98 protein-coding genes, 1 tRNA gene and 2 pseudogenes are annotated in these 115343 nt (G+C 65.1%); 29 read left to right on the forward strand and 72 right to left on the reverse strand.

The genetic code is table 11. The annotated features are described in order from the left end of the window. Positions 1-71: 71 nt before the first annotated feature. From ACOGXC_RS04815 to ACOGXC_RS04825, 3 genes are all read right to left on the reverse strand, one after another. Positions 72-851 carry a TauD/TfdA dioxygenase family protein gene (locus ACOGXC_RS04815; protein ID WP_419919572.1) on the reverse strand — a complete coding sequence of 260 codons (780 nt, stop codon included), beginning with the start codon at positions 849-851 and terminating at the stop codon, positions 72-74. Between the two features lie 12 nt (positions 852-863). Then, positions 864-2381 carry a class I adenylate-forming enzyme family protein gene (locus ACOGXC_RS04820; protein ID WP_419919573.1) on the reverse strand — a complete coding sequence of 506 codons (1518 nt, stop codon included), beginning with the start codon at positions 2379-2381 and terminating at the stop codon, positions 864-866. A gap of 115 nt (positions 2382-2496) precedes the next feature. Continuing rightward, positions 2497-3279, reverse strand: a complete 783-nt coding sequence (locus ACOGXC_RS04825; RefSeq protein ID WP_419919574.1) for an SDR family NAD(P)-dependent oxidoreductase — start codon at positions 3277-3279, stop codon at positions 2497-2499. A 222-nt stretch (positions 3280-3501) separates the two neighbouring features. Between ACOGXC_RS04825 and aroC the strand changes: the two genes are divergently transcribed. The 3 genes from aroC to ACOGXC_RS04840 all read left to right on the forward strand — a co-directional run bounded on the left by aroC (position 3502) and on the right by ACOGXC_RS04840 (position 6219). Further along, positions 3502-4605: a chorismate synthase gene (aroC, locus tag ACOGXC_RS04830; protein ID WP_419919575.1), complete on the forward strand. Its 1104-nt coding sequence runs from the start codon at positions 3502-3504 to the stop codon at positions 4603-4605. A gap of 10 nt (positions 4606-4615) precedes the next feature. Continuing rightward, positions 4616-5446 (forward strand): enoyl-CoA hydratase, encoded by an 831-nt coding sequence (locus tag ACOGXC_RS04835; protein WP_419919576.1) that lies wholly within the window; start codon positions 4616-4618, stop codon positions 5444-5446. Between the two features lie 77 nt (positions 5447-5523). After that, positions 5524-6219 (forward strand): indole-3-glycerol phosphate synthase TrpC, encoded by a 696-nt coding sequence (locus tag ACOGXC_RS04840; RefSeq protein ID WP_419919577.1) that lies wholly within the window; start codon positions 5524-5526, stop codon positions 6217-6219. 53 nt (positions 6220-6272) lie between these two features. Here the strand turns inward: ACOGXC_RS04840 and ACOGXC_RS04845 are convergent, their stop codons facing one another. The 3 genes from ACOGXC_RS04845 to ACOGXC_RS04855 form a co-directional block, all read right to left on the reverse strand. Beyond that, complete coding sequence (locus ACOGXC_RS04845) at positions 6273-7232, reverse strand: quinone oxidoreductase family protein (protein ID WP_419919578.1); 960 nt, start codon at positions 7230-7232, stop codon at positions 6273-6275. Between the two features lie 63 nt (positions 7233-7295). Beyond that, complete coding sequence (locus ACOGXC_RS04850) at positions 7296-7925, reverse strand: nuclear transport factor 2 family protein (RefSeq protein ID WP_419919579.1); 630 nt, start codon at positions 7923-7925, stop codon at positions 7296-7298. A gap of 534 nt (positions 7926-8459) precedes the next feature. Next, entirely contained in the window at positions 8460-13625 is a 5166-nt protein-coding gene (locus ACOGXC_RS04855) for a fibronectin type III domain-containing protein (protein WP_419919580.1), read from the reverse strand. A gap of 293 nt (positions 13626-13918) precedes the next feature. Between ACOGXC_RS04855 and ACOGXC_RS04860 the strand changes: the two genes are divergently transcribed. Then, entirely contained in the window at positions 13919-14953 is a 1035-nt protein-coding gene (locus tag ACOGXC_RS04860) for an aldo/keto reductase (protein ID WP_419919581.1), read from the forward strand. Positions 14954-14990: 37 nt separating this feature from the next. Here the strand turns inward: ACOGXC_RS04860 and ACOGXC_RS04865 are convergent, their stop codons facing one another. Further along, the gene (locus ACOGXC_RS04865) at positions 14991-17849 is read right to left on the reverse strand and encodes an ABC transporter permease subunit (RefSeq protein ID WP_419919582.1); all 2859 of its coding nucleotides are present in this window, start codon (positions 17847-17849) and stop codon (positions 14991-14993) included. Positions 17850-17920: 71 nt separating this feature from the next. Beyond that, positions 17921-20209 (reverse strand): ATP-binding protein, encoded by a 2289-nt coding sequence (locus ACOGXC_RS04870; protein ID WP_419919583.1) that lies wholly within the window; start codon positions 20207-20209, stop codon positions 17921-17923. 186 nt (positions 20210-20395) lie between these two features. Here ACOGXC_RS04870 and ACOGXC_RS04875 point away from each other — a divergent pair, with 186 nt between their 5' ends. From ACOGXC_RS04875 to ACOGXC_RS04885, 3 genes and pseudogenes are all read left to right on the forward strand, one after another. Next, on the forward strand, positions 20396-22102 hold the full coding sequence (locus ACOGXC_RS04875; RefSeq protein WP_419919584.1) for a hypothetical protein: 1707 nt from the start codon (positions 20396-20398) through the stop codon (positions 22100-22102). Positions 22103-22212: 110 nt separating this feature from the next. Then, positions 22213-22467 carry a hypothetical protein gene (locus ACOGXC_RS04880; protein ID WP_419919585.1) on the forward strand — a complete coding sequence of 85 codons (255 nt, stop codon included), beginning with the start codon at positions 22213-22215 and terminating at the stop codon, positions 22465-22467. A 12-nt stretch (positions 22468-22479) separates the two neighbouring features. Then, a pseudogene (locus ACOGXC_RS04885) lies at positions 22480-22758 on the forward strand (TlpA family protein disulfide reductase); the annotation flags it as partial. A 37-nt stretch (positions 22759-22795) separates the two neighbouring features. Here ACOGXC_RS04885 and ACOGXC_RS04890 read toward each other — a convergent pair. The 11 genes from ACOGXC_RS04890 to ACOGXC_RS04940 all read right to left on the reverse strand — a co-directional run bounded on the left by ACOGXC_RS04890 (position 22796) and on the right by ACOGXC_RS04940 (position 29380). Then, positions 22796-23221: a type II toxin-antitoxin system VapC family toxin gene (locus ACOGXC_RS04890; RefSeq protein WP_419919586.1), complete on the reverse strand. Its 426-nt coding sequence runs from the start codon at positions 23219-23221 to the stop codon at positions 22796-22798. Further along, positions 23218-23472: an antitoxin gene (locus ACOGXC_RS04895; RefSeq protein ID WP_419919587.1), complete on the reverse strand. Its 255-nt coding sequence runs from the start codon at positions 23470-23472 to the stop codon at positions 23218-23220. The genes ACOGXC_RS04890 and ACOGXC_RS04895 overlap by 4 nt, the downstream gene beginning before the upstream one ends. A gap of 57 nt (positions 23473-23529) precedes the next feature. Then, complete coding sequence (gene gcvT / locus ACOGXC_RS04900; protein ID WP_419919588.1) at positions 23530-24654, reverse strand: glycine cleavage system aminomethyltransferase GcvT; 1125 nt, start codon at positions 24652-24654, stop codon at positions 23530-23532. A 22-nt stretch (positions 24655-24676) separates the two neighbouring features. After that, positions 24677-25048: a hypothetical protein gene (locus ACOGXC_RS04905; RefSeq protein WP_419919589.1), complete on the reverse strand. Its 372-nt coding sequence runs from the start codon at positions 25046-25048 to the stop codon at positions 24677-24679. Positions 25049-25063: 15 nt separating this feature from the next. Further along, complete coding sequence (locus tag ACOGXC_RS04910; protein WP_419919590.1) at positions 25064-25585, reverse strand: MerR family transcriptional regulator; 522 nt, start codon at positions 25583-25585, stop codon at positions 25064-25066. 150 nt (positions 25586-25735) lie between these two features. After that, complete coding sequence (locus ACOGXC_RS04915) at positions 25736-26236, reverse strand: bifunctional nuclease family protein (RefSeq protein WP_419919591.1); 501 nt, start codon at positions 26234-26236, stop codon at positions 25736-25738. A gap of 27 nt (positions 26237-26263) precedes the next feature. Next, a complete protein-coding gene (locus ACOGXC_RS04920) occupies positions 26264-26821 on the reverse strand; it encodes a phosphoribosyltransferase (protein ID WP_419919592.1) in 558 nt (185 codons plus the stop codon). A 73-nt stretch (positions 26822-26894) separates the two neighbouring features. Next, a complete protein-coding gene (locus ACOGXC_RS04925; protein ID WP_419919593.1) occupies positions 26895-27620 on the reverse strand; it encodes a MerR family transcriptional regulator in 726 nt (241 codons plus the stop codon). Next, entirely contained in the window at positions 27617-28108 is a 492-nt protein-coding gene (locus ACOGXC_RS04930) for an FHA domain-containing protein (protein ID WP_419919594.1), read from the reverse strand. Before ACOGXC_RS04930 ends, ACOGXC_RS04925 begins: the two co-directional genes overlap by 4 nt. Continuing rightward, on the reverse strand, positions 28105-28491 hold the full coding sequence (gene gcvH / locus ACOGXC_RS04935; protein ID WP_419919595.1) for a glycine cleavage system protein GcvH: 387 nt from the start codon (positions 28489-28491) through the stop codon (positions 28105-28107). Before gcvH ends, ACOGXC_RS04930 begins: the two co-directional genes overlap by 4 nt. A 304-nt stretch (positions 28492-28795) precedes the next feature. Then, positions 28796-29380, reverse strand: a complete 585-nt coding sequence (locus tag ACOGXC_RS04940) for a CDP-alcohol phosphatidyltransferase family protein (protein ID WP_419919596.1) — start codon at positions 29378-29380, stop codon at positions 28796-28798. 145 nt (positions 29381-29525) lie between these two features. Here ACOGXC_RS04940 and ACOGXC_RS04945 point away from each other — a divergent pair, with 145 nt between their 5' ends. Beyond that, entirely contained in the window at positions 29526-29927 is a 402-nt protein-coding gene (locus ACOGXC_RS04945) for an HIT family protein (protein WP_419919597.1), read from the forward strand. Between the two features lie 90 nt (positions 29928-30017). Here ACOGXC_RS04945 and ACOGXC_RS04950 read toward each other — a convergent pair whose 3' ends face one another. Continuing rightward, positions 30018-31541, reverse strand: a complete 1524-nt coding sequence (locus tag ACOGXC_RS04950; protein WP_419919598.1) for a DUF2079 domain-containing protein — start codon at positions 31539-31541, stop codon at positions 30018-30020. A gap of 112 nt (positions 31542-31653) precedes the next feature. Beyond that, positions 31654-33375 carry an N-acyl-D-amino-acid deacylase family protein gene (locus ACOGXC_RS04955; protein ID WP_419919599.1) on the reverse strand — a complete coding sequence of 574 codons (1722 nt, stop codon included), beginning with the start codon at positions 33373-33375 and terminating at the stop codon, positions 31654-31656. Positions 33376-33510: 135 nt separating this feature from the next. On the opposite strand from ACOGXC_RS04955, the gene ACOGXC_RS04960 reads away from it, so the two are divergent. Further along, positions 33511-33588 (forward strand) — tRNA-Pro (locus ACOGXC_RS04960). An 84-nt stretch (positions 33589-33672) separates the two neighbouring features. Here the strand turns inward: ACOGXC_RS04960 and ACOGXC_RS04965 are convergent. Next, positions 33673-33876, reverse strand: coding sequence for a hypothetical protein (locus ACOGXC_RS04965; protein ID WP_419919600.1), 204 nt, complete (start codon positions 33874-33876; stop codon positions 33673-33675). Between the two features lie 166 nt (positions 33877-34042). On the opposite strand from ACOGXC_RS04965, the gene ACOGXC_RS04970 reads away from it, so the two are divergent. Then, the gene (locus ACOGXC_RS04970; protein WP_419919601.1) at positions 34043-35293 is read left to right on the forward strand and encodes an AAA family ATPase; all 1251 of its coding nucleotides are present in this window, start codon (positions 34043-34045) and stop codon (positions 35291-35293) included. Between the two features lie 30 nt (positions 35294-35323). Then, positions 35324-35935 carry a DUF4276 family protein gene (locus ACOGXC_RS04975; protein ID WP_419919602.1) on the forward strand — a complete coding sequence of 204 codons (612 nt, stop codon included), beginning with the start codon at positions 35324-35326 and terminating at the stop codon, positions 35933-35935. A gap of 47 nt (positions 35936-35982) precedes the next feature. Here ACOGXC_RS04975 and ACOGXC_RS04980 read toward each other — a convergent pair whose 3' ends face one another. The 3 genes from ACOGXC_RS04980 to ACOGXC_RS04990 all read right to left on the reverse strand — a co-directional run bounded on the left by ACOGXC_RS04980 (position 35983) and on the right by ACOGXC_RS04990 (position 39945). Beyond that, positions 35983-37092 carry a PP2C family protein-serine/threonine phosphatase gene (locus ACOGXC_RS04980; protein WP_419919603.1) on the reverse strand — a complete coding sequence of 370 codons (1110 nt, stop codon included), beginning with the start codon at positions 37090-37092 and terminating at the stop codon, positions 35983-35985. A 66-nt stretch (positions 37093-37158) separates the two neighbouring features. Next, positions 37159-38481 (reverse strand): ribosome biogenesis GTPase Der, encoded by a 1323-nt coding sequence (der, locus tag ACOGXC_RS04985; protein WP_419919604.1) that lies wholly within the window; start codon positions 38479-38481, stop codon positions 37159-37161. A gap of 63 nt (positions 38482-38544) precedes the next feature. Further along, positions 38545-39945: a DUF512 domain-containing protein gene (locus tag ACOGXC_RS04990; protein ID WP_419919605.1), complete on the reverse strand. Its 1401-nt coding sequence runs from the start codon at positions 39943-39945 to the stop codon at positions 38545-38547. A 112-nt stretch (positions 39946-40057) separates the two neighbouring features. On the opposite strand from ACOGXC_RS04990, the gene ispH reads away from it, so the two are divergent. Further along, positions 40058-41095, forward strand: a complete 1038-nt coding sequence (gene ispH / locus ACOGXC_RS04995; protein WP_419919606.1) for a 4-hydroxy-3-methylbut-2-enyl diphosphate reductase — start codon at positions 40058-40060, stop codon at positions 41093-41095. Between the two features lie 43 nt (positions 41096-41138). On the opposite strand, the gene ACOGXC_RS05000 is transcribed toward ispH, so the two are convergent. The 9 genes from ACOGXC_RS05000 to ACOGXC_RS05040 all read right to left on the reverse strand — a co-directional run bounded on the left by ACOGXC_RS05000 (position 41139) and on the right by ACOGXC_RS05040 (position 48339). After that, on the reverse strand, positions 41139-41879 hold the full coding sequence (locus ACOGXC_RS05000) for a lysophospholipid acyltransferase family protein (RefSeq protein WP_419919607.1): 741 nt from the start codon (positions 41877-41879) through the stop codon (positions 41139-41141). Positions 41880-41886: 7 nt separating this feature from the next. Further along, positions 41887-42531 carry a (d)CMP kinase gene (gene cmk / locus ACOGXC_RS05005; protein WP_419920017.1) on the reverse strand — a complete coding sequence of 215 codons (645 nt, stop codon included), beginning with the start codon at positions 42529-42531 and terminating at the stop codon, positions 41887-41889. A 160-nt stretch (positions 42532-42691) separates the two neighbouring features. Next, the gene (gene aroA / locus ACOGXC_RS05010; protein ID WP_419919608.1) at positions 42692-43984 is read right to left on the reverse strand and encodes a 3-phosphoshikimate 1-carboxyvinyltransferase; all 1293 of its coding nucleotides are present in this window, start codon (positions 43982-43984) and stop codon (positions 42692-42694) included. 65 nt (positions 43985-44049) lie between these two features. Then, a complete protein-coding gene (locus ACOGXC_RS05015; RefSeq protein ID WP_419919609.1) occupies positions 44050-45120 on the reverse strand; it encodes a prephenate dehydrogenase/arogenate dehydrogenase family protein in 1071 nt (356 codons plus the stop codon). Continuing rightward, positions 45120-45488 carry a chorismate mutase gene (gene aroH, locus ACOGXC_RS05020; RefSeq protein WP_419919610.1) on the reverse strand — a complete coding sequence of 123 codons (369 nt, stop codon included), beginning with the start codon at positions 45486-45488 and terminating at the stop codon, positions 45120-45122. Before aroH ends, ACOGXC_RS05015 begins: the two co-directional genes overlap by 1 nt. A gap of 113 nt (positions 45489-45601) precedes the next feature. Continuing rightward, complete coding sequence (locus ACOGXC_RS05025) at positions 45602-45928, reverse strand: hypothetical protein (RefSeq protein WP_419919611.1); 327 nt, start codon at positions 45926-45928, stop codon at positions 45602-45604. 157 nt (positions 45929-46085) lie between these two features. After that, complete coding sequence (locus tag ACOGXC_RS05030; RefSeq protein ID WP_419919612.1) at positions 46086-46802, reverse strand: pseudouridine synthase; 717 nt, start codon at positions 46800-46802, stop codon at positions 46086-46088. A gap of 96 nt (positions 46803-46898) precedes the next feature. After that, positions 46899-47513 carry an SMC-Scp complex subunit ScpB gene (gene scpB / locus ACOGXC_RS05035; protein WP_419919613.1) on the reverse strand — a complete coding sequence of 205 codons (615 nt, stop codon included), beginning with the start codon at positions 47511-47513 and terminating at the stop codon, positions 46899-46901. A 31-nt stretch (positions 47514-47544) separates the two neighbouring features. Then, positions 47545-48339: a segregation and condensation protein A gene (locus ACOGXC_RS05040; protein ID WP_419919614.1), complete on the reverse strand. Its 795-nt coding sequence runs from the start codon at positions 48337-48339 to the stop codon at positions 47545-47547. A gap of 213 nt (positions 48340-48552) precedes the next feature. On the opposite strand from ACOGXC_RS05040, the gene ACOGXC_RS05045 reads away from it, so the two are divergent. The 12 genes from ACOGXC_RS05045 to ACOGXC_RS05100 all read left to right on the forward strand — a co-directional run bounded on the left by ACOGXC_RS05045 (position 48553) and on the right by ACOGXC_RS05100 (position 65802). After that, positions 48553-53799, forward strand: a complete 5247-nt coding sequence (locus ACOGXC_RS05045) for a fibronectin type III domain-containing protein (RefSeq protein ID WP_419919615.1) — start codon at positions 48553-48555, stop codon at positions 53797-53799. 97 nt (positions 53800-53896) lie between these two features. Beyond that, positions 53897-54922, forward strand: coding sequence for a tryptophan--tRNA ligase (gene trpS / locus ACOGXC_RS05050; protein WP_419919616.1), 1026 nt, complete (start codon positions 53897-53899; stop codon positions 54920-54922). A 22-nt stretch (positions 54923-54944) separates the two neighbouring features. Beyond that, positions 54945-56075 carry an epoxide hydrolase family protein gene (locus tag ACOGXC_RS05055; protein ID WP_419919617.1) on the forward strand — a complete coding sequence of 377 codons (1131 nt, stop codon included), beginning with the start codon at positions 54945-54947 and terminating at the stop codon, positions 56073-56075. Between the two features lie 37 nt (positions 56076-56112). Then, entirely contained in the window at positions 56113-57498 is a 1386-nt protein-coding gene (locus ACOGXC_RS05060; protein WP_419919618.1) for a MurT ligase domain-containing protein, read from the forward strand. Between the two features lie 43 nt (positions 57499-57541). Continuing rightward, positions 57542-58285, forward strand: coding sequence for a type 1 glutamine amidotransferase (locus ACOGXC_RS05065; protein WP_419919619.1), 744 nt, complete (start codon positions 57542-57544; stop codon positions 58283-58285). A gap of 34 nt (positions 58286-58319) precedes the next feature. Then, positions 58320-59288: a nucleoside hydrolase gene (locus tag ACOGXC_RS05070; protein ID WP_419919620.1), complete on the forward strand. Its 969-nt coding sequence runs from the start codon at positions 58320-58322 to the stop codon at positions 59286-59288. A gap of 133 nt (positions 59289-59421) precedes the next feature. Next, a complete protein-coding gene (locus ACOGXC_RS05075) occupies positions 59422-60069 on the forward strand; it encodes a hypothetical protein (RefSeq protein ID WP_419919621.1) in 648 nt (215 codons plus the stop codon). Then, entirely contained in the window at positions 60066-60524 is a 459-nt protein-coding gene (locus tag ACOGXC_RS05080; RefSeq protein WP_419919622.1) for a hypothetical protein, read from the forward strand. The genes ACOGXC_RS05075 and ACOGXC_RS05080 overlap by 4 nt, the downstream gene beginning before the upstream one ends. 86 nt (positions 60525-60610) lie before the next feature. Next, positions 60611-61444: a type IV toxin-antitoxin system AbiEi family antitoxin gene (locus tag ACOGXC_RS05085; protein WP_419919623.1), complete on the forward strand. Its 834-nt coding sequence runs from the start codon at positions 60611-60613 to the stop codon at positions 61442-61444. Continuing rightward, complete coding sequence (locus ACOGXC_RS05090) at positions 61441-62505, forward strand: nucleotidyl transferase AbiEii/AbiGii toxin family protein (RefSeq protein ID WP_419919624.1); 1065 nt, start codon at positions 61441-61443, stop codon at positions 62503-62505. The genes ACOGXC_RS05085 and ACOGXC_RS05090 overlap by 4 nt, the downstream gene beginning before the upstream one ends. Before the next feature lie 80 nt (positions 62506-62585). Then, a complete protein-coding gene (locus ACOGXC_RS05095) occupies positions 62586-63842 on the forward strand; it encodes an amidohydrolase family protein (RefSeq protein ID WP_419919625.1) in 1257 nt (418 codons plus the stop codon). Positions 63843-63963: 121 nt separating this feature from the next. After that, positions 63964-65802: a class I adenylate-forming enzyme family protein gene (locus tag ACOGXC_RS05100; protein WP_419919626.1), complete on the forward strand. Its 1839-nt coding sequence runs from the start codon at positions 63964-63966 to the stop codon at positions 65800-65802. A gap of 36 nt (positions 65803-65838) precedes the next feature. On the opposite strand, the gene ACOGXC_RS05105 is transcribed toward ACOGXC_RS05100, so the two are convergent. Then, positions 65839-66321 carry a hypothetical protein gene (locus ACOGXC_RS05105; protein ID WP_419919627.1) on the reverse strand — a complete coding sequence of 161 codons (483 nt, stop codon included), beginning with the start codon at positions 66319-66321 and terminating at the stop codon, positions 65839-65841. Between the two features lie 11 nt (positions 66322-66332). Next, positions 66333-67346, reverse strand: coding sequence for a cupin domain-containing protein (locus ACOGXC_RS05110; RefSeq protein ID WP_419919628.1), 1014 nt, complete (start codon positions 67344-67346; stop codon positions 66333-66335). Between the two features lie 155 nt (positions 67347-67501). On the opposite strand from ACOGXC_RS05110, the gene ACOGXC_RS05115 reads away from it, so the two are divergent. Further along, positions 67502-69379, forward strand: coding sequence for an FAD-binding protein (locus ACOGXC_RS05115; protein WP_419919629.1), 1878 nt, complete (start codon positions 67502-67504; stop codon positions 69377-69379). Between the two features lie 98 nt (positions 69380-69477). Here ACOGXC_RS05115 and ACOGXC_RS05120 read toward each other — a convergent pair whose 3' ends face one another. The 21 genes and pseudogenes from ACOGXC_RS05120 to queA all read right to left on the reverse strand — a co-directional run bounded on the left by ACOGXC_RS05120 (position 69478) and on the right by queA (position 96809). After that, positions 69478-70659 carry a M24 family metallopeptidase gene (locus tag ACOGXC_RS05120; RefSeq protein ID WP_419919630.1) on the reverse strand — a complete coding sequence of 394 codons (1182 nt, stop codon included), beginning with the start codon at positions 70657-70659 and terminating at the stop codon, positions 69478-69480. Beyond that, a complete protein-coding gene (gene aroQ / locus ACOGXC_RS05125; RefSeq protein WP_419919631.1) occupies positions 70656-71093 on the reverse strand; it encodes a type II 3-dehydroquinate dehydratase in 438 nt (145 codons plus the stop codon). Before aroQ ends, ACOGXC_RS05120 begins: the two co-directional genes overlap by 4 nt. 58 nt (positions 71094-71151) lie before the next feature. After that, positions 71152-72186 (reverse strand): 3-dehydroquinate synthase family protein, encoded by a 1035-nt coding sequence (locus tag ACOGXC_RS05130; protein WP_419919632.1) that lies wholly within the window; start codon positions 72184-72186, stop codon positions 71152-71154. A 29-nt stretch (positions 72187-72215) separates the two neighbouring features. After that, positions 72216-72746 carry a shikimate kinase gene (locus tag ACOGXC_RS05135; RefSeq protein WP_419919633.1) on the reverse strand — a complete coding sequence of 177 codons (531 nt, stop codon included), beginning with the start codon at positions 72744-72746 and terminating at the stop codon, positions 72216-72218. A gap of 99 nt (positions 72747-72845) precedes the next feature. After that, entirely contained in the window at positions 72846-73544 is a 699-nt protein-coding gene (locus tag ACOGXC_RS05140) for a prepilin peptidase (RefSeq protein WP_419919634.1), read from the reverse strand. Between the two features lie 10 nt (positions 73545-73554). Further along, entirely contained in the window at positions 73555-74457 is a 903-nt protein-coding gene (gene aroE / locus ACOGXC_RS05145) for a shikimate dehydrogenase (RefSeq protein WP_419919635.1), read from the reverse strand. After that, positions 74451-75584 carry an endolytic transglycosylase MltG gene (gene mltG, locus ACOGXC_RS05150; protein ID WP_419919636.1) on the reverse strand — a complete coding sequence of 378 codons (1134 nt, stop codon included), beginning with the start codon at positions 75582-75584 and terminating at the stop codon, positions 74451-74453. The genes aroE and mltG overlap by 7 nt, the downstream gene beginning before the upstream one ends. 182 nt (positions 75585-75766) lie before the next feature. Beyond that, positions 75767-80950 (reverse strand): fibronectin type III domain-containing protein, encoded by a 5184-nt coding sequence (locus ACOGXC_RS05155; RefSeq protein WP_419919637.1) that lies wholly within the window; start codon positions 80948-80950, stop codon positions 75767-75769. A gap of 168 nt (positions 80951-81118) precedes the next feature. Further along, on the reverse strand, positions 81119-81541 hold the full coding sequence (gene ruvX, locus ACOGXC_RS05160) for a Holliday junction resolvase RuvX (RefSeq protein WP_419919638.1): 423 nt from the start codon (positions 81539-81541) through the stop codon (positions 81119-81121). Between the two features lie 75 nt (positions 81542-81616). Next, positions 81617-84196 carry an alanine--tRNA ligase gene (alaS, locus tag ACOGXC_RS05165; RefSeq protein ID WP_419919639.1) on the reverse strand — a complete coding sequence of 860 codons (2580 nt, stop codon included), beginning with the start codon at positions 84194-84196 and terminating at the stop codon, positions 81617-81619. Beyond that, on the reverse strand, positions 84193-84447 hold the full coding sequence (locus ACOGXC_RS05170; RefSeq protein ID WP_419919640.1) for a hypothetical protein: 255 nt from the start codon (positions 84445-84447) through the stop codon (positions 84193-84195). The genes alaS and ACOGXC_RS05170 overlap by 4 nt, the downstream gene beginning before the upstream one ends. After that, positions 84447-85479 (reverse strand): annotated as a pseudogene (locus tag ACOGXC_RS05175) (AAA family ATPase). The gene ACOGXC_RS05170 and the pseudogene ACOGXC_RS05175 overlap by 1 nt, the downstream one beginning before the upstream one ends. 35 nt (positions 85480-85514) lie before the next feature. Next, positions 85515-87263, reverse strand: coding sequence for an aspartate--tRNA ligase (gene aspS, locus ACOGXC_RS05180; RefSeq protein ID WP_419919641.1), 1749 nt, complete (start codon positions 87261-87263; stop codon positions 85515-85517). 37 nt (positions 87264-87300) lie between these two features. Then, positions 87301-88599, reverse strand: coding sequence for a histidine--tRNA ligase (gene hisS, locus ACOGXC_RS05185; protein ID WP_419919642.1), 1299 nt, complete (start codon positions 88597-88599; stop codon positions 87301-87303). Between the two features lie 27 nt (positions 88600-88626). Further along, entirely contained in the window at positions 88627-90837 is a 2211-nt protein-coding gene (locus ACOGXC_RS05190; RefSeq protein ID WP_419919643.1) for a RelA/SpoT family protein, read from the reverse strand. A 43-nt stretch (positions 90838-90880) separates the two neighbouring features. Continuing rightward, positions 90881-91378, reverse strand: coding sequence for an adenine phosphoribosyltransferase (locus tag ACOGXC_RS05195; RefSeq protein WP_419920018.1), 498 nt, complete (start codon positions 91376-91378; stop codon positions 90881-90883). Positions 91379-91518: 140 nt separating this feature from the next. After that, positions 91519-92604 carry a protein translocase subunit SecF gene (secF, locus tag ACOGXC_RS05200; RefSeq protein ID WP_419919644.1) on the reverse strand — a complete coding sequence of 362 codons (1086 nt, stop codon included), beginning with the start codon at positions 92602-92604 and terminating at the stop codon, positions 91519-91521. After that, positions 92601-94328, reverse strand: a complete 1728-nt coding sequence (gene secD / locus ACOGXC_RS05205; protein ID WP_419919645.1) for a protein translocase subunit SecD — start codon at positions 94326-94328, stop codon at positions 92601-92603. Before secD ends, secF begins: the two co-directional genes overlap by 4 nt. A gap of 18 nt (positions 94329-94346) precedes the next feature. Next, positions 94347-94619 (reverse strand): preprotein translocase subunit YajC, encoded by a 273-nt coding sequence (gene yajC / locus ACOGXC_RS05210; RefSeq protein ID WP_419919646.1) that lies wholly within the window; start codon positions 94617-94619, stop codon positions 94347-94349. An 11-nt stretch (positions 94620-94630) separates the two neighbouring features. Beyond that, on the reverse strand, positions 94631-95776 hold the full coding sequence (gene tgt / locus ACOGXC_RS05215; protein WP_419919647.1) for a tRNA guanosine(34) transglycosylase Tgt: 1146 nt from the start codon (positions 95774-95776) through the stop codon (positions 94631-94633). 13 nt (positions 95777-95789) lie between these two features. Next, complete coding sequence (gene queA, locus ACOGXC_RS05220; protein WP_419919648.1) at positions 95790-96809, reverse strand: tRNA preQ1(34) S-adenosylmethionine ribosyltransferase-isomerase QueA; 1020 nt, start codon at positions 96807-96809, stop codon at positions 95790-95792. Between the two features lie 67 nt (positions 96810-96876). Here queA and ruvC point away from each other — a divergent pair, with 67 nt between their 5' ends. From ruvC to ruvB, 3 genes are read left to right on the forward strand one after another with little or no spacing between them, the layout of a single operon-like run. Next, complete coding sequence (gene ruvC / locus ACOGXC_RS05225; protein WP_419919649.1) at positions 96877-97374, forward strand: crossover junction endodeoxyribonuclease RuvC; 498 nt, start codon at positions 96877-96879, stop codon at positions 97372-97374. Continuing rightward, positions 97371-97982 (forward strand): Holliday junction branch migration protein RuvA, encoded by a 612-nt coding sequence (gene ruvA, locus ACOGXC_RS05230; protein WP_419919650.1) that lies wholly within the window; start codon positions 97371-97373, stop codon positions 97980-97982. Before ruvC ends, ruvA begins: the two co-directional genes overlap by 4 nt. Further along, on the forward strand, positions 97979-99013 hold the full coding sequence (gene ruvB / locus ACOGXC_RS05235) for a Holliday junction branch migration DNA helicase RuvB (protein WP_419919651.1): 1035 nt from the start codon (positions 97979-97981) through the stop codon (positions 99011-99013). Before ruvA ends, ruvB begins: the two co-directional genes overlap by 4 nt. A gap of 60 nt (positions 99014-99073) precedes the next feature. Here ruvB and ACOGXC_RS05240 read toward each other — a convergent pair whose 3' ends face one another. The 13 genes from ACOGXC_RS05240 to npdG form a co-directional block, all read right to left on the reverse strand. Continuing rightward, the gene (locus ACOGXC_RS05240) at positions 99074-99823 is read right to left on the reverse strand and encodes a YebC/PmpR family DNA-binding transcriptional regulator (RefSeq protein WP_419919652.1); all 750 of its coding nucleotides are present in this window, start codon (positions 99821-99823) and stop codon (positions 99074-99076) included. 116 nt (positions 99824-99939) lie between these two features. After that, positions 99940-100515: a pyridoxal 5'-phosphate synthase glutaminase subunit PdxT gene (pdxT, locus tag ACOGXC_RS05245; RefSeq protein ID WP_419919653.1), complete on the reverse strand. Its 576-nt coding sequence runs from the start codon at positions 100513-100515 to the stop codon at positions 99940-99942. A 51-nt stretch (positions 100516-100566) separates the two neighbouring features. Then, positions 100567-101466: a pyridoxal 5'-phosphate synthase lyase subunit PdxS gene (pdxS, locus tag ACOGXC_RS05250; protein ID WP_419919654.1), complete on the reverse strand. Its 900-nt coding sequence runs from the start codon at positions 101464-101466 to the stop codon at positions 100567-100569. A gap of 102 nt (positions 101467-101568) precedes the next feature. Continuing rightward, the gene (locus tag ACOGXC_RS05255; RefSeq protein WP_419919655.1) at positions 101569-102861 is read right to left on the reverse strand and encodes a DUF3048 domain-containing protein; all 1293 of its coding nucleotides are present in this window, start codon (positions 102859-102861) and stop codon (positions 101569-101571) included. Positions 102862-102887: 26 nt separating this feature from the next. After that, complete coding sequence (locus tag ACOGXC_RS05260) at positions 102888-103577, reverse strand: M48 family metalloprotease (RefSeq protein ID WP_419919656.1); 690 nt, start codon at positions 103575-103577, stop codon at positions 102888-102890. Between the two features lie 120 nt (positions 103578-103697). Continuing rightward, the gene (locus ACOGXC_RS05265; RefSeq protein ID WP_419919657.1) at positions 103698-104801 is read right to left on the reverse strand and encodes a glycosyltransferase family 4 protein; all 1104 of its coding nucleotides are present in this window, start codon (positions 104799-104801) and stop codon (positions 103698-103700) included. A 101-nt stretch (positions 104802-104902) separates the two neighbouring features. Next, entirely contained in the window at positions 104903-105913 is a 1011-nt protein-coding gene (locus ACOGXC_RS05270; RefSeq protein ID WP_419919658.1) for a phosphatidylinositol mannoside acyltransferase, read from the reverse strand. A gap of 52 nt (positions 105914-105965) precedes the next feature. Continuing rightward, positions 105966-106604 carry a CDP-alcohol phosphatidyltransferase family protein gene (locus ACOGXC_RS05275; protein ID WP_419919659.1) on the reverse strand — a complete coding sequence of 213 codons (639 nt, stop codon included), beginning with the start codon at positions 106602-106604 and terminating at the stop codon, positions 105966-105968. A gap of 75 nt (positions 106605-106679) precedes the next feature. Further along, positions 106680-107273: a hypothetical protein gene (locus tag ACOGXC_RS05280; protein ID WP_419919660.1), complete on the reverse strand. Its 594-nt coding sequence runs from the start codon at positions 107271-107273 to the stop codon at positions 106680-106682. A 9-nt stretch (positions 107274-107282) separates the two neighbouring features. Continuing rightward, the gene (locus ACOGXC_RS05285) at positions 107283-107789 is read right to left on the reverse strand and encodes an HIT family protein (RefSeq protein ID WP_419919661.1); all 507 of its coding nucleotides are present in this window, start codon (positions 107787-107789) and stop codon (positions 107283-107285) included. After that, a complete protein-coding gene (thrS, locus tag ACOGXC_RS05290; RefSeq protein ID WP_419919662.1) occupies positions 107789-109777 on the reverse strand; it encodes a threonine--tRNA ligase in 1989 nt (662 codons plus the stop codon). Before thrS ends, ACOGXC_RS05285 begins: the two co-directional genes overlap by 1 nt. Before the next feature lie 140 nt (positions 109778-109917). Beyond that, a complete protein-coding gene (gene cysS / locus ACOGXC_RS05295) occupies positions 109918-111105 on the reverse strand; it encodes a cysteine--tRNA ligase (protein ID WP_419919663.1) in 1188 nt (395 codons plus the stop codon). Positions 111106-111117: 12 nt separating this feature from the next. Beyond that, positions 111118-111783 carry an NADPH-dependent F420 reductase gene (gene npdG / locus ACOGXC_RS05300; RefSeq protein WP_419919664.1) on the reverse strand — a complete coding sequence of 222 codons (666 nt, stop codon included), beginning with the start codon at positions 111781-111783 and terminating at the stop codon, positions 111118-111120. Between the two features lie 137 nt (positions 111784-111920). On the opposite strand from npdG, the gene fabI reads away from it, so the two are divergent. Continuing rightward, positions 111921-112691: an enoyl-ACP reductase FabI gene (gene fabI, locus ACOGXC_RS05305; protein ID WP_419920019.1), complete on the forward strand. Its 771-nt coding sequence runs from the start codon at positions 111921-111923 to the stop codon at positions 112689-112691. 126 nt (positions 112692-112817) lie between these two features. Here fabI and ACOGXC_RS05310 read toward each other — a convergent pair whose 3' ends face one another. Both ACOGXC_RS05310 and ACOGXC_RS05315 read right to left on the reverse strand, forming a co-directional pair. Next, positions 112818-113891 carry a hemolysin family protein gene (locus ACOGXC_RS05310; protein WP_419919665.1) on the reverse strand — a complete coding sequence of 358 codons (1074 nt, stop codon included), beginning with the start codon at positions 113889-113891 and terminating at the stop codon, positions 112818-112820. 34 nt (positions 113892-113925) lie between these two features. Beyond that, entirely contained in the window at positions 113926-115254 is a 1329-nt protein-coding gene (locus ACOGXC_RS05315) for a hemolysin family protein (RefSeq protein WP_419919666.1), read from the reverse strand. Between the last annotated feature and the right edge of the window lie 89 nt (positions 115255-115343).

Genomic DNA, 115343 nt, shown 5'->3' on the forward strand with positions numbered 1-115343 from the left:
AGCCACAACCCCTTCACCGGAAGAGCCCCCCGCCCCCCCGAACAAGTCAAGCCAAGCGCGAGTTCACATCCTCACTTGGGCGGGGCGTAGATGGTGACGCGGTGGATGCGGCGGTGGTCGTTGCCGTAGTCGTTCAGGGCGTAGTGCATGGTGCAGCGGTTGTCCCATAACGCAGCATCGCCGGTGCTCCATCGCCACCGGACGGTGTATTCGGGCTGTTCCATGTGGTCGCACAGCAGCTTCAGCAGGTGGCTGCTCTCCAGGTTGCTCAGCCCGTTCAGGCGGGATGTCCAACCCCGGTTCACGAACAACACCCGCTTTCCGGTGTCGGGGTGGATCGTTACCACCGGGTGATCGGTGAAATCGGTCAGTCCTGCCCTTCCGTGGCAGGCGGTTAGGTTTTCTACGGTTGCTTTTATGGGAGACGACAGGCCCTCGTAGGCGGCCTGGGTGTTGGCCCACATGGTGTCTCCTCCACTGGGTGGCGACACTTTCATCGACAGCAATGACCCCAGCGGCGGGTTGCGGGCGAATGTCACGTCGGTGTGCCAGAAGTTGGCCCGGGAATGCTGGTCGGAGCTGTCCAGCACCAGTATCTTGCCCTCGTCGTCCACGGTCTCGTGCCGGCGATGGTCGGTGTCGTCGTTGCTGACCGCAGACAGATCACCGAATATCGAACCAAGGGCCACGTGCTGCTCGTCGCTCAGGTGGATCCCGGGGAAGAACAGCACCTTGTGGGCCCAGAACGCCTCTCGCAGCTCGGCCACCGTGTTCTCATCGAGCCGGTTCGCGTCCAGCCCCTCCACCGTGGCCCCCAGAGCCGCCGGCAGCGCTTTCACTCGGATGCTCATGGTCCTATCGTTTCAGGTGAAGCGCCGGCGGAGGCGGAACTTTTCGACTTTGCCGTTGCCGGTGCGGGGGAGTTCGTGGATGGTCTCGATAGTGGTGGGTACCTTGTAGGGGGCCAGGATGCCTTGGGTGTGGGTTCGCAGGTTGTCCTCGGTCGGAAGCTCGCAGCCGTCGGCCAGCACTATGAACGCGGCCACCGTCTCGCCCAGAACCGGGTCGGGGCGGGCCACAACCGCCACATCGGCCACCGCCGGGTGGGTGCGCAGCGCGGTCTCCACCTCGATGGTGGACAGGTTCTCCCCGCCCCGGCGCACGATGTCCTTCTGGCGGTCCACGAAATACAGGTAGCCGTCACTGTCCATGTAGCCCAGGTCGCCGGTACGGAACCAGTCACCCGCCACCGCGGCGCCGGTGGCTTCGGCATCCTCGAGGTAGCCGTTGAACCCGATGCTGGAGCGCAAGAAGCAGATCTCCCCCGGCTCTCCCACCGGTGCCTCACGGCCGTCGGGCAGGAAGATCCTCAGCACCGATCCCTCGAAGGGTTTGCCCACCGAACCGGGGCGACGGGCCTCGTCCAGGCGGGTGTAGGTGCCCGATCCGGCCTCGGTCATGCCGTACCAGTCCATGCACGGCACGCCGTAGCGCTCCTCTATCTGGTCGATGATCGGGGCGCATCCCAGAGGGATCATCACCCGAAGCGAGTGCGACTTCTCGTACGGGCCGGGGGGCAGGGTCATCAAGATGTTCACGATGGGCACCAGCGTGAGGAAGTAGGTGGGGCGGTACAGGTCCACCAGCGACCAGAACCGCGATGCCGAGAACTTCCTTTGCATCACCACGCTGGCCCCCCGACTCAAAGCCGACATGGCCCCACCCATGGCGTTGCCGTGGAACAGTGGGGTCACCACCAACGACCGATCGGTGTGGCTGAGGCCGAACATCTCCTCGTAGGGCACCGCCCCGCCGGAGAACAACTCCGGGCTCATGGGCACGGCCTTGGGTCGTCCGGTGGTGGTGCCCGACGTGTAGAGCACGTTGCCCTCCACGAACCCATCCACCGGGGGTAGATCCAGACCCGCACCCTCGGGGGCATCGTGGATTAGGTCGGCCAGCCACAAGGCTCCGTCCACCGGCTCGTCCACGCTGACCACCGCATCCACCCAGTCCATGCACGCGGTCACCGCCAGAGCCCGCTCGGCCCGCTCGGCCTCGGTGAACACCAGGCTGCACCGGGAGTGGCCGAGCACGAACTCCAGCTCGGGGTCGGACCACTCCGGGTTGATCGGCACGCCGGCCACACCGACGGCCTGCATCCCAAGCTGACACTCGATGTACTCCGGGCGGTTCCGCATCCATAGGCAGGCACGATCCCCCAGCCCCAAACCGAAACGGTTCTGCAACTGGTGGGCGATGGCTCCCCCGCGAGCGGCCAGCTCCCGGTAGGTGCGGTGGCCGTCCTGCTCGGTGAGCAGGGCCAGCTTTTCGGGCCAGGTGTTGCTGAAATCCCGAACCACGTCATAAAGGGTTGGCATCGCCGGCCAGCTTAATCCTTTGAGCTGCACCCTTCGTTTAGTTCCTTGTTGGGTGTTTGATCATTGCCGTTGTGGTGCTGGCCACGTCGGCTGCGCTCTTCGTCTCGATGCGGGGTCAAGTCACCACGTCGGCAGCGCCGCCGTCGATGCGCAGGTGGGCTCCGTTGATCTGGCGAGCCCGGTCGCTGCACACGAAGGTCACCAGCTCCCCCACATCGGAAACGGTGGCTATGTGGCCGGTGAGCGTGGGCATCTGCACGCTGGTCACGTGGCGTTCGATGTCGCCCCAATCGGTGGAGCGACCCTCCCGCTCGGCCTGGCTGCTCCACATCTCCACCAGCTCGGGGGTGGCGATGACTCCGGGACTGACGCAGTTCACCGTCACCCCGGTGCCGGCCAGTTCCCGGGCCAGGCTCACGGTCATGGCCGGCAGAGCACCCTTGGCCGCGTAGTAACCCGGGATGCGGTCACCGGGTCGGGTGGCTCCAATGGTGGATACCAGCACGATCCGCCCCCAACCCCGATCCCGCATGGCCGGAACCAGGAGGCGGGTCATCCGCACCGCAGTCAAAACATTGCGGTTGTAGGCATCCATCCAAACCTCGGCACCGTCATCTCCCCAGTTACCGCCCACCGCAACTCCGTAGTTGTTCACCAAGATGTCAACCGGGCCGCACTGTTTGGCCACCCGTTCCGCTCCCTCATCGGTGCAGATGTCGCCCCACACCGCACGGGCGGGAGCCCCCAACTCCTCGATCAGCCCGCCGGCTTGGCCTGGCTCGAAACCGTGAACCACAACCTCTGCACCTTCGGCGGCCAGAACCCGGGCTATCCCGCTGCCCGTCCCCCGGTAGCTGCCCGTCACCAGCGCAACCCGTCCCACCAGATTCAGATCCATCCGCTCATGCTGGCACAGTGCAGGCGCTTGTGGCGGGATGCAGTTATGCCACAAGCGGCCAGGCGGGCCCATCTTCGGAGGTTCTTTGGATGGGTTGCGGTGTCGATACCACAAACGGCCAGGTGGGCCCATCTTCAGAGGTTCTTTGGATGGGTTGCGGTGTCGATGCCACAAGCGGCCAGGCACCAGGTGGGCCCAACCCTCGTACTACCCTGGTTGGCGATGAGCAGTTCGACGGGAAGGTTGTTTCGGGTCACAACCTTTGGTGAATCGCACGGCGGGGGCATAGGCGTTGTGGTGGACGGATGCCCACCCCGTCTGGAGCTGGACGCGGCAATGATCCAGCACGACCTGGACCGCCGCCGCCCCGGTCAGAGCCGCCTCACCACGCAACGAGATGAAGCCGACCGGGTGGAGATCCTCTCCGGGGTATTCGAGGGCCGGACACTGGGCTCACCCATAGCCCTTCTGGTAAGAAACTCCGATGCCAACCCCGGTGCCTACGAGCATCTCAAGGACGTTTACCGACCCTCGCACGCCGACTACACCACCGAAGCCAAGTACGGCATCCGCAACTGGCAAGGGGGAGGCCGGGCCAGCGCCCGGGAGACCATAGGCCGGGTTGCCGCCGGAGCCATTGCCCGCCAACTCCTGCGCGCCGCAGCCGGCATCGAGGTTCTGGGGTGGGTTCACCAGATCGGTCGGGTCACCGCCCCCGTGGACTCCACCAGCGTTACTTACGACCAGGTGGAAGCCCACCCCACTCGCTGCCCCTCCCCCGACCATGCCCAGGTCATGGCCGATGCGATAGAGGCGGCAAGGCGTGACGGCGACTCATTGGGAGGAGTGGTGCGCACCATCGCCCGGGGAGTGCCACCCGGCCTCGGGGCACCGGTGTTCGACAAGTTGGAAGCCGACCTGGCCAAAGCCGCCCTCTCGCTGCCGGCGGCCAAGGGGTTCGAGATCGGTTCGGGGTTTGCCGCTGCGGCCATGACCGGCCGGGAGCACAACGACCCCTTCACTCCCGGCCCCGATTCCCGGCCCCGAACCGCCTCCAATCATTCCGGCGGGGTGCAGGGCGGTATCAGCAACGGCGACGACATAGTGATCCAGGTTGCGTTCAAGCCCACCGCCACCATCGCCTCGGCCCAACGAACCGTGGACCGCCGAAACAACCCTGTCACCCTGTCGGCAAGAGGCCGCCACGACCCCTGCGTTCTTCCCCGCGCCGTGCCCATGGTGGAGGCGCAGATGTTGCTGGTGCTGGCCGACCACTGGCTGCGCCAGCAAGCCGTTGACGTGCTCGGATGTGAAGCCCAGAGCTGATGTTTCTCCAATGACCGGCCAGTCGGATAGCACAAAGGCGTGCACTCCCGAGGATCAGCGCCTGCTGCTCGAGGTGGACAACCGTGTCGCGGTGGTAAGGCTGAACCGGCCCGAGGCCCGCAACGCCATGACCAGGCGAATGCGCAACGACTTGTGTGCGATGCTGAGAGCCGCCGATACCGATGACAAGGTGAGCGTCGTCATCCTGACCGGCACCGACCCGGCCTTTACCGGTGGGGTGGATCTGCGCGAAGTCGCGGCCCAGGAGCAGGCGGTAATTGGCACCTCCAAGCGCCAAGCCCAGGATCCGGCGGTAATTGGTGACGGCAAGCGCCAAGCTGAGGATCCGGCCCAGGCGTGCCGGGATACCTCCAAGCCGTTGATTTGCGCGGTGAACGGCACTTGCGTCACGGGGGGCCTGGAGATCGCCCTTAGTTGTGACTTCATCGTGGCCTCCGATCGGGCCCGGTTCGCCGACACCCACGCCAAGATCGGGGTTATTGCCGCCTGGGGCATGACGGCCCTGCTGCCACGGGCGGTGGGCAAGCGCATGGCCAAGGAGATGACCGCCACCGCCCGCTTTGTGGAAGCGGACGAGGCCCTGCGCATCGGCCTGGTCAACCACGTGGTGCCCCACTACCAACTGCTGGCCCACGCCCGAGCGCTGGCCGGTCGGGTCGCCGAGGTGGCAACCCCGGCGACGGCGACCACCATGAGCCTCTACGACGATGGTGACGGCAAGAGCTTCGCCGAGTCCAGGGCCATGGAGGAGGTGGCCATGCGCAACTGGAAAGTGGACACCGAGGACATGCAGCGCCGCGGCCTCGGCAGGGGTAACTGAAATGGCCTCCACCCAGCCCCAGGTTCGAGCCGGCCATACAGGTCATATGATGCCTGCCCATGGGCTTGGAAGGCGGCATGGATAGCCCACGAAGGTTCAAGGAAGCACTCGTGGCCACCGCCGAGGTGGCGATCATTGCCGAGATCAAGCGCCGATCCCCGTCCCGGGGCGATTTGAACATCCACCTCGATCCGGCGGAGTTGGCCGCGGCCTACCGGGCCGGCGGGGCATCCTGCCTGTCGGTGCTCACCAACCGGGCCATGTTCGGCGGCACCGGCGACGACCTGGCCGCCGCGTCCGGGGCCTCGGGCCTTCCCGTGCTCCGCAAGGATTTCATCACCAGCGTCGAGGATGTGTACGAGTCCCACCGGATGGGGGCCGATGCGCTGCTGCTGATAGTTGCCGACCTGCCCAAAGCCAAGCTGGCCGAGCTTCACGACCTGGCCCTGTCGCTGGGCATGGATGTGTTGACCGAGATCAAGTCGGAGGCCGAGCTGGAGATCGCCCTCGAAGCCGGTGCCGACCTCATCGGGGTCAACCAGCGGGAAAAGCCCAAGAGCGCGGCGTTCACCATGGACTACCAGCGAGCCGAGCGCATGGCCGGTCTGCTCCCCGACCATGTGGTGAAGGTGGCGGAGTCCGGCATCGCCGTTGCCGGCGGGACGACCCTTGAATCCGTAAGGAATGCCGGCTACGACGCTGCCCTGGTGGGTGAGGCTCTGGTCACCGCCAACGATCCCGCCGAACGCCTCCGGGATCTGCTGGCCCGATAAATCCTGATCCCCGCGATCAGGGCAGTTGGCCGAACCGGATCAATTTTCTCCGATCAGGGCACCAGCACGATCTTTCCGAAGAACGCCGAACTTTCCATCAGCCGGTGGGCTTGGGCGATCTCCTCCAGGGGGAAAGTGGCGGCGATCACCGGGGTAACCCGGCCCTGGTGGATCATGGCCAGCAGCTCTCGCATGGTGGCTGCGATCCGCTGATTGTCGGGACGTCCCACCCCCATCAGGCTTATGCCCTTCACGAACAGTTGGCCCAGGTGCAACTCTGCCATGGGCCCGGCGGTGACCCCGCAGGTCACGAACCGACCCTCGGGGGCCAGCGAACGCATGGCCGCGGCGAACACCGGGGTTCCCACGTGGTCGAGCACCACATCCACCCCCCGGCCATCGGTGGCATCCCGCACTGTGGAAACGATGTCGCCGTCGTAGTGATCGACCGCCAGCTCCGCGCCCAGTTCCATCGCCCGGGCCCGCTTGCTCGCAGTACCCGCGGTGGCGATGACCCGGCATCCCGTTGCCCGGGCGATCTGCACCCCGAAGCTGCCCACGCCCGACCCGGCCGCCATCACCAGCACCGTCTCCCCCGGCTGGATCCGGGCTTTCTGGATGAGGGCCTGGTGGGCGGAGCGACCGGCGGTGGGAGTGGCTCCCCCAGCCTCGAAGGTGATTCCTCCGGGCAGCGGGAACACCAGCTCCGCGGGGGCTAGGGCCAGGGTGGCGTGGGCCCGCTCGCCCGAGGCCACCACCCGATTTCCGGGGGCCACCGTTGTCACCCCGGGGCCGACCGATTGCACTACTCCGGCGATGTCCCTCCCGCCCACATGCCGAGGCCATCGCAGCCTCATCCCGTGGGATCCCTCCCGCCAATACACATCCACCCGGTCCATCGAGGTGGCCCTCACCCCGATGAGCACCTCACCTGGGCCAGGCTCGGGGTCGGCCAGCTCCCCCACCCGCAGCACTTCCAGCCCCCCCTGAGCCTCGTGATAGGCGGCCCGCATGATCAGCGGACCCGCACATGGGGTGGTTCGGGCAATGGGGGTCTCCGGGCGAACGTGTCCAGATCAGCGGACCCGCACATGGGGTAGCCCCTCGGTGCTGTGCCGGAGGAACGCCAGGAACTCCCCCACCGGCACGGGTTCGGACACATCGGTGGGCTCGTCGGGGTGAGACTCCCAGAACTCCCGGTAGGTGGGCCAGAACTCGTGCCAGGCCCCCTCGTAGGGCTCCTCACCGGGCCAGCGCATCTTGTTCTCCCCCAGCGGCGGCGCGTTCAGATCGGTGGCGTACCAGTACAGGGGCAGCCTCCGCCGGAAGTACCACCGGCCGTCGATGCGCTCGTAATCGTCCCAGTACATCATGGTCATTATCACCCACTCATCGCCGGTCTCGTGCTCGTTGCGGGAGTAGACCACCCCGTGAGCCCGGTCGGGGCCGTCGAACTCGATGATGTGGTTGCCGGTCACGTGGGCGGTACCGCTGAACTTGCCGCCCATCGTCTCGCGGAACCATTCGGCCAGCGCGGCCCGTCCCGAACGCCCCCGACCCACCCGCACATCGGCCGGGAACAGGCCGACCCAGGCCTCGGTGGCCCGCATGTCCAGTGCCAGGCAGTAACGGGCGGCCAGACCTCGGATCTCCTCGATCGACTCCAACCGCTCCAGCCGTTCCTCCATCGATTCCCCGGTTCCCATGGCCGGCAACCTACCCGGTCGGTTCCACCCGTATGCGGCCCGTACTTCACTGTCAGCTATTTCCATCCTGGTGTTGCAGTTGCTCACACCCGCACGCGGCCCGTACCGCTAGCCGGTTCCCCACTAGGTGTAACTCTTATGGAGGTTGTTGACAGTTCGGTTGGGTGAGCCTGCGATGCCGTTGTGGTGGTTGTAATCATGTCCATCTGGGTGGCGGGGGAGGCTCTGTGTCACATGCTAATGCGTTTTTGATGCCTGGGGGGCGGTTGTTGATGGTTCAGCGGGTTGGGGATGGTTCGGGCTCACAAACCCACCGCCGAAACCAACTCCAACACCGCACCCACCACCACACCGCCATCGGCAACACACCCACATCAACAACCTCCACGAATGTTACAACTAGTTAGGGAATACCACCTGGGTGGTGCGGGGTCGGCCACCAAGAATCGGTTGAAAGCAAAGGTGGGTCCCCGTCGGGGTTGACCCAGGGTGGTGGGGGGGCACCCCGGCGGGGAGAAATTAGGCGGAGGTGGGTTAGTTGTTGCAGATGTCGTTGTTCAGATCGGCAACGCGGTCGCCGTAGTTGCCACGGCCCAGGCGGCGGCACTCCTCAGCGAGGGCGGCTCTGTACTCGTCGCGGTAGGTGGCGGCCAGGGTGTCGCCGGCTTTTTGGCGGGCTATGGCCTCACGCCGGGTGTAGGGCAGCGAGCACACATCGGCCACGCCGTCACCGTCGCTGTCGAGGGGGTAGGTGGTGGGCCCACCCAGGGAGCGGTTGGCGCACCAGGAAGGCCCGGTGATGGTGCCCGAGTAGTAGGGGCCCCCGTCGTTGGGAGGCGGGAACCCCGGTGCGGCCAACTCATCACCCCCGCAAGCCTCGTTGCCGGGCTGGTTGGCGCACTCGGCGTTGACGAGATCCCGGTACAGGTCTGGGTACCGGTTGGCCAGGGTGATCACCGCGTTTTGTCGGGCTATGGCCTCACGGCGGGTGTAGGGCAGCGAGCAAATATCGGCCACCCCATCCCCATCGCTGTCGAGGGCGAACAAGCGGACCCCACCCAAAGAGAACTCCGCACAAAAACTCGGACCGGTGACCGGACCGGAGTAATAAACCTGATCACTGGGGGTGTCACCACCAGGAGCATCGTCGCCGGAGGTGATGGTGGACGATGTGCCTGCGGAGCCGGCACCCACTGCGTTGATGGCTCGCACCTCGAACACATAGGCCACCGGACCGGTACCAGTATTAGTACCGGTTATGACCGTGCTCATCGTGGCCGCCCCAACATCGGCCCACTCACCAAAACCAGCGCTCTCGATGCGGGTACGCCACTGCCAACCCGTCACCGCAGAACCCCCATCGGCACCCGCCATCCAAGTAACGGTGATGGTCCCATCGGTAGCCGTCGCTGTGACGCTGGGAGCAGCAGGTACCGCAGCAGGTGTCGCCGACACCGAAGCCACAGCACCAGCACCCATAGCGTTCCGGGCCCTTAGGTGGAACGCGTAGCTAGTGCCATTGACCAGATCCGACACCGGCACCGAGGTGGCATCATCCATCCCGGCCAAATCCACCCACTGGCCTTCATCGACCCGCAAATGCCAACCCGTCACCACAGACCCACCATCGGTGCCCGGTGTCCACGACAAAGTCACCGTTTCGTCACCGGGCGTGGCGGTAACCATGGGAGCATCAGGCACCGTGGCCGGCATCGCAGTGTCAACCCCAACGGCACCGGCACCCATCACGTTTCGGGCTCGAACCTGGAAGGTGTAGGTGGTGCCGTTGGCGAGATTCTGAACCGGCACCGAGGTGGTACCCGCAGGATAACTAGCCCACTGGTCGGTACCGGTGCGCAACTGCCAACCCGTCACCGCAGAACCACCATCACCACCCGGGGTCCAGCTCACCGTCACCGCCTTGTCACCAGCCATGGTGGTCACCGCCGGCGCATCAGGCACCGTCGCCGGCATCACCGTCGCAGTACCAGCGGGGCCGGCACCAATCCTGTTCAGCGCTCTGACCTCAAAGGTGTAGGCAACACCATTGGTGAGACCATCGATGTCGCGGGTGGTGGTAGCGGCAGGCACATCAACCCAAGCCCCGTAACCAGCGGTGCCGGTTTTCATCCGGTACTGCCACCCGGTAACCGCAGCAGCCCAGTTGGACTCCCCCGCCACCCCGCCAGCACCAGCGGCCCAGTTCAAAGTGACCTTCATATCCGCAGCGGTGGCGGTCACCGACGGGGCGGGGGGCACCGCCGATGGGGTGACAGGATCGGACTCGAACGCCGCCCCAATCACCTGAACATTGGTGGTCACCGCCCGCACCTGGAACGTGTAAGCCCGCCCGTTAGCGAGATCATCCACCACCAGGCTACGCGCCGCCGCCCCACCGGTTACCGCGGTCCACGAACCGTAACCCCCACCATCGGTTTTCATACGATACTGCCAACCCGTAACCGTGCTACCCCCCGTGTTCGGTGCATCCCACGACAACGTGACCCGACCATCACCAGCAGTCGCAGTTAATGAACCGCCAGCGGGTGCGCCGATCGGTGTTATCGGACCAACCACCCCCGCGGCGGGGCCGGCACCGAACTGGTTCACCGCTCGCACCTCGAACTCATAGGCCACCCCGTTGGTCAGGCCCCGCACCGGCACCCCTGCTGATTCGGCCAAATGGCGGGCCGGTGGGGTGATACGAGCTCCCAACGATTGCCACGCATCAAAACTGCTGCTACCGCTGCGACGCACCCGAACCTCATAACCCAAAACCGCAGAACCACCCTGAGGGGCCAACAAAGTGACCCTCACCCCACCATCGGCCGGTGTCACTGCCACCTGGCGAGGCGCAGTGGGCGTATTGCCAGGGGTAACCGGCAACGACTGCGCCGGCGCGCCCTTGTTGACAGTGGTAGTCACAGTATCCAAAACACCCTCGCTGTCGAGGGCCATCAAAGCGTTCACCGCCCGCAGGCGGAACCGGTACGTCGAGCCGTTGGTCAAACCTTTTATCACCGCTTGAGTCGTCGACGGCCCACTACCCGGAACCGGAGTCCACTCATCGTCCCAACCACTCCATGAGGTATTCGCGCCCGCAGCTTTTGAATCCTTGATGTATTCCCAGCGGATGATCGGCGGACCCCCCGAACCCACCGACATCCACGACAGGGTTACCTGACCATCACCACCGGCAGCAGCCAACCCTGCCGGGGCGGGGGGTGCCACACCCGGTATCACCACCTTGTCGGGGTAAACATCGGCAGCTTTGTTGTGCAAACCGGCACCGTTGGAATACAACGCAGGACCCGCCAACCAACCGGTGCCGTGCCGGTTCCGCGCCCTGACCCGGAACTCGTAGGCCACCCCATTGCGCAAACCCGACACCACGATCCCGTCGCCAGCCACATCGGCGCTGTTCGCAGCCCGCCCCGCGAACCTTTGACCAACGTTGGACACCGCCCACGGCGACCACTCACCACCGGCGGGACGATACGAATACTCCCAAACCGTCTCACCAGAATAAGTGCCATTGGTGTTGGTGAAAGCATTCTCATAACCAATTACAAAACGACCACCGCGGCTTACAAACCTTGCTTTGGGTCGAACGATGTTCAACTTCACCTGACCATTACCCGGCACCGCCAACACCTCCGGACGAGCGGAGGATGAACCCGGCCAACCATCAGCACCGGGCAAAGGCGGAGCCCCGAACACAAACGGCACCGACTCGACCGCATAACCCGCCCCCACATCAGACACCGTCCGGGTCCTGAACGTGTAAGTCTCCCCAACCCGGAAAGTGACCTCATCGAAACGTTCGGTTGCTCTACCCAAGCTACCCTGTTGAGTAACCCATCCACCCCACGGCCCATCACCGACCTTCCACGACCACTCAAACCGCAAACGCTTACCACCATGAAGATAACTCAAAGGAGAGGTTACCCCCATGTGAGGGCGACCACCGGTGCGGGGATCACCAGTATAACCCCTCAAAACCGCCGTCAACGCCATCGAGGGAACACCCTTAGCAATGTTCACCCTCACAACTCCAGACTCCAAACCCAAACCCCTGGCATTCTCCGCCCGCAACACGAAAAAATGATCCCCCACCTTCAAACTCCCCACACACAACCTAGCAAAACACGAAGTTGCATTCTCGTGATCCAAGGTCCGATTCCTGGGCAGCTTCACCGTCGACAACCCCGCACACATCGGATCCAACCCCGCTGTGTTATCACACAAATCCCGCCACAACGCGCTGGTCAACCCGTCCACCGTTGTCGCATGTTTCAACTGCCACTTCGTCACCGGAGAACCACCATCGGAACCCGTCCACGACAAAACCACCTGATGCAACCCTATCGCGTAATCCGACACCATCTCCGCGGACACCGCCGGTGCCGCCGGAACCGTCCCCGGATAAACAACACCCGTCTCAGCCACCGCACCCGCACCAACACTACTCACCGCCCGCACCCGGAACCAATACCCCACACCCGCCGTCAAACCCGTAACCGTAAACTCTCTGGTCGTGTAGTCACCCGGTATCGCCACCCAACCACCCCACTCACCATCACTAGCCCGCACCGAATACTCATAACGCCTAAACCCATCACTATTTATTAAATTAGTCGGCTGGCGCCACCTCAACGTTACCGACGACTCCGTCACCTTCGTCGTCTCCAACTCACGAGGCACCTCCAACACCGTACCCAAATACACGAACCCGGAACGCGCCCCCACACCCCCGCCCAACGCGCTGACAGCCCGCACCTCAAACAAATAACTCTCGGTATTATCCAAACCAGTCACAAAATAAGACCTGGCCCCGGCCCCACCAGGAACCCGGTTCCAACCAGCTTCCGCCAAAGTGCTGTAATTACCGTCCGACCACCGAACTTCCCAACCCGTCACCGGCGAGCCAACCACCCCCGGCGGCTGCCACGACAACAACACCGACTTATCCCCCGGTGTCACCACAAAGTTACGAGGAGCACCCGGCGCACCCCCCACTACCACCGGCCCCACCTCACCTGTGGCACCGTTGCCATGCTTGTTAACCGCCCGCACCCGGAACGAATACCCAACATCATTAACCAAACCCAAAACCACGAACGAATCACGATCCCCAGCCGAACTACCATCATCGGCCATCACCGACCACCCCGACCACTTTCCATCACCTTGTTTGGTCGCGTACTCGTACCGCAAAATAGGAGCAAACCCCGACCCCGCCACCTCACCGGAAGCCTTGGTCCACTTCAACTCCACCTGAGAATCCCCAGCAACCGCCCGCAAACCCCCCGGCACCGGCGCAACACTGGACACCAAATGCCCATCCACCGGACTCATACTCAAAATCTGGCCCACTCCCGCAGCGTTCACCGCCCTTAAGAAGAACCGGTACCTACTACCAACCGTCAAACCCGACACCACCACCGACCGAGCAGCCCCACCACCGGGCACCGGCCGCCACACAACCCCACTACGATCCCCCGAAGTAGGCGCTAAACTCGTAGAAGTATCCACCACCCTGTCCTCCGGCGGATCCCACGTGGTCCCATCATCGGTCGATTGCGAAAACACATACTCATAACCCACAACCCCCACAGTGGCCGGCGGCGGCCCCCACGACAACCGCACCGCACCACCACCCAACACCACCACCTGCGGCGACGACAGAGTATTCGGCACACTTTGCGCACCCGCACCCCCCACCCAAACCAACACCGACCCCAACAACCCCACCAAAACCAGGAGCCCAAAACAGGGCAGCCCTAAACGACTACCCCCCCCCCCCCCCCGGCTAGAACCCAAACCAACCCGCAAAAAACTCAACATAACCCCCACTATAACCACACCCTCCCCCCGCGCAAGTACCCCCTACAAAACCGTCACGACCACCAGCAGAGCTAGCCCACTGTCAACAACCTCCGTAGGCGCTACAACTAGGGTGCAGCTTTGAACACAGGAAAGGAGGAGGTCTCATGGAGTATCGCACTTTGGGGGCGAGTGGGGTCCGGGTGAGCGCGTTGTGCCTGGGAGCCATGATGTTCGGCCCGGCGGGGAACGACGACGAGGCCGAGTGTGCGGCCATGATCCACCGAGCCCTCGATTCGGGGATCAACTTCATCGATACCGCCGACCGCTACAGCCTGGGTATATCGGAGGAGATCGTCGGGCGAGCCATCCGGAACCGCCGGGATGAGGTGGTGCTTGCCACCAAGTTCTACGGGCCGATGGGTGAGGACATCAACAGCCAGGGAGGGTCCCGCCGCTGGGTTACCCGAGCGGTGGAGGACAGCCTGCGCCGCCTCGGTACCGACTACATCGACCTGTACCAGATGCATCGGCCCGATCCCCACACCGATTTCGGCGACACCCTGGCTGCGCTCACCGACCTGGTGCGGGCGGGCAAGATCCGCATGATCGGCACCTCCACCTTTCCGGCCGAACTGATCGTGGAGGGCCAGTGGGCAGCCGAGCGCCGGAGTCTGGAGCGGGTCCGCTGCGAGCAACCCCCCTACTCCATTTTCACCCGGGAGATCGAGCGGGCGGTGCTCCCCGCCTGCCAGTCGTACTCCATGGGGGTGATCGTGTGGAGCCCACTCAATGGCGGGTGGCTCACCGGCAAGTACCGCAAGGATGCCGAGTGGCCGGACAACTCCAGGGCTACCCGCAATCTGGTAAGTGCCAAGCGCTGGGACCGGGCCAACCCGGTGGTGCAGCACAAGCTGGATCTGGTGGAAGAGTTGGATGGGCTGTCCGCCGAGTTGGGCTGCTCGATGGCCGGTCTGGCCTATGCCTTCACCCTGGCCCACCCGGCGGTTACCTCCACCATCATCGGCCCCCGCACCCCCCAGCAGCTCGATGCCGCCCTCGATTACGCCGACTTGCGCCTCTCCCACGATGTCCTGGACCGGATCGACGACCTGGTTCCCCCCGGCACCGACCTCAACCCCGACGACGCTTTCTACGTTCCCCCCGCCCTCGCCGATGCCACCCTCAGAAGGAGGATGTGACCTTTCCCCGGATGGGTTGCTCCTAAACGGATAGTTCCTAGACGGATCGTTCCCCGGAGCGTTCTATGGCTCGGGCATCGGTGCCCAGGTAGGAGGCTATGACCAGGGGGTCGTTGCGGACGGCCTCCGGTGATCCCTCGGATATGACCGATCCCGCTTCCAGGCAGTACACCCGGTCGCTGATGCTCATTACCAGCGGCATGTCGTGCTCGATCACCACCACCGCCGCGTCCAGCTCGGTCTGAATGCGCCGGATGAGGGGTCCAAAGGCCTCGCTCTCCCTCTGGGCGACCCCACCGGTGGGCTCGTCCAGCAACAGCACCTTGGCATCCACCGCCAGCAGGCTGGCCAGCTCCACGATGCGCCGGGTGCCGGTGGACAGGTTGGATATGAAATGGTCGGCGTAGCGACCCAGGCCCACGAAGTCCATGAGGTTGTCCACCTCGAGGCGCTTGCGCCGCTCCTGGCCGGGCGATGGCGGTATGCCCAGGAGCGACGGGACCAGCAGGGAGCGATCCCGGGCTTCCATCGCCACCATCAGTGCTTCCCGAACCGTCAGGTCGGGATACAGCTTGGCGTGCTGGAATCCCCGGCCCAGGCCACCACGGTGGCGCCGGTGGGGCGGTAGCCGGGAGACATCCTGACCCAGAACCTCAACCTGGCCGCCGAACGGTACGAAACCGCTGATGGCGTTCATCAGGGTTGACTTGCCCGCTCCGTTGGAGCCGATAAGCCCGACCAGCTCTCCCTGATGGACTTGGATGGAAACATTGTCCACCGCCACCTTGCCGCCGAAGTGCACGTGGCATCCCCGGACCGCCAGCCACGGATGCCCCGGCTCCGCCTTCACGGTGCGCGCGCTGGTTACCGGCACCGGCTTGGCTGCCGCCGGAACCGGATCGGGCACATCCCGAGCCGCCAGCCGATGGTCGGCCAGCCCCAGCAGGAAGTCCCGCAGCTTGTATAGGAGCTGCATGATCCCGCCGGGGAAGTACATGAGCAGGAGCAGCAGGCCCACCCCGGACGTAAGCAGCCGGACCTCATCCGAAGCCCCGAATATGGCGGGGATGCCCTTGACCCACAGCACCCCCAACAGCGGCCCGGCAATCGACCCCAGCCCTCCGATGATGGCTATGGCGATGACATTGATGGATTCATTGGCGTTGAACAGCACCTGGGGATTGATGGTGGGCTCGCCGGTTATGATCAGCCCCCCGCCCAGAGCGGCCAAACCCCCGGCCAGCGTGAACGAGATGAGCTTGATTCGGCTGCCCGACACGGTGGATGCCGCCGCCATGTCCTCGTTGTCGCGCACCGCGATCATCATCCTCCCGATCCCGGTACGGCGCAGGTGGGCGACCATTCCCACGGCCAGGGCCAGCAGCACCAGCACCAGGAAGAAGTACGACTTGCGGGAAGCGGTGAAGTCGAACGGCCCCCACACCGGCGGGATCACCTTGGGGGTGTTGGTGCTCCCCTGGGTGAAGACATCCTGCACGAAGATCCACGACATGGCGGCGATGGCGAAGGCCAGCGTGGTCACCGCCAGCATCAGGCCCTTCACCCGCAACACGGGTACCCCGATGATGAACGCGGTGATCATGCCCGCGGCCACCGCGATCACCATGGCCACCCCCCAGGGCAGGTCGAGCGACCAGTCCCCCCAGTCGAACGGGATCGGTATGTCCCCGTTCTCGGTCAGGGCCACCACGGTCAGGCCCCCCACACCGGCAAAGGCGAACTGGCCCAGGGAGAGCTGCCCGGCCCAGCCGGTGAGCATCGACACCGACAGGGCGACCAGCGCGAAGCCCAGGATGCGGGTCCAGGTGTACAAGTTGGAGTTCTTGGTGAGGAACACTCCGACCAGCACCAGCGCCCCGAACAGGACTGCGAACCCGAATCGGGACAGGTTGCGGATGTACCACAAGCTTTGCAGCCGTTCGGGAACAGCCTTCACCTTGGGCGACAGCGACCAGTCCCCCTCGTCCTGCCGGCCCCGGCGGGCGAAGAGCACCGTAATGACCAGGATGGCGATGAAGAAGATGATGTCAACCGCCTCCCGGAGCTCCCGGTCCACGTTGCCCTGGAACAAGCGCTGGAAGATGCCCAGGCCGATGCCGGCGATCAGCGTGACCCAAAGTGACCGCATGCGGGCGATCAGCGCCACCAGCAGCACCCGTAGCAACAGCCCGGGGCCGAGGCTGGCGGTTCCCGCGTCGGCCGCGCTGACCCGGAAGGGGGCCAGCAGGATCAGGGTCACCCCGGCCAGCGCTCCCCCGATGGTCCACACCATGGTGGACACCCGCCGCACGCTTATGCCGAACAGCCTTCCGGTATCGGCGTTGTCGGCCGAAGCCCGGATGGCCAGCCCGAACCGGGTCCGGCTCAGGAACAGGGCCAGGAGCGCGATCACCAGTGGCACCACGATCACCACCAGCAGCTCCCTACCCCCGATGCGGAGATGGTCGGTCACCTCCCACCGGAACTCCTGGGCGGTGAGCTTCGGCGGCAGGGGGAACGGTCCCGGTCGGGACACGTCGGGCAGCTCGATGGCGGCGAAGATGGCTAGCTGGGCCACCCCCAGGGTGGCTATGAACAGCACCAGGCGGGGTGAGTTGAACAGCCGCCGCACCACCACCAACTCGGTGATCATGGCGAAACCGGCGGCGGCGGCAACCGACAGGAAGAAGGCCAGCCAGTAGGGCACGTCGTAGCGGAACGTCAGCATGGCCATGAGGGCGACACCGAAGCTGCCGATCTCTGCGTGGGCGAAGTTCAACACCCCGGTGGACCGGTAGATGAGAACGAAGCCGGCAGCCAGCGCGGCCACAATGAGCCCCTGGACACCGCCCGAGAGCAGATCCTGCTGGGAGATCTCCCAGCCGATGTCAATCACAGCCCGCCCCCATCATCTCGGCCTCTGGTTCACGCTCAGCCACCCCCATCGTCTCGGCCTCTGGTTCATGCTCAGCCACCCTCGGCTCCGAGGAACACGGCTCTGACCAGGTCGTCCCGCTCGGCCAGTTCCCGGGCCGGACCCTCGAAGCGAACCCGGCCCTTCTCCATGAACACCGCCCGCTCGGCCACACTGAGGGCGACGTTCAGCGACTGCTCCACGATGATCATGGTCAACCCGGCCGCCTTCAGGTCCTCCACCACCTCCAGCAGCTCCTGCACGACCACCGGAGCGAGCCCCAGCGACAGCTCGTCGATGAGCAGCACCTCGGGTTCGTGCATCAGCCCCATGCCGAATGCCAGCATCTGCTGCTGGCCCCCGGACAGGTCCCCGGCCGGCTGGTTGCGCTTTTCCCGCAAAGCACCGAACACGCCGTACACCCGCTCGATCCGCCGCCGGGTTTCGGCCCTGTCCGTTTTGGTTGACAGCATGACGGCAAGCAGGTTTTCCTCCACCGTGAGGCCGGGGAACACTCCGGATCCACCCCGCACCTGCACTATTCCCTGCTTGAAGCGCAGCTCGGCGTCGGCGTAGGTGATGGTGCGTCCGTTGAGCCGGATGGCTCCCCGATCGGGCGCACCCAGCCCGCTGATTGCTCGCAGCAGGGTGGACTTGCCCGCGCCGTTGGTGCCCAGCAGGGCCAGCGTCTCGCCCCGACGCACTTCCAGGCCGCAGTCGAACAACACCTGCACGGGGCCGTAGCTGTAATCCAGCTCCCGTACTTGAAGCACCGGGATGTCGTCGGGGTGCTCCGACATGCGCTGCATCTCCTGCTGCTCCTCCATCAGCTCGTTCACGGCCAGGGAGATGTCGCGCTTGATGTAGCGGGCCCCGTAGGCCACCAGCAGGCCGCCGATGATCGACGCGGGCGGGGCCACCACGCTCAGCGCGAGGCGCTCCCCGTGGGCATCGCTTATGGCTCCGGCGATGATGCTGCCCATGAATCCGCCCATAAGGAAGATGAACACCGGTAGCAGGGCGAAGGCTTGGGCTCGCATCCGGTAGGGAGCTACCGCGCCGATGGTGGGGGCGGCGGCCACGAACGAGGCCGATGTGCATCCGTTGGCCAGGCTGATGCCGAAGATCATGATGGCGGGCTGATGGAATCGCAGGGCAATGAGAATCAAAAGGCCCGAGGAGATGATGAGCGCCCCCGCGCTGCGCACCATCTTGGCCGGATCCTTGCGGAACATGCCGTCGAACATGTAGCCCGAGACGGGGATGGCCACCAGGCTGGCCAGCCACACCAGCGATGTCACCCAACCCCGCTGGAAGGCCTCGTAGCCGTACTCATCCTTCAGCAGCAGGTTCAACTGGCTGGGCACGGTGACCAGCGCGAAGCCGAGCGTGCCCACCCCCACGGCCAGGAAGTAGAAGGTCTTGACCTTCTTGAGCCGGGCGAAGGCGGTGGACATCGACACCGGCAGGTCCGATCCGATGGGGGGCATCTCGTACTTCTCGCCCAGGATGGCCTGCTGCTCGTTGGCGGCCCGGGGGGGTTCCTTCAGGATCAGCGCCACCAGGGCCAGAACCGCCGGGGGGATGGCGAATATGAAGAACGCCCACCGCCATCCGTCGTCACCGCCGGCGATGGAGGCGATGGTCCCGGCCAGAATCGGCCCTATGAGCAGGCCGATGGGTCGGCCCATCCCCTCGAAGGCAAAGATCCGGGCCCGGGCGGGGATGGGGTAGGTGTCGGTGAGCAGCGATGAATGCACCGGTAACCGGTTGGCCTGGCCCGCCCCGGTGAGAACCCGGGTCCAGAAATACTGGAAGGGGTTCCTCACCAACCCGGTGAGGAACACGCTCACCGCCCAGCCCGCAGTGGCGATGGGAACGATGATGGTTCGCTTCACCCGGTCGGCCAGCCAGGCCAGCGGCACCGCCCCCAGCACCAGAGCCACTCCGCCGAACGATGAGATGCCCAAGATCACCGTGTCCGACACGCCGAATGCGTCCTGGAGGTCGGGCAGCAGCACCGCAATCGCCACCCGGTCGAACTCGTCGATCACGTTGAGCAGGAACAGCACCGTAACCATGCTCACCCCGCCGACCCTTATGCCCTGCCTCAGGGTCATGGGTTCCTCGCCCACGCCGGGTAGCAGGTCGTCGGGCAGCACCACCACCTCCGACTTGGCCTCCTGCTCGGCCAGCCGCTTGGCCTCCTCCTCAAATACCGCCGAGGCCAGATCGGCCGGGTTCCCCGTTTCTTGGTTCTTGTCGGCAGGTGCCGGGTTCCCCGTTTCTTGGTTCTTGTCGGCAGGTGCCGGGTCCCCCAGTTGTTGTTTAGCTGCCCCCATTGGGGCAAGACACTAGAACATGGCAGCCTCAAGATGCCGGTAACCCCAAGCCGGCAGAAATACCCAATCGGTGGTGTTGCCCAATCGATGGCGTTACACAATCGGTGGTGTTGCCCAATTGATGGCGTTACACAATTCCGGTCCGGTTGGGCTAGTGTTCACCGCCAAGCCAACCAGGGGGGAACCATGTCGAAGACATTGTTGAAGATCTGCGGAGCGTTGCTGGTGTTTGCGCTCATCGCCGCGGCGTGCGGGAGCGGCAACGACGATGACGGTGGTGCCGGCCAACCGGCGGAGTCCGAACCCACATCAGCGCCCGAGCCGACCTCCGAGGGCACCTCTCCTGAGCCGCAGGACGGGGGCTCAGAACAGCAAGAGCCCGATCCGGATCCGGAACCCTCCGGCAACGAACCCTCCGGTGAAGCCGGCGAGCCTTCCCAGCCCGGCACCGGCGATGAGCCAGTGGCAGAAGCAGTGGACATCGGCTACGAGGAGATTCGGGGCGAGTTGTTCACCGAGTTCCAGAAGACCATAGACCGGTCACACCCCTTCCAGCCGTTGGATACGTATTGCCGGGCAACACCCGACCCGGATTCCCCACCAGAGGCCACGGATACGGGCATAGAAGAAGACTCCATCACCGTGGTGCACATCCGTACCAAGCTGGAAGAACTGGAGGGCATCGGATTTGCCGTACCGGTCGGTGATCCAGCCGACATGTTCGAAGCCTTTACCAAGGTGATCAACGAGCAGTGCAACGGCATCTGGGGACGCCGGATCGACCTTCAGCTCGTGGAGGTATCGGCGTTGGGCGGGGGTGGTGAGGACATCGACACCTTGCGCAACCAGGCCTGCATCGAGGCCACCGAGGACAGGAACGCCGTGATCGTTGTCAACTCCACCGGCTTCCAGGGCTCCGCCACCCTGTGCCTGGCCGACGACCACGACACCTTGTTCCTCACGACCCAGGGCAATCCTCGACATTTCCACGAGCAGGCCAAGGGGCGTATCTACTCGATGAGTCCCGTGGCCGAGGACTCGGTGGTGAACATGACGCAAACCCTCATAGAAGCAGGGGTATTGGACGGCAAGACCATCGCCGTGGTCTGGCCCGACACCCCGGGCCAGCCCGAGACCGTACAGGCTGGGATCATCGATGTGCTGAAGGAAGCCGGTTACGAGGTAGCGGTTGCCGAACAGATCGGCTGTGAAGGCTCAACCACCTGCCGGGCCGGGGTTGACATCGCGGTGGAGTTGATGATCGAAGAGGGTGTGGACGTGGTCCTGCCGGCGCTGAACGTTCTGAGCCTTCCCCTGTTCGTGAGCGAGATGGTCAGCCAGGGGATCGCTCCCGGTGACGTGCAGTTCTACAACTCCGACTTCAACAGCCAGGCGGGCGACCTGGTGTCGGGCAAGGTGCCCCAGTTCGGCGGGGAGGCTGCGGGACAGCTCTACAACGGTACGATCATCATCGACGATGCCCCTACCGGGTATTTCCGCGTCACCGAAGACCCGGTGCTGAGCTTTTTGGCTCCCTACAACGTGATGTGCAACGAAACCTACGCCGCAAACAGCCCCAAGGGTTTGAGCCATGAGTTGGTGGATGGCGACGATAGCGCTTACGGCATGGTGTCAACCGTGTGTTCACAGATGCGGATGATTGCAAGGGCCATTTACGATGCCGGTCCCAACCCAACCAGGGACGATATTTATACGGCCTTCGCCAACCTGGGATCGGTGGATGTCCAGCACCAGCTCCCGGCTTCGTTCGGACCGGAGAAGTACGGGGCCCCCGACGTGGTGACCGAACTGGTGTTCCAGTTCCCGTGCCCCCGCAATCCCGACATTCTTTCCTGCGTCGAGCAGACCAAACCGTTCCGACCCATCGGATAGTGAGCAAAGCTCTAACGCTAATACTGGCCCTGGCTCTCGTAGGGGCGGCCTGCGGGGCCTGCGGAGGCACTGGTGGCGGTGCGAGTACAACCGGTGCAAATACTGACCCGGTGCCTACCCTGGCTATTGCCGAACCTCGAACTCCCCAGCCCGAGGGTTCTCCTCCACCCGAACCCACCTCAGCTACCCCCCAGTCCGAAGATGCTCCTCCACCCGAACCCACCCTGACCCCTTCTTCGGAGGCTCCAGCTTCAGATCTCCCGGCGGTGGAACTGGTGGACGTGGCTACCGGGGCTACGGTGAACCTGGCCGGTTACGCCCCGTCGGATCGCCCCATTGTTCTTTGGTTCTGGGCCCCGCATTGACCCACCTGCCGCCGGGAAGCCCCCGGTGTCGAGCAGTTCGCTCGAGACAACGCCGATAAGCTGAGGGTGATAGGCGTAGGAACCCAGGACTCCCTCGATCTCGCCGAGGATTTCGTGCGGGCCACCGGAACCACCTTCACCATGCTCTGGGATCCGACATTTGAATCCTGGCGGCGACTGGGGATAATCGGCCAACCCGCCGGAATGCTGCTCGACCACCACGGCCGGATCGTGACTTCCTGGCGGGGCGGCATCCCCGTCACCCAGATCATGGAAGCCATCGCTACGTAAACCAGGCACCAGAACCCGGTACTTCGGTTGACACCAGTTAGGTGGGTATCTCCAACTCAACACCAGCAAAACGGGCAAAATCGCGGTCAAAAGAGACAATTTGACAGCGAAATTCGAGGGCAAGGGCAGCCAGGTGGGCATCGTTGACCAGGTTGCCACCGGTTCCCAGCGGCTTGAGCAGTTCGCGGACCAGGTCCAGATGCCGGGCTGTGGGCTCTACGACTACAGCCGACGGTTGGGCCAGCCAGTCCTGCACCCGTTCTATGGCCCCAGTCGGCGACAGGGGGTTGGCAAACAGGTTCCGCTTGGTGGACAGCCGTACAAAGGCCAAAAGAGCGATCCAAGCGAAAGCCACTGCTGCCCCTCCCGAGAGCGCTCCGTCGAGCCATTTCCGGGATTCGATATGGCGAGGCGAATCTTCGTTCACTGCATAGAGCAGCACGTTGGCATCGACCAACTTCATGATCCGATTTCCATTCTACGGATCAGTTCATCATCTTCGAGTTCGCCAGCGAACATCAACGCTTTGTCAAGATTGATCGTGGGAATCCCCATAGGTGCAGTCCGGGTTCGGAACTCCTGGGAAAGTCCGGTGCCAGCATGCCCTTCACGTACGAGGTCGTTCAGCGCCTGTTTGAATGAGACCCGATTTTGCGCCATCCGGTGACGGATGATCTGTTCGGTGTCGTCTTCGAGGGTTACCGTTGTTCGCACAACGATACTATAGCATCAAATAATCTGATGTGCTGCTGTCATAATTTACCTGAACGGCTACACGAAAGGCAGTTTTACCACTCGGGCTGGTGCGGGGGTGCCTCGCATGTCCACGGACAGCTCGTCGCCGATTTCCACATCCGGCGGTACGAAGGCCAGAGCGATGCCGGCTCCCAGTTGGGGCGAGAAGTTGCCCGATGTGACTTCTCCCACCGGCTTCCCGTCCCGTAGCACGGCTTGGCCGGCCCGGGGGGGACGCCGACCCTGTAGTTGCAGCCCTCGCAGGCGGCGGTGAACCCCCCGTTCCCGTTCAGCGGCCAGCGCGTCTCGGCCCGGGAACGAGGGCTTGTCCCAGCGCACCACCCAGCCCAACCCGGCTTGCAAGGGGGTGATGCCCGGGCCCAGCTCGTGGCCGTGCAAGGGCAGCCCGGCCTCCAGGCGCAGCGTGTCCCGGGCCCCCAGCCCGGCGGGAACGATCCCCGCTGCGGTCGCCTCATCCCAAAGCCGCCCGGCAGCATCGGAGGGGACCGCGATCTCAACGCCGTCCTCGCCGGTGTAGCCGGTTCCGGCCACCGTCAAAACCGTGTCTCCCCACTCCACCGGGGCAACGCAGTTGCGAGCCACCTGTGGTGCCCCCGTTGACACCGCCGCCAGCCGGTTGCGGGCTTCGGGCCCCTGCACCGCCAGCACCGCCCGGCTGCCGGTCACATCAACGGCTTGGAAACCGGCGGCATTGGTCAAGGCTTCGTCGTTGTTCGGTTCGCCCCCATTGGTCAAGGCTTCGTCGTTGTTCGGTTCGCCCCCACTGGTCAAAGCGTCTCGCACCCGGTCGGTGTTGGAGGCGTTGGGCATTACCTCGAAGCTGTGCCTGCCCGTCCACCACACGATGATGTCGTCCAGCACCGAGCCGTCGCCGTCCAGAAGGTGGGTGTACTGGGTGCGGCCGGGGCCTATGCGGGCCAGATCGTTGGTGAACGCCTGCTGAAGCCGGTCGTAAGCGCCCGGCCCGGTCACCCTGAGGGTGCCCAGGTGGCTCACATCGAACACCACCGCACCGGTACGGCACTCCCGATGTTCGGCCAGCGTGCCCAACGGGTACGACAACGGCATCTCCCACCCGCCGAAGTCAACCAACTTCGCCCCCAACGCTCGATGCCGATCCGCCAATGGAGAGCTGTGCATCTCGCCGATCTCCCGGTTTCGACTAGGCGGAGCTTGCGGGTATGCCGACCCCTGCCCGGGTCAGGTCGCCGCCAACCCCGGAGGCATCGTCGAAACCATACTTGTTCAACAGGTTGCGGTAGTCCCGCCGGCAGAGCACCACCACATCTATTCCGGGATAGAGCTCCCGCAACCGGCGGGCTTTGCCGTTCTTGCGGGAGATGTACTTCTGGTGCGTTGTGGTGATCTCCACGTAGCGGTCGAACTTTGGAAGGTAGAAGTCGGGGGTGAACGCTTCGGTCACCTCACCGTTATGGTTGCGGGACAACACGAAGGTCTCGGGCTCGTAGAGCCACTCAACCCCGTAGAAGTCGAGCAGATCAGCGAATTGCCGCTCGGAATCGTGGGCGAACACGCTCTCGCGGAACTTCTAGGAACCAGTCTGGTAGGAATCGGCTCGGATCGATTCCGGGCCCGCTTGAAGGTCCGGGCCCGATTGAGGGCGGGAAGTGTCCACCGGCTGATTCGGCAGTTCGCTCACCGCGGCATCCACTTCCTCGATCAAGCCCTCCATCCTGAGGTAGAGCGCCCCCTGACCCTGGCGCAGAGCATCCAAAAGCTGCTCGTCGCTGCGAACCAGCAATGATTTGTTGCCGTTGATCACCAGATCGGCGCTGGCCACGTTCTCGCCCAGCTCGTCGCGCAGGTAATCGAACACCTGACGCACCCTCTGAAGGGCGATTCCCTCGTCCAGCAGGCGTTTGATCAGCTTCAACTCCAGCAGATCGTTGTAGGAGTAACGGCGGCGGCTGCCGCTACCCTCGGCCTTTTGAGCGGTGGAGCGCACCAACCCGGTTCGGGTCCAGTGATCCAACTGGCGGTAGGTGATACCGGTGATGGCGACGGTCTGGGGAGAACTGAAATCTACGGTTACCTGGTTGTGATAGCTCATGTGACCCTTCGGTTCAGGCGATGCTCCCGATCCGGCTTATTACACGGCGGAAACTACTTCAATAGACTTTGAAAGCGTAAACCCCACCCGGTTAGGTGTCAAGGCACTGGGTGGTATTGGTACTGGGAGGTGTCAAGGCACCGGGTGGTATCAGCCGTTGAAATCCTCGGGGTTCACCTGGTCCAGGAACTCCCTGAACTGGTCCAGTACCTCCTCGGGTGGGGGTCCCTCGCCCTCCTCGCCCTCGGGCGCCACCGTGTGCCCGGCGACTTCCAGCACCGACTCGGACGCGAAGATGGGCGCTCCGGTTCGCACGGCCAGAGCCACCGCATCGGAGGGGCGGCAGGAGACGCGGCATGTCCCGTTGTCACCGGCCAGTTCAAGTTGGGCATAGAAAGTCCTGTCCTGCAACTCGGTCACGACGATGCGCTCAAGGCGCACCCCCAGATCGTCGAGCACGTTCTTGAACAGGTCGTGGGTCATGGGTCGGGGTGTTTCAACCTCCTCCATGGCCAACGCTATGGCCTGGGCCTCTGCCCCCCCGATGAAGATGGGCAGCAGCCGGCCGACTCCCCCGGTTTCCCGCAGCAACACGATCGGGGCGTTGGACGGCATCTCTATCCGCACCCCGATCAGCTCCATCTCGTTCATCGCCATAACGTTAGTAGGGAAACCGGGCTAGTAGAGCAAAGAAACGTAGGCATCGGGGTCATCGGCCAGAAGGCTGGGATCGCCGATGACCAGCTTGTCCAGGTTGCGGTAGCGACCGGCCCAGTCCAGGCCGTAACCCACGAAGAACTCATCGGGGGCCTCGAACCCCACGTAATCGGGCTCGACCGGCAGGATGCGGCGAGCACTGCGGTTGAGCAGCGTGGCCACCGCCACCGAGGCGGCGGATCGGCGCTTCAGCTCCCCCTTCAGGTAACCGAGGCTGAGCCCGGTGTCCACGATGCCCTCCACCAGCACCACCTCTCGCCCCGCCACATCGCAGTCCAGATCCTTGACCAGCCGGACCCGTCCCGAGTCGGGGGCAAACCGGGACAGGGCAAGGAAGTCCACCTCCACAGCTATGCTCACCGCCCGCACCAGGTCGGCGAAGAACGGCAGGCTCCCCTTCAGCACCGATACCAGTACTGCCCCGTTCGAGCATCGTTGGGATATCTCCGCGGCTACCCGCCCAACGGCCTGCCCTATGTCCACCCGGCTCGCGAAGAGCTCGGGTTGGGCGCGGCCCACGCCGGACATTTAGCGCCGCCGACGACCTGAGAGCTGGCTCGCGAAGAGCTCGGGTTGGGCGCGGCCCACGCCGCTACCGGTTCCGGGTGTGGCTGGCCAGGGCTCCCCTGAGCAGCGAGAGCCGCAAGTCCGAGCCGAGATCGATCAACTCCGCCAGCACATCCAGCGACTGCTTGCGGGCCTGGTCGGTGCGTTGCATGACCAGGGGCATGACCCTTTGCTCCAGCAACCCCGCTTCCCGCTCGGCGGCCGATTTGTAGGCCCGCAGGTGGCGGGGTTCCACTCCATGGGCCAGGAACCGGGCCGCCACCTTGGCCACGTTGACCGCCTCGGCCCCGTAATGAGCCTGCGTGCCGTCGTTCAATGGTTCGATGAGACCGAACTTGCGTAACTCCATGACCTGCGACGAGCTCAACCGGCTGACCTTCGCCAGCTCGTCGGCGGTCAGCGACACCGGTACCCCCTGCGGATCCAGCGGGTTGGGTCGCCTTCGGGCTCGGTTACGGGCCGCGACCCCGTTGTCACGCGACTCCTGGTCGTCGCCGGCATCGCCGAAGTCCTGCTCGGTGATGCGTTCCTTGATGATCTTGAGGGGTAGGAAGTGGTCCCTCTGCTGTTCCAGGATCCATCGCAGGCGGTTGATGTCGGTCTCGGTGAACTTCCGGTAGCCGGATTGGTTCCGCTCGGGATCGATCAGGCCCTGGCTCTCCAGAAAGCGGATCTTGGAGATGCTGATATCGGCGAACTCGTCCTTCAGCAGATCCAGAACCTGACCAATGGTCCGGTGCCGGGTTTTCACCAGCCGATCCGATCGTGGAACACCAGCTTGAAGCGCCCGATCTGGAGCAGGTCGTCGTCTTTGAGCCCGGCCTCCTCCACCCGCCGGCGGTTCAGGTAGGTGCCGTTCAGCGAACCCATGTCCTTTATCCGGGTTACCGAACCGTCCCGATGAATCTCCGCGTGGCGGCGCGACACCGTTATGTCGTCCAGGAAGATGTCGGATTCGGGGTGGCGACCCAGGGTGACACGGTCCGCGGACAGTTCGTAGCGACTGTCCGCAGCCGGGCCGTGGGTCACGATCAGCACCGCCGGCCGGTGGATCAGGTCGGCTTCGAGGACCATCTCCGTGGTGGGTTCATCGGTCGAGTGAACCGTGTCGCTGTCGAGGGTTCTGAGGTGATGCCCGCACGCCGCGCAGAAGTTCGCTCCCGCCCCGCTGCGGTAGCCGCACATCGGGCAGTGGACCTCGGGGCTACCGGCCTGGTGAGACGGAGGGGGGGATGTCAATTGACGATCTCAGTCAGTTGGGTGTAGGCCGCCGAGTCCATCAGCCCTTCCAGTTCGGACAGGTCGGATGCCTCGATCACGCATATCCAGCCTTCACCGTAGGGATCATCGTTCAACCGCTCGGGGTTGTCGATCAGATCGGTGTTGACTTCGACCACCGTGCCCGATACCGGTGCGTATATCTCCGAGACCGACTTGGTGGACTCGACCTCGCTGAACGGGTCGCCGCGGGCCACCTCGGTCCCCACCGGGGGCAGGTCGATGTAAACGACATCGCCAAGGGCATCCTGGGCGTAATCGGTGATGCCCAAAAAGATCCGGGTACCCTCCACCCGGGTCCATTCGTGATCCTCCGAGTAGCGCAGTTCAGCGGGAACGTTCATGCCGGGTCCATTCGTGATCCTCCGAGTAGCGCAGTTCAGCGGGAACGTTCATGCCGGGTCCATTCGTGATCCTCCGAGTAGCGCAGTTCAGCGGGAACGTTCATGCCGGGTCCATTCGTGATCCTCCGAGTAGCGCAGTTCAGCGGGAACGTTCATGCCGGGTCCATTCGTGATCCTCCGAGTAGCGCAGTTCAGCGGGAACGTTCATGCCGGGTCCATTCGTGATCCTTGGAGCAACGCCATTGAGCGGGAACGTTCATAACGGCAACCGTACCGGGTGTTGCCGAAACACTCAACCTCAGCTTTAGGTTTTAACCCGGCCGGCCCGCCCCTCGGCCAGGGCTCGGCGGGCCCGGGGAATGTACTCCACCGCTGCGTAGTAGCTAAGCACCAGTGAGGGGATGCCCAGACTCCAGCCGGTGGCACGGAGGGCGGTTCCCCCACCCACGCTGGAGTTGCCCAGCAGCAAGAGTGGCAGGGCAAACATGAGGCCGAACGTGGCTGTCTTGCCGGTCCAGGTCACATCGATGCGGCGAGCCCCCAGTGCTCCCAGAAGCACAACCACCACCGAAACGGCGGCTTCCCTCACCAGCATGGGCACCCCGAACCCCATCGGGATAGCGCCGTCAATCATCATGGCCACCACCGCGGCCAGAAACATGAGCCGATCGGCGGTGGGATCCAGAATCTTTCCCAACTCGGAACCCTGATCGAAACGTCGGGCAATGTAGCCATCCACCCAGTCGGTGGCCCCCAGCGAACCCAGCAGGATGGCGGCCCCGGCCCGGTTGCCCATCCCCAGAAGCAGCAAGCAGAAAACCGGCACGCACCCCAGCCGCAGCATGGACACCAGGTTGGGAACCGTCACTATCCGGGACGGGGCCTTCACCCCCAAGATGTTACGGCTTCCGCTACCGGTTGATTGCCACTTGGTGGTGAATGCCACTGCCAGTTGATTGACTGCCGATTGAATGCCGCTACCGGTTGATTGCCACTGCCGGGTAACAGTCACCTCCAGGTTCTACTATCGGATCATGGCCAGCGTTTTCACCAGGATCATCAACGGCGAGCTGCCGGGGCACTTCGTGTGGCAGGACGAGGCCGCCGTCGCCATCCTCTCCATCAACCCCACTCGAACCGGCCACACCCTGGTAATCCCCCGGGTCGAGATCGACCACTGGCTGGATGTCCCCCCCGAATTGGCTTCCCACCTCATGGTGGTGGCCCAGACGGTGGGCACTGCTCAGATGGCTGCGTTCCGATCGCCCCGGGTGGGCCTGGTCATTGCCGGACAGGAGGTGCCCCACACCCATCTTCACGTGATCCCGATGTTCGATGTTGCCGACCTGAGCTTTGCCAACGCCCGGGCCTCGGTTCCCTTTGAGGAGCTGGCCCGAACCGCCGAACGCCTGCGCTCCCACCTTCCGGCCGGCTAACCCACCTTCAGGCCGGCTAACTCGCCTTCCGGCCGGCTAACCCGCCGAACGCCTGCGCTCCCACCTTCCGGCTAACCCGCTTCCGGCCGGCTAACCCGCGGGCTGGCCGTGGATGACACCGAGGCGCCGGTAAAGCCGCATAATCCCGCCTCCGTCCTCCAGTTCTATCCGCTCGAAACCGGAGCTCCGGATGTCCAGATCGAAGCGCTCGACGTTCAGCGGGCTCCATTCCGGGGCGGCGGTGATGTCGAACACGATCCATTCCACATCGGGAGCGGCTTGGGTTGCGGCCCGGTCGGGACTACCCGCGGTGTCCAGTTGGTACAACCGGGTGCGGTCCGAGAGCAGAGGCAGGATCCGGTCCGAGGCCCTTACCGCGGCATCGGGTGGGATACGTTCGGCCGCTTGCTGGCGGGCTATGTCCATCGTGTCGTGCCGACCCCAGTCCCAGGGGTGCTGGTACAGCGAGCTGGGGGCATCGCGCAGAAAGAAGATCGTGGCGGTGAGCGCGAGAGCGGTGAGCAGGCGCCGGTCCACGTTCACCCGTTCCACCAGCACCCTGCCGGTGCGAGCCAGAGCAAAGACGGTGGCCACGAAGATGAACGCGGTCACCGGCACCGTCTGGGGGGCCTCGGCCAGTTGTCCCGTGGGCACATCGGCCACCAGGTAGACGGCGAAAAGGGGCACCACAGGGAGCACGTAGCGGGGCACCACCAGAGGCAGCAGCATCACCGGGGCCAACAAGAAGACGATCATCCGGAAGTTGGCTTGCGACAGGGTGTCGGCCACCGCCTCGTGGGGAGCGGAGATCAAGCCCCACAGCACTGACCCCGGATTTCCCCCTCCGAACTTGGAGAACGCCTCGAGGTGAGGAAACTCCCCGCCGTTGAACCGGGGCTGGATGGCGGTCATGGACACCAGCCCGTAGCCCAGCCCCCCCAGGGTTATGGCCAGGCCGGGGCGACGGCGACCCTCGAGCAGCACCAGCAGGCCCAACCCCGCCAGCGCGAAGGCCAGGTCGGATCGGCAAACCACCACTATCAGGGCAAACAATCCGAACCGGGTCCACTGCCCGCTCAGGGCATGTAGCACCGCGGCGAACAGCGCGGGCACCGCCAGAGCCTCAGGATGGAAGTCGGAGAGGTTGATGGCGTGAACCGCCGGGTAGGCGCAGTAGGCGAAAACCAGCGCCGCTGCAGCCCCCGATTTGAGGCCTCCGAGGTCGCGGGCAATGCGCCACAGCGGTACCACGGCCAGCGCCAACGCGGCGGCTTGCAGGGTCAGCAGCGTGGGCTGGTCGGGGAACAGGGCGGTCAGGCCGGCCACCGGGTAGAGGATGAAGGCAGCCTGCTCCCACAGAATGTGGTGGCCGGCCACACTGGAGAGCGGTTCGTATCCCTCCCCGATGAGCCACACCGCCTGGAGGTGGGAGGACAGATCCGCCCCGGCCTCGAACTGGCGGGACCGGGCCAGGGACAATCCCGAAAGTGCCCCGCCCCAGAGCAGGGCAACCACCCACGGAACCGCCCGGTCCACCTGCCTGGTGTCGAGGCGAGCCTGCCAGCGCAGCGAGAATATCTCCAGCCGGTGCCGCCACTGGACCAACATGGTCATGAGTCGCTCGTGTCCTTCTGATCCCGCCCACCCCTACTGGCATGTTCAGCCCACCAGTACGGTGTCGGTGTCGCTCCCACCCCGCCGGGCTTGCCCGCCCTCACTGGCATGTTCAGCCCACCAGTACGGTGTCGGTATCGCGCCCTGATCGCAGCAGAGTGCCGGGCCGGGCATTGGTCATCCGACCGCCGGTCACGATGGGGGTGCCGTTCACCAGCACGTGGTCCACCCCGACCGCGTTGGCGAACAGGCGGGAGGAGCCGCCGGGCAGGTCATCCACCATGAACATGTTGCCGGAGTCGATCACCTCGGGGTCGAACACCACCAGGTCGGCACGCCATCCCCGTTGGATGCGTCCCCGATCCCGCAGTCCGAACAGCCGGGCGGGAGCGTCGGTCAGCATCTGGATGGCTGTCTCAAGGGGTACCAGCTTGCGGCCCCGCAGGCAGTCACCCAGAAAAGCGGTGGTGTACGGGGCACCGCACATCCGATCCAGGTGGGCCCCGGCATCGGAGCCGCCCAGAAGGGTGTGCTCGCTCTGCCAGGCCTCGGCCCTGAGCCGCCAGCTCTCATCGTCATCGTCGGTGGGGGCCGGCCAGAGCACGGTTCTCAGTTCGTCGGCCAGCACTATGTCCACCAGGGTGTCGAAGTGGCCGGTGCCGCGCTCGGCGGCGATGTCGGCCACCGTGCGTCCCGCCAGCCCATCGTTGGTCGGGTTGAATGTGTCCCCGATCCGGTAGCCGCCCCAGCCGGTGAGCCGGGAGAACACTCCGGCATCGGGCGATGCTGCCCGATCGGCCAGGTGCGCCCTGGTCTGGGGATCGGCCAGCCGGGCCATCCGTTCGGGCACCGGCAGTTGGAGCACCTCCCCCCAGCCGGGAAGCATGTTGAGGGCGCAGTAGTTCAAAAAGCTCATGTTCATACCCACCAGCACCGGCATGGTCAGCGCCACCACCCGGGCCCCGTGCTCGGCGGCCCGCTCCGAAGCGCCGAGCTGGGCCCGGTACCGGTCGGGATCGGCCGAGTCGATGGTGAGCACGTTCCAGTTGAGCGGTCGGCGGGCCGATCTGGACATGGCCACCATGAGATCCAGCTCCTCGCCGGTGAACCCCTGCATGCACCCGTCGGTGACGTACTCCAGGGTGGTTCCCTCGTGCTGGCCCACTACCGAGCAGAGCGCCACCACCTCCTCGTGATTGGCGAAGCGGGAGGCCACCGGAGTCCCATCGCCATCGTTGTGGGTGTACGACAGCGAGGTGGAAAAGCCCAGACCCCCCGCAGAGATGCTCTCGGCCAGCAGGGCCTTCATCGCCTCGATCTGGTCGGGTTCGGCCTCGTTGCCGGTGGCATCCACCCCCATGATCGCCCGGCGGATGGCGCAGTGGCCCACCAGGAACCCGGCGTTCACCCCCAGGCTTCCCTCCAGGCGGTTCAGATAGTCGGCGAAGGTGTGCCACGACCAATCCAGCCCCGACTCCAGCGCCGCCAGTGGCATCCCCTCAACCTTGGCCATCATGCGCTGGAGGTAGGGGGCGTCGCCCGGTTCGAGGGGGGCCAGCGTGAAGCCGCAGTTGCCGGCGATGACGGTGGTAACCCCGTGCAGGTTGGAGGGAGAGGCAGCCGGATCCCAGAACAGTTGGGCATCGTAGTGGGTATGGGGATCCACGAAGCCGGGACTAACCACCTTGCCGGAAGCGTCGATCTCGGTACGCCCGGCCTCGGGTACCTCCCCGATCCTCGCTACGCGCCCGTTGCTCACCCCGAGATCGCCCGAGAAGCCCGGGGCCCCCGTGCCATCAAGAATGGTGCCGTTGCGAATCACAAGATCCAACACGAGCCCAACTCTACTTACGGGCCATGACAACGGACATCCCGGCAGTTCATCCGCCCCTCTCCCCCGCAGCTCATACTCGTATGCGGATATACAGATGCGGAACCCCTACCCCGCCGCACTATGCTCAACCGCCTACGGGCTGTGGCGCAGCTTGGTTAGCGCGTCGGTCTGGGGGACCGAAGGTCCCGGGTTCAAATCCCGGCAGCCCGACCACGATGGAGGCGATTTGCCGGAGGCGATTTGCCGGAGGCGATTTGCCGAAGGCGATTTGCCGCCTCACCGGGCTCATGTCCCACCTCAAAGCAGCAGGGCGATGCCCTGGATGGCTCGCCAACCGAGGTAGATGGTGGCCGCGGCCAGGACGAGCCAGAAGTGCCAGGGGGTCCGGCACCGGGTGGCGGGCGCAGGGGTATCGACCGCCGCGCCGCAGGCCGGGCAGGTGCCTTCAGTGGTTACCGAAGCCGGGTTCCAGAACCGCTCACACGGCTCACACCATGGCATACCCCTAGCTTGCCACCACCAGACACCAGGTACCCCGCCCCCATCTTTCATAGCGTCAACTGCCACTCCAGCACCCTGGGGCGTCTCGGCCCGATAGTGCCACCGTTGGAGTTCGCATACCCTGCTAGAGTAATTGCAATATGCCCAAGTCATATGAGGTGGCACAATGAGTAAAACAGCAACTGCATCCCAGGTGCCTCCACGAATCGAGCAACTCAAAGTACAAAACTTTCGTGCGCTGAAGGATATCGAGCTAACGCTGACAGACCCCAAGCGGAAAGACGATGTCATACCTCTTACTGTCTTGCTCGGTCCTAATGGAAGCGGAAAGTCCACAGTGTTCGATGTGTTCGCTTTTCTGTCCGAATGCTTTGAAAGCGGTTTGCGTAGACCCTGGGAAAAACGCGGCAGGGCCCGAGAATTGAAGTCGCGTAGTGGAAAGGGCCCAGTAATGATTGAAATCGCTTACCGTGAGCAACCTGGACAACCTCTGATTAGATATCACCTAGAAGTAGATGAAGAAAATAATCGACCTATTGTGGTACAGGAATGGCTGCAATGGAGGCGTGGCAGCCATGGCAAGCCTTTCAGGTTTATGGAGTATGTTAATGGGGAAGGACAGGTTATTTCTGGCGAATTGCCAGAAAAAGAAGACAAGCGTATCGAAGTTGCTTTGAGTTCTCCGGAAAGTCTTGCTGTTAATACTCTAGGTCAATTAGCTCAGCATCCCCGTATAGTCGCACTGAGGAATTTTATTATGGATTGGCATGTATCTTACCTTTCTGCTGAAGATGCTCGGGGCCAACCAGAAGCAGGCCCTCAGGAACGCCTTAGTAAGAGCGGTGATAACCTGGCCAATGTAATACAATACTTGTCTGAAGAACACTCAAGCCAATTGGAGTTGATTTTTGAAAAGCTTCGACAAAGAGTTCCAAAAATTGAAAAAGTTGCTGCGGAGACTATGCCAGATGGAAGGCTGCTACTGCAAATCAAAGATGCACCATTTCTCCATCCAATTATGGCTCGTTATGCATCCGATGGCACTCTCAAGATGCTTGCTTATTTGTCTCTACTTTATGATAAGAACCCCCCCAAATTTATTGGTATTGAAGAACCAGAAAACTTTTTACACCCTCGACTTCTTTATGGACTAGCAGAAGAATGCAGAGCAGCTACAGAGTTGACACAAATTTTGGTTACCACTCACTCACCCTTTTTTATTGATGCATTGCGCCCTCAAGAAGTACAAGTGCTCTGGCGCGATGAGTCTGGTTACACTCAGTGTCACCCCCTATCTAACAACGACAAAGTAAAGGATTTTATTGAAGAAGGGGCTCTACTAGGTGATCTATGGATGGAAGGATATTTCGGAGTTGGAGATCCACTAACCCAAGAAGGAATGCCAGAAAAGGTATAGGTAGCAACTAATATGTTAGATCCTCATATAGTGTTTCTTGTAGAAGAGCGTTCTATGCAAGCTTTTCTTGAAGCTTGCCTTCCAAAAATACTTGGAGGTTGCACTTTTGCTGTTTACCCTCACGAAGGCAAGCGTGACCTGCTAAAGAACCTTCAGAGCAGACTTAATGGGCATAAGAAACAGATGCAAAAATCTTTTTATCCTTATATTATAGTAGTAATTGTAGATAGTGATGGAGGTGACTGCAATGAACTTAAATCTAAAATGGAGCAGATATGTACAAGTACTAATCTCAAATCAAGGCGGTCTACTGATGATTCAGATTGGCAAGTAGTGACCAGAATAGCAGTAGAAGAGCTGGAGGCATGGTATTTTGGAGATTGGCCCGCAGTGCTCAAGAGCTACCCAAAGGTATCACCCACTATTCCAAAGCAAGCCTCTTACCGTAACCCCGATGCTATCAAGGGTGGTACTTGGGAGAAGTTTGAAAAAATTTTACAAAGAGCTGGTTATTTTAGGCAAGGAATCAACAAAGCAGAAGTCGCTGCTAGTATCGGTAAACATATCGATCCACAGGTCAATAAATCCCATAGCTTTAAGGTCTTTAGAGATGCCCTTATCGAAGCCACAACCCCAAGGTAGGGTTCGTATACTTCAGCGAAAGTTTGGTTCCGTTGGGCGATTTGGGGTTAGGAGCGGCGGACGGCTAGGATGGCTACGTCGTCGCTGATGGTGCCGTCGGCGAAGTCCCGGGCGGCTTCCAGCAGGCTCTTGCACAGCACGTCGGGCGAGACGGTGGGGTCGCGGCGGAGGTGTTGGGCGATGCGGTCCTCGCCGAACTGGGCATCGCCGTAGCGCACCTCGGCCAGGCCGTCGGTGTACATGAGCACCATGTCCCCCGAATCCAGCGGGATCTCCCTGCTGAAGTAGGCGCTGGCGGGGTCGAGCATCAAAAGGGCACCGGTGGCTCGCAGCGGCTGCACCTCCCGTTCATGCCATAGCCAGGCCGCCGGGTGGCCCGCCGAGGCGTACCTCATGGTTTGGGCCTCGGTGTCGAACACCACGATCACCGCCGAGATGAACTCCTCGGCCCGCTCGATGGAGGACATTTGAGCGTTGAGCTCCTCCAGCGCCTGAGCCGGGTCGCGGAACTGGCCCAAGAACACCCGGAGCAGGTACTTGGCCTGGAAGGCGGTGATCGAGGACTCGATGCCCCGACCCGCCACATCACCGATCACGGCGGCCACCCTGGTGGGTCCCACCCGGAACACGTCGAAGAAGTCGCCGGCCATCATCCCCTCACCGGCCTGGTACACCCGGCCCATCTCGTAACCGGCGAAATCGGGCAGGTCGTCGGGGGCCAAACGCCCGGCCCAGGCCCGGGGGGCGAGATCACCCTGGCTGAGCGTCTGCTCGGCCCGGCGCTCCATCTCGAACCTCTCCTGGGTCAGCCGGGCCTCGGCCAGGGATCGGCGCCCCCACCACAGCGGGAACAGGGCGGGTACCACCACCAGAACCAGAATGGCGGCCATCGCCCGGGATTCCACAGCCGCAGTCACCGCGGCCACCACGGTCAGAGACCCGTAGAGGAGGGCGGCATGGGCATCCCGGCGGAAGCTCGACTGCGCCAATGTGCGGGCCGCCTCGTAGTCATCCTCACCCTCCTGGTCATAACCCACACCGGCGTGGGTGTGCTCGACGCGCAGCAGGAAGCGATAGCGATGCCGGGCTGACCTGGCGAACACGCCCGAGGCCACTGCGCACACGCCGGCGGTCAATACCAGGAGCAAGGACTCCATTGCCTACGACCCCAATACAGGTACGCCGGCGGTCAATACCAGGAGCAAGGACTCCATTGCCGAAGGCTACTCTCCCGAGCGGCGGCGCACCCGTAGCTTTACCGGGACCGACCCCAAGCCGAAGGCTTCCCGGAGCCGCCGCTCCAGGTAGCGCAGGTAGGTGCGGGGCAGGGTCCGGTTGGCGAACAGCGTGAACGTGGGGGGATCGGATGCTCCCTGGGTGGCGTACAGCACCCGGGCACCGTCGGGAGCGGGATGGGCGGCCTGGGCGTCGCGCAGTACCCGGTTGACCGCCTGGGTGGGAATGCGGCGACGGTATTCGGCGATCACCTCCCGAAGCTCGGGCAGCAGCCGGTTCACGCCCTTGCCCGTGAGCGCGCTTATCCGCAGAACGGCGGCCTCTCCCAAAAAATGCAGGCGCCGGTCTATGCCAACGGCTATGGCTTCGCGGGCTTCGGTGTCGAGCATGTCCCACTTGTTGAGCAGTACGACCACCGGGCAACCGGCCGCGTCTATGCGCTCGGCCAGCCGCTGGTCCTGGTGGGTGACTCCCACGGTTGCATCCACCACCAGAAGGGCGATGTCCGAGCGGTCCACCGCGGCCAGGGCCCGCAGTAGCGAGTAGTACTCGGTGTCCTGGTCGATCCGGGCCCGGCGGCGCATACCCGCGGTGTCCACGAAGCGGATCGGCCCCAGCTCGGTATCCACAACGGTGTCGATGGTGTCACGGGTGGTGCCCGGCTGGTCGTGGACCACCGAGCGGTCCTCGCCGATCATACGGTTGAACAGCGTGGACTTGCCCGCGTTGGGTCTCCCCACCACCGCTACCGACAGGGTGCGAGAACCGGGGTCGGGATCGGCCTCAACCCCCGGCCCATCGGGCAAAGCGGCCATCGCCGCGTCCAGCAGGTCGCCCACACCCCTTCCGTGGAGTGCGCTCACCGGGAAGGGGTCGCCCAGGCCCAGCCGCAGGAACTCCCAGATGAGGGGCTCATGCCGGCTGCCGTCCACCTTGTTCACTGCCACCAGCGTGGGACCCTTTCGGCCTCGCAGCCGGGCGGCCACTGCCTCGTCGTCGCTGGTGATGCCCACCCGGCAGTCCACCACCATCACCACCACGTCGGATTGGTCCATGGACTTCTCGCTCTGAGCCGAGACCTTGCCGTCCATAGTGGCGTGGTTCCCCGACCCCCGGGGCAGCCACCCTCCGGTGTCCACCACCGTGAACGGCCTTCCCTGCCAGTGCGCCGGCATCTCCTTCCTGTCCCGGGTCACGCCGGGCTGCTCGGCCACAATGGCCTCCCTATGACCCAGGATGCGGTTCATCAGGGTTGACTTGCCCACGTTGGGTCGCCCCACTATCGCCACCGTGGGCAGACCCTTATCCATCCGGTGCCTTTCGCGCTGCGACAGGACACCTACGACCCGGCCACCGGCAACGCCAACCGACCCTCATCCATCCAGCGCCTTTCGTAGTGCGACCCCGTCGGTGGGCACCACCTCCACGGGGCGAGGCAGGTCGGCGGGCCGGGAGCCGTCCAGGAACATGCCCTGCGACAGGCACACATCGGGCAGCAGGTAGCGGTGCCCCTCCGGTTCGCTCTCCAGCGTGCGGGCGATGTCGGAGCCCACCAGAAGTCCGGCCACCGCGGTGGTGCCACCGAAGAAGTGGTTCTCAACCGGCACCACCCGCGCATCGCCCCGACCGGTCGATGCCACCAGCGGTGCCAGCACCTCGGCCCCGTACTTGCCGGTGATGACCCCCACCGGAGCATTCCCACCGGGCCGAAGTCCCACGAGGGTCCCCCCACTCGCGACCCTGGCGTTTTTCGCGGCCCGTTCCCCGCTGTTGACCCGCGGGGCCCGGTAGCCCGCCGCGGGTGCACCGTCCACCCAGGCGAAGAACCCGGCCCGGGTTCCGGTCACATCCTGGGCTTGGCCCATGAACTCCTGGCGAAGCGTGGCCACCATGCCCACACCATCCTCATGCATGGGGAATCCCTCGTAGGCCTCCGCAGCGGGGAAGTCGATCCCGGCCAGCAGGTAGTACTCATCAGCGGCGAACGCCAGGCGGTGCCCCAATACCCTGAGGTTGATCCCCTGCCACTGGTGAACCGCCTCGACCACGGCCACCGCCTCGGCCGGGGTGTGGGGCCTCAGCCGGGGTTCGGAGGTGTGACGGGACACCCCCAGAGGCACCACGCACACGCTGGCCAGCTCGGGGTATTCGTCGGTCACCCCGGCCAGGGTGTCCTCCAGCACAGCGCCGTCGTTGATACCGGGGCATACCACCACCTGGCCATGCACCTCGATGCCGTGGTCCAGCAATGCCCGCAACCAGCGCAGGCTGGTGGCTCCCCGCCGGTTGCGCAGCATGGTGGCCCTCACATCGGGGTCGGTGGCATGGATGCTCACGTTGAGCGGCGAGAGCCTCTCGGTCACCACCCGCTCCAGGTCGGCCTCGGTGAATCGGGTAAGGGTGGTGAAGTTCCCGTACAGGAACGAGAGGCGGTAGTCGTCGTCCTTCACGTAGAGGCTGGGTCGCAACCCCGGCGGGAGCTGGTAGATGAAGCAGAACTCGCAGTGGTTGTCACAGGTGCGCACCCGGTCGAACAGCGCCGAGTCCACCTGCGCCCCCAGCGGCTCCCCGGCCCGCTTGAGCACGTCCAATTCCACCACGATGCCGTCACGACCGACATCCAGGCTCAGCTCCGGCTCGTCAATTAGCTGCTGGTACTCGATTACATCCTTGGGAACGTGGCCGTTTATGGCCAAGAGCTCATCGCCGATTCTCAGGCCGGCCCTCTGGGCAACCGACCCAACGGCAACGGCGGTTACCCGGGGCGCGGACATGATCAAAAGGATACGAGTTGTCGAACTTGTAGCCGGTTGAAATGCCGTCGGGTTACCCGGGGCGTGGACATGATCAAAAGGATACGAGGCTTCGGTTGCTAGATTGATGGCGGTGGATGTCGAAAAGGTGATCCTGGCCGCTCCTCGGGGTTTCTGTGCCGGCGTGGAGATGGCCATAAAGGCCTTGGCCTGGCTGGTGCGTACCTTCGACGGGCCGGTTTATTGCTACCACGAGATCGTCCACAACAAGCTGGTGGTCCGCCGCTTCGAGCAGCTCGGCGTGGTGTTCGTGGACGACATATCCGAGGTTCCCCCCGGCCACCCGATCATGCTGTCGGCTCATGGCTCGGCCCCCGAGACGGTGGTGGCGGCCACCGAGCGGGCCAGTTACATGGTGGATGCGGTATGCCCGCTGGTCACCAAGGTGCATCACGAGGTTAAGGTTCGGGCCGGCAAGGGGTACCGGATCATATATGTCGGCCACGAGGACCACGAGGAAGCGGTGGGCACCGTGGCGGTGGCCCCCACCTCCATCCATCCGGTGGAGGATGTCGCCGATGTGGAAGCTCTTCCCGATTTCGAGGAGCCGGTGGCTCTTCTGGCCCAGACCACCCTGTCGCACCGCGACTGGGAGGGGGTGATGCACGCGGCCCGGAACCGCTTTCCCGACATGTGGACACCGGGGCGCAGCGACCTGTGCTTTGCCACCACCAACCGCCAGGCCGCGCTGACCGCCATCGCCGAGGCTTGCGACACCATTGTGATCGTGGGCTCGGCCAACTCGTCCAACACCCGGGCGTTGGAGAAGCTGGCCCGCGAGCTGGGCTGTGGGAGGGTGTTCCGGGTCAACCGGGCCTCGGAGCTGCCCGACGACATCACGGGAGTGGTGGGGGTGACCGCAGGGGCCTCGGCCCCCGAGGAGCTCATCAACGAAGTGCTCGGCCGCCTGGATCCGGCTCTGGGCATCGAGGAGGTGTCGATCACCGATGAGGACGAGTACTTCCCCCCGCCCCGGAACCTTCGTGATCTGATCGAGGCCTCCGGCTCGCTGGTCTCCTTCAGCCTGGGAGGGCCGCCGTTGCCCACCCCCATGGTGGATCGCAGGGTGGCGGCCAGCGATGTGCTGGACGGACTGATCGCCGGCCGCTGACCGATCTATTCGGCTGGGTGCGCCAGCCCGGGGTTGGCCTGGTTCAAGGGCTGCCCCCGGGAGGCTCGGTTGCTATGCCCAGCTCGGCCTGTACCTCGTCGAACATGCGCTGGAGGATTTCGTGCAGCTCGCCGGAGTACTGGGCAAGAGCCTGCCGGCCCTGCCTACCCCGCTCGTCCACCACCGGGGGGGCCAGCGGCTCACCCCACACGATCCGCACCGATCGGGGGCGGGGAAAGCGAACACCGACGGCCATCGCTTGCTCGGTGCCCCCGATGGCCACCGGCACCACCGGCACCTGGGCCTTGGCCGCCAGCCAGGCCACACCGTCCATCAGCGGGAATATGCGGGGTCCCGATTTGCGCTCCCCCTCCGGGAACACCACCAGAGGTTGCCCCGCCTCCAGAACGGTCAGGGCGGCCTTGAGGGCGCTGCGGTCGATGATGTCCCGCCGCACCGGAAATGCCCCCATGGCCACCAGCATCCATGTGGTGATGGGGCCCCGGAACAGGCCGCTCTTGGCGAAGTAGCGCAGAGGACGGTTGGCCGATGCCCCGATCATGGGGGTGTCCAGATTGGAGCGATGGGTGGGGGCGATGATCACCCCGCCCTCGCGGGGCAGGTTGCGCCGCCCCCGGGTTCGGCACCGGCAGTACACCCCGAACACCGCTCGGGCCAGCCGCTGAACCAAGAAATGGAAGATCACCGCGACGATCCGCCCCCTGGCCTCAAGCTCCTCGGGGTGGAGCTGATCGGCCCGATCCCGGTTGGTGTTGCCGTTCATCCCGTATTCATCCCAGTCGAGCGATGAGCTCGTCCACCACCTGGTCGATGCTCAAAAGGGTGGTGTCGATGTGTATGGCGTCGGGGGCCTGGATGAGGGGATCGTGCTGGCGAGTGGAATCGGCCGCGTCTCGGGCGGCCAGATCGGCCGCCACCGTCTCGTAGTCGAGCGCGCTCACCTCACCGGCTCGGCGTTCGGCTCGAACCTCGGCCGAGGCGTTCAGATAAACCTTCAGATTGGCATCGGGAAACACCACCGTACCGATGTCCCGGCCCTCCAGCACGCCGCCGCCCCGTTCCATCACCCAGGCCCGCTGGCGCACCCGCATCACCTCCCGCACCCCCGAGATGGCCGCCACCGTGCTCACCGACCGGGTAACCTCCGGCCCCCGGATCTGGGTGGTGACATCCACCCCGTCCACGGTAACCACCGCGTCGTCGATGCGGATGTCGCTGCTTCGGGCCACTTCGACGATGCCGGCACTGTCGTCCAGGTCCACCTCCCGGGCCATCGCCGCGAACGCCACCGACCGGTACATGGCCCCGGTGTCCAGATACTCCAGCCCGAGCCGCTCGGCCAGTTGCCGGGCCACCGTGGACTTTCCCGACCCGGCCGGTCCGTCTATGGCAATAACCCTTACCTCTTCTTCCACTTTTCTCTGCGGTTCCACTCCTAGTTGCCCGTCCACCCTTTCCTGCGGTTCCACTCCTACCTCTTCTTCCACCTGCGCACTGTGCCCAGCGTCGGCGTGCGTTTCGGTCTTTCCTGCGGTTCCACTCCTACCCCTTCTTCCACCCTTTGCTGCTCTTGGCTCACGGTGTCCATCCTGTGCTTCGGCTCAGGTCCCGGGCAAAGCCCGGATAGCTGGTGGTGGTCGCCTCGAAACCTTCGACGGTCACCGATCCGGCTCCGACCGCCCCGGCAATGGCCGCGGCCATCGCCATCCGGTGGTCACCCCGGGAGTCCACTATCCATCGCCCCGGCTTCCGGGGTTTTCGGGCCGAACTGCCGCCACCACCGGTGATCTCCAGCGTGTCGCCGTCGATCCGGCATTGCCTTCCGAGAGCAGCGAGCATCTCGGCAATGGCCGCCACCCGATCGGTTTCCTTCACCCTTAGCTCGGCGATGCCCTCCACCACGGTCACCCCTTCGGCCATGGCGGCCGCCACCGCCAGGATGGGTATCTCGTCTATGCAACCTGGCAGCTCGCCGGCAGCCACCCGGGTGGCTCGGAGTTCGCGGTATCGGGCCCGGATGTCCCCGGAGCTGCTGTCCACCGCGATGTCGGCCCCCATGCGCCGCAGGACATCGAGGAATCCGGCCCGGGCCCGACCCAGGTAGACGCTCTCCACGGTGAGGTCGCTGCCGGCGGTGAGGCAAGCCCCCACCAGCCAGAATGCGGCCTGCGACGGATCGCCGGGCACGCGCAGGGTATGCGGGGGCACTACCTCACCGGGCCATACGGTTACCGAGCCGTTGTCGCTTTCCACCCTGACTCCGGCCGCGGCCAGCATCTCCTCGGTGTGGGTCCGGGTGGGTACCGGCTCGTGTACCGTCGTGGGCCCCCCGGCCCGCAGGGCGGCCAGCAGCACCGCCCCCTTCACCTGGGCCGAGGCCACCGGCAAGGTGTACTCGATGCCCCGCAGCGCCCGACCCTCAATGGTCAGTGGAGCCAGCGAGCCACCTGCTCCGCTACCCAGTATCGATGCCCCCATGGCCGACAGCGGGACAATTATCCGGTCCATGGGTCGCCGCCGCACCGAGGAGTCCCCATCCAGCGTTGTGACAAAGTCACGGTTGGCCACCATCCCGGCCAGAAGCCGGATACCGGTGCCCGAATTACCCAGGTAAATGCTTTCCCGAGCTCCGCTCAGCCCACCGGTAACGGTCACCTCCCCCGGTTCGATGTTCTCTACCTGGGCTCCCAGAGCTTGGACGGCCCGGCGGGTGTGAACCACATCGTCACCGTCGGACAGGCCCCGGATGCGGCACGGGCGGTGACCGAGAGCGGCGATCATCAGTGCCCGGTGGGAGATCGACTTGTCGCCCGGCACCCGCAACCGGCCGATGAAGCGCCGGGGCCCGTCCACCGTGATCGTGCTCATCACAAACTACCCACCGGTGGGCTCGACAAGGGTCACTCCGCCGCACCTTTTCGTGATCGTGCTCATCACAAACTACCCACCGACGGGGTGTAGCCCTGCTCGGCCAGGGCTGATACCAGCGGCTCGGCCATCTCCTCGTTCACTACCAGGATGGCCACCCCCCGGCCCCCCTCCACCGAATGGGCGATCTCCAGATCGTGGATATTGGCCCCGACACCGGTGGTCAGGCTGGTGATGCGGGCCAGCTCACCCGGCCGGTCGAAGATTCGCACCCGTACCTCCACCAGCCTCACGTCCCGGTCCAGGCCCGACGGCAGGTGCATCCGGGCCGTTCGGGCTTGTTCCAGCAACTCGAGAAGCGCCCCCCGATTGCCGCCGGCCACCAGCGAGCGCACCTCACCCAGGGCGGTTATGAACCGGTCCAGCACCGAGCAGATGGCCTCGGCGTTCTCCTGGCAGATGTCGGGCCATATGCTCGGGCGACCCGAGGCGATACGGGTCATGTCCCGGAATCCCCCCGCGGCCAGTCGCAGCATCACCCGGTGTTCCTCGGCGTGCTCGTCGGCCAGCGCCATGAGCGTGGCCGCGGTCAGGTGGGGCACGTGCGACACCACCGCCACCAGGGCATCGTGGTGTTCGGGGGACAAGGACACCACCTCGGCTCCGAGCGAGGCCACCACCGAGCGGATCTGTACCAGGGCGTCGTCATCGGTCTCGTCGGTGGGGGTGAGTACCCACACCGCGTTTTGGAACAGATCGGCCCGAGCTCCCGCCACCCCCTCCTGCTCGCTGCCCGCCATCGGGTGGCCGCCCACGAAGCGCCGGTTGGCCACGGCGGCCACGATGGGGGCCTTCACGCTGCCCACGTCGGTTACCAGCCCTTCTCCCGCGGCCAGAGCCCTTCGGGACTCGGCGGCGGCCGACCCCACCGGGGTGGCCACAAACGTAATGTCGGCACCATCCGGCTGCCCCACCGCATCGAGCACCCCTCGATCCAATGCCTCCATGGCCACCGTTTCGTCCCGGTCGGTGCCGGTTACCCACCAGCCCCGCTCCCTCAGGGCCAGGCCGATGGAGCCACCGATGAGGCCGGTACCCACTATAGCCGCCCGCCGGGGGGCGTTTGCGGTGGGCATCACCCGGGCAGGTCGTCGCGCAGGCCCTCGGCACCCTCGAGATAGATGTGGTGCATCTCGTTGCGCCCCCGCTCGGTGGTCAGGTGGATGAGCACCCTCAAACACAGCGGTGTGGCCCCCTCGATGTCCAGTTCCTGGGCACAAAGCAAAGGCACGTCGCCCAGGCCGAACGTTCGAGCGGCTGCCGCCGGAAAAGCGGAGCTGATGTCGGGGGTGGCGGTGAGCACGATGCTGATCAGGTCGTCGTGGTCGATGTCGTTGCGGTCGAACAGCTCGGTCAGCAGCGCGACCATCCGCTCCTCGATCTGCTCAGCCGTATCGACATCGACGGTAGTGGCACCCCGGAGGGCCCGCACGGCTCTGCTCACCCCCCAGATCGTACTGTCCCCCACCCCCGAACCCCCGCACTCCGACAAAGGTTGTGCCAATCAATGGCAACCAATAAGGGGGGGTTAGACGGAAGCCCCGGTCTCTTGGCCTCTCAGGCGGCTTCGGCATCGCTGCCGGTTTCGGGCGTTTGGTCGGGTGGTGGTGCGATACGGAGGTGGCCTTCGATGCGGGCGCATCGTTGGCGGGTGTCCTCGATGAGGTCGCGGTTCTTGGCGATCATCTCGCGGTTTTCTCTGTTGGTGCGTTCGATGAGGTCACGCAGTTCCTTGTTGGAGTGCTCGATGAGGTCGCGGGTCAGGCCGCGGGTCTTGGTGCTGTCTATGTGCTGGTATCTCATGGACGCGGCCGCGAACAGCAGCATTGGGCCCATGATGGCGGCGATGATCGGGCCCAGGTCAGCCAGGGTGAGCGTGTCCATGACCGAACCCTAGCAGCAGCATGCCAAGATGCAAACTTACATATAATAAAATGCTATTGACTTAAATATAACAAAATATCATTGAAAGGCCCTGCGATGCCGTTGGGTTGGCTCGGGCTCATGGGGACCCTCAGAGGGGTAGGCCCCGGGCGAGGGGTCAGGCCGGTGGGTTGGTGTGGCGTTCCAGGGTTCTTACTTCGTTGGGGGTCAGCTTTCGCCATTCGCCGGGGGCGAGTTTGTGGTCGGTCAGGGGGCCGATGCGGGTACGGACCAGGCGGAGCACGGGGTGGTTCACCGCGTCGCACATCCGGCGCACCAGGCGGTTGCGGCCCTCGTTTACCACGATACGGACCACCGACGGTTCGGGCTGTGACACCGTGGTGGCCCGGGCGGGGCCGTCGTCCAGTTCCACTCCCTCGCGCAGTTGCCTCAACGCTCCCCGGCTTACCCGACCCGCCACCTGGGCCAGGTACTCCTTCTCCACACCGAACGAGGGGTGGGTCAGCCGGTGGGTCAGCTCGCCGTCGTTGGTGAGCAGCAGCAGCCCCTCGCTTCCGGAATCCAGACGCCCCACCGGAAAAACCCGGGGGTGGTCGGGTACCAACTCCACCACGGTGGGCCGTCCCTGGGGATCGGAAGCGGTGGTCACCACGCCGGGCGGCTTGTTCAGCAGGTAGTACACCAGGTGGGTTCTCAACCCCACCGGGATGCCGTCCACCGTTACCAGGTCGCGCTCAGGATCCACCCGTCGGCCCAGCCGGGCCGTCTCACCGTTCACCCCGATCCGCCCCTCGGCCACCATCTCATCAACCACCCGCCTGCTGGCCACCCCCGCCCGCGCCAGCACCTTCTGGACCCGTTCGGTTGGGCTCATGGTGTGCGTCCCGATGAGGGGTTGCTCGGGACCCGTTCGGTTGGGCTCATGGTGTGCGTCCCGATGAGGGGTTGCTCGGGACCCGTTCGGTTGGGCTCATGGTGAGGATTGGTCGGTTTCGGGGGATGGGCGACTTTCGGCCATCAGGCTGGTCTCCAGGGCCTCTATCACCTCGGGGCCGGGCACGAAGTCCACCAGCGGTGGCAGGTCGTGAATGGAGTCGAGGCCCAGCCGTTCCAGAAAAACCGGGGTGGTGGCGAACAGCCGGGCATTGCCCGGGCCGGGATCTCGGCCCACCTCGTGTATCAGCCCCCGCTGCTGGAGAGTGCGAACGGCCCCCTCGGCGTTCACGCCCCGAATGGCCGACACCTGGGCCCGTGACAGCGGCTGCTTGTAGGCCACTATTGCCAGCGTCTCCAACGCCGCCGACGACAGCCGGTCGCTCTGGCCGCTCACCACGAATCGCTTCACGTACGACTCGGCATCAGGATGGCTGCGAAAGCGGTAGCCACCCGCCACCCGTACCAGCTCGAACCCCCGCTGCTCGGCCCGGTACTCCTCGGCAAGCCGGGCGCAGATGGCCTCCACCAGCTCGGTGGGAATCTCGATGAGTTGAGCCATCAGCCCCGGAGCCACCGGTTCCACGGCCACCATCACTATGGCCTCCACCGCTTGGCGGGCCTCCAGGTTCATTTCAGCCTCGAGGTTCATCCCCGGCCCCGGTTTGGTCCCTCATGGTGTTTCACCCTTCATAATCGTCCGCATCCACCCTCGGCCCGCTCCCATCATCCCAAGCTTCTTCATCGGTTCGACCGGTCCAGGTGATAGTAATGTCGCCGAAGGTGATGGCCTGCGACACCTCCACCATGCCCTGCTTGTACAGCTCCAGCACGGCGAGGAAGTAAACCACCACCTCCATACCGGTCGCCAGCCCCTCGGTCAGTTCCCGGAACCCCACCGTCCCGATGGAGGGCAGTCGGGCCGCCAGGTCGTTGGTCACCTCACCCACGGTGATGCGGATGTCGGTCACGTGAGCCAGGCTCACCCGGGGTGCGGGCCGGGATACGGTGGCTCGGATGAACGCCGCTCTGATGTCATCCGGACCGATACCGGCCAAAAAGTCGGGCACCAGATCGATGTAGCGCTCATCGGGCCCCGCGTTGCGGGGATGGGCCCGCCCGGCCACCGCGGCCATCCGCTCCAGCGCCGAGGAAGCGTTCTTGAAGGTGCGACATTCCAGCAGCCGGGCCAGCAGCAGATCCCGCTCCGACCACAAGGCCACTTCTTCATCCACCTCCGACAGGTCGCCACCGGGTAATAGACGACTGCTCTTGAGCTGGACAAGCGTGGCCGCGATCAGCAAAAACTCAGTGGCTCCCCCCAGGTCGAGGTGCTCGATACGGTCCATCTCGGCCAGGTAGGCCTCCACGATGTCAACCACCGCCACCTCGTAGATGTCCACCTCATCACGCAGCACAAGGTGCAGCAGCAAATCAAGCGGTCCTTCGAACTCCCCGGTACGGACCTTTGCTCTCACTCCCACCAGCCTAGAGCGGGACAATGTTCGGGGCTGGAATGCTTGCTTATGGAGAGGGGCGGGTGGTTATAGTTAGGGTTATGCAGAGTTTTTTGCGGGTTGGTTTGGGTTCTAGCCGGGGGGGGGGGGGGTAGGCGTGTAGCGCTGCCCTGGTTTGTTGGGCCCCTGATCCTGGTGGGGTTGTTGGGGTCGGTGTTGGTTTCGGTTGGGGGTGTGGGTGCGCAGGGGGGTGTGCCGGCGGCTCCGTCGTCGCCGGTGGTGGTGGTGTTGGGTGGTGGTCAGGTGCAGTTGTCGTGGGGTTCGCCGGGGTCGGGTGAGGTGCGTTATGAGTACGCGTTTTCGGAGCAGGGGTTTGGTCAGAGTAGTTGGGTTCCGCCGGTGGACAGGGTGGTGGATACTTCTACGAGTTTAGCGCCCACTTCTGGGGATCGTAGTGGGGTTGTGTGGCGGCCGGTGCCCGGTGGTGGGGCTGCTCGGTCGGTAGTGGTGACAGGTTTGACGGTTGGCAGCAGCTACCGGTTCTGGGTGCGGGCGGTAAACACCGCGGGAGCGGGGCAAATTCTGAGTATGAGTCCGGGGGATGGGCATTTGATGTCTGGTGTTCCGCCAGCACCGGTGGGTTTGCGGGCGGTTGTTTCCGATTCCCGGGTGGAGTTGAAGTGGACCAAGGCTAACGGTGCGGTAGCGGGGTCGGGGTTTGCTACTATCTTGCGGTACGAGTACGCCATCAAACAAGGCGACGGTGAGTGGTCGGGGTGGTCGGTGATGGCCGACGATGGCAACGCAGCAGGAGATCGCGAATCATTCGTGGTCAAGGGATTGTCCAACGATGTGGGATATTCATTCCGGGTACGAGCGGTCAACAAACACGGCAACGGTGCCACCGGTGAAGTGGGACCAACCGTAGTAAGAGGCAAACCGGGTGCTCCTCGTGGGTTTGTGGTAACACCGGGTGATAAGTCAGCGTTGTTGTCGTGGGCACCGCCGGGTGTGGTGTATTCACCGGTGACGGGTTGGGAGGTTCGGTGGGCTGAGGATTATACGGCGTTGACGCAAGCGGGTTGGCATCGGGTTCCTGGAGGGGCTGGGGCCAGGTCTTACAATGTGCGGGGTTTGGATAACACCAAGAATTACGTGTTTGCGGTGCGGGCCATCAACGCGCTCGGGGCGGGAGCTGGGACGCGTTCTGGGTTCGTGTCGCCGGGTGTGGTGTTGGGAGCGCCTCCTGATTTTAGGGTGAAATCGGTGTCGTTGTCTTCGGTGACGTTGGAGTGGTCCCAGCAGGCTAACCTTGTTGTTGCGAAGTTCCAGCGTTATGAGTATTCGGTGCGGGCGGGTGATGGTGATTGGGGTGGTTGGATGGCGATACCGGGTGACTACACGACTACAGAGTTTACGGTTCCGGGTTTGAAGGCGGGTGTGGGTTATCGGTTCCGCCTGCGGATGGTGAGTAGTGTTGGTGCCGGTGAGGTGGCGGAAACGGCGGAGGTTGTTTATCCAGGCACTGTGCCAGCGGCACCGGCAGTGACGGCGGAGGTGGTGTCGGATTATGAGTTGGGGTTGCATCAGGTGGTTTTGTCGTGGACGGTGGATAATGGTGGTTCTCCGATAACGAAGTGGCAGTTCAAAATATCAGAAACGGTGGATGGGTTGGATGGTGTGAGTTGGAAGTATTTGTGTGAAACAGAGTTGGATTCGGGGTGTGGGGCTTTGCGGTCGGCGACATTGAACAAGGGTCGGGTCAGTGATGGTCAGGGTGGTACTGTGTGTCCTCATGATGACTGTGATCCGGATGTGGGGGTGGGGGATCGTTATTTTGTGATGCGGGGTGTGAATGCTAGGGGTGATGGTTTGGTGTCGGGGGTGGTGAGGGTGAACATTCCCAAGGGGCTTGCTGCTAAGGCTATGAGTGTGCCTTTGAGGGGTTACACGGCTAACCCTCTTACTACTGCTAGTGCTAAGCCTCATATGGGTGAAGTTTCCAATTCAAGGAATGGTGGGCAGGCTGTTAGAAGGGAGTATTCGTGGAGGGTTGGTGATGGTCCGTGGGGGTTGTGGTTCCCTGTGGAGGATAGATTGTCCCGGCAGGTTCAGAGTTTTGATGAGCTGACTTTCAGGGTTGGGGAGACGTACACGTTTCGGTACCGGTTGGTCACTGATTGGGGTGCAGGTCATGTGGCGGGTTATGTGGCTGAGTCGGAGCCGTTTGTTTTCGGGGCTCCACCGTTGCCGGGCGCTGCGGAGCTTGGCGCTGACAGCCGCGATATTCCCGAGGTGTTGGCGGTTCCGGGTAATGGTCAGGTGGAGTTGAGAATTGTTAGAACCTCAGATGGTGACGAGGTACGCATTCCTGGTGATCCTCCTCCTCCTTCCCATCGTAGGTATCGTTATCCGCTTGTTTATCAAACTGCTTTGATTGATACCGATGGGGTTTATGCTGACACGGTTTGGGAGTATTCGTATCGCCCTGTCGGTGGTGTGTGGTCGCCGTGGGCGGTGGCTCATGTTGGTCAGCAGTTCATGGGTAATACCGGTAGTATTGGCACTGATCGGGCGTTGACGGTGTCGGGTTTGCGCAACGGGGTGTCCTATGAGTTCCGGGTGCGGGCGGTGAACCGGCACGGTACCGGTTGGTTGGAGGGTCCGGCGTTGTATTCCAACGGTGCCGGTTTGGTGAACAAAATCGCCAACCGAAACCCCGACAAGGTGGTGATACCCGGTGTGAAACCACCCGCCCCGGCAGGACTAACCGCAACCGGGGGTGATGGTCAGGTGTCGTTGTCGTGGACCTCGGCGGGTTCTGGGGGTCCGCCGATCATCCGCTGGGAGTACCGCAAACAATCCCGCGCCGCTGCTGATGCCGCGTTCGGGGCTTGGGATACTGATTGGACACCGGTTCCCGGTAGCGGCCCGTCTACGACTCAAGCAACTGTGAAGGGTTTGACCAATGGCACCTTGTATCGGTTCCAGGTGCGGGCGGTGAACGCTTTGGTGGCTCTGGAAACCACCGGCACCAAAAGAGCTTTGATCTCCGCGGGTGAAGGCGCGGCGGCGCAGTCGTTGGAGGTCGTCCCCGGCCAGAAGCCCCAAGCACCCCGTCAGGTGACGGTGATGGCGGGTGATGGTGAGGTGAAGATCACGGTGGTGGCCCCGTTGCGTAGTTCTTCTGCGGGGGATGCGAAGTGGACTTCGGTTTTGGGTTATGAGGTTCGGGTGCGCCGCACTGGTAGCGAGGCTTTTGATGCGTGGAAGGCGTTGGGTACCCCGGTATCGCAAACCCAGAACCCGTCGCCGGCCACCGCGACGCCCCGCCACCGGGCCGAATCAGCAGGGGTGCCGGTGGGGGGTTTGGTCAACGGGGTGGGCTATGAGTTTGAGGTGCGGGCGGTGAACCGGTTCGGTGCGGGGCCTGCGGCGGGGGTGGTTGGTCCGGTGACGCCGACCGGTGCGCCCGCCGCGGGTTCGCTGCAAGCCACTGCTGGGGACGGGCAGGTCACTCTGGTATGGACACCGGCGGACACGGGGGGTAGCACCATTTCGGGTTGGCAGTATCGTATGAAAACCGTTGGTGGGGGTTATGGTTCGTGGACGGCGGTAGCTGGTGGGGCGGCGGCTCGTAGTTTGGTGGTGGATGGTTTGGCCAATGGTCGGGCCTACACGTTCCAAATAAGGGCGGTGACCACCGATACCGAGGTGATTGGCACTTCGTTTGAGTCCGAGGCGGTTACTCCATCCGCGGTGCCCCCAGCGCCGGCGGTGACCGCTACTGCTGGTGACGTGATGGTCGTTTTGGGTTGGCAAGCTGGTGTGAGTGGTGAGGTGGGTGAATCCAACTGGGCTGCTGCGGTTACGGGGTGGCAGTACCGGGCCAAGCCCGGCGATGGTGATTATGGCACCTGGGTTGATGTGGTTGCTGCTACCACCACTGCCGATGTTGGTGATTTGATGAACGGCACTGGTTATGTGTTCGAGGTCAGGGCGCTGAACAAGATGGGCCCCGGCACCGCCGCCACTGTCACCGCGACACCGGCGACGGTGCCCGCTGTGCCAACGGTGGCAGCTACTGCGGGTGATGAGATGGTGACGGTGAGCTGGACTCCCGGCAATGACGGTGGGTCGCCGGTGACGGGTTGGCAGGTGCGCACCGGCGATGGCCAGTGGCAGGACCACCCTGCTGATACCACCTCGGTACCGGTGCAGAACCTGGTCAACGGCACCACCTACACCTTCGGGGTTAGAGCCCGAAACGCCATGGGCGATGGTGCGGTTGGGGTTGACACCGCAACGCCCGCCACGGTCCCTGCTGCGCCCACGGTTACCGCCACACCCGGCGACAGCAGAGTCACGTTGTCGTGGACACCCGGTGCTGATGGGGGTTCTGCGGTAACCGGGTGGTTGTTACGCATTGATGATGGCGAGTGGGTGGATTTGGCTGGGATGGGTTTGGGCGCTGACGCCACCTCGGTGCCCGTGCTGAACCTGACTAATGGCACCAGCTACACCTTCCAGATAAGAGCCCAGAACGCGATGGGACCCGGCGCTGTCGCCTCTATTGCGGCGACACCGGCGATGGTGCCCGCCGCCCCCGGTGTCACAGCGACGGCTACCGATGGCACGATCACCGTTACTTGGGTGGCGGGTGGTGATGGGGGGTCTGTGGTGACGGGTTGGCAGTGGCGCACCCGTATCGGCAGCGCTGGTTTCGGTGAGTGGGCTGATGTCGGTGCCGACACGACGAGCGCGGTCATATCCGGTGTCGATACCGGTACCGGCCCGGTGGGTTACACCTTCGAGGTGCGAGCCATCAACGCGGTTGGTGCCGGCCCCGCGGGTACTTCGCCCACGATCACTTCTGGTGATGATCGGGTGGGTGATGAGGGTTACTACACCGGCCCCGTCGACAGCCCGAACTTCTGCGCCGAGTTCTCCCTGGGCGGGGCCCGTTTGTTCGCTCTCGACAGTGATGGTGATGGGGTGGCTGATGTCTGCTCTTTGCCCTACACGCGCCGTGAGGCGATAGCCCGGCACAACGCGGTGATAACCCTGGCGAACCGGTACCCCGACCTGTATCGCCGGCTTGTCAATGCCGAGTGCGTCAACCAGCCCGACAACGGCGAGGTTTGTGGTGGCGATGAGTTGGCCGCTCCGGGGTTCCCACCTCCCAACGACGGGGGCCCCTACTACTCGGGCACCATCACCGGCCCCTCCTGGTGCGCCAACCGCTCTTTGGGTGGGCCCACCACCTACCCCCTCGACAGCGACGGTGACGGCGTGGCCGATACTTGCTCGCTGCCCTACACCCGTCGTGAGGCCATAGCCCGCCAAAAAGCCGGCGACACCCTGGCGGCCACCCACCGCGATGAGTACAAGACCATCCTCGCCGAGGAGTGCCGCCGCCTGGGCCGCGGCAACTACGGCGACAGCGTTGCCGATCTGAACAACGACATCTGCAACAACTAGCCAACCTATTTCTCCCCGCCGGGGTGCCCCCCACCACCCGGGGCAACCCCGGCTGGGACCCACCCCCACCAACCGCTCTGCGGTAGGATATGAAGCCGTGGCTCGTGTGTTCTCGGGAATCCAACCATCGGGCAGCATGCACTTGGGCAACCTTCTGGGCGCGCTGCGCAACTGGGTGGCCTACCAGAACGAGCACCAGGCGGTCTACTGCGTGGTAGACCTTCACGCTCTCACCTCGGCTCCTGATCCCGCCGAATTGCGGCAGAGCACCCTGGCCGCCGCCTCCATGCTCTTGTCGGCGGGTATCGATCCCGAGCGTTCGGTGCTGTTCGTGCAGAGCGCGGTTGGCGAGCACGCCGAACTGGCCTGGATGATGGAATGCACGGTGGGCTTCGGGGAGCTGCGCCGCATGACCCAGTTCAAGGACAAGTCCGGTCGCTCCGAGTTCGTGTCGGCGGGTTTGTTCACCTACCCCGCTCTCCAATCGGCCGACATCTTGCTTTACGACACCGACCTGGTGCCGGTGGGCGACGACCAGCGGCAGCACATCGAGCTGTGCCGGGACATTGCCGAGCGGTTCAACCGCCGTTACGGGGACACCTTCACGGTACCCACTCATGTGATCCCCGAGGCCGGGGCCCGGGTCATGGACCTTCAGAACCCGAACGACAAGATGTCCAAGTCGTTGGATTCACCGGGAACAGTCGGAATACTGGACGATCCCGCGGTGGTGGCCCGCAAGTTCAAGCGGGCGGTCACCGACAGCGACAACGAGGTGTACTACGACCCCGTGGCCAAACCGGGGGTTTCCAACCTTTTGGGTATCCTGGCCTCGGCCACCGACCGGTCACCGGAGGCAGTGGCTGAGCACTACACCCAGTACGGCCGGCTCAAGGCCGACACCGCCGATGCGGTGAACAACTTGTTGGCTCCCATTAGGGATCGATACCTCGAGTTGTCGGCCGAACCGGCCGAGGTCGTTCGGATCTTGGAAACCGGGGCCGCCAGGGCCCGCTCGGTGGCCGCGGCCACCCTCGACAGGGCCAGGAACAACGCCGGGCTGATCCCTCGCCCTTCGTTTCATTCCCCGCCCGATGGCTCCGACACCGGCACCAAACCCTAACCCTCAATCTCCCAGGAGGATCATGTCCGAGATCGTTCCATTCACGGTTGACATTGCCGATTCCGCCCTGGATGATCTGCATCGCCGCCTGGGGGAAACCCGCTGGCCCGATCAGCTTCCCGGTGCCGGTTGGGACTACGGCGCGGAGATGGGCTACATCCAGGAGCTGGCCCGCTACTGGGCCGGCGAGTACGACTGGCGGGCGGCTGAGGCCGAGCTGAACCGGCTCGACCACTACACCACCACCATCGACGGCCAGAACATCCATTTCATCCACCAGCGCTCACCCCATCCCGGGGCCTATCCGCTCATCATCAGCCACGGATGGCCGGGTTCGGTGGTGGAGTTCTTGGACATCATCGACCTGTTGACCGACCCCGAGGATCCGGCCGATGCCTTCCATGTGGTGGCCCCGTCCTTGCCCGGGTACGGCTTCTCGGGGCCCACCGCCGACCGGGGGTGGGATACCGTTCGCACCGCCGGAGCGTTTGCCACCCTGATGGGGCGCTTGGGTTATCAGCGCTACGGTGCCCAGGGGGGTGACTGGGGGTCGTTCATCTCTCAGAACATCGGCCGCGGTGACCCCGACCACTGTGAGGCCGTCCACGTCAATTTCCTGTTCACCCCCGCCCCCGGGGACGGGCCCGGTGATCTTACCGAGGCCGAGCAGGGCGGTTTGGACCGCACCAACCTGTATTTCACCCAGGGTTCGGGTTACATGCAGATTCAGAGCACCAAGCCCCAGACCCTGGCCTACGGACTCACCGACTCCCCTGCCGGCCAACTGGCCTGGATTGCCGAGAAGTTCCTGGCCTGGACCGACAACGACGGCAGCATCGAATCGGCGGTGAGCCGTGACCGCCTGCTCACCAACGTCTCGCTCTACTGGTTCACCGCCACTGCGGGGTCGTCGGCCCGCATGTACTACGAGATGATGCACTCCGGTGGGGCCGGCCTAACCGACTATCTGGCCACCCCGATCGGCGTGGCCAACTTCCCCATGGAGATACTTCAGGCCCCCCGCCGGTGGCTGGAGCCCCGCTACAACATCGTCCACTGGACCGACATGGCCCATGGCGGCCACTTCGCGGCCATGGAAGAACCCGATGCCCTGGCCCGGGACATCCGCACCTTCTTTCGCCGCTTCCGCTAGTTCGACCATTCGTCATCTATTTGACTATTCGGTGGCAATGAAACTCCCTTCCCTGTCTCCCGCTCTGGCCGCCGGGGCGGCTCGGGGGGCCGGGCATCTGTCCCGCAGGCTGGGGCGGGGGGGCGGCACCACCCTGCCCGGCCTGCTGCTCACCCGGTTGCGCCCCGAGGCCACTGCGGAGATGGCCCGTTCCATTCCCGGGGGTGTGGCTCTGCTGTCGGGTACCAACGGTAAGACCACCACCGCTCGGCTCGTCCGGGCGGTTCTGGATGCCTCCGGTGCTCGGGTGGTGGCCAACACCGCCGGTTCCAACCTGGAGCGAGGGGTGGCCACCGCGTTGTTGGACGCCGGGGACGCCGAGGTGGCCCTGTTCGAGGTGGATGAGGCCGCCCTGCCCGGGTTGATCCAGCGGACCCGTCCCCGAGTGGTCACCCTGATGAACCTGTTTCGTGACCAGCTCGACCGCTACGGAGAGATGGAGCACCTGGTCGAGCGCTGGCGGGAGGCGGTGGCCGGGCTGGATCAGGCCGCAACGGTGGTGTTCAACGCCGACGACCCCGCAATGGCCGAGATTGCCACCGGACACCCCAATACGATCTCCTACGGCGTGGATGACACCCGGGTGGGGAGTGACCGGTTGCCTCATGCCGCCGATGTCACCGGTTGCCGGCGCTGCGGCGCGCCGCTGCGCTACGGCATGGTTACCATCGCCCACTTGGGCCGGTGGTCATGCCCGGCTTGCGGCCTGTTCCGGGGCCACCTCGATGTGGCGGCCAACCGGGTGGAACTGCACGCCTTGGACGGCCAGCGTCTGAGTGTGGCCACCCCCCGGGGCCCGATAGAAGTATCGCTGCGCCTTCCCGGCCTGCACAACGCCTACAACGCCCTTGCCGCCACCGCCACCGCCCTGGCCCTGGGGCTTGACCTGGAGACCGTGGGGCCGGCGCTGGCCCGGCGGGGAGCCGCCTTCGGGCGGGCCGAGCGCATTGATGTGGGCGGTGTTCGGGTGACCACCCTGCTGGCCAAGAACCCCGCCGGTGCCAACGAGAACATCCGCACCATGTTGCTCGAGGACCGTCCCCTGCGCCTTCTGGTGCTGCTCAACGACCGCACTGCCGACGGCAAGGACGTGTCATGGATCTGGGACGTGGACTACGAGCTGCTTCTGGAAGGTGACCGGCTGGCCTCGCTCACCATAGGCGGCGATCGGGCTCACGAAATGGCCCTGCGCTTTTGCTACGCCGGCCTGGCCCCCCACCGCCTGCTGGTGGTGCCCCCCGTTGCCGCCGCCTTCGACACCGCCTTGAGCTCCTGCGACCCCGGCACCCACCTCTACGTTCTACCCACATACACCGCCCTGCTCGCCTTCCAAGCCCTACTGTCCAGCCGGGGCCTGGCTCCATCCTTCTGGCAGGACCGGTGACTTCTAATACCACCGGACTAACTCCCTCCTTCTGGCAGGACCGATGACTTCTAACGGCCTGGTTCGGCTGTGCCATTTGTACCCGGACCATCTGAACATCTACGCCGACCGGGGCAACATCGCGGTGTTCCAGCGCCGCCTGGAGTGGCGGGGTCTGGCCATGGAGGTGGTCGAGGTGGGGCCGGGCGATGCCATCCCCCCCCACTGCAATCTCTACTACCTCGGCGGTGGCCAGGACCGAGATCAGGAGTTGGTGGCCGCCGATCTGGCCGGCAAGGCCCGTCCCCTGCGCGATGCCGCCGCCGGCGGTGCGGTGGTGCTGGGGGTGTGCGGGGGCTACCAGCTTTTGGGTCACGGTTACACCGGCGCCGGCGGTCGGCGGATGCCCGGTATCGGGCTGCTCGACCTGGAAACCACCGCTGGAGAACCCCGGCTGATCGGCGATGTAGTGCTGGATGTCACCCTGGAGGGATGGACGGGCACGGTGGTGGGTTATGAGAACCACGCCGGGCGTACCCACCTGGGGGCCGGATGCACTCCGCTCGGTCATGTGCGCCGGGGTTGGGGCAACAATGGTGCCGACGGGGGTGAGGGGGCGGTGGTCGGGCGGACGGTGGGCACGTACCTGCACGGGCCGTTGCTGCCCAAGAACCCCCGGCTGGCCGATATCCTGCTGGGCTGGGCACTGGACCACGCCGGGCTTCCCCCCGTACTGGCCCCCCTGGACGACAGCTTGGAGCAGGATGCCCACACGGTTGCCATTACCAGAACTGGGCGGAAACGATGACCCCCCGCTCCTATGCCCCGGTGATGCCGCTACGATGACCCCTCCCATTTCTTCCCCCGGTGATGCTTCCCGCCCGATCATTATTGACACCGATCCCGGCCAGGACGATGCCATTGCCGTTCTGGCCGCTCTGGCTGCCCCCGAGCTGGAGGTACTGGGCATCACCGCGGTGGCCGGAAACGTGCCCCTGGAGTTGACCGCCCGCAACGCCCGCATCATCTGCGAGCTGGCCGGCCGGCCCGATGTGGCGGTTTTCGCCGGCTGCGAACGCCCGCTGCGCCAACCGCTGGTCACCGCCGAGCATGTTCACGGCAAGACCGGCATCGACGGTGCCGACTTGCCCGAACCGACCATGAGCTTGCAGCCCCAGCACGCGGTGGAGTGGATGACCGAGACCTTGCTGGCCGCCGGTGAGCGGGAAATCACCCTGTGCCCGTTGGGTCCGCTCACCAACGTGGCCACCGTTCTCGAAAACACCCCCGAAGCGGCCCGGGGCATCCGTGAGATCGTCTGCATGGGGGGCGGGTTCTTCGGTGGGGGCAACACCACCCCCACCGCCGAGTTCAACATCTTCGTCGATCCCGATGCCGCCCAGATCGTGCTCCACAGCGGGGTGCCGGTAACCATGCTGCCCCTGGATGTCACCCACAAAGCCCTGATGACCGATGACTGGATCGACCAGGTGCGGGCTCTGGGTACCCGTACCGGCATAGCCGCCTCGGGAATGCTGGACTTCTATGAGCGCTTCGATGTGGAAAAGTACGGAACCACTGGCGGTCCTCTCCATGATCCCCATGTCATCGCCTACCTGCTTCGCCCCGACATCCATCGCGGTCGCCATTGCAACGTGGAAGTAGAAACCCGCTCCCCCCTCACCCGAGGCATGACCGTGGTCGACTGGTGGCACCTCACCGACCGTCCCCCCAACTGCCACTACATAACCGAGGTTGATTCCAGCCGCTTCTACACGCTGATCCTCACCCTCCTAACCCCCCTCCCCTGACCCTGTGCAGTAGGCGGTACCCACCGGTGCTGCAATTGAGCTTAAGGTTGTGTGCCCACCAGCGCCGCAGTTGAGCTTAAGGTTGTGTGCCCACCAGCGCCGCAGTTGAGCGTAAAATCGACTGCATAGTGCTATGTCCTCGGTTGCCGCTTTCTTCGTCTTCCTGCTGATCATGCTGGCGTTGGCTACTCTGGCCATCATCCTGGATTGGATTGGCAAGCCCATTCGCCGTTCCTTCCGCCCCCGCACCTCGGGAACGCCGGGGTGGCTGATGGTTGGTACCCCCATGGCCGGGCCGGATCCGGCTTTCCTACCTCCCCAGCGCCCCGATACCCATTCTGAGGAGCCTCCCGCCGAACTCCCCAGCAACCAACCAGCCGGTGCCTCCGCCGGGCCTCTTCCCACCCGAGCCGATACCTACCCCGGGCCTTTTCCCGACCAAGCCGATACCTCCCCCGGTGTTCGATCCGAGGTGCCGGGGCCGTGGCAGGCGGGTGACTCCATCTTCAAGCTCACCCCCCGGGGTACCACACCGTCGATCACCGCAGTGCGCCGCCGTTACTGGAAGAACCTGTCCGAGCGCCGGGCCTCGGTGGTGTTCGGCGAGGCCAACCGTGAGCTCATGGCCATCGGTCAAGCCCCCCAGCGGTTCAATCCTCGCACCGGCACCATCGAGGAGCTGAGCCTGCCCGAGCCCATGCTGCGTCACTGCTGGACCACCAACCGCCGACCCGTTCCCACATGGGGCGACGAGGGTGTGGACCCCTTTGATCAGCCATGACCACCAATAACACCTTCAGCGACCAGTTTGCCGATGGAGCGGCTACGGTGATGAACGGCGGGCACGAGGTGCGACCGCTGCTGCGGCTGTCGGTGTCCGAGGGTACAAGGGTGCGAGTGGAGCGCGTCGCCGCCCATCCCCACCGCCGCCAGGCCCTCAAGCTGGCCGCGGTCCAGGGAAGTCTCGAGGTGAACGATGCCGTTTGCGAGATGGTCTCGCTCTGGTCCGACACCAGCCCCGCCGAGGTGGAGATGATGGTTCAGGGGTCTCGGATCAGGCGCCTGGAGGTGTGGAATGCCTGGGACCTGGGCGGGCTCGAGTCGGCCTGGTTGGGCAACTCCGGCATGATCGTCATCCCCAGCGAGCGATACCTGGCCCTGCATTGCAGCGACGGCCTCGGCCCCCCCAGCTTCACCGACCTCCAGATCCACCTCTCAGTAGCCCCACCTCGCTGAAGAGTTGGCGCGTGATTCGTTGATTGTGCTCTGACCTGGGCCCGAAAACACACACTAGATTTCTGCTGATCTGGTAAGATGGTGGTATGTACGGAAGCATCCTGCCTTCTGAAGTGAAGGCCCGCATGATCGAGGAGAGACTAGGATTCGCATCCTCCACTCGGATAGCCGATTGGTTGGGGTGCACCGCCGCCGATGTTGCTGCCAGATTGCGGTCGGTGCGAGAGAGTGGAGACTTGGTGTGCGCCATGAACGGCGGATGGGTTCTGGCTCAGGGTGGGCAGGCGTTTCCGTCTGAGTACCTGGACTCTATGATGCGGCACTTAGGTTGTCGTTACTACCTCGGAGGGCACTTCGCAGCGGGTAGTTTAGGGATGCATACGCATGGCATTGCAAAAGTAACCGTCATGGTCTCCAAACCGTTGAAGAACCGTAAGATAGTTGGCTCCCAGTACTCATTTGTTCACCGTCGGAACATCACAGCGTATCCAACACTGTTCAAACGCCTGGACACTATGGCGATAGGCCCCCAGGGATACCGGATTTCTTCTACGGCCACGACTTTGTTCGACATCGTGCAGCAAGGGGTGCATTATCTGGTAGCTAACGTGGCTGGTCGGATGTTGGAGCATACCGAAGAGCGATGGGCGGGGGTAGCTCCCGTACTAAATCCCCACTACCTTGCAAAAACTTCGCTACTGTATCCGATCACTATCAGGCAGCGTACCGGTCATATTCTTCAACATATGTCGGACTGGGTGGATGTCCCATTCGACCTGGAGCCGTTACACGCGACCATCCCTAAAGGAACCCCGCCGACCAGTCTCTTCTCCCCTGGAGGCGGTATTTCGGTTGCAGGGGAAAGCTACGACCCTGTATGGAAAATTAGAGTCGACGGCAATTTAGACCCCGACCTGTGATAACCCGCGCTGCCATCAAATCATGGCAAGAACAGCATCCCTGGCGAGAAGAATACCAAGTCGAGCAGGATATGTGGCTGGAACGGTTGATGCTATCCATAGCGCAGAACCAGGACTTGGCAGGCAGGCTAGCGCTCAGCGGAGGAACCGGTCTCAACAAACTTTGGTTACCTAACCCTGCGCGATATTCCGAGGATTTGGACTATGTGTGCGTTGTTTCCAAGGCCGATGATCTGCTTGATGACGCGAGAAGTACTGCTTTGGAGTGCGGGTTGCTGCCAGCAGGCCGTAAATCGCTTCGCCGTAAGTCTCCTCACCCTAAAGTCCTGCTCAAGTTCCGCAGCGTGCTAGATGGTTCGGAGCAGAAGATCAAAATGGAAATAGCCGATCCGCACCCGGCGTTGGACCTCGGCCCACACATCAAACACGTGGAAAGACAGGTCAGCGAAGAATGGCTAGCCAGCAGCGCGACGATCACGACTATCTCCCCCGCGTACATGGCAGCCATGAAGCTCAGAGCGATCTATTCGAGAGCGAAGGGACGTGACCTGTTCGACTTTTACCATCTGGTCACAACGCTGGGAGTTAAGCCGGAAGACCTGTTCGATCTTCTGGAACACGCGAAGCTAAACGAACCATCGTTCCATCGATGGTCGGCTACTACCAACGCTGAGACAATGAAGCTCCACCTCCGCAATCCTTCATCCAGATTTCTTATGGACTTGGAATTCATAGCACCAGGTTGGGCAGGTACCGCTGTTTTCGACGAAGCGCTGAGGCTCAATGCCGAGTTCGCAGAGAGAATCCATCAGGAAATTCGCTATCGCAAGGCCCACCGTGATCAGCAACATCGGCTGCGTGGATACCCGGTAGACCCCTCGTGGACTACCGACCGGCTGGCCGATGACACTGCTCGCGGGCAGCGGAGCACCAAGTACGACAAAGCACGCGCCCGTAGGTTGAAGCGGTCGGGCATGACGAACGCTCAAATAGCCCAAAAAATGGGAGTCTCTACCTCATGGGTGCAGAGGCATACAGCCGGAACCAAAAAAGGCCACTGAATATCGGCAACAGCGCCACATTCCGTGCCAGCTCAGTCAACGGGGTGGTCGCATCCTGCGGGATGGGGCAAGCTGGGGGTATGGCCATATCGCTGGATGAGCTCACCACCGACCCATCCTTTACCCAGAACCTCAAGGGTAGGGTGACGTTTCTGCCCGAACCGGAGCGGGCGGCTAGGTGGATTCCGGTTGTTTCGGTGGACGACCACATCGTGGAACCCCCCGGCGCGTTCGCATCACGGTTCCCGACCAAGTACCGCGACGATGCTCCCCGGGTGGTCACCCTGGATGACGGCACCGAGAGCTGGCTGTACGCCGGGCACTTCCTGCCCAACGTGGGGTTCAACGCGGTGGCGGGCCGGCCGGTCAGCGAGTACAGCTTCGACCCCACCCGTTTTGAGGACATGCGCCGGGGAGCGTGGGACATCGACGCTCGAATCGCGGACATGGACCTCAACGGGGTGTACGCCTCGCTGTGCTTCCCGTCGTTCTTGCCCGGGTTCTGTGGCCAGCGCCTTCAGCAGTTGACCGACGATCCCGACCTGGCCCTGGCCGCGGTGCGGGCCTGGAACGACTGGAACATCGAGGAGTGGTCGGGGGCCTATCCCGATCGCATGATCCCGTGCCAGATCACCTACTTCCTCGACCCCGAGGTGGGGGCCGCCGAGGTGTACCGCAACGCCGAGCGGGGCTACCGGGCCATCACCTTCTCCGAGGCTCCCCACTCCCTGGGGTTCCCCTCGCTTCACTCCGGCCACTGGGATCCGATCATGGCCGCCTGTGAGGAGACCGGCACCGTGGTGTGCCTGCACATCGGCTCCTCCGGCACGTCGCCGGCCACCGCTCCCGATGCCCCCTCCGACACGGTGGGCGTGCTGTTCTTCGGCTACGCCATGTTTGCCGCGGTGGACTGGCTCTACTCCAAGATCCCGGTTCGCTTCCCCAACCTCAGGATCGCCCTCAGCGAGGGGGGCACCGGGTGGGTGGCCGGGCTGCTCGACCGACTGGAGCACGTCCGCAAGTACGACTCCATGTACGGCACCTGGAACGATGTGGAGCTGTCGCCGGCCGAGACGCTCCGGCGCAACTTCTGGTTCTGCGCCATCGACGATCCGTCGGCCTACGACCACCGCCACTACATCGGAGTGGAGAACCTGATGGTGGAGTCGGACTACCCTCACGCCGACTCCAGTTGGCCCGGAACCCAGGAGTTGCTCCGCACCCAGCTCAGCGGCGTGCCCGCCGGCGAGAGCGCCCGCATCTGCTGGGGCAATGCCAGCGACCTGTTCCGCCACCCGGTCCCCGACTCGGTGATTGCCAACCCCAACAGCTTCTAGCCGTCCCTTCGCCAGCGCCGCTCCTGTGCACAGCCGTCCTTCGCCATAGCCACCCCTGTGTACAGCCGTCCCCTCGCCATAGCAGCCCCCGTGTACAGCCGTCCCTCGCCATAGCACCCCCGTGCATCCCGCTCAGCGATCCGATACCGTCGCCGATCCGGAACTGGCGGCCCGCTACATGGCGGCGGGATGGTGGGGTAACGACACTCCCACCGACCTGCTTCGCCGCCACGCCGCCGACCGCCCCGACGACATCGCCTACATAACCTGGTACCCACGATCGAAGCCAGGCTCCGAAGGGGTGGGAGATGTTGAGCGGTACCAGCAGCGGGGTGTCTCCGAGTCCGGGGGGTCAGGCTCCGAAGAGTCAGGAACCGTTGAGCGGTACCAGCAGCGGGGTGTCTCCGGGTCCGGGGGACAAGGCTCCGAAGAGTCAGGAACCGTTGAGCGGATCACCTGGGCGGGTTATGACCGGCTCTCCGATCGGGTGGCTGCCGCCCTGCTGGCAGCAGGGTTGAACCGGGGTGACCGGGTGGCGGTGATCCTGCCCGATAGCGCGGCGGTCCACGCGGCTTTCACCGGTGCCGACAAGGCCGGGGTGGTGGTGATGGGCATCGGTTACCGGGCCGGGCCGGCGGAGCTGGTCCACCTGGTGAGCAAGGCCGGGGCCCGGGCCATCATCACCGGAAGCGATCACCGGGGGCGACCGGCGGCCGACTTGATGGCCGAGTTGCGGCCCAACCTGCCCGATCTCGCCCACCACATCGTGGTGGATGGCCTCGGGGCCGGGGCCTCCATCACCCTGGACGGCCGGCCCGCTCCCCCACCGGAGTCCGTCCCCAACTTCGGTGAGGCCATTGAGGAGCGCCGCCTGGGAGCCTCCGAGCTGTGCCTGCTCAACTCCACCTCGGGCACCACCGGGCTGCCCAAGTGCGTCATGCAGACCCACAACCGCTGGTTCTACTTTCACCGCAAGGCGGTGGAGTACGGCGGCCTGGGTCCCGGCGAGGTGTTCTGCGTGCCGGTACCGGCACCGTTCGGCTTCGGGCTGTGGACTGCCCACTACACCCCCACGATCCTGGGAGCACCCACCGTGGTGATGACCGACTTCGACGCTGCCGCGCTGATCCGCCTCATCGAGGCCGAGCGGGTGACCGTGCTGTGTGCGGTCACAACCCAGTTCATAATGATGCTGAACTCCCCGGCTTTGGAACACCACGACCTGTCGTCACTGCGGGTCATGTTCACCGGCGGCGAGGCCATACCCTACCGGCGGGCGGCCGAGTTTGAAGACCGTACCGGCTGCACCGTATTGAACTTCTACGGATCCAACGAGACCGGGATGCTGAGCGGTACCCGCCTCAGCGACCCCCGGGGTGCCCGGCTGGGATCCGGGGGGCGGTGCGAGCCCGAGATGAACTGCCGGTTGTACGACCCCGACAGCGGCCAACCCCGGCCCGAGCTGCGGGGTCGGGGCCGGCCGGCCTGTCGAGGCCCCGCCACCGCCCTGGGCTATTACGACGACCCGGAGGCCAACGCCGCACTGGTCACCGGCGACGGCTGGATGCTGATGGGCGACATAGTGGAGATAGATGGCGACGGTTACCTGCGGGTGGTGGGTCGCACATCGGACTTCATCATCCGGGGAGGCAAGAACATCAGTGCCCTGGCGGTGGAGGACGAGGTGATGGCCCACCCGGCGGTGGGTGTGGTGGCCGTGGTGGCCGTCCCCGACCCGGTTTTCGGTGAGCGGGTGGCCGCTTATGTCGAGCCGGTTCCGGGCGCTGACCTCGACCTGGACGGGCTCAGGGAGCACCTGGCGGCCCGGGGGGTGTCCCGGGAGTGGTGGCCCGAGTACCTGTTCGTCCTCGATGCCCTGCCCCGATCATCGGGGGGCAAGGTGGCCAAGGGCCGGCTCAGGGAGGATGCCGCCCGCCGGGTGGCTGGTGGGGCTGATTAGGGTTGGGTGGGCACCGGTTGGCTTGGTGGGCACCGGTTAGGGCTGGGTGAGGATCACTGCCAGCCACCGACCGCTCAGGGGGAAGCCGGATAGTTGGGTCATGGCATCCATGAGGAATTCCAGAACCAGACCTGGGTCTTGATCCTCGGGCAGTTCGTACACCAAGCCCCGCTTGATGTGGTCCTGGCGGCGGTTCCATCCGGCCGGTTCGGTCACCCCCCGTTGCTCCAGCAGCTTGGAGGCGTGCCGCCCGCCGGCGTGCTGCAAGCCCACAGAGGTGGGCTGCCACCGGTCCCGGTAGTGGTGGCCCGGCACCCAGGTGCCCAGCGGAACAGCCGGCCCCCGAGCGGTGAACAGCTTGAAAATGGGCGGCTCGGGGGGGCGGTCCTCGGCGGCCACCAGCGGTTTCAGGTTGAGCCAACCCGACCCGTCGCCCCGGGTGGCCAGGGTCAGCATCTCGTGGATCACTTCGTCCGGCCCGGTTCGCTCGAACCGCACGAGGCGCTTATCCAGAGCCATTGCCGCCCTGGTCAGCCATCGTTCCCATCCCGATCATTCCAGGCAGAAGCCCTCGACCCATCTTGATCTGGCTCATCAGCCATGGTCCCCACCCCGATCATCACCGCGGAGAGGGTGAGGGGCCCGTCGCCGGTGTTGCGCCAGGCGTGCTCGGTGCCCCGCTGGATCACGCAATCGCCGGCGGTTAGGGGTACCGGAGATTGACCGGGCAACTCCAGATCAACCGTACCCCCGGCGATTCGCACCAGGTCGATGGTGGGGGTCCGGTGCATCAGGGCGGCTTGATCGGCCATGGATGCCGGGATGGTCAACTGCTTCCAGGTGATGCCCCCACCGGGCGGGTTGAGCTGCATCTTCTCCTGCGGGGCGTCGCCGCCCTGCAATGGGCTGGCCACCGGGGCGAACGTGTGCCACAGCTCGGCGGTCACCAACCCGTGGCCCGACCGGAACACGGTGGCCGGCGGGCCGTCGGCGCACACCCCGTCGCCGTCGGTGACCACCCGGCGGGGACCAGTGGTGCCGGTGGATGCGCCGGCAAAGCCCGGGTCGTCACCGCCGTTCGCCGCCAGCATGATCGCGCTGAACACGCAGGGCTCGTCACCCACCACGATCCACCGGTGCCAGGTGCCCCGCTGGATGACGCAGTTTCCCGGCCCCAGCTCCACCGAGTGGTTGTTCAGCTCCAAAAGGATCCGTCCCGATATGATCTCGATGAAATCGATGGTGTCGGTGGCGTGGAAGCCGAGGCGCTCGGTGTCGAACCGGGGATCGTGGGTTGGCCCGGCCGGCTTCCCACCCCGGGGCGGCAGCCTCAAAAAGCGCCACGACACCCCTCCGGGCGGGGGGACAAAGTCCTTGCGGTCCGGCGGCTCCTGCCCGTCGCCATAGGTGCCAGCAGGGTGTTTTTCGGCGTACCACAGGTTGAGCGTGCTCGGTCCCAGGATGCTCGCCTCCGCCAACCCGTCGGAGACGATGATCGGGGCCCCCGCTCGGTCGTGGCCGGTAACGATTCGCCGCAACTCCATTCGACAACCGTAGCCACCTTCTGCCCCTTCGGGCACCGCAACCGTAGCCATCTCCTACCCCACCGGGCACCACCAAATCCCAGGCAAGCCTCTCGTTCTGGGTACTATCTCCCCGGTGGGTATTGTCGAATCAGATGATTGATCCTCCTGATGGTGTGATCGCGCCGGATCGGCCATTGCGGGTGGCTGTGCTGGCCAAGCAGATACCGGTGTTCGAGGACATGGTTCTGGGGCCCGACGGCCGCATGGTGCGCGACGGCATCGATCTGCACATGAATGACTATTGCCGCCGGGCGGTGGCCAAGGGAACCGAGATGGCTCGGGCCGGCGGCGGCGAGGTGATTGTATTCACCCTGGGGCCGCCGTCGGCCGAGAACGTGTGCCGGGAAGCCATCCTCTACGGGGTGGACGGCGGGGTTCACATCTGCGACCCGGCCTTCGCTGGATCCGACACCTGGGCCACCGCCAAGGCCCTGGTTGCCGCCCTGGAGAGGTTCGGTCCGTTCGATCTGGTGATGGTGGGGCGCAACTCGGTGGATGCCGACACCGGCCAGGTGCCGCCCCAGGTGGCCGAGCTGCTGGGTTTGCCGCTCGCCGCCGGGGTTCGTTACCTGTCCCTCAGGGGGGATCGCCTGGAGCTGCGGTTGGAGCATGATGACGAGTGGGTGGACTGCGCGGTGGAGCTGCCCGCGGTTTTGTCGTGCGCCGAGCGGCTGTGTGACCCGTGCAAGATCAAGGATCCGGTGGCCTGGTCCACAGTGGACGGCTCGGCAATTCAAACGGTGAGTGCCGTTGAACTGGGTCCCGGACCGTGGGGCCAGGCGGCTAGTCCCACCTCGGTGGGGCCGGTTCGGATGATCGATGTGGAGCGGGGCCGCCGGATGATGACCGGCACCCTCGTTGAGCAGGTGGACGCGGCGGTGGCGGCCATGGTCGAGCGGGGGGTGCTGACCGCCGACCGGGGGCCCGACCCGGATCCGGTCCCCACCAGCTTGCCGGCTGCCTCGGACACCATCGCGGTGGCGGTTCTGGTGGAACCCGAGCGGGGGCACCTGACCCGGGAACTTCTGGGCGCGGCGGCTCGATTGGCCAAAGAGTTCGGGGGTGGGGTGGCCGCCCTCGGTACCGGTCTCAGCGAGGAGCTCGGCCCGTGGGGGGCTGATCAGCAGATCCACATCTCGAGCCGGTCGGTGCCGGCCCAGGAGGATACGGCGGCTCGCTCGACCGGCTCGGCAGCATTGATCCCTCGATCCCGGGCGGTGGGGGATGATCCGGTTGAGGAGGATGTGGCTGCGGCGGTGTCGGCGTGGGCGGTCGACACCCAACCGCAGGTGGTGCTGGCGCCGGGCACCGCCTGGGGTCGGGAGGTGGCATCCCGGATCGCCGCCGCGCTGGGTGCGGGACTCACCGGCGATGCTGTCGGCCTGAGGGCAGCCGGCGACGGGCGGATGATCGCCTCCAAACCGGCCTTCGGCGGCTGGCTGGTGGCCGAGATCGGCTGCTCGTCACCGATTCAGATGGCCACCGTCCGCCCGGGGGTGTTGCCCCGTTACCAATCGAATCCCCACCGCCCGCCGGCTCGCCGAGCGTCCCTGGTCTCCCCCGGTCGTAGCCGCCTGGAAATCATCCGGCGCTACCGTGACGACGACAGCGACGAGTTGGCCAACGCTTCGGTGGTGATCGGCGTGGGCCAGGGTGTGGACCCGGCCGGCTACCCCGAGCTGGAGAAGCATCGGGCGGCCATCGGGGCCACCCTGTGCGCCACCCGCAAGGTGACCGACTACGGCTGGATGCCTCGGGCTCGCCAGGTGGGTATAACCGGCCACAGCATCAGCCCGCGGCTGTACATTGCCATCGGCACCAGCGGCAAGTTCAACCACACCGTAGGAGTCCGCAATGCCGGCATGGTGGTGGGGATCAATCCCGATCCCGACGCTCCCCTGTGGGATGTGGTGGACATCGGCATCGTGGGCGATTGGGCAGAGGTGTTCGATGCCCTCATACCCCGCATGGTCGAAGCCGGACTCGGCTAGGAGTTCGGCTAGTTGGTTGTGTTCGATGCCCTCATACCCCGCATGGTCGAAGCCCTGGGGGGGGGGTTGAGCCTACTTTCTTGCTTGCTTGGCGGCGCTCAAACTGCTTCCAGGGTTTTGGGGGAGTTGGTCAGGGGGCGGGCACCATCGGCGGTGACCACAACGGTGTCCTCCACCCGGGCCCCGCATAAGCCGGTTAGGTAGATGCCGGGTTCCACCGTTATCACCTGGCCGGTTTGCAACGGTTCGGCGGCGGTGGATCGTATCCAGGGCTGCTCGTGGATTTCGAGACCCACACCGTGCCCGGTGCCGTGGACGAAGGCATCGGCCCAGCCCTCGGCATCGATCCGGTTCCGGCAGGCCCTGTCCACCTCGAGGACTGCTCGACCGGGGACCACCTGCTCCACCCCGAGTCGCTGGGCATCCCGCACCGTTTCGAAGACCCGGCAAGCGGTGGCATCGGGGGCCTCCACTGCCAGCGTCCGGGTCATGTCGGAGCGGTAACCGTCCACCACCGCGCCCATGTCCACGATCACCAGCTCCCCCCGCCCGATGGCGCGGTCGGTGGGGCGCAGGTGGGGCAGGGCCGCGTTGGGGCCCGAGGCCACGATGGTGGTGAAGGCGCTGCCGCTGGCTCCCCGGCGGCGAAGAGCGGTGTCCAGGGCCAGGGCCACCTCCTTTTCGGTGGGGCCGCCGGCCAGCAGGGGTCGAACCTCGGCCAGCGCGGCATCGGCGATGGCCGCGGCCCTGGCGATGCGGTCGATCTCGCCGGCATCCTTTATCCGGCGGCAGTGCTCCACCACTCCGGTGGTGGCCACCAGTTCGGCCGCACCGAACCACTCGGCGTACCGGCGCTGGTGGGCCCAGCTAACCGAGGTCGCCTCCAAGCCGATGCGCCCCACCCCACCGGCCGCCGCGGCCAGAATATCCCGGGGCGGGTCGTTGGTGATCTCGATGCGGGCGGGCACCCCGGCCCGGCTGGTTTCGGCCTCGGCCTGCTCGGCGTAGCGCCGATCGGTTACCAGCAGCAGCTCTTCGGGTCCCAGCCATACCATCCCGCTCGAGCCGGTGAACCCGGTGAGGTAACCCACGCTGATCGGGTTGGTGATGAGCAACGCATCACACCCGGCGGTGGCCCCACCCGCCCGCACCCGATCGGCCCGCCCGGCAACATCCATCGCCACCAGATCCGGCGGATGGGTGGCGAGGCTGGTGGTGTTGAGCTCGGTTGTGTAGGTGGTTGGAGGGCAAGAACCCTGGGGGCTGGCGAGGCTGGTCATGCCAGCAGGCGGGTGACTGCTCGCACGGCCAGCTCGTAACCGTGGCCGCCGAATCCGACGATGGTGCCGGTGGCCACCGGGCTTATCACCGAGATGTGCCGCCAGGGCTCCCGGGCGTTGGGGTTGGACAGGTGCAGCTCCACCACCGGGCCGTCAAAGGCGGCCAGAGCATCGTGGATGGCCCAGGCGTAGTGGGTGAACGCCCCGGGGTTGATGATGATGGCTGCGCAGCGGTTCCGGGCCTGGTGGATGAGGTCTATGATCGTGGCCTCGTCGTTGGATTGATGGTGCTCGATCACCAGGTTGTGGCGCTGGGCCGCGGCGGTCGCGGTGGCCACATGGTCGTCCAGGGTCTCGGTGCCGTAAACCTCGGGTTCCCGGTCGCCCAAAAGATTCAGGTTGGGACCCGACAGCAAAAGAATGGTCTGGTTCACCGTACGGCCTCCAGGGTTTGGAGCATGAGATCGGTATTCAGGAGATCAGTATTGAGGTTCACCGCAGGGCCTCCAGGGTTTGGAGCATGAGATCGGTATCGAGGCCGGTGACCGGTTGGATGCCGTTCGGGCCGTCCAGCATGAAGGTAACCCCTGCGACGGCCTTCTTGTCCCGGCTGAACAACCGCACCAGCGCATCGGGGTCGGCCTCGGCGGGCAGGCCCGTGGGAAGGTTGTAACCGCCGACCACCCGGCGGTGCTCGGCCACCCGGTAGGCATCGATGCGCCCGCAACGGTGGGCCAGCTCGGCGGCGTAGATCAGGCCGACAGCCACCGCCTCACCGTGGCGGAGGTCGTAGCCGCCCTGGGCCTCGAGGGCGTGGGCCAGGGTGTGTCCGTAGTTGAGCACCGCCCGGCGGCCGGATTCGCGCTCATCGGCCGCCACCACAGCGGCCTTGATGGCCACGCACCGGGCCACCCGCTCCGGCAGGGCCAACGAGTCCAGGTCGGTGTCGGTAATGAAGTGGTACTTGGCCATCTCCCCCAACCCCGACCGCATCTCCTCGGGGGGCAGCGTGTCGAGCACCTCGGTGTCGCACAGCACCGCGGATGGCTGCCAGAAGGCCCCGACCAGGTTCTTGCCCTCGGGGAGGTTCACACCGGTCTTGCCCCCCACCGAGGCATCTATCTGGCCCAGCAGGGTGGTGGACACGTACACCACCCGGACTCCCCGGTGGTAGACGGCGGCGGCGAACCCGGCCAGGTCGGTGACTGCTCCCCCGCCCACGGCCACCACCGCATCGCCGCGGGTGAGGCCCCACCGGGCAAACTGGCGGCACAACTCCTCGACCGTTCCCATTGTCTTGGCGCGCTCGCCGTCGTCGACAATGAACACTCGGTGCTCGATACCGGGGTTCACCGTTATGCCCGCGCCGGCCACTGCCTCCTGAGTGACCACCGCCACCCGGTTGGCCTCGCCGGGCACCACCTCGGCCAGCCGGTGACGCACTCCAGGCCCCACCCACACCTCATAGGATCGGTCCCCCAGTTCTACCGGTACCCGGGTTATGTTCGCGGGGTCGCCGGCGGTCATTGGGGATCTCTTCGCGGGGTCGCCGGTGGTCATTGGTAAGGGATGGGGCGGGGGCGGATCAGCTTTATGCGTTCCGCCACCTGGCTGGTATTCATGCTGTCCACGTCGATCACCTCGTGGGCCGTCTCGGCGTACAGCCCGGCCCGAGCCCGGTTGATCTCGATCAGATCGCCGGCGGGATCTTTGCCCAGCAGGGGGCGGTTGGCACCACTTCGAACCCGCCGGCTCAGCGTCTCGATGCCGGCTCGGAGCCAGCATACCCAGGCCCGGGCCCGCAGCACCGCCCGGTTCTCGGCCCGCAGCACCACTCCCCCCCCGCAGGAGAGCACCAGCGGCTGGGGGGATGCCAAGCATCCGGCCAGCAACTCCTGCTCCACGTCGCGGAAATGGGTTTCGCCGCTGGTCTCGAAGATTTCGACGACGGACCGACCCTGGTGCTCCTCTATGGCCGAGTCGAGGTCAACGAACCGCAGCCCGTCCATGCGGGCCAGCCAGAACCCAACCGTCGATTTTCCTGATCCCATCATCCCGATGAGGGCCACATGGGGCCGACCGTCCACGAAGTTCATCCTACCGTTCGGGGATTGACGCAGGCGGTGCGCCACGGCACAGGGATTGGGATCCTTCAACCCAACCGTTCGGGGGATAGATGAGGCCGGTTACCCGGTGGCCCGCACGACCAGGATGACCACGGCCGCAGCGACGGCCATTGAGGGGGCGAAGGGGAAAACGGTGGGTTGGGGGCGGGAGGGGTCGGCCAGGGGGTCGGGCAGTATCTGGTTGCCCCACACCCGGACACCCCACACGATCAGACCCATAACCGCCCCGAGTACCGAGGCCAGGCCCAGGGTGAGCACCACCGCCATCAGGGACCGGCCATAGCCCGATCCAACCCAACCCAGCACCAGACCCACCGGCAGGGACAGCTTCACATCGCCCAACCCCAGGCTCCCCCTCGAGACGATGTGCAGGGCGAGCATCAACCCACCGTAGAGCCCAGCGGCGGCCGCGGCCTGCCCGATGGCTCCCGGCTGGTTGCGCAGCAGGGATATGGCGGTCAGCAGGATCAGCAGCACCGCCAGCGCCGGGAACACGATGACGTTGGGGATGCGGTAGTGGAACAGGTCAACGGTGGTCACCCCGACCAGGGCTATGAAAAGTGCCCATACCGGAACCACGTCCCAGGTCGTGCCCATCACGCCGCCGGCGATTCCGAGTGATATGGCGGTGAACGACGGCACCAGCACTCGCAATGACCGGCTGTCGCGCACATCGAGGCCCCACAGCACCGGCAGGAAAACCCGGCCACCGACGGTGCCGATGGTTCCGCCGGCGATGACCATGGCCACCGAACTCATGGTGTTGCCCTCAATCCTGGTGTTCGCGGCGCTCGAGCGCGGTGATGGCCACATCCTGGTGTTTGCGGCGCTCGAGCGCGGTGATGGCCGCGGCGCTCATGGCCTCCACGGGGGGCTCGGCCCCGGTCCAGATTCGCACGGCGTGGGCCGCTTGATGCACCAGCATCCCCACCCCGGTGGATGCGGGCACGCCCCGGGTCCGGCACTCGACCAGCAGCGGGGTTTGGAGGGGGTTGTAGACCAGTTCGGCCACGTGATGGGTCGAGGTGAGGAGATCGGGGTCGAGGGGCAGGGCCCCGGCACCTTCGGTTCCGGCCATTCCCACCGGGGTGGCATTCACCACCAGGTGGTAGCGGCCGATGCTGTTAGGGCGTGCTGTTGTTCCCACCGGGCCGGCCAACCCGGCAGCCGATTCCGCCCTGTCGGGGCGGCGGGCGATCACCGCCACCTCGGCCGCTCCCCGGCGGGCCAGCTCGGCCACCACCGCCCGGGCGGCCCCACCCGCTCCCAGCACCGCGCATCTGATCCCGGCCGGATCCACCCCCTCGGCCAGCAGGGCGTCGCAGAATCCGGCCCCGTCTGTGTTGTGGCCGATGAGGCGGTCGTGGTCGCGGGCCACGCAGTTGACCGCCCCCAGAGCCGCCGCCGCCGGGCTCAACCCGTCCACCGCATCGGCCACGTCGGCCTTGTGGGGCATGGTCACCGACAACCCGACCATGCCCCGGGCCCGCATGTGGTCCAGTGCCCGGCCGGCTTGCCCCGCCGGCACCTCGAAGGCGGCATATATCCAGTCCAGTCCCAGATGGTCGAGCGCGGCCTGGCAGATGGCCGGCGAGAGGGAGTGCCTTACGGGATAACCGATGACCCCCGCGGCGGCATCGGTGCCGGGGGGCATCCCGTCCGGTATCAGCATCCCAGGTTCCGCTCCCGGCAGACCGCCACCGCCGCCTCGTGCTCGTCGATGGTGACGCTGAAGGTGTGAGCGCCGACCACCGGATCATCGGTGCGGGCGTAGAACATCCACGAACCATCGACCGGGTTCAGCGCGGCCTCCAGCGATTTCCGGCCCGGCGTGGCGATGGGGCCGGGCGGCAGTCCGGTTCGGTTGTAGACGTTGTAGGGGTGGTCCACCTCCAGATCCCTGATGGTCAGCGGTTCGGTGGGCTTGTTGATCGCGTAGCGGACCGCGGCATCGATCTGGAGCGGCCAGCCGGCGGCCAGCCGGTTTTGGATCACCCGGGCGATCTTGGCCCGATCCTCGTCTATTAGGGCCTCCTTCTCTATCAGCGAGGCCACGATCACGGCTTCGTAGGGGGTGAGCTGCACCGTATCGGGGGCGGTGTCCAGACCCACCTCGGAGGCGACCGAGTCGAATTGCCTCAGCATGCGGATGATGAGCGCGGCCTCGTCCTCGGCGGTGGCCGAGTCCAGCAGGTAGGTGTCGGGGAACAGCATCCCCTCCAGCGTGGAGCCGGGGGGCTGGTATCGGGATCTTATGGGGGGAGATGCCAGGGCTCGGGCCAGCTCGCCGGCATCGAAGGTGGGGAGCTGGGTCAGCAGTTGATCGCTGATCTGCACCAGGGTGAGGCCCTCAGGCAGCACCACCGGGAATGCGTCATTGGCCGATCCGGGGATCGGGCCGCCCAGCAAGGAGTCCTTTGCCCGCCATACCGGCATGTTCTCGTTCAGGACGTAGTTTCCGGCCTGGAAATCGCCGGCATCCTTGTAGCTCAGGTAGTAGCGGAACACCGTGGAGTTGGCCACCACCCCCTCCTCCTCAAGGATGCGGGCGATGTCGTTGATGGACGCACCCCGGGGAATGTTGACCACCAGTTCGGGTCCCTCTTCGCCCGGTGGATCGAGGCGAGCATCGACCCAACTCTTGATCCACAGCGCGGCGATCAAGAGGATGACCCCCAGGGAGGCCAATATGATCATTATCCGGGTAAGGGTGGAGGTTCGTCGGGGTAACCAGTCCCAGTCCTGGGTATCGGCCGGCCCGGGGTCAGAGGCCGGACCGCTCCCGGCCCCGCCGGTCATGGCGGACCGCTTTGCCGCGCGCCCAGAAGGTTGCCCAAGTGCATGCCGGCCGATGGTTGGATTCCCGAGAACACACGAACCACGGCTTCATATCCTACCGCAGAGCGGTTGGTGGGGGTGGGTCCCCGCCGGGGTTGCCCCAGGGTGGTGGGGGGCACCCCGGCGGGGAGAAATTGGATGGGTTAGTTGTTGCAGATGTCGTTGTTGAGGTCGGCGGGGTTGTCGCCGTAGTTGCCGCGGCCGAGGCGGCGGCATTCTTCGGTGAGGATGGTTTTGTATTCGTCGCGATAGGTGGCGGCCAGGGTGTCGCCGGCTTTTTGGCGGGCTATGGCTTCGCGGCGCGTGTACGGGAGTGAGCAGACATCGGCCACGCCGTCACCGTCGCTGTCCAGGGGGTAGGTGGTGGGCCCACCCAGTGAACGGTTGGCACACCAGGAGGGGCCGGTAATGGTCCCCGAATAATAAGGACCCCCGTCGTTGGGCGGCGGGAACCCGGGTGCGGCCAGGGTTTCACCCCCGCAAGCCTCATCACCAGGCTGGTTGGCGCACTCGGCGTTCACGAGCCGGCGGTACAGGTCGGGGTACCGGTTCGCCAGGGTAATCACCGCGTTGTGCCGGGCTATCGCCTCACGCCGGGTATACGGCAGCGAGCAGGTGTCGGCTATCCCGTCACCGTCGCTGTCCAAAGCGAACAAGCGGGCCCCACCCAAAGAGAACTCCGCACAAAAACTCGGGCTGTTGACGGGGCCGGTGTAGTAGTCCTCATCACCAGCCCGATCATCGCCAGGAGTGATGGTGGGCGAGGTGCCCGCGGGGCCGGCACCCACCGCGTTGATGGCTCGCACCTCGAAGGTGTAACCCACCGGGCCGGTACCGGTATCAACCCCGGTTATGACCGCGCTGGTCGTGGTGGCCCCGACATCGGCCCAGTCGCCGAAACCGGCGCTTGCGATGCGGGTGCGCCACTGCCAACCCGTCACCACAGACCCACCATCGGTGCCCGCGGTCCAGGTGACAGTGATGGTCCCATCGGTGACCGTGGCAGCAACAGTGGGCGCAGCGGGCACCATGGCCGGCGTCGCGGCGACGGTGGCGACAGCGCCGGGGCCCATCGCGTTCTGGGCTCTTATGCGGAAGGTATAGCTGGTGCCATTGGTCAGGTTCAGCACTGGTACCGAGGTGGCACCAGCGCCCAAACCCATCCCAGCCAAATCCACCCACTCGCCATCGTTGACGCGCAACAACCAACCCGTCACCACAGAACCCCCATCACCACCAGCGGTCCACGACAAAGTGACCCTGCTGTCACCGGGTGTGGTGGTAACCGTGGGAGCGGCGGGCACCGTGGCCGGCATCGCCGTAGCTGTGCCCGCAGTACCGGCACCCATGGCGTTTTGGCCTCGAACCTGGAAGGTATAGGTGGTGCCGTTGGTGGGATTCTGAACCGGCACCGAGGTGGTATCAGCAGGATAATCAACCCACTGGTCGGTACCGGTACGCAACTGCCAACCCGTCACCACCGAACCACCGTCACCGCCAGCCGTCCAGCTCACCGTCACCATCTCATCACCAGCCGTTGCGGTAACCGTGGGCGCTTCGGGCACCGTCGCCGGTGTCATCGTCACAACTGCGGCGGGGCCTGGGCCAATCCTGTTTTGAGTTCTGACCTCAAAGGTGTAGGCAACCCCGTTGGTGAGACCATCAACATCGCGGGTAGTGGCCGCGGCGGGAACATCAACCCAAGCCCCGTAACCAACAGAACCGGTTTTCATCCGGTACTGCCAACCGGTAACCGCAGCAGCCCACGACGATTCACCCACCGCCCCACCAGCACCAGCGCTCCAGTTCAAAGTGACCTTCATATCACCAGCAACAGCAGTGAGCGTTGGCGCTGGGGGCACTGCCGAGGGGGTGACCGCTTCGGACTCAAACGCCGCCCCAATCACCTGAACATCGGTGGTCACCGCCCGCACCTGGAACGTGTAAGCCCGCCCGTTGGCCAAACCATCCACCACCAAACCCCGGGCCGCCGCCCCACCGGTGACGGCGGTCCATGAAGCGTAACCTCCACCATCGGTTTTCATGCGGTACTGCCAACCCGTAACCGTGCTACCCCCCGTGTTCGCCGCCGCCCACGACAGCGTGACCCGACCATCACCAGTGGTCGCGGTCAACGCCCCACCAGCGGGTGGGCCCACTGGTGTTATCGGGCCGACTACGCCTGCGGCGGGGCCGGGGCCGAATTGGTTCACCGCTCGCACCTCGAAGTCATAGGCCACCCCGTTGGTCAGGCCTGGTATCGGCACCCCTGCTGATTCGGCCAAATGGCGGGCCGGTGGGGTGATGCGAGCTCCCAGCGATTCCCACGCATCAAAGGTGCCACTACCGCTGCGACGCGTCCGAACCTCGTAACCCAAAACCGTAGAACCACTCTGCGGGGCCAACAAAGTGATCGTAGCCTCACCATCACCGGGCATCACCCGCACCTGGCGAGGCGCGGTAGGTGTTTTGCCGGGGGTGACTGCCAATGACTGTGCTGCTGCGCCGTTACCAGCACCGGTCGCCAACTGGCCGGAGGGCACCCATCCGGCCAACGCGTTCACCGCCCGCACCCGGAACTGGTAGGTAGAGCCGTTGGTCAAACCTTTCACCACCGCTTGAGTCGTTGACGGCCCTGAACCCGGAACCGGTGTCCACTCGGTATCCCAAGCATCGAACGTTGAACTACCCGCGTCTCGTTTCTGCTTGATGTATTCCCAGCGGATGATCGGCGGACCCCCCGACCCAACCGATGTCCACGACAACGATACCTGACCATCACCTCCCACCGCAGCCAACCCTGCGGGCGCGGGAGGGTTCACACCCGGTATCACTACCTTGTCCGGGTAGGTTTCGGAGCTTTTATTCAACAAACCGGCACCGTTGGAATACAACACCACACCCGGCAACCTACCGGTGCCGTGCCGGTTCACCCCCCGAACCCGAAACTCATAGGACACCCCATTACGCAAACCCGACACCGGAACCCGATTCGATGCCGTACCCCCGGCAGCGGGATTGCGATTCGCGAAAGACTTACCAACATTCGCTACCGTCCACGGAGACCACTCACCACCAACCCGACGATACGAATACTCCCAAACGGTGTCAGTATAAGTACCACCAGTATCAGTATAAGCATTCTCATAAACCCGAATATTGTAAGCCTCACCATTGGCATCGGTGCGCTCTTCCTCTGTGGGTCGCACAATGTTCAACGTCACCTGACCATTACCCGGCACCGCCAACACCTCAGGACGAGTCGGGGTGTTACCGTCCCAATCCACAGCGCCCGGCAAGGACGGAGCCCCGAAAACAAACGGCCCCGACTCGCCTGCATAACCCGCACCCACATCAGTTACCGCCCGGTGTCGAAACGTGTAGGTCTCCCCAACCCGGAAAGTGAACTGATTGAAACGGTCAATATCACTAGTCAAACTATCCCCCTGGGTAAACCAAGGACCCCACGGCCCGTCACCAACCCTCCACGACCACTCAAACCGCAAACGCGAACCACCATTATAAGGACCTCTATTTGCAAACATATGAGGCCGACCAGTAGTACGGGGATCAGCACTGTAGCCCCGCAAAAACAAAGCTGCTGACTTAGCGGGAATCCCCTTGGCGAAGTTCGTCCTGATAACGGCCGATGGTAAACCCTCACCCAACGCGTTATGCGCCCTCACCACGAAATAACGATCCTCCGTACCAAAACTTTCCCAACATTCATCAGGGCAAAAATGACCTCCAGGGTTCTTAGGATCAGGAACTGTACCCGTGGGTAACGTCACCGTCGACAACCCCCCACACCCCGGATCCAACCCCGCGGTGTTATCACACAAATCCCACCACGTCGCGCTGGTCAACTCATCCACCGTTGTCGCATGTCTGAACTGCCAGCGCGTCACCGGGGAACCACCATCGGAACCCGTCCACGACAAAACCACCCGATGCAAACCCTCCTCGTAATCCGACAACGGCTCCACAGACACCACCGGTGCCGCCGGTACCGTCCCCGGATAAACAACACCCGTCTCAGCCACCGCACCCGCACCAACACTGTTCATCGCCCGCAGGCGGAACCGATAACCCACCCCCGCCGTCAAACCCGGAACCGTGAACGAATTAGTCGTGTAGTCACCCGGTATCGCCACCCAATCACCCCACTGCTCATCACCAGCTCGCAGCGAATACTCATACCGCCTAAACCTCGCAATAGCAGGAGTACCAGATAAATTAGCCGGGTTGCGCCACCTCAGCGTCACCGACGACTCCGTCACCGACTCCATCGGTGTCTCCAACTCACGAGGCGCCTGTAGCAGCGTACCCGGACGCACGAACCCAGAACGCGCCGCCGTGCCCGCACCCAACGCGTTAACAGACCGAACCTCAAACAAATAATCCTTGGTATTATCCAAACCACTCACATAATAAGACCTGACCCCGGCCCCACCAGGAACCCTCTGCCACGCCGCACTATCCAGATCGTCGTAAGTCCCCAAATTCGTCCACCGGACTTCCCAACCCGTTACCGGCGAGCCAACCACCCCCGGCGGCTGCCACGACAACAACGCCGACTTATCACCCGGCATCACAACAAAGTTACGAGGAGCCCCCGGCGCTCCACCCACCACCACCGGTCCCACCTCACCGGTGGCACCGTTGCCATGCTTGTTGACCGCCCGCACCCGGAATGAATACCCAACATCGTTGGACAATCCCTTGACCACGAACGATTCACGATCTCCAGCCGAACTACCATCATCGGCCATCACCGACCATCCCGACCAACCCCCATCACCCCGTTTGATCGCATACTCATACCGCAAAATATCAGAAAACCCCGACCTTGCTACCTCACCGGAAGCTTTGGTCCACTTCAACTCCACCTGGGAATCCCCGGGAACCGCCCGCAAACCCCCCGGTGCCGGCGCAACACTAGACATCAAATGGTTTTCCCCCGGACCCATATTCCTAATTTGCCCCGCTCCCGCAGCGTTCACCGCCCGAACCCAGAACCGGTAGCGGCTGCCAATCGTCAAACCCGATACCACAACCGACCGGGCACCCCCACCACCGGGTACCGGCTGCCACACAACCCCACTACGATCCCCCGAAGTAGGAGGCAATCCCCCAGAAGCAGCCACCACCCTGTCCACCGGCGGAACCCACGTGGTCCCACCATCAGTGGACCGCGAAAACGTGTACTCATAACCCGAAACCCCCGCAGCACCCGATGGCGGCCCCCACGACAACCGCACCTGACCACCACCCAACACCACCACCTGCGTCGACGACGGATAATTCGGCACACTCTGCGCACCCACACCCCCCACCCCAACCAACACCGACCCCAACAACCCCACCAAAACCAGGAGCCCAAACCAGGGCAGCCCTAAACGACTACCCCCCCCCCCCCCCGGTTAGAACCCAAACCAACCCGCAAAAAACTCTGCATAACCCCCACTATAACAACAACCCCCCCCCCGCAAGCATTACGGAACTTGGGTGTCCAGCCAGCTCTGGAGGATTATCGACGCGGCCACCATGTCGATCCGGCGGCGGCGGGCTCTACCGTTGAGACCGGACTCGGCCAGGGCCCGTTCGGCAATCACGGTGGTGAACCGCTCGTCATGGGCAAGGACCGGAACAGCCAGCGCAGCCTGGAGCTGGTGGATCTCGTGCTCGGCGCGGCGGGCGGCCGGACCGGACCCGCCGTCCAGCGACAGGGGCAAACCCACCACCACTGCGGTGGCTTCGTGCTCGGTGACCAGCCCAGCGATGTGTTGATAATCCCGGGTCGGGCTGGAGGAGCGTTGGATCACGGTCAAGGGGGTGGCCACTCGGCCTCCGGTATCGCTGATGGCCACGCCGATGCGACGTTCCCCGAGATCTATACCCAGGGTTCTGGCCCCCATCAAGCCGCAATCCGGGTTGGGCTCAAAGCCCGTCCCGGCATCGAGTCCCCCATCAAGCCGCAATCCGGGTTGGGCTCAAAGGTTGCTCAGGCCGGCGGCGGCCCTAACCTGGTTCAGAGCATCCTGGAGGCGGGACGGGTCCCGACCGCCGGCAATGGCCAGCTTGGCATCCCGGCCCCCTCCCCCGCCGATGGTGGTGGCTGCCTCGGCTATCAGCTCGCCGGCGTGCAGGCCGCTTCCGCCGGCCACCGCCGCCACCAGGGCTGCGCCACCGCTGTCGGGGGCCGCGCCCAGCACCACCGCCCTCACCCCGGGGTGGTCCCGGGTGGCGATGGCCAGGTCGCGCAGTTGGCTCCGGTCCACTCCCTCGACCGCGGCCACCACGATCCCGTCTACAGCTTGGCGGGCCAAGACGCTCGACCGGTCGGCCGAGGCCATCCGGCGCAGCTCGGCCAGCTCGGCCCGGAGGCTCTTCATTTCGGCCATGCGCTTGGCCGCCCCGTCCGGAAGCTGGTCGGGGGAGACCCCCAACTGTTCGGCGACCTGGGCCAGCACCTGCTCCCGCTCGGCGAGCAACTCCATCGGCCGGGTGCCGGTGACCGCCTCTATGCGGCGGATGTTGGCTCCGATGGAACCCTCGGAGATGATCTTCACCGGGCCGATCTCGCCCAGGGCCCGCACATGGGTACCACCGCACAGCTCGATGGAGTGGGGGCCGGCCTCCAGCACCCGGACCCGATCCCCGTACTTGTCGCCGAAGAAGGCGATGGCCCCGGCCGCGGTGGCCTCGGTCATGGAGGTCTCGTAGTGGCGGGTGGGGGGGTTGTCCAGGATGTCGGCGTTGACCAAGCGCTCGATCTCGGCAACCTGCTCGCCGGTGAGGGCCTCGAAGTGGGTGAAGTCGAAGCGGAGCCGATCATCGGCCACCATCGATCCCTGTTGCTTGACGTGGTTGCCCAATGTCTCCCGCAGCGCCCAGTGCAGCAGGTGGGTGGCGGTGTGGTTGCGTCGGATGGCGGCCCGGCGGCCGGTGTGGATGGTCGCGATCACCGTCTGGCCCGGATGTATCCGCCCATCAACTGCGGCCGTGTGGTGCAGGTGCAGATCGGGAACCACGTAAGTGGTGCCGGTCACCCGGACGGAGCCCGAGGGCGAGGTGATGGTGCCGGTGTCGCCCACCTGTCCGCCGGAGTCGGCGTAGAACGGGGTCCGATCCAGGATGATGCCGTCGTCGCTGACGGCCAGAACCGTGGCCTCGGCGGTGTCCAGATCGCGCCCCACGAAATCGGTGGGTCCGTGCTCGGCCACCAGCGCGGCGTAGGCCGACGTGTCGGCGGTGATGCGGCGGCGGGCATCGAAGTCCTCCCGGGCTCGGGTGCGCTGGGTTTCCATGAGCCGGTCGAAGCCGGGCCGGTCCACGGTCACTCCCCGCTCGCGGGCGGTCTCCTCGGTGACCTCGAAGGGGAAGCCGTAGGTGTCGTGCAGCAGGAAGGCCAGATCCCCGCCCAGCTTCTGCCCGCCGTCCAGGTTGTCAATGGCGTCGTCGAGGGTCCGGGATCCCTGGGCCAGGGTGGATCGGAAGCCCTCCTCCTCCCGGGCGGCCACCTCGCGCACGAAGCTGTGGTTGGCGGCGAGGTCGGGGTAGTCGTGGCCCATGATGTCCACCACCTTGTCGACCAGCCGGGGAGTGACAGCATCGGTGACCCCCAACAGGTAGGCCCGGCGGATGGCCCGGCGCATGATCCGGCGCAGCACGTAACCCCGGTCCTCGTTGGAGGGGAACACCCCGTCGGAGATGAGGAAGGTCATGGCTCGGGCGTGCTCGGCCAGGATCCTGAGGGTGATGTCGCTGTACTCGGTCGTCCCCAGCCTCACCCCCGTCACCGCGGAGGCCTCGCCCACCAGCTCGACCATCTCGTCGATGTCGAACACCGACTCCACCCCCTGGATAAGGGTGAGGATCCGCTCCAGGCCGGCTCCGGTGTCGATGCTGGGTCGGGGTAGCGGAACGAGACCACCGGGCTGCTGGTCGAACTGCATGAACACCAGGTTCCAGAACTCCAGGAAGCGCTCGTCGCCGCCATGGGCGGGACCGCCGCCGGGGCCGAACTCCGGCCCCTTGTCGAAAAAGATCTCCGAGCAGGGTCCGCACGGTCCGGTATCGGCCATGCGCCAGTAGTTGTCCTCGTCCATGCGCTGGATGCGGTCGGGGGTCACCCCGGCCCCGTCCCGCCAGATCTCGGCGGCCTCGTCATCGGAGAGGTGTACGGTGACCCACAGACGGTCGGGGTCGAAACCCAGGCTCTCGGTGACGAACTCCCAGGCCCAGCCGATGGCCTCGGTCTTGAAGTAGTCGCCGAAACTGAAGTTGCCCAGCATCTCGAAGAAGGTGAGATGGCGGCGGGTACGCCCGATCTCGTCCAGGTCGTTGTGCTTGCCCCCGGCCCGCACGCACTTCTGGACGGTGGCGGCCCGGGGGTGGGGAGCGGCCTCCTCGCCGAGGAAGTAGGGCTTGAACGGCACCATCCCGGCCACGGTGAAAAGCACGGTGGGATCGTGGGGAATGAGGCTGGCCGAAGGCAGCACGGCATGACCCCGCTCGCCGAAGAAGGAGGTGAACGCGCTGCGGATCTCCTGGGCTCGTTTGGGGGTCACTGCGGGTTTCTGGGGGGATCTTCAAGGGCCCGGCGGGCCACTTCGGCCCGGTAGCGCCGGACCGCGGCGGTACCCTCGGCCAGGGCCGCCCTGGCCTCGGAGGCGGCTGCTTTGACCCGGGCGCCGGTGGTGCCGGCCGGTTTGATCGGTATCGCTCGCCGGGTGGCCCGGCGCAATTTGAGGCGCAGGTAGGTGGCTCCGGCTGCCCCGGTACCCGCTCCGGCCGCGAACCACACGAGTCGCCGGGCCATCAGCGGGCCTCGCTCGTGGGGGCACCGGTGGGGGTTGGGCTGCCGGTGGGTTCTTGGGGGTCGGTGGCGCGCAGGCCGCCGGTGGGTTCTTCGGGGCCGGTGGTTGGGCCTTTGCGGGTGCTGTTGTCCATGTTTGCTCCGTGGTCCTTGAGGCGGGCCATTCGCTGGTGGATCTCCTTTTCGGCCCCGTGGTGGGAAGGACGGTAGTAGCGACGGTTCTCGAAGCGGTCGGGCCGATACTGCTGGCTAACCCAACCCTGGGGATCGTCATGAGGATACACGTAGCCGGCGCCGTATCCCAGACCGGCCGCTCCCGGATAGTGGGCGTCCCGCAGATGGGTGGGCACCTCACCGCTGCCGTCGCCGGCATCGGCCCGGGCCCGGCCCAAAGCGGTGGTGACCGCGTTGGACTTGGGGGCGGTGGCCAGGTACACCGCCGCGTGGGCCAGGTTGAGTTGGGCCTCGGGCAGGCCGACGAACTCCACCGCCCGGGCGGCGGCATCGGCCACCACCAGGGCCAGGGAGTCGGCCAGCCCGATGTCCTCGGACGCCAGGACAACCATGCGGCGGGCGATGAACCGGGGATCCTCCCCCGCCTCCAGCATCCGGGCCAGCCAGTACAGGCCGGCATCGGGGTCGGAGCCCCGCAGGCTCTTGATGAAGGCGCTGATGAACCTCGTCGAGGAACAAGATGGTGCCCCGATCGTGCCGGCCGAGGCGATCACGGGCCCCGGCGATCACCTCCCGCACATCCTTGACCGTGGCGGTTACCGCCGAGAGCTGGATGTAGGCCCGGGCCGTGGTGCCGGCCACCAGCCGGGCGATGGTGGTCTTGCCGGTGCCCGGTGGTCCCCACAGGATGGCTGATGATAGGCGGTCGGACTCGATGAGGCTGCGGAGCGGCCGGCCCCGGCCGAGCAGGTGTTCCTGGCCGACGAGCTCGTCCAGGGAGCGGGGCCGCAGGCGGTCGGCCAAAGGGGCGGTTCCGGCCAGGCGTTCCGCAGCGGCGGCGGCGAACAGGTTGTCGCTCATTGCCGGCGGCCTCCTGCTGCTTGCCCCCGACCCGCTCACCCGCCGGCGGGTGGGGGAAGCAGGCGCAAACCGAGCTCGCCGAGGTGACGGTCGGGAATCGGGGTGGGCGAGTTCGACAGTGGATCGGCCCCCGACTGGGTCTTGGGGAAGGCGATCACCTCGCGGATGTTCTCCTCCCCGGCCAAGATGGCGGTTAATCGGTCGATACCGAAGGCGAACCCGGCGTGGGGTGGAGCCCCGTAGCGAAAGGCGTCCAGCAGGAAGCCGAACCGGACCTCGGCCTCGGTATCGCTGATACCCAGGCAACGGAACACCGCCCGCTGGATGTCCGGGCGGTGGATTCTCACGCTGCCCGAGCCCAGCTCCCAACCGTTGAGCACCAGGTCGTAGGCCTGGGAGCGGACCGCCAGCAGCTCCTCGCCCGAACCGTTCAGAAGGCCCACATCGTCGGGGTGGGGCATGGTGAAGGGGTGGTGGGCGGCCACCGGCCGGCCCTGGTCGTCGATGGACTCGAAGAGCGGGAAGTCGGTGACCCACACGAAGTTCAGACCACCCTCGGTGATGGGCGGGCGCCCCAGCTCCAGGCGCAGCAGGCCGAGCACGTCGCGGACCTTTTGTCGGCGGTCGGCGATCAAAAGCAGCAGGTCGCCGGGTTCGGCTCCCAGGGCCGGCCCCAGCGCGGCCAGCTCGGGGCCGGACATGAACTTGGTCAGGGCACCGTCGAGAACGCCGCCGTCACCCACCCTGAACCAGGCCAGACCCCTGCCCCCCCACTGCCGGCACTTGCGGGTCAGCTCGTCGATGGCGTTGCGCCCCAGGCTGTGGCCGCCCCCCTTGTGGTTGATGCCTTTGATGCATTCCACCTGGAATACCTTGGCCTCGGTGCCCTCGAACAGGCCGGTCAGCTCGACCAGCTCCATGCCGAAGCGTATGTCCGGCTTGTCGGAGCCGTACCGTTCCATGGCGTCGGTCCAGGTCATGCGGATCGGATCGTCGGGTCGCTCACCGGTGACCGCCTCGGTGGCCGCGGCCACCGCCTCGGTGATGAAAGCCATCACCTCGTCGGGGCTCGCGAAGCTGGCCTCGGCGTCGAGCTGCATGAACTCGAACTGCCGGTCGGCCCGGAGGTCCTCGTCGCGCAGGCATCGGGCGATCTGGTAGTAGCGGTCGAGCCCCCCCACCATGCAGAGCTGCTTGAATATCTGGGGCGATTGGGGCAGGGCGTAGAACCGTCCGGGGTGCAGGCGGGACGGCACCACGAAGTCCCGGGCCCCCTCGGGGGTGGAGGCCACCAGCATCGGGGTCTCGATCTCGGTGAATCGCTGCGCCTCCATGGAGCGGCGGATGGCGCTGTTCACCGTGGCTCGCAGGGACAGGTTGCGCTGGAGGCGTTCCCCCCGCAGATCGATGTATCGATGGCGCAGGCGCACGTTCTCGTCCACCTCGGTGCGGGAGTGGAGCGGGAACGGCGGGGGATCCGCGACCGACAGCACCTCCACCCCGCAGTTGCCGATCTCCACCTCGCCGGTGGTCAACCTGGGGTTTATGGTGCCCTCCGGTCGGGGTCTCACCGTGCCGCTGATGCGCACCACGTACTCCGAGCGAAGATCGTGACGCTCGTCCACCACGCACTGGATCACGCCGGTGCGGTCCCTGAGGTCGATGAATGCCAGATTCTCGCCGTGCTCGCGCCGGCGGTCCACCCAACCGCACACCGAAACCTCTCGCCCTATGTCATCCACACCCAGCTCGCCGCAGTAGTCCGTCCGCATGATTCCGGTCATCTCGGGTCTCTGGTTGATTCGATTCGCATCTTCTGGCTCATGCTAGGTCTTCGGTTGATTCGGTTCGCATCGACTCATTTCCGGCCAGCCTCTCGGCTACCCCGGCTACCGCGTCCCCGCGGGTGAGTGCGGTCTGATGCCCGCCCGAGCGCAGGTCGCGCACCGTCACCGACCCCGAGGCCAGCTCGTCGTCTCCCACCAGTAGGGCCAGCCGGGCCCCCGACCGGTCGGCCACCTTCATCTGCGCCTTCATGGATCGGTTGTCGAAGGCCCGGTCGGCCGATATGCCGTTGCGGCGCAGCTCAAAGGTGAGGTCGCGCCCGGCATCGCCACCGGTCACATCCACCACGAAAACATCCAAGCCCCCGGCATCGCCCAGGAGGGCATTTTCGGCGTCGGCAGCCATGAGGATGCGCTCGATGCCCGCGCCGAAGCCCACGCCGGGGGTGGGCTTGCCGCCCAGGGCTTCGGCCAACCCGTCGTAGCGGCCCCCGCCCCCCACCGCGTTCTGGGCAGAAGCAAGGTTACCGGCGGCGAACTCCCAGGTGGAGTGGGTGTAGTAGTCCAGGCCCCGCACCAGCCGGGGGTCGATCCGGTAGGCGATCCCGAGGGCATCCAGCCCGGCTTGCACCCGCTCGAAGTGGGTGGCGGCACCCTCGGAGAGGCAATCGGTGATGAGGGGGGCATCGGCCACCGCCACCCGGGTGCGCTCCCGCTTGGAGTCCAGCACCCGCAGCGGATGGTCGGCGGCGTTGACCCGGTCGGCCTCGTCCAGGTGGTCCCGCCGCCGATCCAGCCAAGCGGCCAGCTTCTGGGCATAGGCCCGCCGGTCGTGGGGGTTGCCCATGGAGTTGAGTCGCAGCGACAGGTGGTTCAGGCCGAGGGCCCGGTAGAAGTCGTGCTGGAGGGCGATCACCTCCACGTCGAGGTCGGGGTCGGGCGAACCGATGGCCTCCAGGCCCACCTGGTGGTGCTGGCGGAACCGCCCGGCCTGGGGTTCCTCGTAACGGAAGCAGGGGGTGAGGTACCAAACCTTCCACGGCACGGTGGGACGGTGCTGGTTGAACGCCCGGACCACCGGTGCGGTGCCCTCCGGGCGCAGGGCCAGGTGCCGGTTACCCTTGTCGTGAAAGTCGTACATCTCCTTGCGAACCACCTCGGTGCCCTCGCCCAAGCGCTGGAACACCCCGATGTCCTCGAACAGGGGACTCTGAATCAACCCGTAGCCGGCCCGACCCACCACCCCGGCGAACACCGCGACCAGAGCCTGCCAGCGACCCGACTCGGGAGGCAGGATGTCACGCGTCCCCTTCGGGGCCTGGAACGATTCAGCCACGACCCCCGATCCTACTAGCTGGATCTGCTAGCTGGATGGGGTGGGGATAACCCGGTAAGCGCTGTAGACCGACTCGATGCCGCGAATGGTGCGGAGAAGGGCTTCGAGGTGGGTACCGTCACTCAGCTCGAAGTCAAAGCGCATGATCGAGATCTGATCGGCACCGGTGCGGGTCTCGCAGGCCAGGATGTTCACCGACCCGGTGGATAGAGCGTTGGCCACGTCCCGCAGCAGGCGGGACCGGTCGAAGGCCTTGACCTCGATGGTAACGCAGTAGGTACCTCGGCGATCGGTGCTCCAGTCCACGTCGATGAGGCGGTCGCCCTGCTCGAAAGACAGCGACACCGCGTTGGCGCACTCCGCCCGGTGGACCGATACTCCCCGACCCCGGGTGACGAACCCGATGATCTGGTCGGGGGGAACCGGCTTGCAGCAGCGGGCCAGGTTGATCAGCACATCGTCGAGACCCTCCACCTCCACCGCCTGGTCGGTGCGGCGAGCCGGCACCGCCGGGGACGGGGCGATGACCGGTTCGCCGTCCCGGTCGTCGTCGCCGGATGGCTCCATCCTCAGGCCGGCCACTCGCTCGGCCACGGCCTGGGCCGACACATGGTGCTCCCCCACCGCCGCGAACAGGGTGTCGAGGTCGCGATAGTTCAAGTCCTGGGCCGCCTGCAAAAGCTCATCACCGGTCAGGATCCGAGCCACGGGCAGTCGCTCGCGGCGCAGGCCGTCAGCCACGGCGTCGCGCCCGGCCCGGATGGCATCTTCGCGGCGGGCCTGGGCGAACCAATGCCGGATCTTGTTGCGGGCCCGGTGGGAAGCCACCATCCCGAGCCAGTCGCGCGACGGCCCCTTGTCGGCCACTTTGGAGGTGAAAATCTCGACCATGTCGCCGGGCCTCAGCTCCCGTCCCAGCGGGACCAACTGGCCGTTCACCCGAGCCCCGATGCAGGCGTGACCCACCTCGGTGTGGATGGCGTAGGCGAAGTCGATGGGAATCGCCCCCATCGGTAGCGACACCACATCGCCCTTGGGGGTGAAGACCTGTATCTCGTCGTGGTCCAGATCGGTCTTGAGGTTGCTCAGGAACTCGGCGGCGTCGGAGGTTTCCTGCTGCCAGTCGATGATGCGACCCAGCCAGGCCAGGTTGTCAACCGTCGCGCCCTCCTTGTAGCTCCAGTGGGCGGCAACCCCCTGCTCGGCCCGGGCATGCATCTCGTTGGTGCGGATCTGAACCTCCAGCGACTTGCCCCCGAACCCGACCACCGTGGTGTGCAGCGACTGGTAGAGGTTGAATTTGGGCATGGCTATGTAGTCCTTGAAGCGCCCCTGAACCGGCTTCCATGTGGCGTGGATGGAGCCCAGCGCGGCATAGCAGTCCCGCACCGAGTCCACGATCACCCGGATGCCCACCAGGTCGTGGATCTCGTCGAAGCTGCGCTCCTTGGTCATCATCTTCTCGTAAATGCTCCAGAGGTGCTTGGGGCGGCCGGTTACCTGGGCCTTGATGCCCAGCTCGGCCAGCCGGGCGTCCACGCTGGACAGAACCTGGGTGAGGTACAGGTCACGCTCGGGGGCCCGGTTGGCCACCATGCGATCGATCTCGGCGTAGCGCTTGGGGTGGAGGGCGGCGAAGGCCAGGTCCTCGATCTGGAGCTTGATGTCCTGCATGCCCAGGCGATTGGCCAGCGGGGCGTAGATGTCCATCGACTCCCGGGAAATGCGGTGCTGCTTGGCCAGGGGCAGCGCGGCCAGCGTCCGCAGGTTGTGCAGGCGGTCGGACAGTTTCACCACCAGCACTCTCAGATCCTTGGCGATGGCCACCAGCATCTTGCGCATGGAGGCGGCCTGCTCCTCCTCCTGGGTGTCGAACTGGAGCCGGTCCAACCGGGTGACGCTGTCCACGATCGAGGCCACCTCGCTGCCGAAGTGCTGCTCGACATCGCTCAGGCCCATGGCGGTGTCCTCGACGGCGTCGTGCAGCAACGCGGCGATGACCGAGACATCGTCCAGACCCAGGTCAACCACTATGTGGGCCACGGCCAGGGGGTGGGAGACATAGGGTTCACCGGATTTGCGAACTTGCCCGGTGTGGGCCTGTTCGGCCAGGCGGTAGGCCGTTTCTATGCGTTCCCCGGTTTCGTGGGGGTGGCGCTTCAGGTAGGCATCAAGCAGCGGGCCCACATCGTGGCCGGGCTGATCCAACCAGGGCAGCACCCGCTCGGTGAGCGTCACCGGTTGCCCTCGGGGTGGTGTTTATGGTTGCCCTCGGTGAGCGTCACCGGTCTTCCTCGGGGCTGCGTTCCTGGTTGCCCTCGGGGCAGAACAGCGATATTACCGGGTAGTTCCCGACCAGCTTGGACCGGCCGTCGAGAAAGCTCAATTCCAGCAAGAAGCCCATCCCGGCCACCACCCCACCCAGGGATTCGACCAGGTCCACCGCCGCGACCGCCGTGCCCCCGGTGGCCAGGACATCGTCGACGATGAGCGCTCGCTGGCCGGGCTCCAAAGCGTCGGCGGGGGCTTCGAGGGCAGCTTCCCCGTACTCCAGCCGGTAGGAGACCGAATGGGTGATGGCGGGGAGCTTGCCGGGCTTGCGGAAGGGTACGAAGCCCAGGCCCAGGCGGTACGCCACTGCGGCCCCCAGGATCAGTCCCCGGGCCTCGATCCCCACGATACGATCGGCTGAGGTATCGCTCAGGCGGTCGGCGAGGGCATCGGCTACCCATCGGAAGGCCTCACCATCGCTGAGCAACGGGGTTATGTCCTTGAACATGATGCCCTCGGCCGGAAAGTCGGGCACATCCCTTATCAGGCTCTCGGGCCAACCGGACTGCACATCCCTGATCAGGCTCTCAGGCCAACCTGACTTCACTGACCTCAATACTATCCACTCGTGATTTCCCGGCCCAGGAGCTAGCGGTGCTTGCGCTTTCGGGGTCGGGGAGGGATGACCGTGCCGGTTTGTGACGGTCGGGGGGAGGTGGTGGCCGCTGAGGGCGGGCCGGCCGGGGCAACCTCCCCCTCGAGCCCGGTCGTGCCCCGGGACTGGGCCCGGGCCTGGAGGCGCTCCCGCAGTTCCACGTTCTGGGGCTCCCGCTCCTTCAGCCATGTGACCGCGGGGGCGGCGACGAACAGCGACGAGTAGGTCCCCACCAGAAGGCCGATGAGCAGGGCCACGGCGAACTCGGCCAGAGTCACCGCCCCCAGTATCAGCGTGCCGATCACCAGCATGCACAGCACGGGCAGCACCGATGTGACCGTGGTGTTGATCGACCGCATGAGGACGGTGTTCAACGCCGAGTTCATGATCCGGGTATAGGTGGCCCTGCCGGCCAGGGCGGCGCGCCGCTGGTGATCGCGGGCCTTGTCGAACACCACCAGGGTGTCGTACAGGGAGTAACCCATGATGGTGAGGAAGGCGATGACGGTTGCCGGGGTCACCTCGAACTGGAACAGGGCGTAGAAGCCGATGGTGATGAGGATGTCGTGACCCACCGCCAGCAGGGCGGCCAGCGCCATCTTCCACTCCAACCTGAGCGTGATGTAGAGGGCCACCACTATGAAGAACACGATCAGGGCCCGGACGGCCTTGCCGGTTATCTCGTTACCCCAGGACGCGCTGATCGAGTTGAAGTTGATGTCGTCCAGCGACTGGCCGGTGAGGTCGGCGAGGGCTTGGGACACCCCGGCGACGCTGGAGGCATCGGTGGCCTCCAGCTCGGCTCGGACCCTCACCAGGTCGCCGCCGATGAACTGGATCTTGGCATCGGCCTGACCCACGCCCCTCAGGGCATCGCGGACCTCGGCGGTGGAGACACCGGGTGCCGATGCCTCCCACACCGTGCCCCCCTCGAACTCGATGCCCAGGTTGATGCCCCGCACCAGCAGGGCGATCACCCCTATGAGGATCAGCGTGGCCGATAACCTAAGGGTTTGCTTCCAAACCGTGGGGAAGTCCACCCGGGTCTGGTTGCGCCGGAGGCGTTGCCAGCGGTTCATGGGGCATTGCCTCCGCCGTCGGGCTCCGGCGCGGGGGGCAGGCCGAGACGGTGGGGATGGGACATCAGGCTCGGCGACCTCGACAGCAAGAGGGCGCAGGGGCGCAGGAAGAAGTAGGTGGCCACGAGGTCCAGCACCGAGGCCAGGCCGAGCATGAGGGCGAAGCCCCGGACCGAGCCGGCCGACAGCCAGTAGAGGATGACCGCGGCGATGAGCGAGGCGAAATTGGCCCAGAAGATGGTCCTGAACGCCGCCGGGAACGACTGCTCCAGGCAGGAGCGCAGTTTGCGCCCGGTGGCCACGTCCTCCTTGAGGTGCTCGAAGTAGACCACGTTGGAGTCCAGTGACACCCCTATGGACACGATGAGACCGGTGACCCCGGCCAGGGTCAGGGCCAGGTCCTGGGTCTCGCCCAGCCAGGCCACGATCACCCACAGCAAGGTGGCCGATACCCCCAGGCTCAGCATGGCCATCAGGCCGAGTAGCCGGTACATGCCGATCATGAACAGGAACACCAGCGCCAGCCCGACGATGCCGGCGATGACCCCGGCCCGCAGGGAGTCGCTACCGATGGTGGCCGATACGGCCCTGCTGGTGCTGTCGCTCTGGGGGTCGGTGGGGTCCTGGAACTCGATGGGCAGCGCGCCGTAGCGCAGAACCAGGGCCAGGTCGTCGGCCTCCTGCTGGGAGAAGCTCCCGGAGATGACCACCTGGCCGTCAAATTTCTCGGCCTGCACGGTGGGGGCGGATTGCACGTTGCCGTCCACCACGATGGCCAGTTGACCTGAAAGGCAGTAAGGGCTGCTACGGAAGCACTCGCCGGCGATCTCGTCGAACTTGTCGGCCCCCTCGCTGGCACCCTTGAAGGTGGCATTAACCACGAACTGGCCGCCCTGAAAAGCGCTGTCGGCGCTGGACAGGCCCGCCCCCGTGAGCACCGACGGGCCGAGGAGGTAGCGGACCTGGACCTGCCCATCGTCGCCTCTTTGGGGCAGAATCACAAAGCGCTCCAGCACATCCTCGGCACCGGTGGAGGTATCCAAACCGTTGTAGTTGATCCCCTCGGGACACGGGGCCAACCCCCGGTCATCCAGGACAGGATCGGGCAACTCGGTTGGGAGGGGTTGGGGGGTTGGGGGTTCGGTGGTCTCGGTTGGTTGGGGGGTTGGTTCGGTTGGTTCAGTGGTGGTTTCGGTTGGTTGGGGGGTTGGTTGAGGTGTTTCGGTTGGTTGGGGGGTTGGGGGTTCGGTGGTCTCGGTTGGTTCGGGGGTGGTTTCGGTTGGTTCAGGGATTTCGGTTGGCTCAGGGGTCTCAGTTGGTTCAGGGGTTTCGGTGTCGGAGAAGTCCAGCGGTTCGGGTGAAAGGCTCGCGCACACCGGCCGGAAGCGCAGCTCGGCGGTTTGGCCCACTATGTCGATGGCTCGCTGCTGATCGCTGATGCCGGGAAGCTGGACCACCACCCGGTTGCCCTGACGGGTAACGTCGGGCTCGGCCACCCCGAGGCCGTCGATACGGTCGCGGATGATGTTCACCGCGGTGTCCAGATCGCTATCGGTGATGGCCACCGGGCGATCGGGGTCGTCCACCGGTACCAGCACCACCTCCACCCCGCCCTTGAGATCCAGGCCCAGCAGCGGCCGGTTACCGGCCACCAGCGAGGCAACCAGCAAACCCACCGCCGCGGCCACGATGAGTATGAGGCCAACCAGCGGACGGCGGCTCATCGGCGTTGGGGAAGGGGTCTAGGAGTCGGAGCCGTCACCATTGACGTCGGAATACACGACCTTGTTGGCGATGGTGTCGCGGCTTATCTTGAGTTCGACACCGTCGGACACTTCGATGAACACGGTGCTCCCATCGAATTCGGTGATCATCCCGTACAGCCCCGACGCGGTGATCACCTCATCGCCCACATCCAGGGATTCGAGCAGATCCCGGCGCTCGCGCTGCTTGCGCCGGGAGGAAAAGAAGACCATGACCATGGCCATGAGCAAGAAGATGAAGACAATTTCCAAGGGTGGCAATCCTACCGGAAGGTCCGGCTCGGGGACGACTCGGCGGGGTGGGTCCACGATTCGGCCACCCGGTGGCGCAGCCGGTCCAGCGTTCCGGTGGTTATGGCATCCTGGGTGGATTCCATGAGGTTCAGCAGCCAGGCCACGTTGTGGAGGGTGAGCAGCCGGGCGGCCGAGGGCTCGTCAACGTTGAACAGGTGGCGGAGGTAGGCCCGGGAGTAGCGGGTGGCGGGACCGGTGGGAAAGTCGGGGTCCATGGGCCGGTCGTCGGTGGCGAACGATGCGTTGGTGATGTTGAGGCGCCCTTGCCAGGTGAGGGCGGTTCCGTGGCGGGCCAGCCGGGTGGGCAGCACGCAGTCGAACATGTCCACCCCCAGCGCCACCGACTCCAGCAATCCGACCGGATCGCCCAGCCCCATGAAGTAGCGGGGCCGGTCACGGGGCAGGTGGGGCACGGTGGCGGCCAGGGCCGCCAGCATCCGGTCCCGTTGCTCACCCACCGACAGGCCGCCCACCGCGTAGCCCTCGAAACCGACCTCGGTGGTTCGAGCCGCGCTCTCAACTCTAAGCGCTGGGTCGGTCCCGCCCTGGACTATGCCGAACTGGGCGCCGGCGGGGTGGTCCTGGCTGCGCTCCAGGAATCGGCGGCGGGCTCGGGCCGCCCAGGCCGAGGTGCGATCCACTGCCTGGCGCTGCACCTCGGCGGGGGCATCGGCCGGCGGGCAGACATCCAGAACCATCTGGATGTCGGATCCGAACTGGAGTTGCACGTCCACCACCCGCTCGGCGGTGAAGCGATGGGCCGAGCCGTCGTAGGTGGACCGGAAGGTGGCACCGTCGTCGTCCACCCGGGGATCGAGGGAGAACACCTGGTATCCCCCCGAATCGGTGAGCACGTGGCCCGACCAGCCGGTGAACCCGTGGATCCCGCCCAGGAGCTGAATCACGCCGGGACCGGGCCTCATCATGAGGTGGTAGGTGTTGGCCAGCACAACCGGTGGATCAAGGGCTTCGAGGTCGCCGGTATCGAGGGTGCGGACCGCGGCTCGAGTGCCCACCGGCATGAAACACGGGGTGGTGAACGAGCCCCTCGGGGTGGTGATGCGCCCCTTCCGGGCCTGGCCGTCGCGGGCCAACTCGTCGAATCGCAAGGTCATGAACTCGCCACCGTTACCGCGATCCCTGATGCCGGTCCCTATCCCGGGAGCAGAACATGGCATCGCCCAGGGAGAGGAAGCGGTACCCCTCGGTGAGGGCGATGCTGTACAGGTCCTTCCAGCGGGGGCCGATGAACGCGGCCAAAAGGGCCAGGAGGCTGGACCGGGGCAGGTGGAAGTTGGTGAGCAGGGCATCGACGGCCTCGAACCGGTGCCCCGGTCTGATGAACAAGCGGGTCGTCCCACAGGGGGCTCCAGTGGCCGCGGCCGATTCCAGTGCCCTCACCACGGTGGTGCCCACCGCCACCACCCTCTTGGCGCTGGCGCAGGCGGCCATGGTGGCAGCGGGTATGCGGTACGACTCGGCATGCATGGGATGGTCGTCGAGTTGGTCGGTTTTCACCGGGGTGAAGGTGGCGGCACCCACGGCCAGTTCCAGGGAACACACGACGGCTCCAGCCGCCCGGCAGCGGTCCAGCACCGCCCCGGTGAGGTGCAGCCCAGCGGTGGGGGCGGCCGCCGATACCGGCCGGCGGGCGTACACGGTCTGGTAACGCTCGGGGTCGAACGCCCTCCCGGTGATATAGGGGGGCAGCGGCACCTCCCCGGCCGAGCGCATGAGGGCGTTGGGGTCGCCCGTCGGTTTCACCCGGCGGTGGCCGTCGTTGCCCAGCCGCTTCCCCACCTCCATCACCGGCTGCCCGCCGTGCCACAGCTCGGTACCGGGGGGCACCCGGCGACCGGGACGTACCAGCGCGCTCCACCAACCGTCCGGCCCCGGTTCCAGCAGCAAGACTTCGACCCGCCCCCCGGTGGCCTTGCGGAGCCGCAACCGGCAGGCCATGACCCGGCTGTCGTTGACCACCAAAACATCACCCGGTCCCAAAAGTTCGGGCAGATCCCGCGTCAGGCGATGCTCGGGTGCCACCCCGCTTCCCCGATCCACCAGCAACCGGGAACTGTCACGAGGTTCGGCCACCTGCTGGGCTATGGCAGCTTCGGGCAACTGGTAGTCCAGCTCCTCGGTTTGCATGGTCTGTTTCTACCCGATGGGTGCGGGCATCCCGGGATTGTCGCACCGGGGCTGTAGTTTGGTGGCGATGCTGGTAATGGGGATCGACCCTGGTTTGTCCCGCTGCGGTTACGGCGTGGTTCGGGGGCGGGGTCGCGCCGCCGAGGCGGTGGCGGCCGGGGTCATCCGCACCGCCAAGACCGATCCCATCCCGCAACGGTTGTATGAACTCCAGAGCGAGTTGGCTGATCTGATCACCATCCACCGTCCCGAGACGGTGGCCATAGAGCAAGTGCTGTTTCAGGTCAATGTCCGCACCGCCATGGGAGTGGGGCAGGCCAGCGGGGTGGCCATGGCCGTGGCGGCGGGGTCGGGTGCCGAGGTGGCGGAGTACTCGCCGACCCAGATCAAGATGGCGGTGGCAGGCTGGGGGGGAGCCGGCAAGGAGCAGGTGGGACGGATGGTGCAGACCCTGCTGCGGCTGCCCCAACCGCTTAAACCGGTGGATGCCGCCGATGCGATAGCGGTCGCGCTCTGCCACTTGGCCCATCTTCCCATTCGATCCTCGATCCGGGCGGCGCGGTGATAGGGCTGCTGCGGGGCACGCTTTTTTCGTGGCACCGGGGCGACGCGGTGGTCGAGATCATTGTGGAGGTGGCCGGTGTCGGTTACCGGGTCACCGTCTCGCCGGGCACCGCGTCCGGACTGGGGGAGCTGAATGGAGAGGTGCTGTTGCATATTCACCATCACATCCGGGAGGACTCCCAAACCCTCTACGGATTTCCCACTGTTGAGGAGCGGCGGGCGTTCGAGGCGCTGCTGTCGGCCCACGGGGTGGGTCCGATGCTGGCCCTTTCCATCCTGTCGGTGCACCGCCCCGCGGGGCTGGCCACGATCTTGTCCACCGACGACCTGGATGCCCTCTGCTTGATCCCCGGGGTGGGCAAGAAAACCGCGGCCCGGCTGCTGGTGGAGCTAAAGGCCCGGTTCGAAATCGGCGATGTTGCCACCGCAGTGGTTGGGAGCGAACCAACCGGTGGGTCCACCGATGCCCGCAGCCAGGTGCGCCAGGCTCTGGTCGAGCTGGGTTACGACCCCGAGGAGATCCGGGGAGCCATCCAGTCCCTACCTGCGGGTGACAATACCGCCGATTTGCTCAAAACCGCCCTCCGGCATCTGGCCATCCGGACATGAGCGAACGCGAGGAGCTGCTTTCGGGGGTCAACCAGCCCGATGATGAGTTGGTCGAAGTGGGGCTGCGCCCCACCCGGCTGGACGAGTTCATCGGGCAGGGTGAGTTGAAGGAGCACCTCCACATCATCCTGGAGGCGGCTCGGGGTCGTTCCCAAGCAGCCGACCATCTTCTGTTTGCCGGCCCTCCCGGCCTGGGTAAGACCACGCTGGCTCACATCGTGGCCAAGGAGATGAAAGCCGGGTTGCACATCACTTCGGGGCCGGCCCTGGAGCGATCCGGTGATCTGGCCGCCATCCTCTCCCAATTGGAGGAGGGCGATGTCCTGTTCATTGACGAGATTCACCGGCTATCTCGGATAGTTGAGGAAATGCTTTATCCGGCCATGGAGGATTTCAACATCGACATAGTGATAGGAAAGGGCCCTTCGGCTCAGCCGATCCGCTTGGATCTGGCCCGCTTCACCCTGGTGGGGGCTACCACCCGCACCGGCCTGATCACCAGCCCGTTACGAGACCGGTTCGGCCTGGTGTCTCGGCTCGATTATTACACGACCGCCGATCTGGAGGCCATCGTGACTCGGGCGGCCGCCATCCTCGACATCCGGATCGACCGGCTGGGGGCCGCCGAGATCGCCTGCCGGGCCCGAGGCACTCCCCGAATCGCCAACCGGTTGCTGCGCCGGGTTCGGGACTACGCCGAGGTCCGGGCCGGAGGCTTTATCGACCAGGCCACCGCGGCTGCGGGTCTGAGGTTGTTCAACGTTGACCAGGCCGGTTTGGACAAGATCGATCGGGCCGTGCTGTCGGCCCTCTGCGAGCGGTTCGGGGGTGGTCCGGTGGGTCTGTCCACCCTGGCCATCAGCGTCAGTGAGCCGGCGGAGACGGTGGAGGATGTGTACGAACCGTTCCTCATCCAGCAGGGCTTGTTGATGCGCACCCCCCGGGGCCGGGTGGCCACCCCGCTGGCCTGGCACCACTTGGACCTGACCCCACCAGCCGACGCTCCCAACCAGTCCAACCTGTTCGACTGACCGGTCCCGGTCCAAGGTTGGTGAGGCTGGTGGCTAACCTGTTTGATTTGACCACCCCGGCTAGCCGGCTGCGGTTCGGAGGAGTTCGTCGGGGATGTCGAAGTTGGCGTAAACATCCTGAACATCGTCGTGATCGTCGAGAGCGTCGATGATGCGGAGAACGGATCGGGCCGTGTCGGGGGCATCCACGCCCACCACCGAAGTTGGCAGCATGGTGGATGAGGCGGACATGAAGGCTATGCCTGCTTCATCCAGGGCCGCGCGTATGGCGAACAGGTCGGAGGGATCGCAGGTGATCTGCCAGGTGTCACCATCGTCGACCAGATCCTCGCCGCCGGCATCGAGGATGGCCATCATCAGATCGTCCTCGTTCACCGATCGATCCAGGATCACTACTCCCTTGCGCTCGAACTGCCAGGCCACCGCGCCGGGCTCGGCCAGCGATCCCCCGTTGCGGGTGAATAGCGCCCGCACCTCCGAACTGGTCCGGTTGCGGTTGTCGGTCAGCGTCTCGACAAACAGGGCCACCCCCCCGGGGGCGTAGCCCTCGTAGAACACGGACTCGTAGGAGACTCCCTCCAACTCTCCCGTGCCCCGTTTGATGGCCCGCTCGATGGTGTCCAGCGGCACCGAGTTGTCCCGGGCCTTCTGGAACATGGTTCGAAGCGTGGGATTGGCATCGGGGTCGCCACCTCCCTGGCGGGCGGCCACCTCCACCTGGCGGATGAGCTTGGCGAACAGCTTGCCCCGGCGCTTGTCGGCCGCCCCCTTGCGGTGCTTGATGGTCGCCCACTTGGAATGCCCTGACATGTGCTTCTACTCCTGTATGCGGTTGAAACTGCGGGGGGCGGGTTGGTTGGTGCGGGTCATGTGCTTCTACTCCTGTGCTCGGCTGAAACTGCGGAAGATGTGTGGGGTGGTGCGGGTCATGTCGACCAGTCCTGCTCGATGAACCAGCGGTGAACCCGGTCGTCGGTGGCCAGCTCGGGATGGAACGAGGACACCACAACCGAGTTCTGGCGGCACATTACCGGCACCCTGTCCAGAACGGCGAGAACCTCCACACCTTCACCCACCGACTCGACCACCGGGGCTCGGATGAACACCCCGGGAAACGGAATCTCCCATTCGTGAATCCGAAGCGGGACGGTGAAGGAGTCGGACTGGCGACCGTAACCGTTGCGTCGTACCGTCATGTCCACCCCTCCGAAACAGCGCTGGTCCTCGTAGCCGTCCATCACCGCTGTGGCCAGCAGGATCAGCCCGGCGCAGGTCCCGAGCACCGGCAGGCCATCGTCCAGGCGGTCGGCCAGCGGATCACCCAGATGATTGGCCTCCAGCAGTTTGGAGATGGTGGTTGATTCCCCGCCGGGGATGACCAGGCGATCCACCTCGGCCAGCTCCTCGGGGGTACGAACCTGGACCGCGGCCACCCCCAGACGGTTCAGAACCTGCTCATGCAGGCTGAACGCGCCCTGAAGGGCCAGAACCCCGACCTTCACCCGGGGGCTCCGTATCCTTGCCGGTGCTGGTTCGGCGCACGGTGATGGCTGCTACCAGCCCCGGTCGGCCAGCCGGGTGGCGAGACCGTCGATCTCCAGGCCGGGCATGGGTTCGCCCAGGCCGCGGCTGACCTTGGCCAGGATGTGGGGATCGCGGTAGTTGGTGGTGGCCTCCACGATGGCCTTGGCCCGGGGGGCGGGATCGGAGGACTTGAAGATGCCCGAGCCGACAAACACCGCCTCGGCACCGAGTTGCATCACCAGCCCGGCATCGGCCGGTGTGGATATGCCCCCGGCGCAGAACAGAGGTACCGGCAGCCACCCGGTTTCGGCGACCTCCCGAACCAGGGGCAGCGGGGCCCGGAGCTGCTTGGCCCAGTCGAACAGCTCGGCCGAGTCGGCCTGGGTGACGCGGCGCAGGTCGCCGATTATCGACCGGAGATGGCGGACGGCTTCCACGATGTTGCCGGTGCCGGCTTCTCCCTTGGAGCGGATCATGCAGGCTCCCTCGGAGATGCGTCTCAGAGCCTCACCCAGGTTGGTGGCACCGCACACGAATGGCACGGTGAACTCCCACTTGTCGATGTGGTGGGCCTCATCGGCGGGGGTAAGCACCTCGCTCTCGTCGATGTAGTCCACGTCCAGAGCTTCCAGGATCTGGGCCTCCACGAAGTGGCCGATACGGACCTTGGCCATGACCGGTATGGTTACCGCCTGCTGGATTCCCGTTATCATCTCGGGATCGCTCATGCGGGCCACGCCACCGTCGCGGCGTATGTCAGCAGGCACCCGCTCCAGGGCCATGACCGCCACCGCTCCGGCATCCTCGGCAATCTTGGCTTGCTCGGGGGTGACCACATCCATGATGACCCCGCCCTTGAGCATCTCGGCGAGTCCTCGCTTGACCAATGGGGTTCCCGTCTCACGGCCCTGCATCGACTCCACAGACATAACCGCAGTCTATGACCTCCGCCGCCCAGAACGCGAGGCCGGTTTAACCGTTACTGTTTATGGAGCCGGTTTTTGTTGCTTGTTTGTGGGCCGCTGCCGTTTCTACCGCTTCTTGAGCAGGTTCTTGGCGAAGCTCTCCACCATAACCAACACGTCCCCCCCGGGCAGGGCGATGAAGGTCTGCCCAGGAGTGAGTCGCACGGGATTACCGTCGTTGCCGGTCACTTGCCAGGAGCGGTTCGCCGATGGGCGGGTCCACCGCCCCCGGATCAGGTGACCATCGGTGAACACCAGGGCAGTGCCGCCCTCGGGATCCACGGTGATGGCCTGGGGGCACGATGGGCAGGGAGCGCTGCTGGTATAGCGGGTTTGGAGCACCACCACGTTGGCCGGAGCGATCTGGACGGGGTCGGCCTCGGGGTCGGGGGTGCCATCGGGATTGCGAGCCATGTCCACATGGGGGGTTCCGTCCTGCCAGCGAGCCCAGGACCCGGCCTCGGCGTCCCAAACGAAATGGGCAATCGTGCCGCCGAGATAGCGGATCTCGACGCCAGGAACCGGCTCGGCGGCCGGGGGGAGTGCATCCCCCTGCTTGCGGTACTGGAACAAGGGCTCGGGGGCCTGCAAGTGGCTGGGGGCGGCCTTCCAGAGGGCCGAGGTGGTGGTGTACAGGTTGAAGGGGGGTACCCTGTCCCTCACCCGCCAGTAGCCGGTGGGCAGGTCATCCCAGCGCAGTTCGTGGAGCTTGCCGCCGGCCTCACCCTGGGCCACTTCTCGCAGCACACCCGGGTTGGCCCCGGAGTGTCCGAACACTGGCCGGCTGAAGTTGGCCAGGATGTCGGGGTCGGAGCTTCGAGCCGACCGGACCGGACCCAGTGGTTCGACTCCCTGGCTGTGGAAGACGGCAAGCAGGCGGGTGATGGTCTCCACCCTTACCTCGATGAGGATGTCGGCCTGGTTGATGCCGGTCTGAGGGCGGCCCACGCTGCTGGTGCCGGTCTTCACCGCCAGGGCGGGCCTGCCCATGATGGATGGATCATCCAGCGGTTCGCCTGTCAACGGTTCGATGGGAGCAGGCAGGGGCGTGGGGGTGGCCGGGATGGGGTCAGCAGTGGTGTCGCCTTGCGGGGTGGACGTGCCGGCGGGATCGGGATCGCGGGAACCGGGGTTGGCGGTGGCTGGAGGGTTGGTGCCTTCCGCGGGCCCGGTGCCGCCGGCAGTTCCCGAAGTGGGCTCAACCGTGGCGGTTGCCGAGATTCCGGTAGCGGGATTCTCCCCGTTCGAGTCGCCGCAGGCCGCGGCCACCGAAATGATGGCCACCAGTGCAGTAGCCGTTGCCACCCCCGGCCGAGCAGAGGCCCAGAACCGGTGTCCCGATGGAAGTGCTCTGGTCATGCGCCGGGGAGCAGGTGCGCTTTTCATCAGAGTTCGTTGAGAGCGGCGATGCGGGTTTCCATCCGGGGGTGGCGGATGGTGTCGGAAGCTCCCCAATCGGGCTCATCAACCCACATGTGCAAAGCAGCCACTGAGGATGATGGTACCCCAGCCTGCTGGTTGGAAAGCGTCATCAGCGCTGACAGCAGACCAGGCGGGTACCGGGTTAGCGACACGGCCTCGAAGTCGGCTTCCAGGCTTCGGGCCGCGGGTAGAACCCGGTTCATTACCCAAACTCGCAGTTGGCCGAACGCCCCCAACGGCCAGGCCAGGAGGACTCCGGCCAGCGTGTCGAAAGCAGCATCGCCTCGGCGGATACGGCACAAAAGATGGGCCAGCAGCCCTTCCATTTCTATGCGTTCGAGCTGTTCGACCGCGCCGGTGGTCACGACAATGGCGGCATGGTTGGGGGTTCGGGCCGTGGTCAGGGCGTTGATGGAGCGGGAGTCGATGGTGCGCAGTTCGGGGGCGGCAATGCCGTGACTCACGCATAGGCCCTCCAGCACGTTGGCGAGAACCTCTTGGGTCGGGCCGTTCGGGGGTTCGCTGCCGGTCAGGCGCAGCAGCAGCCGCCAAGCTCCGAAACGCAGCCCGATCAGGCAAGCCGTGGCCACCACGACGGCGAGGATTGCGGCCCAGAGCCAGGACATTCCGAGCAGGGTTAGCACGACCATCATCGCCCCCCCGATGATGGCTCCCAGGACACCAAGGGAAACTGTGGATCGATTCCCCAGGACACCAAGGGAAACTGTGGATCGATGCCGGCTGTGGTTCACGCTCCCTCCTTCCCCCAGGTTCTAGCCCACCCGGAGGCTTGGGGTGCGGATCCGGCGGCCGGCGGCCAGGTCGGTATATATCTCGCCATAGCGGCTGGCCAGCCTGTCCATTGAGAATTGCCGGGCCCGATCCAATCCCGACTCGACGAGGGAACCGGCGATGTTCTCGTCGAACAGTACGCGCTGGAGGGCGATGGCCAGTGCGACCGCGTCACCGGGTGGGCATAGCAGGGCGTCGCGCTCCGGCCGGGCCACAACGGCGTAGGCATCCAGATCGGAAGCCACGATCGGGGTCCTGGCCGCCATGGCTTCCAGCAGAACCACCCCGAACGATTCTCCGAACAGGGATGGGGCACAAAACACATCGGCTCCCCGCAAGCGGGCCTGCTTATCCAGGTCGGAGATCCGGCCCAGCCACTCCACGCGGGGGTCATCGGCGGTCCGCTTCTTCAGCCTGCTGGTCTCGGGGCCGTCACCACCCACCCACAATCGTATCTCGGGCGGCAGATGCTCAAGGGCGTTTATCAGCGTGCTCAACCCCTTGCGGGGCTCATGGCGCCCCACGAAGAAGATGGTGGGGTGGGATGATTTCACCGGTTCGGCGGATGGGGCGGTCAGCTCAACCCCGTTGAACACCAATTCGTAGCGGCCACCGAGCTGGTCCGCGGCCAGGCGGCGGGCGTTCTCGGACACAGCGCAGCGATGATCCAGGCGGTTGGCCACCCATTGCACCAGAGGACGCAAGTACTGGTAGGCGGTGCTGTGGCCGGCCCGGTGGAATGTGCCCAGCAGTGGTGCCGATTTCAACACCGCAACGGTGTTGGTGGGGCCGGGGGCAATCGGTTCATGCAGGTGGAAAACATCGAAGTGTTCGTCGCGCACCACTCGGATCGTACGGAGTTGGGCGGGGGGATCGGGAGCAAGGGGAGCGACGGAGCCGTTGGTCGCGGTGGGAAGGCTGTTGCCCAGCGGGGTGACCGATTCGTCGGGCGGAGGGCCGTCGCACGGTGCCAGCACCCGGGCCTCCACTCCCATGCGGCGCAACGAGCGGGCCAACCCCATGACCTGGCCCTGGACCCCACCGGGGATGGTGAGGCTGTAAGGGCAGACCAGGCCGACCCTCATGGCCGATCCGTCGCGATTACCGAGGCTGTGCTCATGGCCGATCCGTTGCGATAATCGAAGCTGTGCTCATGGCCGATGTGTCGCGATTACCGAGGCTGTGCTCATGGCCGATCCGTCGCGATTACCGGTGGAGCTTGCCGCTCCTTCTTCTCGCGGAACCGGTGAAGAGCCTCTTGATCGCTGGGCCAGTTGGGCTGCATCAGGTGCCACTGCTCGGGGGCCGCCCGGATCAGGTCCTCCAGGCATCGGGCTACATCCTGGGTTATCCGGGTCACATCGGCCCGCAGCCGACCCCGGCGCTCGACGGGAACCGGGGGAAGCACAACACCCCGATGGTTGGGCCCGTCCTGGTAGACCGCGGTGGGTAGGATTGCTGCACCGGTCCGCAGGGCCAAAGCGGCCGGCCCGCCGGGCAGCAGTGAGCGTTCCCCAAAGAACTCCACCTCCACTCCCCCGCGCCCCACTTGGCGGTCGGCCAGCAGGCACACCACCTGTCCGGCTCGCAGTGACCTGATGAGCACGGAGACCGCGTCGGGCCCCAGCGGCACAATGTCGATGCCCATACGGCGACGCTCGTCCACCATCCAGTCGAACAGCCGGGCCGGCTTCAGCGGTTCGACCACGGATATCACCGGATACCCGGGAATCCGGGCCATCCATGTGCCGGCCCATTCCCAGCCCCCCAGGTGGGGCAGGGCCAGAATCGGCGCGGTGCCGGTGTCGATGGCCTCCTGGATGTGGTGGTATCCCTGGTGGCTGAATCGGGTGTCCACCGCGGTGTCGTCCATACCGGAGAGTCGGGCGCTGTCGAACCAGTATCGGGCGTAGGACTCGAACGAGGCCCGCACGGCCCGGGCCAACGCATCCCCCTCCAGATCGGGACCGCACACCCGTTGCAGGCGGCGTTCGGTGATGAACCGGCGCTCGGGGAGCAGCCGGTAAGCGCTGCGGCTGATGGCTCGGGTGAGAGCAGCCCCCACCGGGTGGGGTAGGCGGCGGGCCAGGGATGCGCCAACGCGGTAGAGGGCCACATCGGCCGAGGGGCGGCGGGGCCGGGCTATGGGGGCCACCCCATCGGTGGTCGCAGTCATCCTGGGGGCGGGTTCCGACACCGGCTCAGTGCTTGAATAGCGGCCCTGCGGTCGCAGTCATCCAGGGGGCGGGTCAGTGCCGCGATCGGCGGGGGGATCGGCGATTTGTCCGGTGGGAAAAGTGCCACCTCTCGGGGGATGACCGCCGCTCCCGGCCGGCGGCGCGGCGAGCTCGAGGCACCTCCAGCCGGCGAGCCGGCGGGGAGCCCGCCTGGCGCCACACCTTGACGAATCGATGTACTGCGGTGGCCGCAGTGAGCGTTAGCATGGCCCACAGCACGGGTATGAGCACAAAGCTGAAGGCCAGACCGGCTCCCAGCACGATGAACCGTTCAGCCCGCTCCATCAGTCCCCCCTTGGCATCCAGGCCCAGCGACTCGGCTTTGGCCCGCTGGTAGGAAACCAGCATGGCCGTGGCCATGAGCGCCACCGGCAGCATGAAGATCCGCCCGGATTGGTGGGATCCCAGGTACCAGGCGACTCCGCCGAACAGCAGGGCATCACACACCCGATCACTGACGGAGTCGAAGAACGCTCCCCGGGTCGAGCTGGTCCCCGATGCCTTGGCGATGGGTCCGTCGAGGGCATCGGAGATACCGGTGAGGATCATGAGAATCAGGCCCAGGATCAGTTGGCCGCGGCCGATCACCAGGGCAGCCCCGGCGGCCATGACAAGACCGGCAGCAGTGACCGCATCGGCACCGACCCCCATCCGGCAGAGAGCAGCACCGAGGGGGTCTAGTCCTTTATTGACCGCCGAACGCCAGTTACCGTCGAACATGTGCCTCTACTGTACCTGCCTGCCTGTGATCGGGTCGGCCCAGTCCTCGGGATTGGGTTGCACGAGCTGATCGATGACCTCGCCGTTGATGCCATCCACGAAAACCAGGCCTCGCTGATCGGGCTGGGGCTCATTGGAGTAGAGCAGGATGCGCCAGGTGGGGCGGCTGAACCAGCCCCGCCAACCCATCTGGGCGGAGGCGTGGCCCACGGGGAATCCCACCGCGCCAATGGCGATCACCAGGGCATCCGATTCGTCGATTTTCAACTCCTTCCCGCAAGCTAAGCCGTAGACGGCGAAGACGGCCAGGGCGATGGCAGCAGCCGGCATTCCCCCGTTGACCAGTGGACTTCCGGAGGCCACGACCCAGACCACGGTACAGACCACCGCGGCCGACAAGTAGATGATGGCCGGGATGCGGCGGCGGCTGTTGTTGGGAAACAGGTAGGGACCGACGTACTCGCTGACGTTCAGCTCTGATGGGAGCTCGTCGGTGATTTCTGCGTCGGGCGTTGTGTTTTTCTGGGGGGCCTGCTCGTCGGTGATTTCTGCGTCGGGCGTTGTGTTTTTCTGGGGGGCCCGTTTCTCGGTATCGGACACAGCAGGAGGCTAGCCAGCCTCCCAGGCGTTTCTCAGTTTTGACCACGATTCGGAAAGAGATTCGGGGAGCACCCTGGTTTCAGCGGTGGCGGTCATGAAGTTGGTGTCGCCTCGCCACCGGGGCAGGCAATGGACGTGCAGGTGGTCGGGCACGCCGGCACCGGCGGCCGCTCCCAGGTTGATGCCCACGTTCACCCCGTGAGGGTGGTAGGCCCTGCGGATGGCCGCTACCGTGGCCCGGACGGCATCCCACAGCTCGTCGCTCTCGGTTTTGCTCAGGTCGGCCAAGTCGGCCGCGGCCCGGTTGGGGGCCACCAGCACATGACCGCTGCCGTAGGGGTGGGCATTGAGAACCGCGAAGCAGGTCTTGCCCCGCCACACTATGCCCGTCTCCTCGTCGGGCTCGGGCGCGGCCAGTATGCGTTCGAACAGGGTGCCCTCCCCCGGTACCGCACCGGTCGGGTTGCCACCCGCAACGTAGTGGCTTCGCCAGGGAGCCCACAGGTGCTCAAGCATCAGCGGCGGGTGCGCACATCGTTGTCCAGTAGAGAGGCGAAGTCTTCGACCCTTATGTCCCGCTTTTCGCCGTCACTGCCCCGGGCGTTCACTCCCACGGTACCGTGAGCCACATCGTCGTCCCCCACCACCAGGATGTAGGGAACCTTTTGCAGTTTGGCCGTTCGGATTCGCCGCCCCAGCGGTTCCTGCGCGTTCGATACTCGGACCCTGAATCCGTCCCTGATCAGCCGGTCGGCCACCTCGGCGGCATGGGCGGCATGAGCGGCGGCCACTGGCAGGATCTCCACCTGGACGGGGGCCAACCAGGCGGGGAATGCACCGCCGTAGTGCTCGATGAGTACCCCGAAGAAGCGCTCGATGGATCCCATGAGGGCCCGGTGGATCATAACCGGTCGGTGGCGGCCGCCGTCGGTCCCCACATACTCGAGATCGAACCGCTCGGGGAGCTGGAAGTCCACCTGGATGGTGGATAGCTGCCAGCTCCGCCCTATGGCGTCGCGCACATCCATATCGATCTTGGGTCCGTAGAAGGCACCCCCGCCCTCGTCCAGCTCGTAATCCAGCCCGGCGGCCTCCAGAGCATCCCGCAGGGCGGTGGTGGCCAGTTCCCACTCGGCATCGTCCCCCACCGATTTTTCCGGTGGCCGGGTGGCCAACCGGGCTTCGAAATCCTCGAATCCGAATGCCCGCAGCACCGACAGCACGAAAGCCACCAGGGAGGTGATCTCCTGGGGGGCCTGCTCGCGGGTGGTGAAGATGTGACTGTCGTCCTGAGTGAACCCTCGGGAGCGCATCAGCCCGTGGACCGCCCCGGACAACTCGTAGCGGTACACGGTACCCAGCTCGAACATGCGAATGGGCAGGTCACGATAGGAGCGCTGGCCGCTCTTGTAGATCAGCACATGGAAGGGGCAGTTCATCGGTTTGGGGTGGTAGGAGGTGCCGTCCATCTCCATGGGCGGGTACATGCTCTCCCGGTAGAAGTCCAGATGGCCGCTGGTCTCCCACAGCTCGGAGCGAGCAATGTGGGGGGAGAACACGAACTGGTAGCCCCCCTCGTCGTGGCGGCGGCGGCTGTAGTCCTCGATGATTCGGCGCACAGCGGCCCCCTTGGGGTGCCACACCGCCAGCCCGGGGCCCAGCTCGTGGGGCCAGGACAGCAGGTCCAGCTCGCGGGCCAGACGCCGGTGGTCTCGCTTTTCGGCTTCGGCCAGCCGATGCAGGTGGGCGGCCAGGTCCTTGCGGGATGCCCATGCGGTCCCGTAGATGCGCTGCAAGGAGGGGCGACCGGTGTCGCGGCGCCAGTAGGCTCCGGCGACGCTCATCAGCTTGAAGTGCCCCAACCGGCCGGTGGAGGGGACGTGGGGACCGCGGCACAGGTCCACGAACGACTCGGAATTGCGGTAGTAGCTGATGCTGCCGTCACCGGCCACCTCGGTGACCAGGTCGTCGGCCCCAGGTTCTGCCCCGGTGGATCCGGTGGCGGCGGCCACCGTTTCTATGATCTCCCGCTTGTAGGGATGGTTCGCGAACAGCTCCAGCCCCTCATCCACCGATACCTGATGACGTTCAAAGGGCTGGTCGGCCGCGATGATGTCCCGCATCCGGGCCTCGATGGCCTCGAGGTCGTCGTCGCTGATTGTGGCTCCCCCGGGCAGGTAGAAGTCGTAGTAGAAGCCGTCCTGTATGGGAGGGCCTATCGCGTAGGTGGCACCGGGGTACATCCCCAGGACGGCTTGGGCCAGCACATGGGCGGTGGAGTGACGCAGCGTGTTCAGGCCGGCCTCGCTGCCGGCGGTGAGGATCGATACCTTTTGGCCATCGGCCAGTGGAACGTTCAGGTCCACCTCGACCCCGTCCACGGTGGCGATCAGGGCAGACTTGGCCAGGCCGGGACCTATGGCCGCGGCCAGGTTGCCCGCAGTGGCACCGGAAGGGACTTTGCGCGTGCTGCCATCGGGGAGAGTGACGCTGATGTCAGCCATGACCAGACGATTTTACCGGCCGCCCGGTGCAGGCCGGTTCATTTTACCGGCCCGCCCGGGCCGAGCCGGTTCGCTTTGGCTGCCGCCCGGGGTGGGCCGGTTCATTTTACCGGCCCACCCGGGTCTGGTCGGTTCACGCCTCACCAGAGCTGGACACCGAGTAGGGCGGCGGCGGCTCGGATGCCTCCGGTTGACGCCGCCGCATCAATGGCGGTAACCGCGGAAGGCGTGTCGAGGTCGTCGTCCAGGCAGGCCCGTACCTGAGAAAGGGTGGTAGCCGCGGTAATGGCGCGACTCTCGGCCGGGCTGGAAAGCCAAACCTCGAGTCGGGCGGCGGCGGCGGGCATAACCCGATCGTCCCACTCCCAGGAATCCCGGTAGTGGTGGGCCACGATGGCCAGCCGGACGGCTCGGGGGTCGTACTCCTTCAGGAGGTCGGATACGAAAACCAGGTTGCCGAGCGATTTGGACATCTTGGCACCGTCCATGCACACCATCGCCTGGTGCATCCAGTGGCGCACGAACCGCTTCCCGGTGACCACCTCCGACTGGGCGGCCTCGCATTCGTGATGGGGGAAGATCAGATCCGAGCCGCCGCCGTGCAGGTCCACGGTGTCGCCCAACTCCCGCATGGCCAGCGCCGAGCACTCGATGTGCCATCCGGGGCGGCCCGGGCCCCACTTGGATTCCCAGACGGGTTCGTCGGGGGCGGATTTCTGCCACAGCACGAAATCCAGGGGGTCGTGCTTATGGGGATCGTCGGGGTTGCCCCCGCGCTCGGCGGCCAACGTCAGCATGGTGGAGCGGTCGAGATGGCTGATCTGGCCGAAACGGTCAAAGGCGGAGACATCGAAGTAAACCGATCCGCCCGACCGGTAGGCGTAGCCCCGATCCAGCACCAGACCGATGAACCGGCGGATATCGGGGATGGCCGAGGTGGCCCGCGGTTCCGACCAGCACGGCAGCATCCCCAGCGCTTCCATGTCGGAGTTGAACCGGGCGGTCTCGGCGGCAGCCAGATCCAGGTAGTGAACGCCTATCTCGCGAGCCTTGCGGAGGATGTCGTCGTCCACGTCGGTGATGTTGCGGACGCAGCGGGTCTCGTGGTTCCGGTCCCGCAGTCGCCGCTGGAGCACATCGTATGCCACGTAGGTGGCGGCGTGACCCAGGTGGGTGGCATCGTAGGGGGTGATACCGCAGGTGTACATGGTTACCACCGGACCCGGCTCGAACGGGACCGCCGCTTGTCGGGCGGTGTCGTAGAGCCTCATCGGCTCGGTTGGCGGTTCTCCGGTGGGCGGTCGGCGAAAAGGCGAGGATGTGGGCATGGGCCGGCGGGATCAGTCGCCTTCGAGGTCCAGCCCGGTGAAGCGGACCGCCACCCGGGTCTTGTAGCGGGTGTTGAGTTGCAGAAGCACCGCGGCAAACGCCTCCACCGGAGTTGCGCACGACAGCGGCCCGGCGTCGAGGCCCCGGACACCGGGCAACTCGGTCACGATTGCCAGGGTGGTCTCGGTGGCCTCGGGATGGTCGGAGCAAACCAGCACATCGCTCTCCACTGGATGGTTCAGGTCGCCCAGTTCGCGTGCGGGTACATGATGAAAAGCGGCGGACACCATGGACTTCGGGGCCGCGGCCTGAACGGATGCCGCCACCGAGCCCCGGGGCGGCATCAGAGGCTGGAACTCGCGGTCTATCCTCACCAGGGCATTACCCATGCTGATCACCACTTTGCCCGCCAGCTCCCTGGCTACCGAGGCGGCAGTGGCGGCAGCCGCATCCCATGGAGTGGCCACTACCACCACATCGCACAAAGCGGCACCGTGGTTATCAGTAGCCGAGAGCGGGAGATCGTGGTCGGGCCAGTCGGCTCTCAATCGGTTGCAGGTTTCGGCAGCCCTGTCGGCCGAGCGTGACCCCACCACGGTGTCGAACCCCACAGACGCCAACCGGAGGGCAAGAGCGCTGCCTGCTGGTCCGGTACCTCCGAGAATCCCGATTCGCATCGCCCAAAGCTATAGGAGAGGCACTCCGGAACCCACACGGAACCGCGCGGTCACCGCATTACCCCGGTTGTTGACACGAAGGCACTCCGTAACTGCGACAACCACAGAGGCAACGTGGGCGAAGTAACCTCCCCATCATCATGGGACTTCTGGATGGGAAGCGGATTCTGATCACCGGTGTGCTAACCGAAGCTTCGCTGGCCTTCGGTATTGCCTCGCTGGCTGCTGCGGAGGGGGCTGAGCTGGTGTTGACCGGCGCCGGTCGGGGCCTCCGGCTCACGGAGCGAACCGCCCGCAAACTGCCCGGCTCACCCCCGGTGCTGGCCTTTGACGTGACCGACCCTAAGCACCCCGCTGCCCTGCGGGCTGAGCTGGCCGAGAGTTGGGGATCGGTGGACGGGGCCCTGCATGCCATTGGGTTCGCTCCCGAAGTGTGCTTGGGTGATGACTTCATGGCTGCCGGGTGGGACGACGTCAAGGTTGCACTGGAGGTCTCGGCCTACTCACTCAAGACCCTGGCCGAGGTGGTGGTTCCCCTCATGGATGGTGGCGGGTCGATTGTGGGGCTGGACTTCGATGCCACCGTGGCTTGGCCCGCGTACAACTGGATGGGGGTGGCCAAGGCCGCCCTCGAGTCCACTGCTCGCTATCTGGCCCGTTCTCTGGGAGGCCAGGGCATCCGTGTGAATCTGGTGGCTGCCGGCCCGGTACGCACCATGGCGGCCCGCTCCATTCCCGGTTTCGAGGTATTCGAGGACACCTGGGCCAACCGGTCTCCTCTGGGTTGGAATGTTCGGGACAACTCGCCGGTGGCCCGAGCAGTGGTCGCTTTGCTGTCCGACTGGTTTCCCATGACCACCGGCGAAATGATTCATGTCGACGGCGGCTACCACGCGGTAGGGGCCTGAGAAATTCGTTATGGGGTGGTGGTTATCATGTCGTGGGGGTTGAGAGGGTGGTGGTGGTTATCATGTCGTGGGGCATGAAAGGTCATATCGGCGGCACCGACGCAGCTTTTACGGTGGTGGCGATTCTCATGTTGTGGGGCCTGAAAGGGGAGGACCGGCAGGGTCGGTCTCATCGATGAGATCACCGACCAGTACTTCGAGAACATCCTCCAGCGTGACAAGGCCAACGGTTCGCCGCCGGGGACCGTGACTAACGACAGCCAGGTGGCGCCGACTGTCCTGCATCAGCGCGAGCACGCCTTCCAGGGAAGTTTCCCCATTGATGGTGGGCACAGCCCGGATCATCTCAGCACTCAGAGGCTGCGATGTTCGGGTGCCGCTTACCTCGAGGAGATCCTTGGCGTGGACGAATCCCACGACGCGATCCACGCTACCTTTCTGGACGACAATCCGGGAGTGGCCGCTGCTGTTCATTACGTTGAGCACTTCAGCCACAGTGGTATCTCGCTCCACCGCCACGATCTGATCTCGAGGGACCATGACCGTCCGGACCGGGCGGCGGGCCAGTTCTAGGGCACTGGAAAGCAGCGACCGGTCGAAATCATCCAGGAATCCTTCGGCTGCGGAGTGCTCCACCAGGACGGAGAACTCCTGGGCGGTGTGCGTGGTGGCGATCTTGTCCATGGGTTCCACACCACCCAGGCGCACCAGAGCTTGGCTGAGGTGGTTCAAAAGCCCGATGAGCGGACCGAAAACGGTGGCGTAAAAGCGGTTCGCCGGGGCCAGCCACATGGCGGTGCGCTCTGCCCCGGCCAGAGCGATGTTCTTGGGGACCATCTCCCCCAGCACCATGTGCAGGAACACCACGAGGCTCAGGGACACCCCGAACGAGATGGTGTGCAGCACCCCCGACGGCAGTTCGACAAACGACTTCACTGCTCGTTCGATGAGATTCGCCACCGCGGGCTCGGCCACGAATCCCAGTCCTAGCGATGCCATGGTGATGCCCAACTGAGCACCGGCCAGTTGGCGGTTGAGGTCGTTTATGGCTGCCAGCGCCAGTCGGGCCCGGCGGTGCCCCGCATCGGCCAGGGGTTCCAAGCGTGATCGTCGGGCGGCGAGGAGGGCAAACTCCACTGCTACGAACCCGGCGTTGGCCAAAAGGAGGGCAACGGCGGTACCGATGAGGAGCGCGGTCATTGGTGGTTCCGGTGGGGGGCGATGAGGAGCGCGGTCATTGGTGGTTCCGGTGGGGGGCGGCTGGGCGGCTGGGCTTTACCGGGCGCAAGCGGACGGTGTCAATGCGATGCCGGTCCAGGGACTCGATCAAGAACTCCCAATTCTGGTAGCGGAAGACCTCGCCCGAGGCCGGTATGCGTTGAAGGTGGGTCAGGATAAAGCCCGCCAGGGTTTCGTAATCGCCGTCAGGTACTCGAAGCCCGGTCATGTCCTCCAACTCATCGGGGTGGATTCCGCCCTGAACCACCAACTCGCCGGCATCTTGAGTCACCACCGGAGGTTCGGCGCTGTCATGCTCGTCGGCGATTTTACCCACGATCTCTTCCACCAGGTCCTCTTGGGTGACGATGCCCGCGGTACCCCCGTGCTCGTCCATGACCACAGCCAGGGGGCTGCGCTGCGACCTCATGTCCAGCAGCAGCGAGCGCAGGTTTCGGGTTTCGGGGACGATCAGCGGCACCTGCATGATGTCGGTGACCGGGGTGGAGGCCCACTGGTTGGTCGGGACCTTGTACACGTTCTTGACCAGGGCCACGCCCACAACATCATCGATATCGGTGGCGATGACCGGGAAGCGAGAAAACCCGGTTCTACTGGCCAGCGAGACCAATTCCGCCACCGACTGGTGGTACTCGATGGAACACACTGACACCCGGGGAACCAGCACATCGGCGGCGTCTCGCTCAGCGAACCGGATGGCTCGAGTAAGCAGGCGGACTCTAGCCGGTGGCATTGTCCCCTTCTGACCAGAGGATCGGAATAGCCAGGCCAGTTCATCGCGGGAACGAGCCTCGCTCAGCTCTCCGGGGGGCTTTATACCCATCCGGGCCACTACCCAGTTGGCGCTTCCATCCAACCAACGGATGAATGGACCGGCCACGATCGCGTAGCCTCGCATCAGGGTGGCGAATCGCATTGCAGTGGATAGCGGGCGAGCAATGGCCAGGGTTTTGGGAATCAGCTCTCCGAACATCATCTGAACGACCACAGCAATCGCCAGGGCCGCGGCAACGGACAAGCCGTTGGCGGCTCCTCCAGCCAAGCGGTCGGCCACCGGCTCCAGGGCTTCGGCGATGGAGGGCCGGGCTATGAAGCCCAGAGCCAATGAGGTGACAGTAATGCCCAACTGTGCCCCTGATAGTTGGAACGAGAGGGACTTCAGCAGCAGCAGGGTGGTCCGGGCTGCTCGCCGTCCATCCGCGGCTAGCCGCTCAATTCGAATCCGGTCCACCGCCACCAGGGCGAACTCCACGGCCACGAACACTGCATTGGCAGCTATGAGCAGCGCTGCGCCCACAAGGCCCAGCGCAGTAACCCAGCTCACCGAATCGAGGCCCCCCGGAAGGGGTCTATTGTCCGCACCTCACCAGTATTGCCTGGGGTCTATTGTCCACACCTCACCAGTATTGCCTG

Origin of the sequence: Candidatus Poriferisocius sp. (assembly GCF_965202595.1) — a bacterium.
GTDB lineage: Bacteria > Actinomycetota > Acidimicrobiia > Acidimicrobiales > Bin134 > Poriferisocius.

What these genes read in the sequence shown, in the direction of transcription:
- ACOGXC_RS04860 (WP_419919581.1), top strand. Translation starts at nt 13,919, where the DNA reads ATGGAGTATCGCACTTTGGGGGCGAGTGGGGTCCGGGTGAGCGCGTTG.
- ACOGXC_RS05025 (WP_419919611.1), bottom strand. Translation starts at nt 45,928, where the DNA reads ATGGACACGCTCACCCTGGCTGACCTGGGCCCGATCATCGCCGCCATC.
- ACOGXC_RS05030 (WP_419919612.1), bottom strand. Translation starts at nt 46,802, where the DNA reads ATGAGCCCAACCGAACGGGTCCAGAAGGTGCTGGCGCGGGCGGGGGTG.
- npdG (WP_419919664.1), bottom strand. Translation starts at nt 111,783, where the DNA reads ATGCGAATCGGGATTCTCGGAGGTACCGGACCAGCAGGCAGCGCTCTT.
- ACOGXC_RS04945 (WP_419919597.1), top strand. Translation starts at nt 29,526, where the DNA reads ATGGCCAGCGTTTTCACCAGGATCATCAACGGCGAGCTGCCGGGGCAC.
- ACOGXC_RS05095 (WP_419919625.1), top strand. Translation starts at nt 62,586, where the DNA reads ATGGCCATATCGCTGGATGAGCTCACCACCGACCCATCCTTTACCCAG.
- ACOGXC_RS04850 (WP_419919579.1), bottom strand. Translation starts at nt 7,925, where the DNA reads ATGGGAACCGGGGAATCGATGGAGGAACGGCTGGAGCGGTTGGAGTCG.
- ACOGXC_RS05255 (WP_419919655.1), bottom strand. Translation starts at nt 102,861, where the DNA reads ATGACCAGAGCACTTCCATCGGGACACCGGTTCTGGGCCTCTGCTCGG.
- ACOGXC_RS04825 (WP_419919574.1), bottom strand. Translation starts at nt 3,279, where the DNA reads ATGGATCTGAATCTGGTGGGACGGGTTGCGCTGGTGACGGGCAGCTAC.
- ACOGXC_RS05015 (WP_419919609.1), bottom strand. Translation starts at nt 45,120, where the DNA reads ATGCCCACCGCAAACGCCCCCCGGCGGGCGGCTATAGTGGGTACCGGC.
- ACOGXC_RS05055 (WP_419919617.1), top strand. Translation starts at nt 54,945, where the DNA reads ATGTCCGAGATCGTTCCATTCACGGTTGACATTGCCGATTCCGCCCTG.
- ACOGXC_RS04820 (WP_419919573.1), bottom strand. Translation starts at nt 2,381, where the DNA reads ATGCCAACCCTTTATGACGTGGTTCGGGATTTCAGCAACACCTGGCCC.
- ACOGXC_RS05080 (WP_419919622.1), top strand. Translation starts at nt 60,066, where the DNA reads ATGACCACCAATAACACCTTCAGCGACCAGTTTGCCGATGGAGCGGCT.
- aroC (WP_419919575.1), top strand. Translation starts at nt 3,502, where the DNA reads ATGAGCAGTTCGACGGGAAGGTTGTTTCGGGTCACAACCTTTGGTGAA.
- ruvC (WP_419919649.1), top strand. Translation starts at nt 96,877, where the DNA reads ATGCTGGTAATGGGGATCGACCCTGGTTTGTCCCGCTGCGGTTACGGC.
- ACOGXC_RS04990 (WP_419919605.1), bottom strand. Translation starts at nt 39,945, where the DNA reads ATGTCCGCGCCCCGGGTAACCGCCGTTGCCGTTGGGTCGGTTGCCCAG.
- ACOGXC_RS05285 (WP_419919661.1), bottom strand. Translation starts at nt 107,789, where the DNA reads ATGCTTGAGCACCTGTGGGCTCCCTGGCGAAGCCACTACGTTGCGGGT.
- ruvX (WP_419919638.1), bottom strand. Translation starts at nt 81,541, where the DNA reads ATGGGGGCCAGAACCCTGGGTATAGATCTCGGGGAACGTCGCATCGGC.
- ACOGXC_RS05110 (WP_419919628.1), bottom strand. Translation starts at nt 67,346, where the DNA reads ATGGAGTTGCGGCGAATCGTTACCGGCCACGACCGAGCGGGGGCCCCG.
- ACOGXC_RS05000 (WP_419919607.1), bottom strand. Translation starts at nt 41,879, where the DNA reads ATGAACGGCAACACCAACCGGGATCGGGCCGATCAGCTCCACCCCGAG.
- ACOGXC_RS05075 (WP_419919621.1), top strand. Translation starts at nt 59,422, where the DNA reads ATGTCCTCGGTTGCCGCTTTCTTCGTCTTCCTGCTGATCATGCTGGCG.
- ACOGXC_RS05130 (WP_419919632.1), bottom strand. Translation starts at nt 72,186, where the DNA reads ATGACCGCCGGCGACCCCGCGAACATAACCCGGGTACCGGTAGAACTG.
- ACOGXC_RS04980 (WP_419919603.1), bottom strand. Translation starts at nt 37,092, where the DNA reads ATGGAGTCCTTGCTCCTGGTATTGACCGCCGGCGTGTGCGCAGTGGCC.
- ACOGXC_RS04950 (WP_419919598.1), bottom strand. Translation starts at nt 31,541, where the DNA reads ATGACCATGTTGGTCCAGTGGCGGCACCGGCTGGAGATATTCTCGCTG.
- tgt (WP_419919647.1), bottom strand. Translation starts at nt 95,776, where the DNA reads ATGACCTTGCGATTCGACGAGTTGGCCCGCGACGGCCAGGCCCGGAAG.
- aspS (WP_419919641.1), bottom strand. Translation starts at nt 87,263, where the DNA reads ATGACCGGAATCATGCGGACGGACTACTGCGGCGAGCTGGGTGTGGAT.
- ACOGXC_RS04875 (WP_419919584.1), top strand. Translation starts at nt 20,396, where the DNA reads ATGTCGAAGACATTGTTGAAGATCTGCGGAGCGTTGCTGGTGTTTGCG.
- ACOGXC_RS05170 (WP_419919640.1), bottom strand. Translation starts at nt 84,447, where the DNA reads ATGGCCCGGCGACTCGTGTGGTTCGCGGCCGGAGCGGGTACCGGGGCA.
- ACOGXC_RS05060 (WP_419919618.1), top strand. Translation starts at nt 56,113, where the DNA reads ATGAAACTCCCTTCCCTGTCTCCCGCTCTGGCCGCCGGGGCGGCTCGG.
- ACOGXC_RS04965 (WP_419919600.1), bottom strand. Translation starts at nt 33,876, where the DNA reads ATGCCATGGTGTGAGCCGTGTGAGCGGTTCTGGAACCCGGCTTCGGTA.
- ACOGXC_RS05260 (WP_419919656.1), bottom strand. Translation starts at nt 103,577, where the DNA reads ATGATGGTCGTGCTAACCCTGCTCGGAATGTCCTGGCTCTGGGCCGCA.
- ACOGXC_RS05240 (WP_419919652.1), bottom strand. Translation starts at nt 99,823, where the DNA reads ATGTCAGGGCATTCCAAGTGGGCGACCATCAAGCACCGCAAGGGGGCG.
- pdxS (WP_419919654.1), bottom strand. Translation starts at nt 101,466, where the DNA reads ATGTCTGTGGAGTCGATGCAGGGCCGTGAGACGGGAACCCCATTGGTC.
- secD (WP_419919645.1), bottom strand. Translation starts at nt 94,328, where the DNA reads ATGAGCCGCCGTCCGCTGGTTGGCCTCATACTCATCGTGGCCGCGGCG.
- mltG (WP_419919636.1), bottom strand. Translation starts at nt 75,584, where the DNA reads ATGACCGGCGGGGCCGGGAGCGGTCCGGCCTCTGACCCCGGGCCGGCC.
- ACOGXC_RS05195 (WP_419920018.1), bottom strand. Translation starts at nt 91,378, where the DNA reads ATGTTCAAGGACATAACCCCGTTGCTCAGCGATGGTGAGGCCTTCCGA.
- ACOGXC_RS04890 (WP_419919586.1), bottom strand. Translation starts at nt 23,221, where the DNA reads ATGAAGTTGGTCGATGCCAACGTGCTGCTCTATGCAGTGAACGAAGAT.
- der (WP_419919604.1), bottom strand. Translation starts at nt 38,481, where the DNA reads ATGGATAAGGGTCTGCCCACGGTGGCGATAGTGGGGCGACCCAACGTG.
- ACOGXC_RS05065 (WP_419919619.1), top strand. Translation starts at nt 57,542, where the DNA reads ATGACTTCTAACGGCCTGGTTCGGCTGTGCCATTTGTACCCGGACCAT.
- ACOGXC_RS05275 (WP_419919659.1), bottom strand. Translation starts at nt 106,604, where the DNA reads ATGGGGGTCGGTGCCGATGCGGTCACTGCTGCCGGTCTTGTCATGGCC.
- ACOGXC_RS05085 (WP_419919623.1), top strand. Translation starts at nt 60,611, where the DNA reads ATGTACGGAAGCATCCTGCCTTCTGAAGTGAAGGCCCGCATGATCGAG.
- ACOGXC_RS04915 (WP_419919591.1), bottom strand. Translation starts at nt 26,236, where the DNA reads ATGAACGAGATGGAGCTGATCGGGGTGCGGATAGAGATGCCGTCCAAC.
- ACOGXC_RS04970 (WP_419919601.1), top strand. Translation starts at nt 34,043, where the DNA reads ATGAGTAAAACAGCAACTGCATCCCAGGTGCCTCCACGAATCGAGCAA.
- cysS (WP_419919663.1), bottom strand. Translation starts at nt 111,105, where the DNA reads ATGCCCACATCCTCGCCTTTTCGCCGACCGCCCACCGGAGAACCGCCA.
- ACOGXC_RS04840 (WP_419919577.1), top strand. Translation starts at nt 5,524, where the DNA reads ATGGATAGCCCACGAAGGTTCAAGGAAGCACTCGTGGCCACCGCCGAG.
- ACOGXC_RS05310 (WP_419919665.1), bottom strand. Translation starts at nt 113,891, where the DNA reads ATGACCGCGCTCCTCATCGGTACCGCCGTTGCCCTCCTTTTGGCCAAC.
- ACOGXC_RS04910 (WP_419919590.1), bottom strand. Translation starts at nt 25,585, where the DNA reads ATGAGCTATCACAACCAGGTAACCGTAGATTTCAGTTCTCCCCAGACC.
- queA (WP_419919648.1), bottom strand. Translation starts at nt 96,809, where the DNA reads ATGCAAACCGAGGAGCTGGACTACCAGTTGCCCGAAGCTGCCATAGCC.
- secF (WP_419919644.1), bottom strand. Translation starts at nt 92,604, where the DNA reads ATGAACCGCTGGCAACGCCTCCGGCGCAACCAGACCCGGGTGGACTTC.
- scpB (WP_419919613.1), bottom strand. Translation starts at nt 47,513, where the DNA reads ATGAACCTCGAGGCTGAAATGAACCTGGAGGCCCGCCAAGCGGTGGAG.
- ACOGXC_RS04815 (WP_419919572.1), bottom strand. Translation starts at nt 851, where the DNA reads ATGAGCATCCGAGTGAAAGCGCTGCCGGCGGCTCTGGGGGCCACGGTG.
- gcvT (WP_419919588.1), bottom strand. Translation starts at nt 24,654, where the DNA reads ATGCACAGCTCTCCATTGGCGGATCGGCATCGAGCGTTGGGGGCGAAG.
- ACOGXC_RS05140 (WP_419919634.1), bottom strand. Translation starts at nt 73,544, where the DNA reads ATGAGTTCGGTGGCCATGGTCATCGCCGGCGGAACCATCGGCACCGTC.
- ACOGXC_RS05070 (WP_419919620.1), top strand. Translation starts at nt 58,320, where the DNA reads ATGACCCCTCCCATTTCTTCCCCCGGTGATGCTTCCCGCCCGATCATT.
- ACOGXC_RS05105 (WP_419919627.1), bottom strand. Translation starts at nt 66,321, where the DNA reads ATGGCTCTGGATAAGCGCCTCGTGCGGTTCGAGCGAACCGGGCCGGAC.
- thrS (WP_419919662.1), bottom strand. Translation starts at nt 109,777, where the DNA reads ATGGCTGACATCAGCGTCACTCTCCCCGATGGCAGCACGCGCAAAGTC.
- ACOGXC_RS04845 (WP_419919578.1), bottom strand. Translation starts at nt 7,232, where the DNA reads ATGCGGGCCGCCTATCACGAGGCTCAGGGGGGGCTGGAAGTGCTGCGG.
- aroE (WP_419919635.1), bottom strand. Translation starts at nt 74,457, where the DNA reads ATGCTGATACCGGACGGGATGCCCCCCGGCACCGATGCCGCCGCGGGG.
- ACOGXC_RS04870 (WP_419919583.1), bottom strand. Translation starts at nt 20,209, where the DNA reads ATGGGGGCAGCTAAACAACAACTGGGGGACCCGGCACCTGCCGACAAG.
- ACOGXC_RS05120 (WP_419919630.1), bottom strand. Translation starts at nt 70,659, where the DNA reads ATGACCAGCCTCGCCAGCCCCCAGGGTTCTTGCCCTCCAACCACCTAC.
- ACOGXC_RS04835 (WP_419919576.1), top strand. Translation starts at nt 4,616, where the DNA reads ATGACCGGCCAGTCGGATAGCACAAAGGCGTGCACTCCCGAGGATCAG.
- gcvH (WP_419919595.1), bottom strand. Translation starts at nt 28,491, where the DNA reads ATGAACGTTCCCGCTGAACTGCGCTACTCGGAGGATCACGAATGGACC.
- aroA (WP_419919608.1), bottom strand. Translation starts at nt 43,984, where the DNA reads ATGAGCACGATCACGGTGGACGGGCCCCGGCGCTTCATCGGCCGGTTG.
- ruvB (WP_419919651.1), top strand. Translation starts at nt 97,979, where the DNA reads ATGAGCGAACGCGAGGAGCTGCTTTCGGGGGTCAACCAGCCCGATGAT.
- ACOGXC_RS05265 (WP_419919657.1), bottom strand. Translation starts at nt 104,801, where the DNA reads ATGAGGGTCGGCCTGGTCTGCCCTTACAGCCTCACCATCCCCGGTGGG.